The organism is Rhodanobacter thiooxydans (assembly GCF_021545845.1).
Classification (GTDB): Bacteria; Pseudomonadota; Gammaproteobacteria; order Xanthomonadales; family Rhodanobacteraceae; genus Rhodanobacter.
Genome location: NZ_CP088923.1, coordinates 170,586 through 285,928, shown reverse-complemented (window position 1 = coordinate 285,928; position 115,343 = coordinate 170,586). Strand labels below are relative to the sequence as shown.

Here is a 115,343-nt window from a genome sequence, read left to right as displayed (position 1 = left end):
ACCGCGAGCGGCACCGCGAGTTCGGCGTGCTGCCCGGGGTGAGCGTGCGCAGCGCCGACGTCCACGACGACGCCGTATTGCGCCGGCAACTGGCCGGCGCCGACGCGGTGATCAACCTGGTCGGCATCCTCAACCCGCGCGGCCGCGACAGCTTCCAGCGCGTGCACGTGGAACTCACCCGCCGGCTGATCGCCGCGTGCGAGGCTGGCGGCGTGCATCGCCTGCACCAGATGAGCTCGCTGAAGGCGGGCCAGGGCCTGTCGCAATACCTGAAGAGCCGCGGCGAGGCCGAGGCGTTGGTCAGGGCTTCCGCACTGGACTGGACCATCTACCAGCCCAGCGTGATCTTCGGCCGCGGCGACGGCCTGGTCAGCCGCTTCGCCAAGCTGCTGCGGCAGCTGCCGGCCCTGCCGCTGGCGCGCGCGCCGTCGCGGATGGCGCCCACCTTCGTCGGCGACGTGGCCGAGGTGATCGCCCGCTGTGTCGGCGACGCGAAGCTCGGCGTACGGCGCAGCTTCGAGCTGTACGGCCCCGAGGTGCTCACGCTGGGCGAGATCGTGCGCGCGATCCGCGCCGCCGCCGGCCTGCGCACGCCGATCATCGCGCTGCCCGACAGTCTCGGCCGGCTGCAGGCGCAGTTTGCGGGGCTACTGCCCGGCAAGCCTTTTTCGCTAGACAACTTCCGCTCGCTGCTGACCGACTCGGTCGGCACGGTGGACGGCTACGCCGCGCTGGGCATCGTGCCGCAGGCGCTCACGCGCTGGCTGTCGAGCTGGCTGGGCGAGCCGCCGCGGCACCGCCGGCAGGCCGCGGCGCGTTCACTGCGGCGCTGAGGGAGAGGCCGGCGGATCAGCGCGCGCCTAACAGGAGGCGCAAGCGATCCAGCTCGGCGCCGTAGCGTGCTGCCATTGCCGGCTCGCGCGACCAGGACTGGCGCGTGCGCAGCGCCATGCGCGTATCCGCCGGCTCGTGCTGGAAGCCGACGCAAGCCTCGTCGTAATCGAGTCCGCAGAACGTCAGCAGGCGGCGCACCGTGGCGTCGGGTTCGGCCAGCAGCGCCTCGTGGTCGTGCACCAGCAAGCGTTGCGGGAACAGCCGCTGCCAATGCCGGCCGAGCCGCTCGTGGTCGCGCCAATAGCTGGCGAGGTCGTCCAGGTCGTAGCTGAAGTCGTGGCCGCCGGCGAACAGCTCACGATAGCAGGCGAAGCAGGTTTCCAGCGCGTTGCGCCGGCAGTGCACCACCCGTGCGCCGGGCAGCATCGCCATCGCCACGCCGACCAGGCGCCAGTTCAGCCGGTGCGCGTCGACGAGACGCGGGCGACCGCGGGCCACCGGCCCGATGCGTGCCAGGTAGTCCGTGCCCAGGCGCGCCCAGTCCGCCGGCGTAGCCGTGCCCAGCCACTGCAGCAACGGCTTCCCGCGCCGGGCCGACTCCTCGCTGACCACCCGTTGCAGGTGGGCCGACTCGTCGACACCGCCCACGTACGGATGCGCGGCCAGGACCTGCCCAGTGAGCCTGGCGCCGGCATGCGGCAGCGCCATCAGGAAGATCACCGGCCCGCCCACCGTGGCGTCTGCGGCCCCGGCCAACGGTTCGGCGAACGCCGCGAGCACGGCGTCGACATGCGCCCGCATGCGTGCCGCGTTCCAGTTCAGCTGCCGGTGTCGCCATGCATTGGCCTTGCGCAAGGCGCGGAAGGCGGCACGGTAATCGGCCTGGTCCTCCAGCGCGCGGGCCAGCGCGAAGCCGAGCTGGATGCGCGCATGCGGCGTCGGCTGCGGCATCTGCAGCACCTGCTGCAGCCGGGCCACGTCGTCCTTGCCGAAACACTCGGCGTCCAGCGCGGACAGCCCGCTCCAGGCTTCCGGATGGCCGGGTTCGCGCCGCAGTACCTCGCGGTAGTTCGCTGCCGCCTGTACCTCGGCGCCGAGGCTGGCCTGCGCCGCGGCCAGCAGCAGGCGCGCCGCCAGATGCTCCGGGTCGAGATCCAGCGCGCGGTGCAGCGCGGTGATCGCCCCCGCCGGGCGCCCCAGCAGCTGGAACATCCGGCCCAGGTTGAACCACGCCGGGGCGAAGTCCGGCGCCAACTCGCAGGCCCGCTGCAGCGCCGACAGCGCCGCCTCGTTCTCGCCCCGGGCCTGCAGCGAAACGCCCAGGCCGATGTGCAGCAGGGCATCGCGCGGATCCTTCGCCAGCGCCTGGCGCAGGATCGCCACCGCCTGCGCGTGCTCGCCGTGCAACTGCTGCAGCTGGGCCGACAGGCGCAACGCCTCGACGTTGCCGGGCACCAGCGCCAGGGCCGCGGCCAGGGCCGCTTCGGCGCGCGCCAGGTCGCCGCCGGCCATCGCGCCGCTGGCTTCGTCGAGCCGCCGCACCACCTCCGCCGGCAGACCCACGGCACGGTTGCGCAGCAGCGGATGCGCCTGCCTTGCCACCATCGTCGGAGGCCCCCTGCCCACCCGTGGATTCCGGTTCCCCAGCTTACGTGAGCGCTGCGGCGGCATAAAGCGACCTCGCTCCCGATCCGGCCACGCATGGCAGAATCCCCGCATGCAAATCTTCCTGGTCGGCGGCGCGGTCCGCGACAAGCTGTTGAAGCGCCCGGTGGTCGACCGCGATCACGTGGTGGTCGGCGCGACACCGGAGCAGCTGCTGGCGCTGGGCTACAAGCCGGTGGGCAAGGATTTCCCGGTGTTCCTGCATCCCGCGACCAGCGAGGAATACGCGCTGGCGCGCACCGAGCGCAAGAGCGGGCGCGGTTACCACGGCTTCGTGTTCCAGGCCGACCCGACGATCACGCTGGAGCAGGACCTGGCCCGCCGCGACCTCACCATCAACGCGATCGCCGAGGACGAGCACGGCGTGCTGACCGACCCGTTCGGTGGCGTGCGCGACCTCGAGGCGCGCCTGCTGCGCCACGCGTCGCCGGCGTTCGTCGAGGATCCGGTGCGGGTGCTGCGGGTGGCGCGTTTCGCCGCGCGATTTGCGCCGCTGGGTTTCACGGTGGCCGCGGAAACCATGGCGCTGATGCGGCAGATGGTGGCCGACGGCGAGGTCGACCACCTGGTGCCGGAACGGGTGTGGGCGGAAACACGCAAGGCGCTGGGCGAGCCGCAGCCGTCGATGTTCCTGCGCGTGCTGCGCGAGTGCGGCGCGCTGGCCGTGCTGTTTCCCGAGGTCGATGCGCTGTACGGCGTGCCACAACGCGCCGAGTTCCATCCGGAGATCGACACCGGTGTGCACATGGAGCTGGTGCTGGACGCGGCGGCGCGGCTGGCGCCGGGCAACGACGTGGTGGGCTTCTGCGCGTTGACCCACGATCTCGGCAAGGCGCTGACCCCGGCCGCCGAGCTGCCGCGCCACATCGGCCACGAGCATCGCGGCGTGGCGCCGCTGCGCGCGCTGGCGGCACGACTGAAGGTACCCACCGAGCACGCCACGCTGGCCGAGCTGGTCTGCCGGGAGCACTTGAACGTGCATCGCGCACTCGAGCTGAAACCTACCACCGTGCTGAAGCTGCTGGGCGCACTGGATGCCCTGCGCCGGCCGGCGCGGCTGGAGCTTTTCCTCGCCGCCTGCGAGGCGGACCAGCGCGGTCGGCGCGGCCACGAGTACGACGCCTACCCCCAGGCGGATTACCTGCGCGCGGCACGCACCGCCGCCGCCGCGGTCGAATCCGCCGACTTCGTCGCCCGCGGCCTGGCCGGCCCGGCGATCGGCCAGGCGATGGAGGCGGCGCGGATCCACGCCATCGCCGCGCTGAGAACTCAGCCTTCGCCAAGCGGATCCGCGGTATAAAGCCCGTATGACAACGCCCGCCCGGGCACCCGTCGATCCCCTTTCTGGAGTTGCCCGTGCCGAGCGCGTTCACCCCGACCTCTCCCTTGCGTCAGCGTTTCCGCCCGTTGTGGTGGCTGGTAGTCACCTTCCTGCTCATCTCGCTTGCCACCCGCGTGGTGCTGCTGGTGATATCCGGCAGCGAGGTGCCGCACACGCCGCCGAACCTGCTGTACGCGTTCGGCGTGGGGCTGGGCTACGACCTGGTCACCTGCGTCTATGTGGCATGGCCGCTGGTGCTGTTGCTGTGGATCGTGCCGACGCGATCCGGGCGCCTGTCCGGACTGTGGCGCTGGCTGTTGTCTGCCGTCGCGCTGCTGCTGACCTGTGCGCTCGGCCTGGTCGCGCTGCACCTGATGTACCACGCCACACTCAAGACCACCTGGCCGGCGCTGCTGCCGTTCCTGTTCATACTGCCGCTGACCGCGTTCACCTACACCTCGCGTGCCGGCCAGTGGGTGCTGTACGGCTTCGCCCTGCTGCTGCTGTACGGGCTGCTGTTCGTGGCGGCGTCCGAGCTGGTGTTCTGGAACGAGTTCAGCGTGCGCTTCAACTTCATCGCGGTGGACTACCTCGTCTACACCACCGAGGTGATCGGCAACATCCGCGAGTCCTACCCGATCGGCCTGTGGCTGGCGCTGCTGGCGGCGATCACGCTGGTGCTGTTTGCGCTCGGCCGGCGCGCGCTGCGCGTGCGCGACGACGGCAGCCGCTTCTGGCAGCGCAGCAAGGTGGCGCTGCTGTGGCTGGTGCTGACGGTGATCTCGGTGGCCGCGGTGAACGGTGGCATGAAGGACCGCGTCGACAACAACTACGTCAACGAGCTGGCCGGCAACGGCATCTACCAGTTCTTCAACGCGTTCCGCAGCAGCCACCTCGACTACGCGAAGTTCTACCGCACGCTGCCGGACGACGAGGCATTCCGCCGCGTGCGCGAGATGTTGAAGACGTCCGAGGCCAGCTACGTCAGCGACGACCCGCGCGACCTCACCCGCGCGATCCGCCGGGTCGGTCCGGAGCAGCGCCTCAACGTGGTGCTGATCAGCGTGGAGAGCCTGTCCGGCGACTACCTGGGCACCTTCGGCAACCCGAACCACCTCACGCCGTACCTCGACTCGCTGGTCGACCAGAGCCTGTTCTTCGACCAGCTGTATGCCAACGGCACGCGTACCGTGCGCGGGCTGGAGGCGCTGGCGCTGTCGGTGCCGCCCACGCCCGGCGATTCGCTGCTGAAGGAGCGCAACAACGAGAACCTGTTCTCGCTGGCCAGCGTGTTCAACGACCGCGGCTACCAGTCGGACTTCGTCTACGGCGGCTACGGCGAGTTCGACAACATGAACTATTTCTTCGGCCACAACGGCTACCGCGCGGTCGACCGGCGCGACATCCCCAAGAGCGCCACCATCCACAGCGAGAACGTGTGGGGCGTGGCCGACGAAGACCTGTACACGCTGGCGATGGGCCAGATGGACCAGATCCATGCGGAAGGAAAACCGTTCTTCCTGCACGTCATGACCACCTCCAACCACCGCCCGTACACCTTCCCGGAAGGCCGCGTGAAGCAGGCCAATGGCACCCGCCAGGGTGCGGTGGCGTACACCGACTGGGCGATCGGCGACTTCATCCGGCGCGCGCGCCAGAAGCCGTACTTCGACGACACCGTGTTCGTGATCACCGCCGACCATTGCGCCTCCAGCGCGGGCAAGACCAGCGTGCCGGTGAACCGCTATCACGTGCCGCTGTGGATCTACGCGCCGAAGCACGTCGCGCCGCGGCGGGTGGACCGCCTGATGGGCCAGGTCGACATCGCGCCGACCCTGCTCGGCCTGCTCAACTTCAGCTACCGCTCGCGCTTCTTCGGCTACGACCTGTTCCAGCTCGAACCTGGCCGCGAACGCGCGTTCCCGGCCACCTACGAGAAGCTCGGCTACCTGCACCGCGACGTGCTCACCGTGCTGGAACCCGGCCGCAAGCTGGAGCAGATGAAGCCGGACTACGCCACCGACGACGCGGTGCCGCTGCAGCCGCAGGACGAGGAGGAGATTGCGCAGACGGTGGCCTACTACCAGGTCGCCAGCGAGCTGTTCAAGCGCGGCCAGCTGGTGCGCCGGCCGACCGACGCGACGGCAGTGGAGCCGCTGCCGGCAGCAGCGTCCGCGGTGCCTGCCGCAGCCAGTTCGGCGCTCGCGCCGGCCGGCTCGACCGCGGCACCGGCAGCGGCCGCTTCAGCCGCCGCGCCGGCGCACTGACCACGCCTCCACGCCAGCCAGGACGCTGGCGAGCGGCGTGCGCAACAGCAGTAGCGCGATGGCGATGCCCACGCCGTCGGCCAGCACGTCCAGCGCATCGGCGTCGCGCGGCGGGTCCAGCCACTGCGCGAACTCGATGAACACGCCGAAGGCCAGGCATCCCAGCGCGGCCCAGCCACGCGGGCGGCGAGCGCGGTAGACGTTGCCCCACCAGCCCATCAGGCAGGTGAAGGTGATGGCGTGCAGCAGCTTGTCGCCATACGGAAACTCCAGCGTGATGCCTGGGTCCGGCGTCAGCGCCATCCACAGCACCCACAGCATGATCGCACCGCCCAGGGTGACCCAGGCGCGATGCCAGCGCAGCGGGGTGGACGTCTGGACGTCCATGGCGTCAGAGCCGCCGGCTTTGGTCGGCGGCGAGCAGTTCGGCCGGCAATGGCAGCGCGTCGAGGCCGCGCGCCAGCAGCATGGCCTGGAAGCGCTCGCCCATCTGCTCGGGCAGCATCAATCGCTTGGCCTGCTGCGCCAGCCGGTAGCGGCCGTGCTCGTCGGCAGTCGCCGCGTGCTCGCGCTCGAACACCTGCTGCAAGCCGGCGCCGATCAGGAACTGGGCCTGCGGCAGGTAGCCGGCCACGCCGAAGCCGGCGCTGTTGCCGGCCTCGGCCAACGCGGTGAAATCGACCGAGGCAGTGAGGTCGTTCAACCCGGGCAGGTACAGCGGATCGCTGTGCGTGTGGTGGCGGTAATGCGCCATCAACGTGCCGTCGTCGCGCTCGGGCAGGTAGTACTCGCGGCGCACGTAGCCGTAGTCGACGAACAACAACAGCCCGGCGCTGAGCGCGCCGGCCACCGCCTGGATCCAGTACGGCAGCTGCGGCAGGATTTCCGAGCGGTAGCCGTCGACGAACTCGACGCCGAGGTCGCGCTCGACATGGCGTACCGCACCGGCCACCAGCGCGTCGGCGGGGCGGTCGACGCGGATCAGGCGGCCCTCGCCGTCCAGCGCCACGTACTCCTCGTATACCTCGCCCTGGCGCATCGCGAAGCGGGTGGCCGGCAACGCGTCGACCACTTCGTTGGCGAACAGCACCCCGCGCCAGTCCTGTTCGGGCGGACGGTCCAGCCACTGCACGCGGGCATGCAGTTCACCCGGCAGCTTCGCGACGAGGCGTTCGCGCTGGCGTTCGCGCAGGTCGGCGCTGGGCTCCAGGATCAGATACTGCCGCGGCAGCGTGCCGCCAGCCGCCAGCGCCTTCAGCGCCTCCTCGGCAAATGCACCGCTGCCGCCGCCCAGTTCGAGAAAATCCGCCTGCTCGCCCAGCATCGCCAGCACCGGCTGCACCGCGTTGACTACGCAGCCGGCGAACAGCTCACCCAGTTCCGGTGCGGTGACAAAGTCGCCGGCCGCGCCGAACTTGGTGCGCCCGGCGCTGTAGTAGCCCAGTCCCGGCGCGTACAGGCAGCGCTCCATGTACTGCGAGAACGGCATCGGCCCGTGCGAGACGATCTGCTCGCGCAGCAGCTGCAGCAGGCGGTCGGAATGGGCGCGCTCGTCGGCGCTGGGTTCGGGGAGGCGGGAGGGCATGGCGGTTGCCGGTCATGAAAACGCGGCAAGCATAGCGGATGGGCCGCAGCTCACAGCCTGCAATTGTAGGGCGGGCACTGCCCGCCGCGGTGCGTTGCAAGATCAAAAGCTGGCGGGCAGTGCCCGCCCTACGCCGTTGCAAGTTCAGGGTTGCGACTCAAGGGCTGGGGACGCCACTCGCCGCTCTTGCCGTTCCTATTCCCCATTCCCTATTCCCGTCCCTCAGAAATCCTTCTGCAGGCTCAGGTATACGCCGCGGCGCGGGCCGAACTGCGGTGCGCCGACGCCGATGCCGCTGCCGTCGCGCAGTTCATAGGTGCGGTCCAGCGCGTTGATCAAGGCCAGCTGCGCGTGCAGCTTGCCGAAGCGATCGAAGGCGAAGTCGTGCGCGACGTTGAGGTTGAGCTGGAAGTACGCCGGCAGCGACGCACCGTTCGGCACCGCGCCGTCCTTGCGCAGGCCGCTGCCGAACAGGTAGTCGGCGCCGACCCGGGTGGTGGCGTCCAGCGCATAGCTGACGCCGCCGGACGAGGTGAGCTTCTGGTCGTGGTCGAGGAAGATCCAGTGGCGGTTGACCCAGGCCAGGTCGTCCGGCGCGAAGTTGTACTGGCTGGTGATGATGCGCTTGCCGATCGCCTTGCCCAGCGATGCATTGAAGTACGCCGACAGCGGCCCCTGCTCGTAGTTGACGGTGAATTCCAGGCCCTTCACCCGGCCGGCGGCGTAGTTGAAGGTGGAGTAGACCAGCGCGGAGCCGAACTGGCCCTCGTCCTGCAGGCGCTGCACCTTGCGGTAGTAGGCGTCCACGCCCACGGTCCAGGCCGAACCGATGTTCTGCGAGACGCCGACGTCGAAGTAGTCCGAGCGCTCGGCCAGTGGCGTGTTGTTGCCGCTGTCCGCCACCGCGTTGGTGGTGCCTTCGAACTTCGCGATGTTGCTGCTCGCGATCATCTCGGTCGCCGGCGGAGTGAAGTAGCGCGAATAGCCGGCGTGCACGGTGGTGCTGCCGGTGGCCTGCCAGACCAGGCCCAGGCGCGGGCTCAGCTGGCTCTCCGCGCGCACCAGCTGGTAGCGGTCGCCGCGCAGGCCGTAGTTCAGCGTCCAGTCCTCGCCGATGCCCCATTCGTCCTGCACGTAGGCCGACCAGGTCTTCGCGACGAGGCGGCTGCCGTCGAGGATATTGATCGGCATGGTGCTGGTCTGGTTGCCGTCGGCGTCGGCGGGGAACACCCATGCGTCGTTGCCACTGACCGCACGCTCGAAGCTGCCGTAGACGCCGTAGCGCAACGTGTGGCGGTCGCCCAGCGGGGTGGCGAAGTCGGCCTGCAGGGTGCTGGCGCGGTTGCTGCGGCTGACGTCGGAGGCGACCCCGTTGAACATCAGCTCGCCGATCCGGTCCGGCGCATAGGCGAGGCTGCTGTAGCGCTGGCCCACCGACACCTGGTAGTCGGTCGCGCCCAGCTTGCCCTGCAGCGCCAGCACGCCGAAGCGGGTGTTCTCGCGCTGGCGTCCGTCGAGGTCGGCGGAGTTGAAATCGACCGTGTCGTGGTAGCCGAAGGCGGGTACCTGCCCGGGGTTGTTGGGAATCTGGTAGCGGTTGTTGGCGACGCCGAACAGGAAGCTCAGGCGGGTGTCGTTGTCGATCAGGTAGCTGATGTCGCCGAAGCCCTTCACCTGGTTGGTGTGGTCGTGGATCGGCTTTTTGCTCGGCGTGGGATTCTCGATGCCGGCGTCGTTCTTCATGTAGTTGCCGGTGAAGAACCAGCTCCAGCGATCGTTGCTGCCCCACACCGACGCGTTCGGGTTGAGCGTGCCGTTACTGCCGCCGGTGAGGCCGACGCTGCCACCGTTGCCGAGGTCGTGGCCGCTCTTCGTGGTGATGTCGACCACCGCCGCCGTGCGCAGGCCGTACTGCGCCGGCAGCGCGCCGTCGAGCAGTTTCACGCTGTCGATCGTGCGCGCGTCCAGACTTTGGCCGAAGCCGCCGATCGACTCGGGAATGATCACGCCGTTGATGCGGTACTGCAGGTTCGCGTGGTCGCCGCGCACATGCACGCCGCCATAGGAGTCCTGCACCACGCCGGGCGCCTGCAGCAGCACCTGATTCAGCGGCGTGGACGCGCCGAGCGGCAGCCGTGCGATCGCCTTGTGGTCGATCACGTACTGGCTGCTTCCGGTATCCGGCGACAGCGCGTTGCGTGCCTGGTCGAGCGCGCCGGAAACCGAGATTTCGCCCAGATTCTGCACCTCGACCGGCTGCTTGTTGCGGCTGCCGTCGTCGATCGGACCGCCCCCGATCGCAGTGACGGCGGGGGCAGCCATTGCCGGCGCCGTGTCGGCGGCATGCGCGATGCTTGTACCCAGGGCAACGGCAAGACTCACGGCAAGCAGGGAAGGTTTCATCGGCAATTCCGGCAGAGGTAGATGAGGGCGCTTATTTTGTAATGTTATAACATTACTGATAAATTTTCCGCCCGGCCTGCGCCAGAAGTCATGCCTTCCGGCGAAATCATTGATCCCCGCTTCATGCAACGTCTCTAGACTGCAAGGACGCATGTCGCGACCGGCAACGTCCCACGGAGCCACGCATGACCCAGCGCAGCCAGCAGGTACCCGCTGTCATCGCGCCGGCCGACCACGGCCGGATCGCCGAGGCGATCCTGGATTTCGTCAGCCAGGTGCCCGACAGCAGGATCGGCAACACCCCGGACCCCGCCAGCGAGGCCCGCCGGCTGGCCAGCCGCGCGGCCCAGCGCGCCGCGCTCGCCGCCGGCTCGCTGGCGCTGCCGCCGGGGCCGCTGGGCTGGCTGACCTTGCTGCCGGAAATGATCGCGATCTGGAAGATCCAGGCGCAGATGGTCAGCGACATCGCCGCCGCCTACGGCCGCCACGCCAGCCTCGGGCGCGAGCAGATGATGTGGTGCCTGTTCCGCCACACCGCGGCGCAGGCATTCCGCGACCTGGTGGTGCGCATGGGCGACCGGCTGCTGTTCCGGCGCATGTCCTACACCGTGCTCGAACGCATAGCGAAACAGGTCGGCATCAAGTTGACCGGGCGCACACTCGGCAAGGGCGTCTCGCGCTGGCTGCCGCTGATCGGCGCGCTGGGCGTCGGCGCGTATGCCTACTACGACACCGGGCAAGTCGCCGGCACCGCAATCGAACTGTTCGAAGGGGAGATCGCGGTGGAAGACACCGCCGACAGCAGCGGCCCACAACCCACGGCAATGGCAACGCCCACGCGCCGCGCGACGGACCGGCTGGCCGGCAAGGCCGTGACCGGCGCTGCACGCACGCTGGCCGCTGCCGCGCGCAAGGCAACCCGCCGACCGCGCAAGCCGAAAACACCATGACGGCGGCGACGACTCATGACGTCGCCGCCGCTTTGCGGCAAGCTGTGCGCTGCATCCCTGCCGGAGCCAGCACATGTCGCCACGCCGCGATCGTCCCGTTGCGCTGATCACCGGCGCCGGTCGCCGTGTCGGCGCGGTGACCGCACGCACGCTGCATGCGGCCGGCTACGACCTGGCGCTGCACTACCGCCATTCCGTCGACGACGCCCGCGCGCTGGCTGACGAACTGGAGCGGCAACGCGGCGGCAGCACCCTGCTGCTGCAGGCCGAACTGGCCGAGCTGCCGGCCCTGCCGGCGCTGATCGAACAATTACTGGCGCACTACGGCCGGCTCGACGCACTGGTCAACAACGCCTCGGCGTTCTTTCCCACCCCGCTCGGCACGACGACGCCGCAACAGTGGAACGCGCTGTTTGCCTCCAACGCGCAGGCGCCGTTCTTCCTCAGCCAGGCGGCGATCCCGGCGCTGCGCGAAGCGCGTGGCGGCATCGTCAACATGGTCGACATCTACGCCGAACGGCCGCTGGCGGAACACGCGGTGTACTGCATGGCGAAGGCCGCGCTGGCTGCGATGACCCGCTCGCTGGCGCTGGAACTGGCGCCCGAGGTGCGCGTCAACGGCGTGGCGCCCGGTGCGGTGCTGTGGCCCAGCGACAGCAAGCCCTACGCCGACCAGCAGGCGATGCTGGCACGCACGCCGCTGCAGCACGCCGGCACGCCGGACGACGTCGCCGGCACCGTGCTGTGGCTGCTGCGCGATGCGCGGTACGTCACCGGGCAGATCATCCGCGTGGACGGCGGTCGCACGTTGTCGGTATGAGCGGCGCCGCGCAGCCTGGCGCGGCGCCGGAGCGCCAGTCCGATGCACGGCTAGCCGTGTTGGCGGTCGTACGGGCTGACCAGGCCGTCGGCAGAAAAGCGCTTGTATTGCCACTGGTACTGCGTGAAAGCCAGCTCCACGCATGCCTGCACGCCTCGATTGAGTGCCGCGCAGGCCACCTCCAGCGCGGGGTCGGTCAGCTCCGGCGGCGCCGGCAACAGATGGATGCGGTAGCCGGTGCCACGCGGCAGCCGCTCGGCGAACGCATACAGCACGGTCGCGCCGGTGCGCGCGGCCAGCCGCGGCAGCAGCACCATGGTCAGCGCCTCGCGGCCGAAGAACGGCGCGATCTGGCCCTCGCCCGCGCGTGGCTTCTGGTCCGGCAGGATGCCCACCGTGCCGCCGGCGGCCAGCCGCTTGTACAGCGTGCGCACGCCGGCACCGTCGGCGCGCACCTGCTCCGGCGCCAGCGCGCCGCGCACCTTGCGCAGCAGGCCCTCGACCGCGGCGATCCGCGGCGGCCGGTACAGGATCGCCATCGGCGTCTTGCCACACAGCCAGTAGTTGAGCAGCTCCCAGCAGCCCAGGTGCGGCGCGGCGATGATCACCCCCTTGCCGGCAGCCAGCGCAGCATCCAGCAGCGCCTCGCCACGCACCTCGCGCACCAGCGCCAGCGCGCGCCCGGCGCCGGCGCCCCAGACCTTGACGATCTCGCAGGCCGACTTGCCGCTCTCGGCCAGCACCTCGCGCAGCAGCGCGGCCTGCGCCTTGTCATCCAGCTGCGGGCGCGCGATTGCCAGGTTCGCTGCGGTGTTGTGCACCGTGCGGCCGCCGCACCACAGCAGCAGCCGGCCCAGGGCGGCACCCAGGCCATGCAACATGCGCAGCGGCAGCAGCGCCAGCAGTCGCAGCAGCAGATAGATCAGGTAGATGTCCGGGCGCATGGCCGAAAGTGTAGAGGACACGCACCGCCGCCAGCCCTCCTTCGCTTATGCTCATGCGAATCCCGAATCCCGAATCCCGAATCCCGAATCCCGAATCCCGAATCCATGATTGCCCTGATCCAGCGCGTACTGTCCGCCAGCGTCAGTGTCGGCGATGAAACGGTCGGCGCGATCGGCCCCGGCCTGCTGGCGCTGGTGGCGGTGCAGCCCGACGACGGCGAGGCGCAGGCGAAACGCATGCTGGAGCGCCTGCTCGGCTACCGCGTGTTCGCCGATGCCAACGGCAAGATGAACCGCTCGCTCGCCGACATCGGCGGCGCCCTGCTGCTGGTCAGCCAGTTCACCCTGGCCGCCGACACCCGTTCCGGCATGCGCCCCAGCTTCACCAGCGCGGCGCCGCCCGAGCATGGCCGGCGCTGGTTCGAGCGGCTGCTGGAGCTGGCCCGCGCCGCGCATCCGGGGGTGGAAACCGGGCGCTTCGGCGCCCATATGGTGATCCGGCTGGTGAACGATGGCCCGGTGACTTTCTGGCTCGACACCGGCTGAACGGACGCCGGCGCGCGATGCACGGCCCGGTGCGGGCAAAGACACGGCAACACCGCGATTTGGCGCGATTTTTGCGTACCCCATCGCAGCCTTTTTCCACTTGAAAACTGGTCAAAAAAGCAGCACATCGCTATAATGTCCGGTTCTTGAACCTTGCGGCGGTCGGTGAATGAATAGCAAAGCTCCCCACGAGCAACAGTCTGAAATCAAGGCGCTCATCTCCAAGGGCCTGGAGCAGGGCTACCTGACCTACGCCGAGATCAACGACCACCTGCCCGACGACATCGTCGACCCCGAGCAGATCGAAGACATCATGGCGGTGCTCAAGGGCGTCGGCATCGAAGTGCACGACGCCGCGCCGGATACCGACCCGCTGGCCGACAAGGCCGGCAGCAGCACCGACGACGAAGCCGCCGCCGAGGAAGCCGTGGCGCTGCTCTCCGCGGTGGATTCCGAGGTGGGCCGCACCACCGACCCGGTGCGCATGTACATGCGCGAGATGGGCACAGTCGAGCTGCTCACCCGCGAGGGCGAGATCGCCATCGCCAAGCGCATCGAAGAAGGCCTGGGCCAGGTGCAGACCGCGCTGGCCAGCTTCCCGCTGACCATCGAGCTGCTGCTGGAGGAATACGACCAGCACCTGGACGGCAAGCGCCGCCTCAGCGAGATCCTGGCCGGCTTCCTCGATCTGGAGGAAGCCGCCGACCTCGCCCGCAAGGAGAAGGAAGCCGCCGCGCTGCTGGCCCCGGAAGTCGAAGACAGCGAGGAAGGCGACGAGGACGACGACGAGACCGCCACCGAGGACGAGGAAGAAGCCGGCCCCAGCGGTCCCGACCCGGAAGAGGTCAAGCGCCGCATGGAGCTGCTGCGCGAGCACTACGCCAAGTTTCAGAAGGCCGCGCCGAGGGCCGCCAGCATCACCGACAAGAAGATCGTCAAGCTGCGCGACCAGATGGCCGAGGAATTCCTCAAGCTCAAGCTGCCATCCGCGCTGATCGACGGCTTCGTGCGCAAGCTGCGCGAGGTGGTCAACGACATCCGTCACCACGAGCGCGTGCTGATGGACATCTTCGTCAAGCAGGTGAAGATGCCCAAGGCCGAGTTCATCAAGGCCTTCCCCAGCAACGAGGGCAACCCCGAGTGGGTGGCCGAGCTCAGCCGCAAGCGCCAGAAGTGGTCGCCGAACATCAAGACCCACCGCGAGGCGATCGACGCCGAGCAGGAAAAGCTCGCCGCGATCGAGCGCAAGCTATTCCTGCCGCTGATCGACATCAAGGACATCAACCGCGCCATGGCTTCGGGCGAGGCGAAAGCCCGCCGCGCCAAGAAGGAAATGGTCGAGGCGAACCTGCGCCTGGTGATCTCGATCGCCAAGAAGTACACCAACCGCGGCCTGCAGTTCCTCGACCTGATCCAGGAGGGCAACATTGGCCTGATGAAGGCGGTGGACAAGTTCGAGTACCGTCGCGGCTACAAGTTCTCGACCTACGCTACCTGGTGGATTCGCCAGGCGATCACCCGCTCGATCGCCGACCAGGCCCGCACCATCCGCATCCCGGTGCACATGATCGAGACGATCAACAAGTTGAACCGCATTTCCCGCCAGATGCTGCAGCAGTTCGGCCGCGAGGCGACGCCGGAAGAGCTGGCCAAGGAAATGGAGATGCCCGAGGACAAGATCCGCAAGGTGCTGAAGATCGCCAAGGAACCGATCTCGATGGAAACCCCGATCGGCGACGACGAGGATTCCCACCTGGGCGACTTCATCGAGGACGGCAACGCCAGCTCGCCGATCGACTCGGCGACCGAAACCGGCCTGATGGAAACCGTGCGCGATGTGCTCGCCGGGCTCACCCCGCGGGAGGCGAAGGTGCTGCGCATGCGCTTCGGCATCGACATGAACACCGACCACACCCTGGAAGAAGTCGGCAAGCAGTTCGACGTCACCCGCGAGCGCATCCGCCAGATCGAGGCCAAGGCACTGCGCAAGCTGCGCCACCCGAGCCGTTCGGAACAGCTGCGCTCGTTCCTCGACGTGGAGTAAGCGGCGACGCCGGCATGACGAAGAAGCCCCGCCGACGTGGGGCTTCTTCGTATGCGCCTCCGTAGAAGCCCGCGCTGGCACGCCCCCGGCAACTCCTCTACCATTCGTCGCCTGCGGGCCTATAGCTCAATGGTCAGAGCAGAGGACTCATAATCCTTTGGTTCCAGGTTCGAGTCCTGGTGGGCCCACCAGACATCCGCGGCACGCAGTTCTATGCATTCTTCGAAAGTTTGGCGCTCGCGCCAAATTTTGAAGGATTTCTCTCGAAGTTTGGCGCTGCCATCCACAGGAGCTGGTTAGCTGCCGCGCGATCTCTAGACGGCTGCCAACTCCACAGGGATCGCACACAGACCTCTTTAGGGCCTGTTTCTAACCGACCAATTTCCAAAACTCTCAGAAAGCATTATTTGAGGCATCCTTTGTTAAGCTCTGGGGACACCCGCGCTTCGAACGGGCGACCAGGGGCCTAGGGCAGTGGATGCAGGGGCAAAACTGAGCGAACGCGACGTCTGCACCAAATTCATCACCCCAGCGCTGGTGGCTGCCGGGTGGGACGTGCAGACACAAATTCGTGAGGAAGTGGGCTTTACCAAAGGCCGTATCATCGTGCGCGGCCGGTTGGTCACCCGCGGCAAGGCCAAGCGGGCCGACTATGTCCTGTACTACAAGCATTTACCGCTAGCCCTGATCGAGGCCAAGGATCAGACTCATGCCGCCGGCGATGGCATGCAGCAGGCGTTGGGCTACGCCACCACGCTCGACATCCCGTACGTCTTCTCCTCAAACGGCAAAGGCTTCCAGTTCCACGACCGCAGCGGCGTTTCGGTGCCGCTTGAACAGTCGCTGTCGATGGACGAGTTCCCAAGCCCGAACGAACTGTGGAGCCGTTACCGAAGCTGGAAAGGCTTGCAGCCCGCACAGGAAAGCACTGTCCTGCAGGCGTACTACGAGGATGGCAGCGGCAAGGAACCACGTTACTACCAGCGCAACGCCATCAACGCCGCCGTCGAGGCCATCGCCAAGGGCCAGAACCGCATCCTGCTGGTGATGGCCACCGGTACCGGCAAGACCTATACCGCGTTCCAGATCATCTGGCGACTGTGGAAGGCCGGTCAAAAGAAACGCATTTTGTTCTTGGCCGACCGCAACGTGCTGGTCGACCAGACCATGGTCAACGATTTTCGACCGTTCGGGCCGGCGATGGCCAAGCTCAGCACTGCCAGCAAGACGATCGAGCGAGCAGACGGGACTGAAATCGAGCTGACGCTGGCGCTGGACAAGAGGCGCCGCATCGACCCGGCGTACGAAATCTATCTCGGCCTGTACCAGGCGATCACCGGGCCGGAAGAACGCCAGAAGCTGTTCCGCGAATTCTCGCCGGATTTCTTCGATCTCATCGTGATCGACGAATGCCACCGCGGCAGCGCAGCCGAAGATTCGGCTTGGCGGGAGATTCTGGAGTACTTCAGTAGCGCAACCCAGATCGGCCTCACCGCCACGCCCAAGGAGACCGAGTACGTCTCCAACATCCACTACTTCGGCGAACCGGTGTACACCTACTCGCTCAAGCAAGGCATCAGCGACGGCTTCCTGGCTCCGTACAAGGTGATCAAGGTGCACCTGGATGTCGACGTGCAGGGCTACCGGCCCAAGTCGGGCGAGACCGACAAGCACGGATATCTCATCGACGACCGGCTCTACAACGAGAAGGACTTCGACCGCACGCTGGTGATCGACGAGCGCACCCAGCGGGTGGCGAAGTGGATCTCCGACTACCTCAAGCAGAGCGGTGACCGCTTTCAGAAGACCATCGTATTCTGCGTTGATACCGAGCACGCCGCGCGCATGCGCCAGGCGCTGATCAACGAGAACGCCGATCTGGTGCAGCAGAACGCCCGCTACGTCATGCGCATCACCGGCGACGACAACGAAGGCACCGCGCAGCTCGGCAACTTTATCGACCCGGAATCCCCCTATCCAGTCATCGTCACCACCTCGCGGCTGCTCTCCACCGGGGTGGATGCGCAAACCTGCCGCCTGATCGTGCTGGATCGCGAAGTCGGCTCCATGACGGAGTTCAAGCAGATCGTCGGGCGTGGCACCCGCGTGCACGAGGACACGCACAAGTATTACTTCACCCTGGTGGACTTCCGAAAGGCCACCAACCACTTCGCCGATCCGGACTTCGACGGCGAACCGGTGCAGATTTACCAGCCCGATGAATACGACTCGCCGGTGCCACCGGAAGACGTCCCCCTCGACGAGGAGGGCAACCCACTGCCATCGCAGCCCACCGGCGAGGAAACCATCGTCGATCAGCCACCGCCGGCGATTCCACCGCCCGGTGTGGATGACGACCAGCCGCGTAAGTTCTACGTCAAACAGCGCCCGGTGACCGTAGTTCTGGAGCGTGTGGAGTACCTCGACGAATCCGGCAAACTGGTTACGGAGTCCCTTCGCGACTACAGCCGCAACGCAATCCGTCGCCACTTCACCAGTCTGGATGCCTTCCTGCGCCGCTGGCGCGAAGCCGAGCGCAAGGAATCGGTCATCGCGGAGCTGGCCGAGGAAGGCTTGCTGCTGGAACCCCTGCAGGAAGAAGTGGGCAAGGATCTCGACCCATTCGACCTGATCTGCCATATCGCCTTCGACCAGCCGCCACTCAGCCGCCGCGAGCGCGCCGACAGCGTGACCAAGCGCGACGTGTTCACCAAGTACGGCCCGCAGGCCTGCGCCGTGCTGGAAGCGCTGCTCGCCAAATATCGAGATGAAGGCGTAGTCACCGATCTGGATAACGTGCGGGTGCTGGAGATCCCGCCCTTCAACGCGATGGGCACACCCATCCAGCTGATCAAACCCTTTGGCAGCAAGGCCGGCTTCGAAAACGCCGTGCACGAGCTGCAGAACGCGCTTTACGACGAGACGGCTTAGGTATGGAGCAAGTTGGAAAGACCAGTGTCTTCGCCTACTTTGACGAGGCGAAAAAGATAAGAGCCGCCACCAATAGCGAAATCCGGGCAGGCGGCGGCCACCCTGTTTCATCATATCTAGAGCTGGCGAAGAAGGTTGCCGACCTTCAATTTCATAACCGAGAGCACGTGCTCCTCTTCAGAGGGCAAGCCAGCGACTTCAAGAATCGCTTGCGGAATACAACGCTGAAGCCGGGCGTTCTTCGGTCTGATGCCAATCACCCTCTTAATCCTCCCGGCCCAGATGAACTAGGGTTGAGGTTCCAGCGGCTTAAGCATTTCGAACGGCGCTTGGTGGATATCTTTGAACACAAAAAGGTCTTGGGCAGACAGCGGGTTGCGCGGCACCGCATCCTCCGATGGTCGATTCTCCAGCACTATGAAATATGCGGAACACCACTCCTCGATGTGTCGCAATCCATTCGGGTCGCCGCCTCGTTCGCCTCTATGGGAGAAGTCCCCACCGCGTTTTTTTATGTACTAGCGGTGCCAAACATCAGCGGCGTGATCAGCGCAAGCGCTGAAGCGGGCCTGCAAACAGTCAAGCTAGCGGGAATCTGCCCGCCCAACGCCGTTCGCCCGTATATCCAGGAAGGTTTCCTGCTGGGGGAATACCCTGAGATGCCCGACTTCGATCAAAAGCAGCACTACAAGCACTATGAGATCGACTTTGGCCGGAGGCTGATTGCCAAGTTTCGTCTCGATCTGCGCTCCTTCTGGGCGGATCCAAACTTCCCCAAAGTCGAGCGCGGCGCCCTCTACCCAGACGCTCGCGATCCACTCTTCAAGCTCCTCAAGCCTTTAGGTAAGTAACCCATGTCACCCCGCAGTACCGTCAAATCCATCCAGGACCTCATGCGCCAGGATGTCGGCGTCGATGGCGACGCCCAGCGCCTCTCCCAGCTGTGCTGGATGTTCTTCCTCAAGATCATCGACGACCAGGATCAGCAGTTGGAGCTTATGCAGGACGGCTTCACCTCGCCAATCCCGCCGCGCTTACAGTGGCGGAACTGGGCCGCCGATCCCGAGGGTGACACCGGCGACACGCTGATGGCCTTCGTCAACGACGACCTGATTCCCGCACTCAAGGAACTGCCCGCGCTGGGCAAGCAGGCCAACCGCGCCCGCGTCATCCGCAGCCTATTTGGAGACGCTTACAACTACATGAAGTCCGGCCACCTGATGCGTCAGGTAATCAACAAGATCAACACGGTAGACTTCAACGACCTGGCCGAGCGCAAGCACTTCGGGGAGGTCTACGAGCAGTTGCTCAACGACCTGCAGAACGCGGGCAACGCCGGCGAGTACTACACCCCGCGCGCGGTCACCGCCTTTATGGTCGACCGCATCGACCCGCACCCCGGCGAAAAGCTGTTCGACCCCGCCTGCGGCACGGGCGGCTTTCTCACCTGCGCCATCCGCCACATGCGCGACCACTACGTGAAATCGGTGGCCGACGAAGAGGCCCTGCAAGCGGGCCTGCGTGCGGTGGAGAAAAAGCCGCTGCCGCACATGCTGTGCGTCACCAACATGCTGCTGCACGGCATCGAAGACCCCAGCTTCGTGCAGCACGACAACACCCTGGCCCGGCCCTACATCAGCTGGGAACAGAAGGAGCGCGTCGACATCATCCTTGCCAACCCGCCCTTTGGCGGCAAGGAAGAGGACGGCATCGAATCCAACTTCCCCGCGCACTTCCGCACCAAGGAAACCGCCGACCTGTTCCTGGCGCTGTTCATCCGCCTGCTCAAGCCCGGCGGCCGCGCGGCCATCGTGCTACCGGACGGTTCGCTGTTTGGCGAAGGGGTGAAGACCCGGCTCAAGGAGCACCTGCTGGAAGAGTGCAGCCTGCACACCATCGTGCGACTGCCCAACAGCGTGTTCAAACCCTACGCCAGCATCGGCACCAATCTGCTGTTCTTCGAAAAGGGCAGCCCCACGCAGGACATCTGGTACTACGAGCACCGCGTACCCGAAGGCCAGAAGGCCTATTCCATGACCCGGCCGATCAAGATCGAGCACCTGCAGGACTGCGTCGACTGGTGGGGCGGCGCCTGCCGCGAAGGCCGGGTGGAAACACCCCAGGCATGGAAGGTCACTGCGGATGAGGTAAAGGCCCGCGGCTACAACCTCGATATCAAGAATCCGCACACCGAGGCCGAAGATCACGGCGACCCGAAAGCCCTGCTTGCCGAACTGGATGCGGCCGAAGCTGAGACGGCGCGGTTGCGCGACCAGCTGAAGGCGATCCTGGCCGAGGCGCTGGCGCGATGAATGCGGAAGGTTTGCTGGCGCACTACGCGCGGATTGCTGACGCGCCGGATGCGATCGTGCGGCTCCGGCGGTTTGTGCTCGATCTAGCGGTCCGCGGGAAACTGGTAGCACAGGAGTCAGGTGACGAGCCCGCCGCCAAGCTGTTGGAGAGGATCACTGCCGAGAAGACGCGACTTATCCAAGCAGGGACCATCAGAAAGGCAAAGCCGGCGCCACCGTCTGAAGAGGCGCCTTTTGCGATCCCATCTGGTTGGGCATGGTCACAGATCGCCGAGATCGGGATTCTGAGCCCGCGCAACGACGCAGCTGACGATATGCAGGCGTCTTTTGTCCCGATGAACCTGATTTCCGCCGAGTACGGGAAACCGAACGGCCATGAGGTTCGCTTATGGCGGGAAATCAAGAGGGGCTATACGCATTTTTCCGAAGGTGATGTTGGGCTGGCGAAGATCACTCCCTGCTTCGAGAACGGCAAGTCCACCGTATTCAGAAATTTGGCTGGGAAGCTGGGGAGTGGCACGACCGAATTGCACGTCGTTCGGCCGCTATTGATTAATCCAGACTACGTGCTCGTTTTTCTCAAGAGCCCGCACTTCATCGAATCAGGTATCCCGAGGATGACAGGCACTGCGGGGCAGAAGCGTGTGCCGACCGACTACTTTGCCTATTCGCCATTCCCGCTACCGCCGCTAGCGGAGCAACAGCGCATCGTCGCCAAGGTCGATGAGCTGATGGCGCTGTGCGACCAGCTGGAAGCGGCGCGGGCGCAGCGCGAGGCCACGCGCGACCGGCTGGCGGCGGCCAGCCTGGCCCGCCTCAACACCCCCGATCCCGACACCTTCCCCGCCGACGCCCGCTTCGCCCTCGACGCCCTCCCGGCCCTCACCACCCGCCCCGACCAGATCAAACAACTCCGCCAAACCATCCTCAACCTCGCCGTCCGCGGCAAACTCGTGCCGCAAGATGCAACAGATGAGCCGGCGTCTGAGTTCGTGAAAGCGATTGCTAAGGCAAAGGTAGAAGCCAAGCTCAATACTGGTGATGCTCGTATCAAAGCCGCACCCGACCCGATGCCAGAAGATATTCGAATGCCCCTGCCTCAGGGGTGGAGCGTTCAGTCTTTCGAAAACCTATTCCTTTTCATCGACTATCGAGGGAATACGCCGACAAAGACAAGCGCAGGCATTCCTCTGATCACAGCGAAAAACATTCGCATGGGCTTCCTAAGCCGTGAGCCGCGTGAGTTCGTTTCGAAAGGCACTTTCGAAAAATGGATGACCCGAGGATTTCCCAAACAAGGGGATATCTTCTTCACTACCGAGGCGCCCTTGGGAAATGTCTGCCTAAACAATATCGACGAGCCCTTCGCCATGGCTCAACGTGCCATCTGTCTTCAGCCTTACGGCAACGCCGATACGAAGTTCATGATGTTCTCGTTGATGAGTGATTTGATGCAATTAAGCATTGAGGAACAGTCAACGGGCATGACTGCCAAGGGAATCAAAGCATCCAAGTTGAAGCCTCTACCACTCCCCGTCCCGCCGCTTGCCGAACAGCGCCGCATAGTTGCCAAAGTCGATGAGCTGATGGCGCTGTGCGACCAATTGGAAGCCAGCCTCACCACCGGTGAAACCACCCGCAGCCGCCTGCTCGACGCGCTGCTACACGAAGCGCTGGCCCCTGCTCCCACGGTGAATATCGCAGAACCACGCGCGGCCGTAAGTGGCTACGTGGTCTCGCGTCTCGCCTCCAGGCGAAACTTCGGCCGTACCGCGCACATGAAGCATCTCTATCTGGCCGAATCACGCCTTGGCCTGAAGCTGGGAGGCCGCTACATGCGCCAAGCAGCCGGCCCACTGGACACTGACATCTACGCGTTGGAAAAGCAGGCGGAGCTCGCTGGCTGGTACACCCACAGCGTCGAGACACTTCCTTCCGGCCACGAGAAGGTGAGCTACGTGCCCGGCAAAGCCATCAAGGCGTTGGCCGAAGAAGGCGTCGCCGTGCTTGGCGATTCGCGCGCCGAGATGGATCGACTGATCGATCTCATGGGCGGATTGAATACCGAACAGGTCGAGATCATCGCCACCCTTTTCGCCGCCTGGAATGATGCCCTGCTCGATGGCCATACGCCGCACGATGGCTGGATCGTCAAAGAGGTGCGCGAGCACTGGCACGCCAGCAAGCAGCGCTTTGCGCCCGCCGAGCTGCACAAGTGGCTCGGATGGATGCGCCATAACGATGTCGTGCCCCTCGGCCTCCCGCCTCGCACGATGCAACAAACCACGATGGAGTTTTGACCCATGGCCTTCAGCACAGACGACACGCTGTGGTGCGAGTTTCTTCAGGTGTGGCCGCTGGAGCGACTACGCGACATGACCCTGGCCCAGTACACCACGGCGGGTGACAAGGACTGCTTCATCTATTGGCTGGAATTCCGGCTGATTGATTACGGCAGCATCGCGGGGGGCTCCGCCTTCAAGTTCGCGATCTTCTCCCGCAAAGACACCGTCGCGCGCGAGGGCGACACGTCACTGGCTTACGATGACCACTACGGGTGGTACCGGCGATTCGGCAGCTCTCCCGAAGAGGCATTTCAGGCCATCCGTGGCCATGTGGTAGCCGTTGCCGAGGCCGCTCGTGACGGCCGCCTGGACGAGATCGACAGCAGCCCGCTCGGCGCAGCCTATCGCTGGAAAATTGCCTTTCACTATCAGCCGCTGCAGAACCCGAGCATCCCCTGCGTATACGTGCGCAAGCCTCTTTTGCACTTTCTCGGCCTGCCGGCTTCGGATAGCACGACACCTCAAAGTGAGCTCTATCGATCCCTCGCGAAATTGCGCTTGGCGGATGAGAGCATCTTCGCGTTCAGCGAACGGCTCTGGAAAGACTGGGTGGCCAACACACCGTTTGTCGTCAAGCTGAGCGAGGGAGCTGTCAAGAACGGCTATCTCCCGGTCAACCTCATCTCCGCACCGTTCCCGGAGACCATGTACGGCGGCAAGACGCCGGATGACATCGCCGACACGGCTCACTTCCGCACCGACTCAGGCCTGGAGTTCGATACCGACATACGCGTTTCAAGCCCCGGCAGCGGTCGACTACGTCACCGGCTGGGTAGCTACTTCAAGGACATTGGTGCAGCGGCCGGTGACGTCATCACCGTCACTCAGGACGGCAATGGGACCTACCTTTTGTCTTCCAAGGTGGCGACCCATGCAGTCGGTCCGGTGGCGCCGGTTGCAACAACCTCCACTGCGACCTCGGCGAAAGACTGTGCCGCCGAGCGCCCCCCTTTGAACCAGATCCTTTTCGGACCGCCAGGGACAGGGAAGACCTACCAAGCCATCGAGAAGGCTCTGGAAATTCTGGACCCTTCATTTCTTTTTCGGTTGGGCGACGACGAAGGCGATGAGCGTCGGAAGACGCTCAAGCAGCGCTACGACGAACTGGCAAAGGAAGGCCTTGTGCAATTCGTGACATTCCACCAGAGCTTCAGCTACGAGAACTTCGTCGAGGGCTTGAGCGCGAGCTCTGATCCCGATACCAGGCAGATCCGCTATGACGTGGAAGACGGCGTATTCAAGGAGCTCTGTGAATCCGCACGCACCCGGCTGGTACGAAGGAGCGATGACGCCCCACTGGACCTGTCGGGACGGCGCATCTGGAAGTTGTCGCTGGGCGACTCGAACACCGAGGGACACATCTACGAGGAGTGCATGGAGAAAGGCCTTGCCCTGATGGGCTTTGGCAACAATGCAGACTTTTCTCAGTGCCAATCCCGCGAAGACATCCAGAAGGTGTTTGCCGCCTCCGGTGATCCGCTTTCGCTGGGCGACTACCCGATCACGGCCATCAACACCTTTGTCCGCCAGATGAAGAAGGGCGACCTCGTTGTCGTGAGCGAAGGCAACTTGAAGTTCCGCGCCATTGGCGAGATCACCGGCGACTATCAGTTGGTTGCTCGTGAGAGCGACAACTACTCCCAGGCGCGAACTGTACGTTGGCTGCGCGCCTATAAGCCCGCCTTGCCCTACGGCGCGCTGATGGAAAACCGCTTCCAACAGAAGACGACCTATGAACTGCACTCGGGCTCGATCAACCACGACAAGCTGCGGGCACTTCTGAAGGCGGAGAACGGCGCAGCGGGCGTCGATCATCCCCGTGTGTTGATCATCGACGAGATCAATCGGGGCAACGTCTCGCGAATCTTTGGCGAGCTGATCACGCTGATCGAGCCATCCAAGCGCTCTGGCGCTGCCGAGGCGCTGGAGGTCTTGCTGCCCTACTCGAAAAATCCATTCAGCGTGCCGGATAACGTGTACCTGATCGGTACCATGAATACGGCTGACCGTTCACTGGCCGGCCTCGATATAGCGCTTCGTCGACGCTTCGACTTTGTGGAAATGCCCCCCAGGCCGGACAAGCTGACAGGCATCAAAGTGGCCGAAATCGACATGTCGGCTGTACTTGAGACGATGAACCGCCGCATCGAGATCTTGCTCGATCGTGACCACCAGCTTGGGCATGCCTATTTCATGTCCCTCGAGAACAGCAACGACCTGTCGAGGCTGTCGAGCATCTTCCTGAAGCAGATCATCCCGCTGCTTCAGGAATACTTCTTTGAAGACTGGCAGCGCATTGCGTGGGTCCTGAACGACCATCGCAAAGACAAGGGATTCCGTTTCGTCGAGCCTGCCACTTATTCCATGGACTCGTTGTTCGGCAACACGGGCGACGTCCTACCGGAAGCCAAGGCATGGCGATTGGACGAAGAAGCATTCAAGAAGCCCCAGAGTTACCTAGGCATTCTCGGTGACGGCAAGGTCTGAACAGGTGCGCGAGCCTGTCGTCGTCAGGGAATACGCTCGGCTAACCACGTCGGCCGTTACAGAGGGCTCGCTAGACGTCGCCCGTGTATCAGAATCGGCATTCGACTGGCTGTGCCGTGAGAGCGCACGACTGCAGAAGTCAGGCGCTGCTTTGGTGCAGGTGGATGATCGCCGCTGGTTGCGGCTGGACAGCTATGTCGGCGTGATCGAGACGCCTTGCGGCACGCGCATCGAGATCTTGCCGAAGACGGCAGAACACGGCGACAACCGCGACGCGGCCCGCCGGCTGCTGCGAAAAATGCTGGCACGTTGCCTGGATGTGCCAGCCCGTGAAACGTCGCCCACCGACATCCAGACTTTTGACGCGCCGCTGACCGAATGGGTGATACGTCAGTTCCTGCAGGCGCTGGACAAGCTCGTAAAACGCGGCCTTCGCTTCGACTACCACCGCGTGCAGGAGGAGCAGCGTTTTCTGCGCGGCCGGCTGGATGTGCCGCGTCAGCTGCGCCAGCCGCCGGGACGCGACCACCTGTTCCAGATCGAGCACGACGTGTTTGACGCCGACCGACCCGAGAATCGGCTGCTGTGCTTAGCACTGGACCGAGTCTGTCGGCTGACCCGCGACGCTGGCAACTGGCGGCTAGCCCACGAACTGGCCACCTTTCTCGCGCCGGTGCCACGCAGCCGTAATGTCAACGAAGACTTCCGCCGCTGGCGGAACGATCGCCTACTCACGCACTACCAACCAGCACGTCCGTGGTGCGCATTGATACTTGGCGAGCAGACCCCGCTGTCGGTCATGGGCGAATGGCATGGCACAAGCCTGCTGTTCCCGATGGAGAAGATCTTCGAACGCTATGTCGAGGCCTGCCTGCGCAAGACGCTGCCCCGGGACGCGACAATCAAGACGCAGGCATCCAGCCAGTACCTGTGCGGACACGACAGTCAGGAATGGTTTCAGCTCAAACCCGACTTTCTCATCAAGCGCGGGGAGCAGACCTGGGTACTGGACGCCAAGTGGAAGCTGCTTGACCAGGCATTGGGTGGCACCAAAGATAAGTACGGCCTCAGCCAGTCCGACTTCTATCAGCTTTTCGCCTACGGCCACCGCTACCTACCTGCGAAAGGACAGATGCTGCTGATCTACCCCATGACCCAACGGTTCCAGCACCCGTTACCCGTGTTTACCTATTCGCAGCAGTTGCACCTCCGGGTCGTGCCGTTCGATTTGCAGAACGATCGATTGGTTGAGGACCTCTCGCGTCCCTCAGGCTTTTGGGATGCGCATACCGATGAGTTGTTCGGTAGCGCTAATCGGTCATGATCAGCGCGCCGGAATCCTGAGTGTGGTTGCCACTGGTCGGAAGCGGCCGCGAACAGACGTTAAGCCCTCCGGCTAGGCTGTCCCGCTGCGCGGTGCTTAAAGGGCCCCCTCAGAACGCCAACTCAAATAGAAGACGACTTGACCACGTCTGCCTTGCCTGCCCGACGGCTGCCCTTTGCCATGCAAAGGTACCTTCGTATTGCGAGCCTTGCCACACGCACATTGCATTCAGCATCGGTGGCGAGCAGCTTTGCCAGCTTGCGCTTCGTTTGTCCGCATGACCAGTACCGTTCGATGTGCCTCTGGTCTTCCAAAAGCGTTTTACATCTTGCTAAGCAAGATTGCGTTCCAAAAATGCTTGCTGCCACGCGGTGGGACTGATAGCGCTTCACTAGCGCAGGCAGGTGGTATCTGACGTAGCCTTCCGAAACGCCACAGCAATTCGCAAGCTCGGCCAACCGCCGTATCTGTACTGACCTTGGTTCTTCGAGCTGTGCAAGCATGGCGTTGCGCACATCCTCGACAATTTCGCTTGGGCGTCGAATCTTTGCCCTCGCGGCGATCGCTTTGCTGTCAAAGATGAGTTGCCCCGCTGCCGTTGCGGCAACCTCTGGATCCTCAAGTATTTGGAGAACTGTCACGCCAGCCGCCTGTGCCCTCCGCAACATGGTTCCCAAACTGGGTTTCACCACAGCACCGCGGGCCCTCGCACTCCCACTTATCTTAGCGACACCAGCAACGATGCCGGCGACGGGCGAGACGATGGAAAACAGCGCGTTTTGGAACGTATGAAATGCGGCCTCATCGCGAACTACCTGCTCGCCACTAGCAATAGCTTCAACCAGTTCGTTCAGATCGCGTTCTCCTAGCGGAGGTTCTGGCATTGGACGCAGGTCCGAGGGAAGTCCAATGAGCGCTGAGTCGCACTTCCAGCACAGCAGTGGGTCGCCGGATCGGTTGTGGAAATGTTGTGCCACTCCGCAAGCCGGACACTCAGTCCGCAACGCCACCCGATGTTCGGGGCAGCGCGTGATAGCGCGGAGCGTCCACAGCAGTCGATCGTACGGCCGTGCGCCCGAAACAATGTCATCTCGAAAGCATTGCTCACACCAGGCGCGACTACTCCGCACCGAATCGAAAGCCTGGGGATTCAAGGCCTGCCCAATTGGGATCAGTGTGCAGCAACGTAAACCTGACACGCCCATGGCATGTTCCACCGCGTCAACGTATACCTCTACGCAGGCACCATACCCGAAGATACCGGCGCCCTTCGACTTGTAGAGAGTGGACTCGTTCAATGAAACACGGCGTCCCAACTCGCGCGATTGCCACGACGAAAGGAAGCGAGCCAGCTGCGCGATACTGCAGTCATGGAGGCGTGCCAGGCGCCCGAAGTACGAGCCAAACGCCTCTACGTACTTCGTGCCCATTCCCGCCGGCTCGAGCGGAAGCAGCACGGAGCTCATGTCCGCACGGCCGGTTGCGCACGCCGCGGCTTACGCTCGAACGGGCGAGCGCCTTTCTTCCAGGTGCCCTTCGTGTGCTTGCCTGCGCCGCTGGCCTTGGCACTAGTACTCGGCGCGATCGAATTGGGCGATTGCGGAATGTCGATTAGTTCCACGCGTGTTCCCAACAACTTTTCGCCGCTCTTGATGTCGGCCTCGGTGGTGTCCCACTGCAATGCGGTCGGGCGTGTCTGTTTCAGCACCTCAGCAGAAATTGGCGTGTGACACGCGTCTGCATAAGATTGCGCTCGTATGAGCCTCTTTTCGAGGATGCCGACCACGCCGTGGCATTCGTGCCGGAGGCGATCAGCCTCGTCTATCAGGAGATGCGTTGAGCCGAGACGCAATTTAGGTGATTGGCCCATCGTCGCCACCACGCGCCGCCACTCGTTTATGTCGCTTGGGCTCTTTCCGTAACGAGGCAAATGCACGATCAGGAGCCGCTCAGCGAAATGGGTCCGATAGGCCATCGCGACCTCGGCCAGCTCATATCCCCCGGCAAGGATAAGCGTCGTCTGCGGCGTAATCACTCCCTTCATCGCTTCAAGGAGCGATGCCTTGTATTCCTCGTCTTTGGTTCGAACGAGGTAATGAGCATCATCGACAATGGCGGCCTTGACGTTTCGCGAATGAAACGCGCCTTTGAGTGCACGGAGGCAGTAAGTCTCGTCGGTCTTGATAGCTGGGCGGTACAGTGGCGCCTCGTTTGAGATTGGCTCTAGCTGGAAAAATGGATGGCCGACGTCTTCCAACAATTCGTGCAGCGCAAATTTCGGGGTCGTACGGCCTTGACGCGTGGTCATGGCCGAGAAGCCGATCAGTGCTCGATCATTCGGGCCGACGCCTTGGTAGATCTCGTTCATCAGGAACGACACCAAATAGGCGAGGAGCTGCGATTTCCCACCGTTGGTCGGCCCGACAAGAAGTATCGCTGCTTCCGTTGGACACAGACGGAAGATCCCTTCGAGCTCATCCAGGCAGAACCTAAAGTTTCTGTGCTCGATGACATCCGTAAGCTTTGGCTTGCGCATTGCAAGCTCCTGAAAGAAGCGGCGCTTTGTGCAGTCCATATGGAGCACTCAGATTTTTAGTGGGAGGGGCAATGTTGGGAGTGCATCAACCGGCCCAGTTGGCTTGCTGCTTGCTGGCGTATCGCTTTCGCCCATCGACTGGCCAACGGATGGCGGCGGCTTGTGGGGACGCTTTGATTTGGGGGCCGAGTGCAAGGTCCTTCGGCGTTGCGCACGGTCCGCTGCAGTGGGTCGCGTTAAGCATTGCGCCTCCGCTCGTATCGACTCATCAGTGCGGCCGTGGCTTTTGAGGGCATCCCTCGACTTGGCGACATGCCACTTCCCACCGAAAGCGTAATACAGGATCGATGGGTCTTCCGGCTCCTGACGCAGGGACAAATTATGTTGTCGAAGGTCAACGCCGATCAGAGCTTCGGTGTAAAAGCGCTTTTCCTTCACTCTGATGGCCCCCGACGGCTCAATGCACCCGCTTTCCTTCAGTGGCGGCGAGGTAACAATCAGGAACTCAAGATTCATCACAACCGTTATGCCTTGCTTTCCGTATGTCTCTTCGAAGCGCTGCCGCGCCTCTCGTTTGGACTTGCCACCATCAAGCGGTTTGAGCGTCGGGATGACTTCGAACAAGAAGTGGTCTGTATGGTGAAGCAGATCATCGAAGTCGCGTCTGGGGCCTCGCGAAGGGTGTTTTTTCGCGGAAATGGCCCGCGAATTCGGTATATCCACCGCGAACCCTGGGTAACCTCGGCACACGGTTTCTGCGAAGGTGCCAAACGTGCGCTCAACGCGATGGCCAACGCGCGGATGAGCCTCTGGCCGGTAAATCGCATCTACCCCAAGGGCTGCGAGCGCCGCAACGAAGACAGTGCCCATGAAATCAGAACCATGGTCAGAAAGAATCGTATGCGGAAGGCGCCCATGTTTGCGGACGCACTCACGCAGGAGTGCCAAATCGGTCTTGTGGCTAGGCTTCTCGTGGGTCATTACGCGTGCGAGCGGCTCGCCAGTCCAGTCGTCCACGAGGATCGTCAACCATGGCTTGGCCTCAGCGCCGGTATCATCCTTTGAGTATGTGGGTGCCAGACAATGGTCAATATGCGCGACTTGAAAGGGGCCATCCGCGAGCCGTATTTGTTTGTCCACGTCGCCGTGCGGTGCGACGGCGTTGGCCATGCGTCGTCCCCCTCGAGCCATGGCGTCTTCGGTGCAGTGGTCTCGCCGCGCCCAAAGCTTGCAAAACGTGGAATAGTGCACAGGGCTTCCATCACAGCAACGCTTCTTGGCCTCCTTCGCCAGGCGCCTTTCGTATTCTCCCATTGCGTCGGTACGCGACGGATATTCGGTGCTGCTCCGCTCGGTCTTGATGAACTCGAACAGAAGAGTCTCGTGCCAACACGCGAGCCTTCGGTCGCGATTTCCACATCTTGACCACTTCGGGTTCAGGGCAACCGCGCCGCCCTCTTTGAACGCTTTAGTCCATCTTTGTTTGGTCCTGCGTGACGGTGCCCTTCCTGAGGTGCGAGCGACAGCCTTCCCTTGCAGGCAGCCTATGCGGAAACCCAGTTCATCCAAGTGTTTGGGGTCGCCCGTTTGTTCGATGGATGCGGTAGCTCTTGTGGAGGCTACGGACTGCAGCGATGCGATGCCGGCGGAAACCGCGGCGGCCTGGTCTGGCGACGCACAGATGACCGCCGAATCGGGTGCTGACAGAAGAACGTGGTCCAGGTCGACATGGAGCACGCCAAGCTTGATGAGTCTCAGGACGGGACTCGCGGTAACAACGCCACACGACAGAATGATTTGCTGTAACGCCACTGGTGAGTTGCGCTTTACGTATCGAACGATGCGCTGGTCAAGAGCAGGATCGGGCTCAGGTGCCGACTGACGGTCGAGGAATTGCTGGTTGCGCGTGCGGATCCACGGCAGAGAACTGGACACTACAACGACGTGGCGTAGCCCCATTTCTGCAAAGCAGTGCTTCGCGGTCGTGTACTCGTAGCCAACGTCAATTTTTCGCCAATCGTGAGGCCGCTTGCGGGTCAGGTCATCGGCCTCGTTGTCGGTCTTTAGCTCGAAGACGCATGCACGTTTGTCGTCGATAGCGATGGCGTCAGGTGTGTATGCAATCCGCTGGTGCCGTCCCCGTCGGTTGGTGATCCTGAGCGGTACCTGCAAAGGATGGTTGATCGCGAACACCACGTCGCCACGGAACTGAAGGTTGACGAAAAAAGCGTGTTCGGCGGAGAGCGAGGCTACCTGCAGCCTCGGCACAACATCTCCGTCGACGCCTTCATCAAGGTACGTGCAAAGAGTGGTGGAGATGTCACCAGTGAGATTGTGTTGCGGCCCGCTGCGCAGGTGTATCTGTGGGGGCGCCAACGCTGAATCTACAACGTAACGAATTCCAGCAGGACTCACGCGGAGACCTGCGAGGTGTCTCGTCAGCTTGTCTACATTCATCTCCGCTCACTTCGGCAACAGTGATCCAGGCCTCCAGGTGGAGGGCCTTGCACGGTCAACACGAATGGGGGAAGATGAACACAGCCGAGCTCTCAAAAACGGCTGTAACCTGCAAAAGCTTCGACTTGGCGGCCGGGGCTTTTGTCGTCTTACCCCCGGACTATTGCACTAAGTCATCGTGGGTCTCCGTTAGGCAACATTCCTGCGACTCCTCGCACGGCAGCGGCTTTAGCCCTAGCGCGACGGCAACCTCATGCGCTTGTCCCCGAATCCCTTGGACACGCCCCCCTAAGACTGCGTACACGAGCGGTGTGCTGAAGCCGTTTGTCTGCGCCCAAGACCGGATGGTCATACCGCGGGCGCGAAACTGCGCCTTTACATCTGACGGTTGTCGTTGGCGGGGCAGACTCAACATGCTACAATCGTATCATGTTAGATAACATCGTAGTAGACGTCGACAACAAGTTCTCCGAGCGCCTTCGCGCAGAACGGGAGAAGCGCGGACTTACGCAGCCCGCAGCCGCCGGCCACCTAGGCATACCGTTGGCGACATATCGAAGCTATGAATCCGGCCGGAGCGAGCCGCCCATTTCACTTCTCGCGAAGATGATGGCAGCTGGCATGGACGGCATGTTCGTGGCGGTCGGCCGATCCCTGAACGAATTGACTTCCGAAAGCATTGATTGGGCGTTGCTCTCCGAGATCACCCAGATTCTTCACGACTGGTCGTCTTCCCGGCCACGCCCCCTTGATGCAGACGAGTTGGCGCGCTTCATGCGCACGTCTTACCTCTGGGCGGCAAGGATGGGCCGACAAGCCGGCCTCGATTTGCTCGCTGAGTTGCGTGCGGCTTGACACTTATGACCCAGCCAGATGTGATCTCGTCATCGCTTCGCGACCTGAAAGATGCGCTGGCCTCGCTGCAGGAAGAAGCACTGAGACGCGATCAGAAGGACCGTGAGGCGCGCGAGACCGAGAGGAGGGAACGAGAGGAGCGAGTCGCCCGCGAGCAGGAGGAAACAAGGCGCAATCTGGCCAAATGGGTGATGAAGGAAAGGTTCGGCTTTGCCACGATTGCCATAGGGGGTGCATTCGCAATTTTGTTGGCCGTGCTGCCGGCGGCACCTGATAAATGGCTCCTGTATGCGTGTGCACTTATTTGCGTTCTGACCGGTACCTGGCAGAAGGACCGCGCAAATAAGCAAATCGCAAAGTTGCTCCAGAAAGCTGGAGTCGAAGACTTAATTGGCTCGCACATCCGCTGATAGTTCAAAAACCAAAATTCACTTGGCCATGCCTTACGTGGCCGAATCCGACATACATCCTTGCCGGTTTTCGCGCTTCAAGGACCAGCGATAGGCCGAAGCAACCGATGCAATCACCGTGACCAACGGATCGGTACCAGTTATGACGCTCCCGTACGAACGTTCCCGCGCAGTCATCGAAACGCGCCAATTTTTGAAGGAGCTGCTTACCAACGCGAGGGTTCCCGCGTCGGTACGTGGTGAAGCACGCAATCTGCTCCGCCACTACCCAGGCGGGAATGAGGTGTTCCGCGCCGGATGGCAAGAACTCGCCGAACCTCGCCTCGTTATGGAACCAATCTTTGGTACAAGCACCGACGGGTCGCCTTCGCCAAACTGGCCAGCACCGCCGGCACGCCAAGCAGGGAAGTGACTGTCCCTGGAGCCGCATCAGGTTTTCCACGCTCACGATGTTGGCAGTTACCGCTCAATCCGCCATCTCGCAACAGGCAACGAATCTGCAGGTAAGGACGTTATCTTTCACAACAAATCAACGGATTGGCGTGTGCCTGCGAGGCAACTTCTTTGTCTATAACAGTTCGCGCCAACCCGGCTTTGAGGACAGATAGAGTGGCTTCAACTGAACATCTGGAAAGGCTACTAAAGCGAGCCGTATTAGAGCCAGGCACACGGCCCCGATTCCTGAGAAAGCTCTTGGCTAGCCATGTGTTCGTTTTCATTCATCATCCCGAAGGTGAGGCGAAAACGATGTGGAACAGCCAGATCGTTGCCTGGATTCGCCATGACGGTGCACATGTCTATGCGCTTTTTACCTCTGAGGAAGCGCTGGCCAAAGCGCCACTATCTGGGAAGGCAGCCTTCAACATCCATGTCCAAAGTCTCTTTGAAGCGAATCCAAACGTCCACTGTGTTGTCAACCCAGGGTCGACGTATGAGATGCAGATTTCAGCTGACGAGTTGGCACACGCTTTGGCAAGCATTGCGCAGGCCGGAGGCGCAACAACTTTGATGCTTGGCGCACGCGAGAACGCTGCCATTGCAAACAGCCATCCCTTGTTGGCCAGCAAGCTCATGACCTTCTTAGCCGGAATTACTCAAGTTGAGCAGGCCTACTTCCTCGAGGCCGAGCTTAGCCAGCTTCCGAGCCGGCCGCTGCAAATAGCTATCTTGGTAAGTGAAAGTGTTCAAATCGCTGAGGCGATTTCAAAGGTGGTCGAAGGGACGTGTGGCAGAGAGAAGCCGGCGAAAATTCGCATTTTTCTCCCGAACTCGCACGAATATTTCTCTATCAGGGCTGCAGGCATAGCGCCTTTCTATGATCGCGAATGGGGTGCGCGACTACTGGCGCTCAAGCCAGACGCGCTTTCATAGTGACCTCAGAACGCGCGGATTAAAACTCAGTCAGTACCGCGAGAATTTCATTGCAGCTGGCTGCCTTACTAACACGCCCAATAAGCTTGGCGAAGACGACATCCTTCCCTCTCGCCCGGCGAACACTCTCCAAGGTGCGCTTGTCCACGTATGTGACATCGCCATACCGTGCTCAACGGTGGTGAACTGTTGAAGCTTCGCGTGAACGTCTGCAATTTGGAGAGAGGCGATCATCTCGTCCGCTTCGGCGCGGCTGGCGAACTTGATCACGGCCTCGCATGCTTCGGTGTCGTACACCATGAAACCATCGGGCGCGGTATGGACTTCGAGCATGGCCGCCACTCCAAAAAGAAGCGCCCGATTTCAGGCGCTAAGGGTTGAGGCTCTTTAGGGATGGATGAAAGCCCCACCATGAAGAAAGCTCCGCTAGTCGGTTCCGCCTGACCTTGTGATGTCGGCATTGCCAGACGTCCGGTCGGTTTGTTCCTGACTCACGGGGCGTTTGTAGATTGCACGGGCACCGGTTTGCCGGGCATCAGCGGTGAGCGCCAACACATGCAGGGGATGGCCTATCTAGCACTCGGAGCTGGGGTTGGGTGCACCTCTGGATACTTCGGCGCAGTGTCCCAACCCGGTACCGCCTGGTCACGGATATCGTGGTCGATGCGGATGCGCTCCCACATCCCCAATTCACGCACGTGGTCGCCCACCGCGATGCCGTTGAAACCACGCCGCCAAGCCAGAGCGTCAGTAGTGCCCTTAAGCGTGACCGTGCCGCGGTAGGTCCAGCCGGACACGTTACGTGTCTGATCTGGTGGCACAGCGTATGGCCGCCAGTCGGCCAGAAGGTCGTAGGAGAAGGATTTCGCGCGATGGACTTTGCGGGCCATCGCAACAGATCAACGGCGAGGTGTCTCACGGGGCAGGACGCGCCACGGGTCCACACCTACATGAACGAGCGAAACCCTTTCACTTGAGTTCACTGGTCCCCGGCTCTATCCTTCATGTTGTAGGGTGATGCCAATCGCCCGAGACAGCCCATATGCGCGTATCCCGTGAACGCGAAAAGCTGATCAATGCCATGGTGTTTTTTGCGAAGAACACTCACAGCTGCGGCAAGATCAAGCTATTTAAACTTCTCTACCTACTCGACTTCAGACACTTTGCTGAAACGGGTTTGTCCGTAACTGGGCTGGAATATCGCGCCTGGAAGAACGGGCCAGTTCCACGAGCTCTCTATGACGAGTGGGACAATCCAGAGAGCGAAATTCGAAAGGCCGTTCAAATCAAAAAGGAAGTGGCGGGCAATTACGTGCGGCAAGCGGTTACCGCCGTGGCTGACTTTGACGACGAGCACTTCACCAAACGCGAACTGCGACTCATGAGCAGTCTCGCAGAAGAATTCAGGCATCACACTGCAACGCCGATGGTCGACACCACGCACGTTGCAGATGGGGCGTGGGCGAAGGTTTGGGCTCAGCCCGGCGACGACAACGTCATCCCCTACGAGCTTGCGATTCCGAAAGAAGACCCGAACCGGGACGAGATCCTGCGTACAGCTGAAGAATACTCACGTATCCGCGTTTAACGCGACTATCGAAAGGATGCGGGATGGTTGCGCCGGGGGAAATCTACGCACACGATGAGTTTTACGAAGACGAGAAGACGGGCAGGCTCTTACCAAAGTATCTGCTGATCCTCGCGGCACCGCGCAAGGACGACATCGTTTACAGGCTCCTCACAAGCCGTCAGAACAGTCGACCGAAAGACCCGTGCTGCTATCACGGCAATCCATTGCCAGGCTATTTTTTGGGTGAGCAACTTGGGGGTCCACTTGCCGAGCCGACCTGGTTGGACTTGCGCAAATTGCAGGACTACGACGCCGATACCTTTTCGACTAAAGCGAAGAATGGAAGCATTCGGCTAGTCGTTGTTCTACCCACCCCAAGATTGCGGGACGTACTCAACTGCGCCGCGGCGGCGGACGACACGTCCACTAGACAAGAACGGTGCATCCGCGACTTCGTTGCACAACTCCCGCGGTAAACGTCTTAGTTACCCAGTTGTAGGCCGACCTAGGTTGGGTTAATACATACACCAAACCCCCGATTGGGATCGTTCCACAACAAGCCTCATCGTGCCCTCGTCCGACAGAACGGTAACCGGCAGCTTCGGGTCGGAGGCGGACCTTAGCCGCCCAGTGCTGGTGCGCTGCCTTGCATAGCCTGCTATTGGATCGCCGCCAGTCTCGCGTCGATGATCTTGAGAAGATGCGATGCAAGGATGAGCATTTCGCGCGCTTCGTCGCGCTGGATCTCGACCTTTCGATGGGATGCGGGATTCTTGTAGCTGCCGATGGCCCCGGTCATAAGGCTCATCAGAGCGACTCTCTCGCCGCGTTCCAGTGTCCTGTCTGTTAGAGGGCCTTCGTCCGGATGGAATGCGGCACTCATCAGCGGAACACCGATTCTGTCGGCGCCGTAGTTGCCGGCCGCACGTGTTGTTACCTCAAGAGCCTTGAAGGCTTCGAACACGGCCGTGTCAAAGCGACCCTGCATGAAAAGGGGGCGAGCGTCCCGCAGAAGCGTCGGATGCAGGAAGGCGCTCGGCAACAGTTCTTCGCTCAGCATGGCCCTGACGCCATTCGCATCTGCAACCTGGCGACCGAGCTTGGTCACGCGGTCGAAGGCTGGATTCGCTCCTGTGTCGGAGCACAGCAGGCCGTTGACCTTCAGCCAATTCCAAGCGGCTGAGATGGAGTTTGCAAGTTCCTGCTGGAGTTCACGCCGGCCTCGATAGTCGTATTCGCCCTCTACCCGATTCACGTAATTTCCGAGGTGCACCATGCCTTGCTGGGCGGGGGAGTTCGGACCTGTAAGCACTTCCAGTAGGTAGGCACCCAGTTCGCTGGGTTGGAGATCTACCAGGGTTTGGGCATCAGGAACGAGCTGAATCAGTGTCGCCATGGGGCACCCGCTAGACCCGCACCAAGTGCGGGTGAAGAACAAACCTAAGGGGCTGCTAGACCATTCGCAACCCGAGCTGTATGGCTCTAGAGGATTCTACTACCCGAGCTGCGCGCCCACGCCCGTCGCGACCGCGCCGCCCTTAGCAATGGATACCAATGTCCGATTTGGGTCGAACATTGCCCATTCAAGATATCGGCGCACGCTGGCAGGCTCCACCACCTCGGTAGGAGTCCACCGTGAACACGATCGATACATCCTTCCAACGCCGCGACCCTTGGAACAAGGGCAAACTTACCGGGCAAAAGGCCCCGCTCAGGCTCCGTGACATCTGGGCGATTCGGATCCACCTTCAGCTGGCAAGGAACATTCGGGATCTTGCATTGTTCGACCTGGCGATCGACAGCAAGCTCAGAGCGTGTGACCTGGTCAAGTTACGGTTGTGCGATGTCGGTTCTGCGGATCACATTTCCTCGCGCGCCATCGTCCTTCAACAGAAGACGCAGCGCCCGGTCCAGTTCGAGATCACCACGCCGACGCGAGATGCAATTTCCGCTTGGATCAAACAGGCTCATCTTCAATCCAACGCCTATCTGTTTCCAAGCCGGATCCATAACTCGGACCACCTTTCGACGCGGCAATACGCACGAATCGTCAATGCGTAGATCGCAGGAATCGGTTTGGACGTTGCTGCGTACGGTACGCACACCATGCGCCGTACAAAGGCTACCTTGATCTACCGACGCACCAAGAACCTACGTGCCGTTCAACTGCTCCTTGGACATACCAAGCTCGAAAGCACGGTGCGATACCTTGGTATCGAAGTAGAAGATGCTCTTGAGGTTGCAGAGCAGACGGAGGTCTGATCGGATCAATTTTAAGCCGGATAGCGACACGAGGCACGGTCGCTATCCGGCCAGGAAGAGACGGCCGGCTATCTCAGATTCATGCCGCAAAGCTGCCGTTCAAAGTGGCTGAGACTGCAGCGATCGAGTTGAGCGGCGGCGAAGCCCGTCCGCATCGAACAAGTGGTTAAGCTTCACTCGGGAATTCCCCAAAATAAAGGTGCCCTATGAATGAACTGCTTTCTTCGTGAATTAACCGACGCAACCGCCGTGCTTCTGCTTGTGCTGCTTGAAGCCGCGGCAAGAGTTCAGCAACTCCCATGTCTCCAAGATCACCCATAGGATCGAGACAATAAGTTATTCCTTTGTGGCTGATAAAATTACGCTCATTCTTGAACTTTCTGAGTTCACCGACGAGCACGTCGTTATTTGTCAGTTTGCGGAATGCGTCGATGAGTTTTTCCAACGACGCATCCTCATAGTCCCTGCCATCCATTTTGAACGATAACCGCTTGCCCACACATTTCCGTACATACTCCAAAGCTTGCGATATGTATAACTTCAGCTCCTGCTCCACCAGCTGGCAGCCAGATAGCGCGTAAGCCACCTGCAGGTAGAAATCGTCTTCGGTCATATGAGGCCTTGCGCTTGAGTTACGAGCCGGCGTAGCCGTTCGCTTAGATCATTGGTTAGACGGACAAATACCTAGCCGTACACTACGCAAAGACGTCAGCTGGGCAATCCGTAGCAGCGTATTAGTGTGTTTCTAAAACGAGCCTTCGTTCGCTTTCTGCTTCTGTTGTTTGTCTAGGACATAGTGCTCTGCACTCGGGCTTAGCACTTTTATTAATCCGGAAGTGATCTCGGATACAATGCCTTCGAACTCAATTGTTACATCTGCCCTGACCCACTTCGCACGATCGTTTGTAAACGTTGCTCCCATCGCATTGTGCACCGGATTAGATGTAATTTTCGTCGGCGCGCCATACTTTTCGCGAAGTGATAAGAGTAATTCATCTTGCGCGTTGTAGCCGGCGGTCAGTAAAGTTATGCCTTCGATCCGCCCATTAATGACTATAACGGTTATAGAGTCGGGATTTATTCCGCTGGGCGTGTGTTGTCTTGACGGAATGTAATGGACCTCAAATGCTCCCTTCGCGTCAAGTAGATCGCCAGGGTGCGCTTTGAGCGTGTCATGTTCCCAGCATGGCTGGACAGGTTGCTCGTACGAGTCGTTGTAACTAGCAAGCACCCCACTGCCAAACCACGTGCACTCGGGAAGATTAAACTCCCCTCCAATTGTTAAGCCGAGAAAATTCGTCGGCTCTGTGGCATTAGCCACGCTACAGAGCGCCAGGGTAACTGTGAGTATAAGCTTCCACATTGTGTCTCTCCCTTACTGTTGACAACGCCGCCAAACGAACCTAGACACTTGAGTTGAGCGGCCGCGTAGCCGTCCGCCTCGAACTAGTTGTTAACCATTTTGTAGGATGTAGTTTTCGAGTTGTAGGATCAAAGAGTCAAATCCGCGCATGTCAGCGTCAATGCGCGACTTCTCGTCCTCTAGCTGTGCAAGGCTATTTGCCAAAGTTGCGCGGCCAGAATAGCGAGATGCTGACTGAATCGTACGAACGAATCTGCTAAACCCGCCACGACCGCGCATCATTGGGCCTTGGGTACGAGTTGTGTGGGTCTGCTCCGCTCGAAGATCTCTTTGCTTGGCGACTACCTCGCGTTTGAAGAGCGCAAGTTCCTTCTTCTTGATTCGGATTTCTTCGATGGCGAGTTTCGCCTCCGCGGCGATTGTGACGCGAAGATGAATCTCGCCATTCTCGATTCTGATGACGGAGGTTTTAGAGAATTCCATCGGCTAACGTCCCTGCTGGCTAACGCTCGAGTAGTGCGTTGACGCGGCAATATGCACTAGACGTTCAGCTTCCCCGTGCGTCCTTTTCCACCTTATTCCTACACGAGATCAATCCTTTACCTTTTTCTAGTTATTCTTCATGCGTATCGGTATGCACCGGTCACCATCGCATTGCACGATCAAGGTTCCCGCAGCGCACGTTGCCTCAAACGTTCCGTCTTGCGCTTCACTTACGTCGCCGCATCCCTGACCGCGCGCCACGCGTTGCGCGGCGAGTACTTGCTGGGCGATATTGGTGGTGGGAGGGGACATTGCCACCTGAGCGGTGCTATCACTCTGACTAGAAGTCGTGGCCATATTCGAGGTGGCGTTGGTAGCTGCCGGATTGGTTGCTTGGCTGCTGGTTTCCGGCAAATGATATTTGGTGCGAATTGAATGAGCTACGAAATGGGCGTCGAAAAGCGAAGTTCCGGCCGCTTGGTTCGTGAAGCATCGAACGAGCAGGGCGCTATTCGGTTTGAAGATGGGAGTGGTGAATGAACTGCCCCATGCACTGTGCCGCCCAAAGGTTGCGGTTGAGGTTGTAAACGAGCTTGTCGAGCCGCCTTCGGCCTCGTTGATGACGCTGAAGTAGCTACATCCGTCTTCGATCGACTTGTCGGCGGCTCGAAGCAGGGCGAAGTCCGACGCCCGCTCAGGGCTAGTGAACCCGTTGCCGGAAAAGCCAATCTTGAAACTCGTGGGGCCCAAATCGGTTTCGCTGAATCCCCCAGTGAAACTCTTTGGCTGGTATGCGGTAGCGCAGCCGCCGACCAAAACGGCGGCCACAAGCGCTGCTGCTCGCAAGGCGAGTTCTTTGGTGATCATGGTTTCCCCCCTGTGAAACGCTCGATTCCGAGCCACAAAATTACCACGAAAGCCACTGGGCAGCGCCATTCCGCAGCGATTGAAAAGGTGGGTGCATCTTAAACCCGAACGTAATCTATCTTGACAGACGGGTCCACTCTATAGTCAGGAGCCCGCCATCAGCCCCGCAAAGTTGACCCCAAAGCGGACACTCACGGCCGGCTCCTTCGGGTCGAATTGAGTCTCTTCGATGGGTCCGCCAACCAGCGGCCAGCTCAATCGCCCGGTCGACCTGCCCGAGCGCTACGCACTGGCTGTGCGCCAAACATTGCAAGAATGACGCGCCAAACTTTCAAAAAATGCATAAGTTCATGTGTTCGGGAAGCCATAGTTTGAGCGGAAAGAGCGAACTATGGTTTCTCGTAAGCATAGTTTGCTGGTTCAGCCATGACCGGTCGTGGTAGCGGCCGCGTACGTAAAGCATAATTTGTCCGCTAGCCTGCACGCCTACGAAGTGTCAGCTTGCCGCCGAGGGCCCTTGCCAAGTTTGGCCTTGCAAACAAGGTCTTGCATACGGTTGGTATGGGGCGGCGTTGCTTGCGGGAGGGCCGCGTCTCGTTTCGCCCGCAAGAGCGCCACTTCAGCAACGACGTTGTCAGAGCCCGTCATACGTGACTTCCCGCCAGCGACCGCCGCCGGACGCTCCCCCCCCTTCGTGTGCTTCATTTCAATAGTGGGCGGGGGAACCGGATGCAGCGGGAGGTACGGTCTGCGCAAGATCAGTCGCCGAGCTTGGCTGCCGGGTCTTTCCCAGCGTCCAGTTGCCCGCGGCTGCGCCAGCCCCCGTGCCAAGCTAGCGCCATCGCGGAATCATTCGGATACGGGCATTTTTCCTGCGGCTCGCCACAATCGCGTGCGTAATGGCCTTCGATCCATGCCTGCAGCGGATATTGCATTCCGCTTTCCTTGACCATGCTGGCGTCCTTCTGTGGGCGTCGTGGAAGCTTGGGTGAGGTCGGCAGACCAGGGTTCAAGTATGGAAAAGCCCGCCAGAGCGGGCTTGGATCCATCTATGCCGGGGGATGGCCGGGACAATCGCCTCACTGCGGCGGATTAGCTACACAGGGGTGAAGCTGTTCACATTTTTTCATTTCACGACCGCCTGAATCGTGACATCGTCACGTTCTTGGAGTTATGGCGGGGAAATCGTGCTTACGCCAGCAAAATGGTAGAACCTTGAAGGGCTTCGGCTGGAATCACAAGCGGGTCTACCGCATCTACCGGGAGCTGGAATTGAACCTGCGGATCAAGCCGAGGAAGCGCCTCGTGCGCGAGTCGATCAACCAGGTCTGGTCGATGGACTTCATGCACGACCAGCTCAGCGACGGGCGCAGCTTCCGGTTGTTCAATGTGCTGGACGACTTCAACCGCGAAGGACTGGGGATCGAGGTCGACCTGTCGCTGCCCTCGGGTCGCGTGATCCGGGCGCTGGAGCAGATCATCGAGTGGCGTGGCAAGCCAAGGGCGATCCGTTGCGACAATGGTCCGGAGTACATCAGTGGCGTGTTGCTGACCTGGGCCGAGCAGCAGGGCATCCGGATCGAACACATCCAACCGGGCAAGCCGCAGCAGGACGCCTATGTCGAGCGCTACAACCGAACCGTGCGTTACGCCTGGCTGGGCCGAACCCTGTTCGACTCGATCGAACAGGTACAGGACATGGCCACCCGCTGGCTATGGACTTACAACCATGAGCGCCCGAACATGGCGCTCGGCGGCATCACGCCGATGCAGAAACTGATCCTCGCCGCCTAGCTCCACTTGTGCTGTCAACTAAAAGTGGGAGGATTACCTAATGACACAGCGGTTCCTGCTCAGGTCTGGCCGGAATTGTACTGCAGACGTGACAAGCCCATCAAAACGCCTGATTCGGAATCATGGCGTCATTGGACCGCAGCTTGCCACCGATCATGTTGCCCCCGGCAAGGGTGAAGCACATCGGGCCTTGCACTGTGCCTGGCTGCCACGGGGTTGCAAATACTTGATAGCTATACGGCGGCCCTTTGGCGATGGCCGTGGCGTAGTCTGAAGTTTCCTTTGCATCCGAATAGATGCGCAGCGTGTTCCAGTAGACGTAGCCATACCCCACGCCCATGTCTTTCACGCCCTCCTTGCTGCATGGGCCAAGTGCAAAGGACACGTTGTAATCCTTCTTCTTAGCAAGCGCCAACAGGTCTGTGTCGGTCGTGAATTCGATGCGCAAGATGATTTTTGATGGGCGCGGTTTCAGGCTAACCCATTTGAGCTGCGGTTGATCCTTGAAATCAACGCCGGTGACGGACGTAACTCGGACGTCCTTTGGGCCATCGCTGAATGGCCAAGTCGTACAAGCGGCCACGGGAATTCCGCATGAAGCGATAGCAAGGGCTGTGATCAGGCTTCTCTGTCGAGTCATTGTTCAATACCTCGGCAAGAATGGCGGGTTGGCAAGGGGCGCTCCCCCGAGAACCTGGGCAGGGCTGTTCACACCTGCACCTGAGGCATTCATCATTGACTCGAAGTCTTCATGGTTCACACGGTTGTCTTGGATGTAAGAGTCCGCGATGCCATTGGGTTCGTCATTCCAGCCACCGCCGATGCCGGCGATGAAGTTAGAAGGTTGAAAGACGTTATTGCCTTCGGCGTCCACGTCCACCCATGTTCCCACCTTACCAGCGAGGGCATTCAAGTCTGGCGAATGGCGGCTGACAGGGTCGATGGTGATCAGGAGATTGACCTTCTTGCATGACTGCATGGCCGCCTTCGCCGCGGTGTCGCCACCATAACTGTGGCCGATCAGATTGATTGGGTCGCCTGGTTTGGCATTGGCAATGTCCTGCAAAATTCCATTGAGATCGGTCCACGAGTAGTAGGCGGAGTCCGGATTGTTCTGGTGATAATTGTTGTAATAGCTCCGCACAATCCCTGAGGTGGCATCACCGAAGCCACCCACAAAAATGTCGCGCAAACCATCGGGGTCGACTCGGTCCAGAGGGGCGTTGTTGACATAGGCATAGGTACTGATACCCCCAGCCAATCCTGCCGGATCACTCTGCAAAAATCTTCCGGTCGAGGGCTCATAGGTGCGATGGATGTTGTAAACCGTGTTTGACTCGGCATCAAAGTACTGTCCCGGATAGCGCAGGTTGAGTACATAGCCCGTCGTCGACGTTGGCGCTTGCTCTCCGAAGGGGTTGCCTACATAGGGCCACGACCAGATTATCGTGCCAGCGCCGTCAGTGACGGCCAGCGGCGTGCCTAGGCCATCGGCGTGCACGTAGTTGACCACGCTGGTGGTGACGCTACCATTGATGCTGTTGTCGATCACCACCACCGGAATGTCACCCAACCAGACGTAGTCTCGGTTGTTTGTGGCCACTGTGCCAGCGTGGTGGTGGTACTTGCCGCGGTGTTTTCCCTTGCCTTTTGCCAGCGCAGCGCTGCTTGTCTCGTATTCGCCGATCAGCTGGCCAGCTTCGTTGTAAGCGAAACGTTCAGTCGTCGCCTGTAGGAACGTGACTACCTTACCAATACGCTGCCCCATCGCGTTGTAGGTGTAGATGCCTACGGTCGCGCCGTTGAGCTGTGCCATCGTCAGGCGGTTGCGTCCGTTGTAGCCGAATCCATAGGTGTTGCCGCCGATCACACTGCCGGTGGTGTTGCCGTTGGCGTCGTTGGCGCGCGCAATACCGTTGATGCTGGCAAGCTGGTGCGTGCCGCCGGTGTAGAGATAGGCACCGGTAGCCAGGCCCAGTGCCGTCTTGCTCCGTCGATCGCCGGTCGGGCTGTAGGTGTAGCTTTCCAGTGCGGCACCGTTGTCGGCGATACCGGTGAGTCGATACAGCGGATCGTAGCTGTAGGTTTCCGTGGCGGGATTGGCTCCCGAGGCATTGCCCAAGGCCGTAATATTGCCCAACGCATCACGATTGAAGTGCAGGTTGAGCGCTGGGCTGGTCAGGTCGGTCAACCGGTAGTTCGCGTCGTACGTGCGTGTCACGACCTGGCCATTGCCCAGCGTGTAGCTGCTGATCGGCCCAAACGGCAGGTAGTTGATGCTGCTGACCACGGTCGGTGACGCCACGCTCGCCCCTGCGGGGGCCACCTGCACGCTGCTGACACGGCCGTCGCTGTCATACGCGTAGCTGATCGCCGTCTGGTCGGGCGTACTCACGCTGCTCAGTCGATTTCCCGCGGTATACGCGTAGCGCGTGGTGTCCGTCTGGCTCAATGTCACCTGCTGCTTCTGGATGACGTTGCCCCGCCCGTCATAACAGAACACGGTAGTGACGCCGGCCTCCACCACGCGCGTCAGTCGTCCGATCGGAAGGGATGCGCTGCAGCCGGTCACCGCATTGGCCTCGTCGTAGGCGTAGCTGACATTGAGAGTGGTGTCGGTGTAGCCGGTGCTGATCAGGCGATTGTTCGCGTCATAAGTCGACGTGCTGACGATGCCCTTCGCGTCGGTGTGCGTCAGGCGATTGCCGGCGGCATCGTAGGTATCGCTGCTGGTGCCCGTGTCCGGGCTATGCAGCACCGTGCGGTTGCCGAGGCCATCGTAGTCGTAGGTGGTGCTGAGGCCGTCCGGATCACCGACGCCCTCCAAGTTGTCGCGGGCATCGTAGGCGAACACGCTCTGGGTGTTCTTGGTGGCCGGGTCGGGACCGTTGTAGTTGGCGATCGTGCTTTGCAGCCGGTTGAGGGCATCAAAGCCTTGCTGACGCTGGATGCCCAGCGCATCCGTGGACTGCACCAGATTGCCATTGCCATCGTAGCTGCCACTGGTGCCGGCGTTGAAGACGGCGTGGTTCAGGCCATCGACCACTGCCGTGAGCTGACCCAGGATGTTGAAGGTGCGCGACAGGCTGTGCACGACAGTGCCGGTAGCAGTACGGATCTGCTCGCCGGTCTTGTTGCCGGCGTTATCCAGCGTGTAATGGATGACGTTGCCTTGCGCATCGGTGATGTCGGTCAAGCGGTGGGCCGCGTCGTAGGCATAACGGGTCGTAATGCCGTCCGGATCGGTGATCGAGGCGACCGCACCGTACGCCGTGTAGCTAAGGGTCGTGGTGGCACCACCGACGCTGCGCGAGGCGAGCCAACCACGAGGCGTATAAGTCAGGTTAGTAACCACGCCGTTGGCGTCCCGCAGGCTGGTGACGCGGCCGGCACCGTCATACGTCAGATAGCTGGTGGTGTGGCCCAGAGCATCGGTCACCGATTGCAGGTCGCCGTGATGCGCGGTGGCGATGTCGGCCAGGTAATAGGCATAGGTGCTGACGTCGGCCACCTCGGTGCGCGGACCGTCCACGGAAAGCAGCAAACCCACGATCGGACACTGGGTGGTGTCGACGGCCGTGCAGTAGCTGTAGGTCCAGCGGCGCACGCCGGCCGGTGGCGTACCGGTAGTGGCGCAGGTGTAACTACTGGCTTGGGCCGGATCGATCTCGCAACGGGCCAATGGCTGGCCGACGGTGTTATAGACCCAGGCAGTTTTGCCGACCGTGTTGCCCTTGGCATCGAGCACCGTGCGGATCAGCGGAACGCGCAGCGTGGTGTTCCAGGTAATGTTGGTGGTGCGTTGATCCGCGCTTCCCGAACCGTCAACCTGCTGATCCAGCAAGCCATTGGCGTCATGAACCATCGTCGTGACGTTGCCGTTGAAGTCGGTGGTCGAGGCCACATAGCCGTTGCTGTCGAACGTGGCCGCGGTGTTGGGTTGGCCGCAGCCGGAGCCGCAAGGCGCGCTGACGGTGCTGGCATGCATCGACCCGTTGGGCACTACGAAACCCAAGGTCGCCTGGGCGCCGGGTAAGTATCCCCCGGCAAAGCCGGGGGCTTTAGTTGTGTGAGCCGCTCAAAGCGGCTTGGGCGGGGTCGCTAACGCGGCCCCTCTGATCGGGCCACCCTACGGTGGCCTGCCTATCGAAGCAGTTGCAACTGCTCCAATCGTCGATCCTCTTCCTCCTGATTGCGAATGTACGCCCGGATCACTTGCTCATCCCGACCCACCGTCGAGACGAAGTAGCCCCTCGCCCAGAAGCTCTGCCCTACAAAATTTCGCTTGCGCTCTGCATACACTCGCGCCAAGTGGATAGCACTCTTCCCTTTGATGTAACCCTCCACCTCCGACACCGCATACTTCGGCGGAATACTCAGCATCATATGCACATGATCGGACATCAGGTGTCCCTCTTCGACCCGACTCTCCTTCTGCTCCGCCAACCGGCGGAACACCTCTCCCAGATACTTTCGAAGCTCGACGTACAACGTGCGACGTCGACACTTCGGGATGAACACCACGTGGTACAGGCATTCCCATGGCGTGTGGTTTAAGCTCTTGTACTCGTCCATCGGCGGACTCTCCTCTCGTGTGCTTGGCGGCTCACGAGTTGGAGTTTCCCCGATGGACTCCTGTAAACGTCAAACTTCTACTGCCTCCCCGGCAGAGCCGGGGGGACTCCCTCGTTGGTCTAGGAAGTGATCCAGGCTTCGCTTGGGACAGTCCAAACCTGAACCGTGACATACAATCCGATTTACCTAAGAGGTAAACTCATATAGAATCGGGGGCGCAATTTGGAGATCAGGTTCAAGGACAGGAAGCTGCGTGAACTCTGCGAGAAGCAGGCCGTGGCCCGCAAGAAGCTAGGGGATGCCTGTGCACGCAAGCTGTATGCTCGACTGGCTGACCTGGAAGCTGCAGCAGCGGTCACCGACTTGGTGGCCGGGAACCCGCATCCGCTCAAGCATGACCGTGCCGGCCAGTTCGCGCTGGACCTTGCCGGTGGGTGCCGGCTGGTGTTCGCCCCGGCCAACGACCCGACGCCACGCAAGCCGGATGCCTCGATCGACTGGTCGCAGGTGACCATCGTCTGCATTGAATTCATCGGTGACTACCATGACTGAGTCAGCCACCCGTTTCGAACCTGATTGGGTTTCTCCGCCCGGCGAGACCATCGCGGACTTGCTGGAAGAGCGCGGCTGGTCGCAGCAGGAGCTGGCCCAGCGTCTGGGCTATTCCGAAAAGCATGTCAGCCAGCTCATCAACGGCAAGGTGCCGTTGACTGATGATGCGGCCATGCGCCTGAACAGCGTGCTGGGCGGGCCAGTGGGCTTCTGGCTGAAGCGCGAGGCACAGTACCGCGAGCGCTTGGCGCAGCAGGAGGCCAAGACGCGCTTTGCCGGTTGGCAGGACTGGCTGGACCAGATTCCGGTACGCGAGCTGATGAAGCACGGCTGCATCGCCAAGAACCGTATTGACGCCCATTCGAAGCCGGCCATCGTGGAGCAATGCCTGTCCTTCTTCGGTGTCGCCTCGCCGGATGGCTGGCGCGCGCGTTACGGCACGCTGCAGCACCAGTTCCGTCGTAGTCGCGAGGAGCAGTGCAATTTGGGCGCCATTGCCGCCTGGTTGCGCTTGGGCGAGCAGGTTGCCGAGAAGCAGTCTGGCCCGCGCTACGACGAGGCCAAGTTCAGACAAGCCTTGGATGAAATGCGTGGCCTCACCGTACTGGCGCCGGAACAGTTCGCGCCGCGCCTGAATGCATTGTTCCGCGACTCGGGGGTGATTTTCGTGCTGGTGCCTGCCCTACCGAAATCACACGTCAGTGGCGTGGCGCGTTGGTTGGAGGCGGATCGACCGCTCATCCAGCTACCACTCTACGGCAAGACCAACGATCGGTTCTGGTTTACCTTGTTCCACGAAGCGGCCCACATTCTGCTGCACGGGAAGAACAGGAAGTCCAAGGAGTCGGTATTTCTGGACGATCCTGTGCGACAGACATCGACAAGCGCGCAGGAACGAGAAGCCAACGACTGGGCTCGAGACTGGCTGATACCCTCGGCCTGTAAGCGTGATCTTGTACAACTGAAAACGAAACTGGCGGTACTCGCATTCGCGCATCAGCTAAGCATCCATCCTGGCATCGTCGTCGGCCGATTGCAGCACGACGAAGTCATACCTCCCTCGTGGATGAACGATCTAAAGGACAGCTTCCGAATCACGGAATCAACCTGATACGGCACCGCCGCCATGCGTCTGAGCTATGCGAGCAAACTTTCCTAGCCATCACCCGCAAACTCTGTTCGTCTGCGCACATGCGCCCAAGACGGGCTCGGATGGCGGCACGTTCGCGCCACAGCCGGCGAGCCGTAACCGCCTCGTGGATCACGCCCGTCGCGCTGCCCGAAGTGTGATGGACATCACGACTTACTTGGTCGTGAAATGAAAAGCTGTGAACAGCTTCACCCTGTGTCGCTAACCTACCGCCGTGAGGCGACCGTCCCGGCCATCCCCCGGCGCAGATGGATCCAAGCCCGCTCTGGCGGGCTTTTTCATGCTTGAAACTTCGCTCTGCCGACCTCACCCAGACTTTCACGACGCCCACCGAGGACGCCAGCATGGTCAAGGAAAACGGGATGCGGTATCCGCTGCAGGCCTGGATCGAAGGCCATTACGCGCGCGATTGCGGCGAATCGCGAGAAAAATGCCCTTACGAGCATGGCTCCGCGATGGCTCTCGCCTGGCACAGGGGTTGGCGCAGCCGCGAGCAGTTGGATGTCGCGAAAGGCCCGGAGGCGGAAGCCGGCGACTCTTGAGTCGTCGCATAAACCGCAGCGACTGGCATGGTTCATCGACTTCGCTGCACCGCGCTCAGGACGAACGGGCTTCCCTGCTGACTACAGGCCGACTCAACGGCATGAGGTGGCCAGGCCGGTCAAGGACGGATGCCATCCATCCTGACCCTGGCTATTCGTGCAGCTGCGCCTGCGGCACGTCCGCCGAGCCTTCCTCACGGTCGCGGTACAGCGCGGCGCGTACCAGCAGCATCAGGGTGATCGGGGTGGTCAGGGTGAGAAACACGCCGATCAGGATCTCGTAGAAGATCGGCCGGCCGTGCAGCACCGAGAAGCAGGTGATCGAGCCGGCCAGCATGAAGAACGTGCCCAGCGTGGTGCCCAGGGTCGGCGCGTGCACGCGCTGGTAGAAGTTCTTCAGGCGCAGCAGGCCGAGCGAGCCGACGAAGGCGAACAGCGCGCCCAGTATGACGAATACGGCGACCAGGATCGCCGCCCACGGCGGCAGCGCGTCGAGATGGCTCATTCGATCACCTGCCCACGCATCAGGAATTTCGACAGTGCCACCGTGCTGGCGAAACCGAGCAGCGCGATGATCAGCCCGGCCTCGACGTAGAGCAGGCTGCCGCTGCGGATGCCGATGGTGAGCAGCAGCAGCATCGCGTTGACGTACAGCGCGTCCAGCGCCAGCACGCGGTCCTGCGCGCGCGGGCCGCGCACCATGCGGATGATCGAGAAGCTCATCGCCAGCAGCAGCAGGATCTGCGCGGCGATGACGGCGGCGGTGAGCAGGCCGTGGCTCATTGGAAGATCTCCAGCAGGGGGCGTTCGTAGCGCTGCTTGATGGTGTCGATCCAGCCCGCCTCGTCGACCAGGTCCAGTACATGGATCAGCAGGATGTTCGCGCTCGGGTCGTAGCTGACCCAGATGGTGCCCGGCGTGGAGGTGATGATGCATGCCAGCACGGCGAGGCCGTAGCGGTCGGTGAGCTGCAGCGGGATCGCCACGAAGCCGGAGCGCGCGCGGCGGTCGCGACGCAGGATCAGCCGGCCCACCGCCAGGTTCGAGCGGAAGATGTCCAGCACCACGCGCAGGAACAGCCCGCCGAGCAGCGGGTAGTTGCGCAGCTGCGCCTTCGGCGGACGCAGCAGGCCGAACATCTTCCCCAGCGCGATGCCCAGCAGCGCGCCGAGCAGGATCGTGCCGGGCGCGACGCTCTGGCTCAGCAGCAGCCAGATCAGCAGCAGCAGCGCGGACAGGATCGGGTACGGCAGCCAGCGGCGGATCATGGCGGCACCTGCGCCGGCGGCAGCACTGCGTGGATGTAGCCGGCCGGCGCATGCAGCTGACCGGCGGTGTCGCGCAGGTAGCGCAGCGGCGTCTCGACCAGCACGGTCAGCAGCAGGCACAGGCCGAGCAGCACCGCGATGGAGGCGCTCTCCACCAGCCTTACCTTCGGGAAGATCCGCTCCGGCTCGACCCAGAAAATCTGGATGCCGGCGCGGCACAGCGCGATCACCGTGCAGAAGCCGGCCACAATGATCAGCGCGAACAGCAGCCCCGCGCCAGGCCGCGCGCCGGCTTCCAGCATCGGCGTCAGCATGGCCAGCTTGGCGAGGAAACCCGACAGCGGCGGCAGCCCGGCCAGCAGCAGCGCGCAGGCGAGGAAGCTGGCGCCGAGCATGGCGATCGGCGCGGAGATCACCACCCGGCTCTCGTCCTCCTGCGCGTACAGGCTTTCGTTGGTGGCGGGTTCGCCCGGCTGCTCGTACGGTTCCAGGCTCAGCGTGTCGTCGGTGTCGTCGTCGCCGTCGGAGGCGAGCAGGCCGGCGAGCAGGAAGAACGCGGCGATCGCCAGCGTGGAGACCACCAGGTAGGCCAGCGCGCCGGTGGTCACCGCCGGCTGCTGCAGGCCGATCGCGCCGAGCAGGGTGCCGGAGGAGAGCAGCACGTTGTAGCCGGCCAGCTTGGCCAGGTCGCGCGCGCCGAGCATGCCGACGGTGCCGGCAACCACGGTGGCCACGCCGCCCCACAGCATCCAGCCGCTGCCGAAGTGGGCCGACGCCGGACCGGCGCCATCGCCGAACAGCAGCAGGCCGAGCCTCAGCAGCACGTAGATGCCGACCTTGGTCATCAGCGCAAACATCGCCGCCACCGCCGGCGACGCCGCCGCATAGGTGCGCGGCAGCCAGAAGCCCAGCGGCCACATCGCGGTCTTGATCAGGAACGCCACGCCGAGCAGCGCCGCGCCCGCGTGCAGCAGCGCGCGGGTGCGCTCGGGCACGTGCGGGATCAGCTCGGCCAGCGCGGCCATGTTCAGCGTGCCGGTAACGCCGAAGATCAGGCTGACGCCGAGCAGGAACAGCATCGAGGCGGTCAGGTTCACCGCGATGTAGTGCAGCCCCGCACTGACCCGCCGCGCGCCCGAGCCGTGCAGGGCGAGGCCGTAGGACGCCGCCAGCAGCACCTCGAAGAACACGAACAGGTTGAACAGGTCGCCGGTGAGGAAGGCGCCGTTCAGGCCCATCAGCAGGAACTGCAGCAGCGGCTGGAAGTGGCCGCCGCGATGCTGCCAGCGGCCCAGCGCGTACGGCAGCAGCGCCAGCGCCAGCACGCCGTTCAGCAGCACCATCAGCGCCGACAACCGGTCGGCCACCAGCACGATGCCGAAGCGCGCCGGCCAGTCGCCGATGCGGTACACCGCGGCCAGCGCACCTTCACCAGCCACCGCATGCATCAGCGCCGCGGCCAGCAGCACCAGCGCGCTGCACGAGGCGACGCTGAGCGCCAGCACCGTGCGCCGGTGCTTCTCGCCCACCAGCAGCTGCAGCGCGGCGATCAGCAGCGGCGTGACGATGGGCGCGATCACCAGATGGTTCATGCGCTGCCGTCCTCGCCGTCGACGTGGTCGTTGCCGGTCAGCCCGCGCGAGGTCAGCAGCACCACCAGGAACAGCGCGGTGGTGGCAAAACCAATGACGATCGCGGTGAGCACCAGCGCCTGCGGCAACGGGTCCGCGTACTGTGCAATGTCGCCGGCCGCGTCGCGCAGCACCGGATCGGCGCCGGTGCGCAAACCGCCGATGGAGAAGATGAACAGGTTAACGGCGTAGGAGATCAGGGTCAGTCCGATGATCACCTGGAACGTGCGCGGACGCAGCAGCAACCACACGCCGGAGGCGGCAAGTATTCCGATCGAAGCGGCAAGCACCAGTTCCATCAGCCCTCCCCTTCCGCCGGAGCCGCCGGCTGGCGCGGGCGACGCAGCGACTGGTGCGCCAGCGCGATCAGCATCAGCGTGGTGGCGCCCACCACCACCACGAACACGCCCAGGTCGAACAGCACCGCCGAGGCCAGCGGCAGCTCGCCCAGCACCAGCAGCTCGACGTGGCGGAAATACGAGGTGAGGAATGGACGGCCAAACGCCAGCGAGCCCAGCCCGGTGCCGGCCGCCAGCAGCAGGCCCAGCCCGATCCAGCGCACCGGCAGCACGCGCAGATGCGCCTCCACCCAGCGCGCGCCGCGCGCCATGTACAAAAGGATCAGCGCCACCGACACGGTGATGCCGGCCACGAAGCCACCGCCCGGCAGGTCGTGCCCACGCAGGAACAGGTGCAGGCCGAACAGCACGATTACCGGCGACATCAGCTGGATGATCAGGCCGGGGATCATCAGGTAGTCGGTCAGCGAATGATCCGCGGCGCGACCGGGTCCGCTCGCCCCCAGCGCCGTCTGCAGGCGCTGCTGCGCCGGCGCGTTGATGCTTTCGGCGGCGGGGCGGAAGCGGCGCAGCAGGGCGAACACGGTCAGCGCCACGATCGCCAGCACGCTGATCTCGCCCAGCGTGTCGAAGCCGCGGAAATCAACCAGGATCACGTTGACCACGTTGTGGCCGCCGCCTTCGGCGTACGCCCGTTCGAGGAAGAAGCGCGAGATCGAGTCGGCCACCGGATGCATCATCGCCGCATACGCCAGGCTGGCCACGCCCAGGCCCACCGCCGTTGCGATGACCATGTCGCGGCGGCGCCGGAAGCGGTGCGTGCGGCTCTCCGCCGCCAGCCCCTCGATGCGCTTGGGCAGCCAGCGCAGGCCAAGCAGGATCAGGATGGTGGTGACCACCTCGACCAGCAGCTGGGTCGCCGCCAGGTCCGGCGCCGACAGCCACACGAAGCTCACGCACGACACCAGCCCCGCACCGCCGGTGAGCACCAGCGCGGCGAGGCGGTGGAACTTGGCCTGGCTTGCCGCGCCGATCGCGCAGGCCGCGCCGAGCAGCCACAGCAAGGCGAACGCCGGGTCCACGCTGGACCAGCGCGGCTGGAAGCCGAACGGCGCGCTGGTGGCCGCCAGCGTGCCGGCGACCAGTGCCAGCAGCACGATCAGCAGCAGCTGCGGCTGCAGCCGGCGGCTCGGGTAGCGGCGCTCGATCCGCTGCGGCAGGTCCGCCGCGACCACCGCCATCACCCGCTCGAAGATGCGCTTGCCGCTGAATCGCCCGGTCAGCGGCGCCGTCTCCAGCGCGGCGAAGCGCCGGCGCAGGCTGACGAACAGCAGGCAGCCGGCGACGAATGCGAGCACGCTCATCAGCAGCGGCGTGGTCACGCCATGCCACACCGCCAGGCTGTACTCCGGCAGCTGGCCGGCGCCCAGCACCGCGCTGGCCGCCGCGCGCAGCGACGGGCCGATCACCCGCGCCGGCAGCATGCCCACCAGCAGGCAGGCCAGCGCCAGCAGGCCGATCGGCACGCGCATCCACAGCGGCGGCTCGTGCGGCTCCCGCGGCAAGCTGGCGGGTACGCGGCCGAAGAACACGCCACGCACGAAACGGATCGAATAGGTCACGCCGAACGCGCTGGCGGCCACCGCGAGCACCACCGAAATCGCGTTGAGCAGCGGCCCCTGGCGCGCGGCCAGCGTCTCGGCGAAGAACATCTCCTTCGACAGGAAACCGTTCAGCAGCGGCACCCCGGCCATCGCCGCACCGGCGATCAGCGCCAGCGTCGCAGTGACCGGCATGAAGCGGCGCAACCCGCCGAGCTTGCGCAGGTCGCGCGTGCCGGCCTCGTGATCGACCGCGCCGGCGGCCATGAACAGCGAGGCCTTGAAGGTGGCGTGGTTGACGATGTGGAAGATCGCGGCGACCACGCCCAGCGCGCTGCCCAGGCCGACCAGCATGGTGATCAGGCCGAGGTGGCTGATCGTCGAATAGGCCAGCACGCCTTTCAGGTCCTGCTCGAACATCGCCGCGTACGCACCCAGCACCAGCGTGACCAGGCCGGTGCCGCCGACGATCCAGAACCACGCGTCGGTGCCGCCCAGCACCGGCCAGAAGCGCACCAGCAGGAACACGCCGGCCTTCACCATGGTGGCCGAATGCAGGTAGGCCGATACCGGCGTGGGCGCCGACATCGCCTGCGGCAGCCAGAAATGGAACGGGAACTGCGCGCTCTTGGTGAACGCGCCGAGCAGGATCAGCAGCAGCGTGGGCAGGTACAGCGCATGCGTGCGCACCGCATCGCCCGCGGCGAGGATCGTGTCGAGGTCGTAACTGCCCGCGATATGACCCAGCAGCAGCACGCCGGCGAACAGGCACAGGCCGCCGCCGGAAGTGACGATCAGCGCCATCCGCGCGCCGTCGCGCGCCGAGGCGCCGTGGTGCCAGTAGCCGATCAGCAGGAACGAGAACAGGCTGGTCAGTTCCCAGAAGAACACCAGCTGCACCACGTTGCCGGACATCACGATGCCCAGCATTGAACCCATGAAGGCCAGCAGCAGCGCGTAGAAGTGCGCGAGCGGATCGTCCGCCGGCATGTAGTAGCGGGCGTAGATGCCCACCAGCGCGCCGATGCCGCAGATCAGCAGCATGAACAGCCAGGCGAAGCCATCCACCCGCAGCACCAGGTCCAGGCCCAGCCCGGGCGCCCACGCAATCACCTGGCGCAAGGCGTCGCCGCCGGCGATGGCCGGGTACAGCCACAGCGATAGCAGCAGGCCGAGCAGCGCAGTGGCGGTCATCAGCCACACCGCCACGCGGCGGCCGCGCGGGCGCAACAGCCACAGCGCGGCGACGAACGGCAGGGCGAGGATGGTGCTTGGCAGGATGGCGTCAGGCATCAGTCGCGGTGCTCGCTCGAAAGATTGTCGGTGGTGTCTCCGGCAGAAAAGCCGGGGCATCGCACCCTGGCCTTTTCATGAGCGTCCGCGCACTTCAGCGGATGGAACGCCTGCAAGTCGCGGTATCGCGGGCCGCCGTTGCGGCAGCCCGAATGACTCCACGTCGCTTCGCCCGATTCTATAGGCCGGGCCGAGTGGCGGGCAAATCCGCCGTGCCGGCCCGCGATCTCAGCACTTTGCAAGCCGATCGCCGGATAATCGGCCGGCGGCTCTCGGGCCGTGCGAAGGAGCCTGTCGGTGCACATCATCCTGGTGGAAGACGACCCCCAGCTCGGCGCGGCGATCCAGCGCGCGCTGGAACGCCTCGCCTATACGGTCAGCTGGCTGCGCGACGGCCGCGAGGCGCTGCTGGCGCTGCGCGACCAGACCGCCGACCTGGTGCTGCTCGACCTCGGCCTGCCCGGCAAGGACGGGCTCGACGTGCTGGTCGAGACCCGCCGTATGCACATCAGGACCCCGGTGATCGTGATGACCGCGCGCGACGGGCTGGACGACCGCGTGCGCGGCCTCGATGCCGGCGCCGACGACTACCTGGTGAAACCGTTCCACGTGGACGAGCTGGCCGCGCGCATCCGCTCGCTGACCCGCCGCGCGCAGGGCCTGGCGGCGAACCGCATCGAGGCCGGTGCGCTGAGCCTGGACCTCGGCACCTCCGAGGTGAGCTTCCGCGGCGAGCGGGTCGAGCTGACCAAGCGCGAATTCGCCCTGCTGCAGATCCTGATGGAACGCGCCGGCCGGCTGGTGCGCCGCGAGAACCTGGAGAACTCGCTGTACGGACTGGACAACATGGTCGGCTCCAGCGCGCTGGAGGTGCTGGTGCACACGCTGCGCCGCAAGCTGAGCTTCGACACCATCCAGACCGTGCGCGGCTTCGGCTACATGATCCCGCGGGAGCCGCAATGAAGTGGGCGAACCCGCTGAAGTCGGCGAGCCTGCACGGCCGGCTGCGCTGGCTGGTCATCGTGGTGCTGGCCGCGGTGCTGCTGCCGCTGGGCGTGCTCAGCTTCAAGCGCACCGCCCGCGAAGTGGGCGAACTCTCCGACGGCCGGCTGGCGCAGTCGGCGCGCACGCTGCAGGTGCTGGTCGCACAGGCCGACCTGGAGGCGCTGCAGCACCGCGACCCCGACCGCGTGCTGGTGCCGATCGAGGCCGGCCTCATCGGCAGCCCGCCGCGGCAACGCTATACCTACGAATCCGAGGTCGGCTTCCAGGTGTTCGAACCCGGCGGCCGCCTGGTGCTGGCCACCGCCAACCTCGCCGGCATGCCGCCGCCGCAGGCCGGCGACGCGGATTTCCAGGACGTATGGTTGGGAACGTACCGCTGGCGCGTGTTCACCCTGCACGACGCGGCGAGCCGCGTGGTGATCCGCACCGGCGAGCGCTACGACAGCCGCGACGAGATCATGCACGCGGTATGGCTGGAGCACAGCCTGCCGCTGCTGGTCGGGCTGCCGCTACTGGCCCTGCTGGTGGGCTGGGCGATACGCCGCGGGCTGCGCCCGCTCGAAGCGCTGACCCGCGCGTTGTCGTCGCGGGAGCCGGGCAGCCACGAGCCGGTGCTGCTGCGCGACGCGCCGCTGGAACTGCAGCCGGTGCTGGCGGCACTGAACGAACAACTCACCCGGCTGGAGGATGCGCTGGAGCGCGAGCGCCGCTTCAGCGCCGACGTGGCGCACGAACTGCGCACGCCGCTGGCCTCGGCGATGATCAACCTGGAGAACGCGATGGCCAGCGCCGACCCGGCCGAGGTGGAGCTTGCGCTCGGCAGTGCCCAGCACGTCATCGCCGAGCTGGCCCGGCGGGTCGAACAGCTGCTGGCGCTGGCCCGGCTGGAAGCCGGTGCGGCGTCGGGCCAGCGCATGCGCGTCGACCTGACCGCGGTGGCGACGGGCGTGCTGGAGGAACTCGCGCCGGTGATCGCCGAGAGCGGCGTCGAGCTGAGCGTGGCGCGGCTGGAGCCACGGCTGCTGGTGCACGGCTACGAGGCGGCGCTGGCCGCGCTGCTGCGCAACCTGCTCGAAAACGCGCTGCGCCACGTACCCGCCGGCGGCCAGGTGCAGCTGTCGATCGAGCGTGGCGAACACGCCGCGCTGATCGACGTGATCGACGACGGCCCCGGCATTCCGGCGGAGCGCCGCGCCAGCGTGTTCGCCCGCTTCCAGCGTGAAAGCGGCAGCCGCGGCGACGGCTACGGGCTGGGCCTGTCGATCGTGCAGCGCGCGGCGCAGCTGCACGGCGCCGCCATCGAGCTGCTCGACTCGCCCTACGGCAGCGGCCTGCGCGTACAGGTGGTGATCCCGCTGCCTGACCTCCGCCCGTAGGAAGCCTGACTCACCACTTGTAGGAGCCCGCCAGCGGGCGATGCTTTTGAAGCTGGGATTCGGGATTCGAAAAAAGCAGAGCGTCGCGCATGGCAGCTCTTCCGAATCCCGAATCCCTAATCCCGAATCCCTAATCCCGAATCCCGGCACAAGAGCATCGCCCGCTAGCGGGCTCCTACAGCAAGGCTAGCGATAGGTTCTCAGGGCCGTCCGACGGTGAGCACGGCGAAGCTGTCCGGCTCGATCGGGCGGCGGCCGTTGGCCTGGCGGGTGGCACCCAGCCGCGCGGCGGAGAGATATAGCCGGTGCAGCTTCGCATCCAGCGCGAGCGTGCGCGCACTCGCCTGGGTGGGCACCGTCGCCGTTACCGTGTAATGGTCCGGGTCGTCCTCGTGCACCGCGGTGATCGTGCCGCTCTGGCCATTGGCGCTGTAGATCATCGCCTCGGCCCCGTCGAACACCACCGCGTCCGGGCCGTCGCCGATCGGCACGTCGGCCACGTGATGGCCGTCCACCGCATCGAGCACCGTCATCGTGCGGTTGTCGCATACCGCGAACAGGCGATGGTGCGCATGGTCCAGGGCCAGCCCGCTGGGCGATTCGCACGGCGCCAGCGGCCAGGTCTGCAGCAGCTTGTCCTGGAGCGAATCCAGCTGCACCAGCTCGGACTTGTCCTCGATGTTCACGTAGACGCGGCCGCTGCCATCGGCCACCGCGAACTCCGGCTTGCCGGGCAACGCGATGCTCGCGACCACCGCGTTCTTCGCCGGGTCGATCACGCTGGCGCTGGCGCTGTGGCCGTTGAAGGTCAGCACGTGGTGCGAGGCGCCGTCATACAGGACCGCATCGGGGTTCTGGCCGGTGCCGGTGATCGTCGCCACGGTCTTCAGCGAGGCCAGGTCGAACACCGTCACCGACGCGCTCGCGCCGTCGCTGACGAAACCACGGTGCAGCTCGTCGGCGAGCGCGATGCCGTGCACGCCCGCGGTGCCGGGGATCGTGCCGATCTGCTTGCCGCTGTCGACGTCGACCACCAGCACGCGGTCGCCGCGGCTGACGAACAGATGGCGACTGGGCGCATCGAACGCCAGGTAATCCCAGCCGCCCGGTCCACCCAGCGCCAACCGCGAGAGCAGCTGCGGAGCCGGCGGCGATGCCGCCGACGCGGCAGCCAGGGGAAGCACCGCCAGCGCCAGCAGCGCAGCGGGCAGCAGCTTGCGGATCGGTCGCGGCATGGTCGGCACCTTTGATAGAAAGAGAGGGCAAACGAACACCTGGTGGGCGCCGAGCCTCAGCTGCTTGAAGCCCCTCTCCCGGCGGGAGAGGGGTTGGGGAGAGGGTTCGGGCGAAGCACGAAGTCCCAACTCTTGGCATGCCGGTGACTCGTTGCTTCGCCCGAACCCTCATCCGGCCCTACGGGCCACCTTCTCCCAGAGGGAGAAGGGAGCGGCCAGCTGAAGCTCAACTCATCAGGAACAAGCATGGACGCGCTCGCTTACGCCGGCCTTAGCCCGCTGCCGCATCGCGCCGGCGCAGCAGCGCGTACAGCACCGGCATCACCAGCAGCACCAGCGGCACCTGCACCAGCAGGCCGGCGATGATCGCCACCGCCAGCGGCTGCTGCATCTGCGAGCCCTGGCCGATGGCCAGCGCCAGCGGCAGCAGGGTCAGCATCGCGGCCAGCGTGGACATCAGGATCGGCCGCGCGCGGTGCTGCCCGGCCGCGTGCAGGGCCTCGTGCAGCGGCGCTTCGGCGGCGGCCTGCTCCAGCTCGGAGAAATAGAAGATCGCCACCTCGGTGACGATGCCGACGATCATCGTCATGCCCATCATCGCCGAGATGTTCAGCTCGATGCCGGTCAGCCACAGCGCGGCGAACACCGCCGGGATCGCCAGCAGCGGCATGGCCAGGATGGCGATGGCGACGCGGAAGCTCTCGTACAGGAACAGCAGCAGGGTGAACACCAGCGCGATCGCCGCCAGCATCACGATGGTCAGCCCGCGGAACGCCTGCTGCTGCTGCTGGTACAGGCCGCCGAGCTGGTAGTACATGCCTTTGGGCAGCAGCCCCGGCCGGGCCAGCGCGGCCTTCACGTCGGCCATGGCGGCGCCGAGGCTGCGCCCGCTGATGCGGCCAGTCACCGCCACCATCCGCTTCAGGTTGTCGCGGGTGATCTGCGGCTGGCCCTGCACCTCGCGCAGCGTGGCCACCCGCGACAGCGGCAGCAGGTGGCCGTCGCCGGCGCGGATCGGCAACGCGGCGACCTGCTCCAGCCGCCGGTGCGCGCGCTCCGGCAGACGCACGCGCACGCCCACCACCTTGCCGCCTGTCGGCAGCTGGGCCGCCACCGTGCCGTCGATCGCCGCCGCCACCTGGTCGGTGACGCTGGTCGGGTCGAGCCCCTCCAGCGCGGCCCTGGCCGGGTCGACCTGCACGGTCAGCGCATCGCCGGCGGGATTGGTGCCGTTGCGCACGCCCACCACCCCGCTGATCTTGCCGATCGCCCCGGCGACCTTGTCCGCGGTGGCGTTCAGCTGCGCCGGGTCGTCGCCGTACAGCTGCACCTCGATCGGCTGCGGCACCGCCACCAGGTCGCCGATCAGGTCTTCCATCAACTGCGACAGCTCGATGTCCAGCCCCGGAACCTTGTTCTCGACCTCGGTGCGCACCTGGGTCATGACTTCCTCGGTGGGCAGTTGCGAGCCGTTTTTCAGGCGCACGAAGAAATCGCCCTGGTTCGCCTCGGTGAGGCCGCCGCCCAGCTGCAGGCCGGTACGCCGCGAGTAGGTGTCCACGTTGGGATTCGCGCGGATGATCGCCTCCACCTGGTTGAGCAGGCGGTCGGTTTCCTCCAGCGAGGTGCCGGGCTTGGACAGGTAGTCGAGGATGAAGCCGCCCTCGTCCATGGCAGGCATGAAGCCGGTGCCGACGCGGGTGTAAGCCACTGCGCCGACCAGCACCAGCGGCACCACCAGCAGCAGCGCCAGCAGCGGCCGCCGCAGCCAGCGCTGCAGCACGTTCCGGTAACCTTGCATCATGCCCCTGGTAAAGCGGCCTTGCGGATGCTCGACCAGATGGCGCTTGTCCAGGAACCGCTCGGCCAGCAGCGGTACCGCGACCCAGGTCAGCAGCCAGGAAATCACCAGCGCGCTGGCCATGGTCAGCGACAGCGCCTTGAAGAACGCGCCGGTGACGCCGGAAAGGAACGCCAGCGGCAGGAAGATCACCACGGTGGCGGCGCTGGAGCCAGTCAGCGGGCGGGTGAACTCGTGGGCCGCGCCGGCGATGCGTTCGTGCACTTCGCCCTCGCCCTGGTTGAGCCGGCGCATGATGTGTTCGAGCATCACGATCACGTCGTCGATGATCAGGCCCACCGCGGCCGCCATGCCGCCCAGCGTCATCATGTTGAAGCTCATGCCGAGCACGGACAGCAGCAGCACGGTGATCGCCAGCACCGCCGGCACCACCAGCAGCGCGACCAGGATCACCCGCGTGTTGCGCAGGAACACGAACAGCACCAGCCCGGCCAGCAGCACGCCGATCAGGATCGCGTCGCGCACGCTGGTGGCGGCGCCGGTCACCAGCTGGGTCTGGTCGTACCAGTTGGCGATCCGCACGCCGGCCGGCATCTGCGGCGCGTAGTCGGCCAGCCGCTGCCTCACCTCGGCGGCGATCTGCACACTGTTGCCGTCGGGCTGCTGGTAGACCTGCAGCAGCACGGCGTTCTGGCCATCCGCGTTGACGCGGATCCACTGCGGCACGTGGTCGAGGCTGACTTCCGCCACGTCGCCGAGATGCACCACGCCGGCGGGACCGGCGCGGACCACGATGGCGCGCAGCGCCGCCAAGCTCTTCGGCTGGTTGTTCGCCAGCAGCAGGTACAGCTTGTAGTGGTCGGACACGCGGCCCATCGCCTGGATCGTCGCCGCGTGGCCGACCGCGCCGGCGACATCGCCCAGGCTCAGGTTCAACGCGCGCAGCTTGCCGGGATCGACATCGGCGTGGAATTCGGCCACCTCGCCGCCCTGCACGTTAACGTTGGCGACGCCGCTGATCCCGCTCAGCAGCGGGCGCAGCTGGTACTCGGCCAGGTCGTGCAGCGCGCTCGGCGACTGCACGTGCGAGCGCAGGCTGTAGGCCAGCACCGGGAAGGTGGTCGGGTCCATGCGGCGGGTGGACAGCTGGGTGCCGGCGGGCAGCTGCGGCAGGATCTGCCCGGCCGCCGCATTGACCTCCTGCAGCGCGCCGGCCATGTCCGCGCCCCAGTCGAACATCACCGCCACCTCGGCACTGCCGCGGCTGGTGGTGGAGCGCACGTCGCGCACGCCACGCACGCGGCGGATCGCCTCCTCCACCGGCGTGGTCACCTGCACCGCCATCTGGTCGGCCGGGCGGTCGCCGGCATCCAGGGTGACCTGCACGCGCGGGAACGCCACGTTCGGGAACAGCGCCACCGGTAGCCGCAGCGCGCTGGCGAGGCCGCCGATCGCCAGCATCAGGGCAAGGAACAGCAGCGAGCGGCGATGCTGCTGCATCCATGCGGCAATGCTCACTTGGTCGACTCCCGCACCGCATCGCCGTCGTTGAGCTCGTAGGCGCCGAGCACGATCATTTTTGCCTGCGCGTCGAGCGGACCCTGCACGCCGACGGTGTCGCCGTCCGGGCTGCGCAGCTTCACCTCGACGCGCTTGGCGTGGCCCTGCTCGGCCACGAACAGGTAGTCGCCGCGCGCATCGTGCAGCACGGCCGCGCGCGGCACCGCCCAGGCGGTGAAATCGTCGGTGCGGATGCGCGCCTCGAGCGCGGCGCCGGCCACCAGGGTCGCGCCGGCGTCGGCGGGCAGCTCGACCTGCGCGCCGAGCAGGCGGGTCTGCGGGTCGATCGCCTGCCCGACCATGCGCAGGGTGCCGGCGAAGGCAGCCGCGTCACCGTACACGCCACGCAGCTGCACTGGCATGCCGGCGCGCAGCTTCGCGCCGTCCTCCGGCTGCACGCCCAGCTGCGCCACCAGCGCATGCGCCGGGATGAAGGCGAGCAGCGGCGCGTTGGCGGCGAAGCGTTCGCCCAGCCCCACGCTGAGCGCACCGACCACGCCGTCGGCCGGCGCGGCCACGATTTCCTGCACGCTGCCGCCGCCGAGCGCGCGCTGCGCCTCCAGCGCGGCCTGCGCGTCGGCCAGCGCCTTGCGCGCGGCGGCCAGTTGCGACTGCGTGGCCAGCCGCTGCGCCGCCAGCTGTTCGACCCGCTTGAGCTCGCCGCTGGCCAGTTCCAGCGCGCTCTGCGCCTGCAGGTACGCGCTGCGCGCGACGGGATCGGGGGCGATCGTCAGCAGCGGCTGGCCGCGGCGTACGCTCTGCCCGGCCGCCACGCTCAGCGCCACCACCTGGCCGCCATGGCCGAGACTGACCGCGCGCGCGCGCTGCGGATCGCCCGCCGCGCTGCCCCAGGCCTCGACCGTGTCGTGGAAGGTCTGCTGCAGCGGCCGCGCGACGGTCACCAGCACCTGGCCCGCAGCGACCGGCGCATCTTCGTTGGCGGCGTCGTGGCCGCATGCGGCCAGCAGCAGGCACAGCAGCGGCAACAGCAGGAATCGGTTCATGGCGTGGGAGCCTGTGCGGGGGCGGAGGGGCCGGGCGCGGCCAGCGCGGTGTTGCCGAGCAGCGCTTCCAGCGCGATCGACTGGGTGGCCTGTTGCTGCTGCACGGCGAGCAGCTCGAGGTCGGCGGCCAGCGACTGGCTGCGGATCGCCAGCCAGGTCGGCCAGTCCAGCAGGCCCTGCCGCCACGACTGCTCGGCGATGCGGCGGGCGGCGTCCAACTGCTGCGTGTGGGCGGCCAGGCGTTGCTCGTGCTGCGCCAGTGTGGCGAGGTCGGCGGCCAGTCGCTGCATGTCGCTGCGCGTGGTCAGCACGCGCGATTCGTAGTCGTCCTTGAGCTGCTGCCGGGTCGCCCGCTCGATCGCGATGTTGCCGCGGTTGCGGTCGAACAACGGCAGCGTGATGCCGACGGTGAAACCGCGGGTGTAGACGGCGCCGGTGTCGCGCGCGGTGTTGAAGCCGATGTTCAGCGCGGGAAACTGGGCCAGCACGGCGGTGCGCAGTTTCTCCTGCTGCGACTGGTAACCGGCCTGCAGCGCCAGCAGGTCCGGCCGCCGCCGCGGCAGGTCGGCCAGCGCCTGCTGCAATTGCGCCGGCGTCGGCGCGACCCGGTACGGTGCGCCGGCCAGGTCCAGCGTTGCCGTCGGCGCGAGTCCCAGCAGCACGTGCAGGTCGCTGTCGGCCTGGTGCAGCGCCACCGCGTTGTCGGCCAGCTGGCGGCGCACGTCGGCCGCGGCGTTGAGGCCGGCGCTGGCGCTGTCGTAGCTGAGGTTGCCGGCGTCCAGCGCCGACTGGATATAGGGGGTGACCTGTTCCAGCGCGGCCTGCTCGCTGGCCAGCCGCGCCTGCTGCGCGCGCAGGTTCAGCACCTGGTCGAACAACAGCCGTGCCTGCGCCACGGTCTGCCACTCCGCCCACAGCAGGTCGAGGTTCACCTGCTGCGCCTGGCTGCGCGCCGCTGCCTTGCGCGACGAACGGGTCAGCAGGGCGGTGACGTCCTCGCTCAGCCCGAGGTTGAACGCGGTGGTCAGGCCGCCACCCGAATGCTGCGGAAAGTCCTCGCCCAGACTCAGCTGCGGATCGGGCAGCAGGCCGGCCGCGAACGCCTGCGCGCGGGCGATGCCCAGCTCGTCGCGCTTGAGCTTCAGCGGCGGGCTGTTCGCCACCGCCAGCATCGCCGTCTCGGTCACGTCCAGCCCGTCGGCGGGATCGAAGCGATGCGTCGCCAGCGACGGCAGCGGCATCCTGCTGGTGGGCGCGGTCAGTTGCGCCACGTCGGCCGCGCCTTCGCCCGAGCCCAGCGGCAACGGCGCGTAGCTGGCGCAGCCGGACACGAGCAGCGCGAGCGCGACGGCGCACGCCGTGCGCAGGCGGGAAGTCACCGTGGGGGTATGACAGGGCTGGTCGGCATCATGCATGCGGCCATTCTGGAAGCTGCTGCTTAGTTCTTTCTTAACCGCGCCTGCGCTCACGCCGGCGGCCCCACCACGCGCAGCGTGAGGGTGGCGAAGGCGCCGTCGCGGGCGACCGCGGTGATGCGGTAATCGCCGGCTTGCGGCAAGGTGATGGCGATCGCGGCGTCGGCCTCGCTGCTGCCCTGCAGGCGGCCGTTGAGCAGCCATTGCACGCCGGCCTGCGCGCCCAGCGCACGCAGGGTCACGCGCAGCGGCTTGTCGCTGTTCGGCGCGCGGCGCAGGGTGACGCCGTCGATGAGGCCGCTGATGCGGATCGGGCTGGCGCGGTTTAGTGCGTCGGCGGCGCAACCGGGCGCGAGCGGCGGCAGCGCAGAACGGGCGCGGTCGTCCACGCCCAGCCACGGCGTGGCCAGCGCGGGCCAGCGCGCCAGCCGGATCGTGCGCTCGCGGCGGGCGTGGCAGGCACCGCTCAGGCGCTGGCCCTGGTCGTTGACGCGCAGCGTGAGCAGGCCGGCGGACCAGGCGTCGAGCCCGCGTTCGGCGAACGTCGGCGGCAACGCGCCGTCGAGCACCCAGGCCGTGCGGTGCTGGCGGCACAGCGCGGGATCGGTGGCGGCGAGCGTGCCGCCGAGCGGCCAGCAGATGGCGACCGACGTCACGCTGGCCGGCCGCGCCGGCGCGCTGGCGTCGCGCTGCGGCAGCATGTCGACGATCTGGAACAGCAGCGGCAAGGCGGTCACCGCGCCGTACTGGCCGGGCGACGGCGTGCCGTCCGGACGACCGATCCACACACCCACCGTCCAGCGGTCGGTAACCCCAAGCGACCAGGCGTCACGGTAGCCGTAGCTGGTGCCGGTCTTCCACGCCACCCGCTCGTGCCGGTTGATCGCGCCGGCCAGCGGCGCGCCCTCGACGTCGGCCGGGTTGTGCGCCAGCACGTCGCGGATGATCCACGCCGCCCCGGGCGACAGCAGCCGGCGCGGCCGCGCAGGTTGTTCCGTCGTGTAACGCGGCGTGCCGGCAATGCCGCCGTTGGCGAACGCGGTGTACGCGCCGACCAGGTTTTCCAGCCGGGTCGACGCGCCGCCGAGGATGATCGACAGGTTCGGCGTCGCGCCGTCCGGCAGGCCCAGGTCGATGCCGCCGTTCGCCAGCCGCGCCACGAAGCGGCCCGGCCCGACCCGGTCCAGCACGTCCACCGCCGGCACGTTGAGCGAGCGCTGCAGCGCCTCGGCCGCGCTGACCGGCCCCGAGAACGCCTCGTCGAAATTGCCCGGCTTGTAGCCGCCGAAATCCTGCGGCGCGTCGACCAGCAGACTCTGCGAGTGGATCAGCCCGTCGTCCAGCGCCAGCCCGTACAGGAACGGCTTCAGCGTGGAGCCCGGCGAGCGCGGCGCGCGCACCATGTCGACGTAGCCGTGCCGCTGCGGGTCGGCGTACTCGCTGGTGCCGACGTAGACGCGCGCCTCCAGCGTGGCGTTGTCCACCACCAGCAGCGCCGCCGAAGTATGCGCCGGCAGCCGCGACAGATACGCGCCGACCCGCTCCTCGGCGGCGCGCTGCAGGTTCGCGTCGATGGTGCTGGTGATGCGCCGCGCCGCCGGCTGCTCGCGGTGCAGCCGCTCGGCCAGCAGCGCGGCGGACAGCGGCGCGCGCAGCGAGCGCGCCGCCACCGGCTCGATCGCCGCGCCGTGCACCTCGGCCACGCTCCACACGCCGAGGTCGCGCATGCGCCCGAGCACCTTGTCGCGCGCGGCGCGCGCCGCCTGCGCGTGGCGGTCCGGGCGCAGCCGGCTGGGCGACTGCGGCAGCACCGCCAGCAGGGCCGCCTCGGCATGCGACAACCGCGCCGCCGGCTTGCCCAGGTACGCCCATGAGGCCGCCTCCACGCCTTCGATCGGGCCGCCGAACGGCGCGTGGTTGAGGTAGAGGTCGAGGATCTGCGCCTTGCTGAGGTGCGCCTCCAGCTGCAGCGCGCGCAGGATCTGCACCAGCTTGCCGCGGAACGTGTGCGGAATCGGCTGGATGATCCGCGCCACCTGCATGCTCAGCGTGGAACCGCCCGAAACGATGCGGCCGTGGCGCAGCCCGCCGCCCAGCCCGCGCAGCAGCGCATACGGGTTGACCCCGGGGTGGCGGTAGAACCAGCGGTCCTCGTAGTTCAGCAGCGCCTGCAGGTACAGCGGCGACACCTGTTTCGCCGTAGTCGGGTAGCGCCACACGCCGTCGCTGTCGGCAAACGCACGCAGCGGCGTGCCGTCGCGCGCCAGCACCACCGTGCTGCCGGTGTCGGGCGCGGGGAGGTGCAGCGGGAACAGGCGGTCGAGCGCGAAGGCAGCGAGCAGCAACGCGATGGTGGCGATGACGATGCCGCGCAGCCAGCGCCAGGTGCGGGAGCGGCACGGAGCAGGAAGAAGCGGTGCGGATGAGGTCGCGGTCATGATGCCATGCGGGTCTGCAGAGCGCGGCGAGGCTGCCTTTGCTCCCTCCCCTGCGCAGCAGGGGAGGGTTGGGGTGGGGTGCTCTTGATCTTCAAGATAGAGGCAAGAGCGCTACCCTCTCCCAACCTCCCCCTGCAGGCAGGGGGAGGAGCAAAGCGGCTACGGCTCCACCACCGTGATCTTCGCCGGCTCGGCCTTGCCGATGCCGCGCACGGCCGGGCGGTACATGTCCTCCACCAGTGGCGGCGGCACGGTGTAGGTGCCCGGGGTCACCGCGCGCACCAGGTAGAACACGCGGGCGGTGTCGCCGCGGCTCAGGTTCAGCGCGGCGGCGTAGCGATCGTCGCGGTATTCCTCGTGCACGATCTGCGCCGCCGCGGCGTGCTGGTCCAGCTCGATGCCGTCGATCACCACGCCGGACCACGACTGCGCGCCGCCGAGGTTGAGGTTCTCCACCTCCAGCCCGCCCGGCAGCAGATCGGTGACCAGCGCGTCGGGGACGTTCATGCGCGCCTCGATGCTCAGCTCGACAATCAGCGTGTCGCCTTCCTTCAGCGGTCCGCCGCTCCACGATTTGCCGTCGGTGGTGAACCAGCTGCGCCGCACGTCGATCTGGCTGGCATCGGCGGCGGGTGCATGCTGCGGGATGCCGGCCACGTCGAGCGTGGCGAACACCGCCGCGTCGCTGGTCGGCTGCACGCCGACGCCGATGCCGGCGCCGAGTTCGGCCGCGTTGAGCGCACGGCTCCACACGCGCTGGTCCGGCGCGGTCTCGGCCTTGCCGTTCACGCTGATCGTGGCGGCCAGCGGCGCGCCGCTTTTCGCGTCGAACGCCGCCGCCACACGCGCGATCGCGGCCTGTTCCTGCGTGCTCAGGTACGACCACGACCAGCGGTAGTCGGCAAACTCCTTCTGCCGCTGGCGCACGTTCGCGGTGGCGTTGCGCGCCCAGTCGACCAGCTTGGCGTCGTAGGCCGGCTTGCTCATGCCGTAGCTGTGGGTGAGCGCGACCATCAGCGCCAGATCGCGCAGCTCCGAGCCGTAGTCGCCGACGTACCAGGGGCGCTCCTTGCTCCAGGCGAACGCCTCGTCGATCGCCTTCTGCGCGCGCTCGTTGTCACCCATCAACTTGAACGCGATGCCGAGGTGCAGCAGCGGCAGCGGCGCCACCAGCTTCTGTCGCTCGTTGTCGAAGATCGCGCGCAGCGTGCCCAGCGGCGCGCGGTTGACGCGGGCCAGCACGAAGCCGGAGTACGCCTCGTCGGCGAGGCGCAGGTGATCGTGCTGCTCGTACTCGTAGTACGGGTGGCCGCCGGCGAGCAGGTCGTCGTTGAGCCGCTGCAGCGACTTTTGCAGCACGTCCTGCTGCACCGCGAAACCGGCGTCGCGCGCGTCCAGCATGAAGTCCACCACGTACGGCGTGGTGAAGGTGACGATCGGGCTGCTGCTGCCCCAGAAGCTGAAGTGGCCGTTGCTGGCCTGGAACGAGGCGATCCGCGACAGCGCGCCATCCACCGCGGCCTTGCGCATCGCGTCGCTCATCACTTGCGTACCCAATGCCTTGGCCGTCTGGCCGTCCAGAATCAAGGCGGCGTAGCCCTTGCTGGTGGTCTGCTCGATGCAGCCGTAGGGGTAGCGCAGCATGTCGCGCAGCGCGGCCGCGTACGGCAGCGGCGGCAGGGTGCTCAGGGTGATCCGCGCGTTCACCGTGGCCGGCAGCAGGCCGGCGATCGCGGCGCCGCCGAAGTGCACGGGCTTGCCCGCTTCCAGCGCCAGCGGCGTGGTGCTCACCGTCTCCGGCCAGGCCGGACGCACCGCGAATTCGAAGTGGCGGTCGACCCGGTAGTCGTTCAACTCGGCGTGGATGTCCACTGTCGCCACTGCCGCGCCCGCCTGTGCCGTCACCGGCATGTGCAAGGTGGCGCCGGCGCCATCCTTCAGCGGCACGCTTGGCGTGGCCTTGTCCACCGTGATCGGGCCACCGCCCTTGACGCTGACCTTCGCCGTGCCGTCCTTGCCGGACAGGTTCTTGAGATCCAGGCTGATCATCGCCTTGTCGCCGGCCGCCATCACCCGCGGCGTGCTCGGCTCGACCACCAGCGGCGCACGCACGGTGACTGCGCCGTCGGCGTTGCCGTAGCGGCTGTCGGTGTACGCCAGCGCGGCCAGGCGCAGGCTGCCGTTGAAGTCGGGCACGTCCACATGCAACTTGGCCCTGCCCTGCGCATCGAACGCCACCGGGCCAGCGAACAGGTCGACGATCTGCACCTTCGGGTTGAGCCGGGTGGCCTTGGGCAAGGCCGCGCCGCTCATGTCGCCGCCATAGCGCAGCCTGGCCTCGGTGCCGTCCATCGCCTCGATGATGCGGCTGTACAGGTCGTACGCATCGACGCCGAGCGCGCGCCTGGCGAACAGCCACGCCCACGCGTCGGGCACCGGATAGCTGGTGATGTTGAGCACGCCCTGGTCGACCGCCGACAGTGTGACGAACGCCTGCTGCCCGGCCAGCCCACTCGCCTGCACGCCGACCTCGAGCGGGTTGCCCGGGCGCAGCAGCGCGGGCGCGTCGAGCTTCAGCGCGATGCGCCGGTCGTTGCGGTCCATCGCCACGTACTCCACGCCCATCGCGCGCGCCGGCGTGGTGTGCTCGGCTGCCTCGCCGCCGCGGAACACCAGCGCGGTCACGTAGACGTCGTGGCGCTCCCAGTCTTTCGTCACCGGGATCTCGAACACCGCGCCGGCCTTCGCGTCGATGTTCCTCGTGTAGAGCAGATGGTCCGATTCCACCAGTAGCACGCCGGGGCCGGGCTGCGGCGGCGTCACGGTGACCTTCATGGTGTCGCCGGCGCGGTAGCGCGCCTTGTCCAGCGCCAGCTTGACCTTGTCCGGGCGCGCCTCCTTGCCGAGATTCTGGTCGTCCCAGCTGTAGCCGGCGAAGAACGGGAACACCGTGGTGAGTTTCGTGGCCGGGTCGTACACCTCGACCCGGTAGCTGCCCCACTGCACCGGGAACTCCACGTGGGCCGACTTGCCAGCGGCCACGTCGACGTCCTTTTCCTCGATCAGTTGCAGGCGCTGGTTTGCGTTCGACTGCCAGCCGCCGCTGCGCTCGTACAGCCAGTAGAAATCACGCAGTTCGCGCTGCAGGCGCACCTTCAGGTGGCTGCCGGCGACCAGCGCGCCGTCGGCATTCGCCCGCACGATCTCGAAGCCGGCCGGCGCCTCGCTTGCGGCGCCCTGCTTCGGGTTGAACAGCGGGCGCACGCCGACCAGCGCGTCGGCCGGCCAGTAGGTGCGCTTGAGCAGGCGGGTCACCGCGCGGCCGCCGCTTTCGTAGACGCTGCCGGACAGGGTCACCGCCAGCGGCGCAACCGGCTTGACGTCGTCGGGCAGCGCCACGTCCTGCTCCAGCACGCCCTGCGCGTCGAGCTTCGCGTCGACCACGTCGTCGGCGCTCTTCGGCAGCTCGACCGTCGGGTCGCCGAAGAAGGTGTCCGTCATCTGCTCCAGCGGATGCACTTCCGGCGCCACCAGCAGCTTCGCGGTGAAGCGGTTGCCGTCGGCGGGCGCGCCGTACAGGTAGCTGGAGGCGACCTTCAGCTTCAGCGGTTCGTTCGGCGCCAGCCGCGGCTGCGGGCTGGACAACTCCACCTTGAGCCGCTCGGGCAGGAACTCCTCGACGTGGAACGGGAACGCCTGCACGGTTTCCTTACTGGCGGGGTCGAGGCGAAATTCCAGCTGCCACAGGCCGGTCGGCGCGTCGGCCGGGATCGCCTGGCTCAGCTCGAAGTAATTTAGCTGCTGCGGCTCCAGCCGCTGCTCGGCGAGCACGCGCCCATCGGGCTGCTTCACCCGCACGAACAGCGACTGCGCCTTCATCGGCTTGCCGTCGAAATCGCGCAGCAGGGCCGAGGCGCGCAGCGTCTCGCCGGGGCGGTACAGGTCGCGTCCGGACCAGGCGTATACCTCGAACGGCGCCTGCCGGCGGCCGCTGATGTCGAAGTTGGACACGTCCAGCGCCGGCCGGTTGAACGGCAGCACCGAAACATCCTTGCCATGGCGCGCCACCAGCACGTCGGAAGCCTTCACCTTGTATGCCAGCAGCGCATCGCCGTCGGCGCCGGTGGTGGCCTTGAGCTTGCTGCGCCCGGCCGCGTCGCGGACCTCGATGTCCACCGCGTTGACCGCGCTGCCGTCGCGCAATGAGGCCACGTGCAGCAGCACGTTGTCGCGGTACACCCGCAGGTGCAAGCCGAGGTCGCTGACGAAGAAGGTAGCGGTGTCGTAGCCCTCCCTGAAGCTGCCGCCGGCCTTGACCACGGCCATGTACACGCCTGGCTGCGCCAGCTCCTTGATGTTCTGCACCGGCAGGTAGGTCACGGTGCGCTCGTTCGGCTCGCCACCCAGCGTGTAGTGGTTGGCGTAGACCGAGTCGGCCAGCTGGGTGATCGGCACGCGGCTGCGCCGGTCGTCACCCTCGCCGCAGCTGTTGTAGTAGGCGACGTCGTGGTCGAGCTCGTAGCTGTCGCGGTGGCCGTTGCGCGGATAGCTGCAGAACAGGTCCGACAGCGCGTCGTCGCGCACGCGGAAGAACTCCACGTCGGCGTCGTGCACGTTCATCGACACCAGCGGCAGGCCGCGCGTGCCGCGCGCCGGCAGCACGCTGCCGTGCGAGGCAAAGCCGACCGCCGCCGGCAGGTTGCCGGAGTACACGTCGTGCTTCACCGCGTGGCCCAGCGTGCGGCCGTCGGCGGCGAGCAGACCGGCCTTCAGCTGCACCGCGTAGCGCGTGTTCGCCTGCACGAACGGGAAGCGCAGCGTCTTGTTGTCGTCGTCGAGGCTCCAGCTGCCGCCGACCACCTCGCCGTTCGGGCCGGTCACCGCGACCAGCGTGTCGAACGCCTGCGCCGAGGCCAGCGCGGCGTTGAAGCGCAGGACCAGCGCGGTGCGCGAATCCGTGGTCTGCGAGCTGGCCGAGACCAGCGCGAACTCCGCCTGCGCCCTGGCCGGCGCGGAGGCGCTGGCGGCCGGCGCACCTTGCAGGGCCGGCTTGCCGTTGTCGGGGCCGCGATGGCAGGCCGCCAGCAGCAGGCCCAGCAGCAAGGCAATCAGCGCGCGCGACCACACCCGGCGCGAAAGGCACTCGTACGATCGACGCGACATGCAACCTTCTCCCTGTAGGTTGATGGAGAGTATCGCCGGAATTCATGGCAGGCCGGAGGCGCGGATCGGGCGCGCGGCTTTCAGCGGTGTGGCGCCGGCGCGTCCTGCCGGCCCAGCCAGTCGCCCAGCTGCATCAGCACCTGACCGCGGCCCGGTTCGTTCTCGTTGAACAGCTCGTGGTACAGCAGCGAGAAGAAGCGCGTGGTGAGCTGCCCGGTCGATGTCGCCTGGCGGGCGAACTCGCGGCTGCCGGATGGGTCCACGATGCCGTCGCCATCGGCCACCAGCAGCAGGGTCGGCAGCGCCAGACGGGCGGCGTCGGCGATGCATGCGGCGCCGGCGCGAAAGATGAAGTCGGCCAGCCGCGGGGTGATCCAGCCGTGGCGCAGCGGGTCGCGGCGGTAGTCGGCCACCACCTGGCGATCGTGCGAGAGCTGGTCGAAATCCAGCCCGTTGCGCAGCGGCAGGTTTGGCGCGACGCGGGCGAGCAGCCGCGCCAGCGCTATCATCCGCGGCGACTCGCGGGTACGCAGCGCCGGCGACGACAGCAGCAGCGCCAGCGGCTCGACGCGGCCGTCCAGCACGGCGCGCACGGCCACCAGGCCGCCCATGCTGTGGCCGAGCAGCAGCGGCGGATGCGGCAGGCCGCCGGCGTAGTCGTAATAGACGGTGGCCAGATCCTCCAGCAGATCGTCGCCATGGCGTAGGCCGCCGCGACGGCCCGGGCTCCGGCCGTGGCCGCGCTGGTCGTAGCCGCGCACGGCGTAGCCGCGCCGGTTGAACCAGGTCGCCAGGCGCTGGTAACGGCCGCTGTGCTCGCCCAGCCCGTGCACCAGCAGCACCGCGCCGCGCGCGCCGGCCAGCGGCCAGTCGCGCAGGAACAGCTGCTGGCCATCGGCCATGGCGAGCCAGGCGGTGGGTTCGGGGCCGTCCGCCGGACGGTTCTGCAGTACCGCGTGCATGGTGGTTCCGCGTCTGTTTCCCTGCCCGGCGCCGCCGTGGGCGCCGGCGCAGGCATCAATGTTCGGTGACCTGCATGTCCTTGGTCAGCAGGTCGAGCTTGCCCTTCATGTCGGCCTGGGGCTGCGTGCCCACGGTGCCGTAGAAGGCGGTGTACAGCACCGTGGACGGCTGCCCGGCCGGGGCGGCCGGGGCGACCACGACGTTGATCTTCATCAGGTCGTTCTCGTAGCGCGCCACGCCATTGTAGGGATACTCGCGCGCCGACAGCTTGCGCCAGCGGCTGCTCAAGTCATCGTCCAGCCCGGGCGGCGGCGCCACATAACGCTGCACGTTGACGTTGTTGTGGTCGTCGGAGGCGGTGTCCTTCCACACGTTCACGTCGCCCACGTCCCATACCGGCTTGCCGTCGTCCAGGAAGAAACGGAAGCCGAGCCACAGCAGGTTGTCCGGCTTGATCGCCTGCACCGCGGACGGGTAGGCGAAGCGCAGCCGCTGCGAGGCGTAGCTGAAGCGGCGGTCGTAGTCGAAGCCGATGTGGATGTTCTTGAACGCGGCCGGCTGCAAGGCCGGGTGAGCGAGGAAGTCCTTCCATTGCGCCAGCGTGCCCTGGTAGGTGACGTGGACGAAGCTGCTCATCTCGTCCAGGTCCAGCATGCTGTCGTACTCGTGGGAGGGCGGCGTGAAGCGCACCAGCATCACGCTGCCGTCCGGCACCGGCAGCGTATACGCCACCACCAGCGCATTCGCGTAAGGCAGCGTCCACACGCCGACATGCCACGGCCGCTGCCAGCGGTCGAGGCGGGTCGATTCGCGCACCGGCTTGCCCAGCGAGGTGATCTTGACCTTCTCGCCGGCAACCTCGCGCTGGAACATGCCGGTGCGCGCCAGCAGGTCCATGCGCGACTTCGCGTCGCCATAGAACGTTGCCGCGGCCACCCCGTCGGGCCGGCGCAGGCGGACCAGGCCATTGCGCGCCACCCCGCCGGTGGCCACATAGCCGTTGCCGTCCAGCGCGAAACGCTGCGCCTGTCCGCCGGCGCGCCGCCATTCGCCGTCGGTGCCGCGCACGATCAGCGTGGGAAAGCCGTCCAGTTGCGTCTGCTGGTGCAGCAGCCGCGCCGAGCCCGCGCCGTTCGGGAACAGGTTGGCCGACTCCTTCGCCAGCAGCGCCTTCAGCTGCGTGTCGCTGTTGGCGTCCATGCGGGCCTGGTACTCGCGGTAGAAATCGCCCAGGCCGACCGGCAGCGCGAACTGCGCCTTGAGCCGGTCGTTCTGCACGGTGTCGAACAGGTCGATCTGGTAGGTGACGCGCGTATCCATCACCGCCTTGCCGGCGGGCGCATCCAGCACCTCGCGGATCGGCAGCGCGTAGTTGAGGTTCTCGTTGGCCGACTTCATCAGCACCACGCCGATCAGCTTGCCATCCTTGCCGAGCAGCGGGCCGCCGCTGTTGCCGGGCGAGGCGGCGGCGGAGAAGCGCATCCATTTCCAGGCGCCGTCCTGCTGCTCCGGCGTGTCGGAGGTGTACAGACCGTCGCGGATCACCACGCCGGTGCCCAGCGCATTGCCCACCGCATAGACCACCTGGTTCAGCGCGGGGCTGGCGTCGAGCTCCAACGCGGCGTCGCCCGCCGGCGGCTGCGCCAGGGAGAACACCACGAAATCCTTGCCCAGCGAGAACTTCTCGATCTTGCCGATCGGGTATACGCGACCGGCGGCGTCGCGCAGCTGGGGCGGCCCCCACAGGCTGTCCACGCCGGCCAGCAGCACGTGCGCGGCGGTGACGTAGCGGTTGTGGCCGATCGCGAACGCGGTGCCGATGGAGTAGTACTTGTCGGTACGCTCCTGGTAGGGCAGCAGCTCCAGCGGCAGCGGCCGCTCGTAGCTCAGCGGGTCGACGGCCGGCTTGGCCTGCACCACCTCGAAGGTGGCCGCCTGGATCTTCGGCAGCAGCGCCGGATCGAGGCTGGCCGCCCGTGCCGTCGACATCCCCGCCAGGCCGAGGCCGCACAGCAGCACCAGCATGCCGAGACGGCGGGTCGCTCCCCCACACCATGTACGCATAGATTTCCCTTGCACCGGGGCACCGCCAGCGGACTCCCCTCGGCATCCTCGCAGCAGCGGCCGGCCTGCATCTTGGCATGGCCGCGCGCCGCTTGCATGGCGGCCGCGGGCGGGATGCCGATGCCCCGTCGCGCGACGGGGCATCGGCGCACCCGATTTACAGCTCGGCGCGGAACTCTACGCCGATCACGCGCGGGTCGTTGACGAACGCGGTGCGGTTGTTGAAGTCGATCGCGCCGGTGATCGCCCGCTTGTCGGTGATGTTGCGGCCGTACAGGGCGACCTCGCGGCGACCGTAGTCCCAGTTGTAGCCCAGCCGCACGCCGCCTTCCAGCAGCGCCTTGCCCTTGAACTCGGCCGAGTCGTACAGGAAGAAGTTCACTTCGCTGCGGTAGTTCCAGTCGGTGTAGACGAAGAACTCGCCGCCGTCGCCGTACGGGATGCCGTAGCGCGCGGTGAGGGTGCCGATCCACTCCGGCGCATTCGGCAGGGTGTTGCCGTCGACCAGCGCGTTGCCCGCGGCGTTGAGCGGGTCGAGCACGGTGCAGCCGGAGCCGCACACCGCCACCGCCAGGCCCGGGTCCTTCAGCTTGGTGAAGTTGTAGCTGCCGCCAGCGGTGAGCACGAAGTTCGGGGTGAGGTAGGCCTCCAGGTCGAACTCGGCGCCGTAGCCCTGGGTCTTCTTCGCGTTGATCAGGCGGGTGACGTTGATGTCGCCGCCGACCGCGGTGAGCTGCTGGTTGTGCATGTTGTAGCTGTAGACATCCGCGTTGAAGCGCACGTGGTTGTCCATGCCGGTGGTCTTCACGCCCAGCTCGTAGCTGGTGATCGTCTCGGGCCTGGCCTGCGAGATGAAGTCGGCGAACAGCACGCGGCCCTGCACGCTCGGTGCGCGGAAGCCGTTGGCGACACGCGCGTAGACGTTGACGTTCGGATTCAGCGTCCAGGTGCCGGTGAGGTCGCCGCTCCAGCGCGCGTCGTGCGGCTGCGCAGTCTGCCGCAACGGGCCGCCGCCGATCGGCGACAGCACGCGGTCCACCTTGAAGTCGCGCGAGTCATGCGACCAGCGCGCGCCGGCACGCAGCTCGAAGTCGTCGGCGAGCTGGTAGTTGGCCGAGCCGAACAGCGCCCACGCCTTGGTGCGCTGGGTCTGCCTGGCGTAGCCGTCCAGCGCGTGGTTGTTGAAGGTGGCGTAGTCGAAGTTGCTGATCGCGATGTCTTCGTCGAAGTAATACGCGCCGACCTGCCAGTTGAGCTTGTCCTGGCCGTTGCTGGCCAGGCGGAATTCCTGGGTGATCTGACGGTCGCGCGGCAGCGCGTCGGCGGTCTCGACCGGGAACGGGATGAAGCCAGGCCCCATCGGCTGATGGAACACCGCGCCATAGCCGCCGTCGACGTCGCCGAGACTGTAGGTGGTGGCGCGCTCCAGCCCGGTGATCGAGGTGAAGGTCAGGCCGCCCAGGTTCCACGCCAGGTGCAGGTTGCTGCCCCAGCTGAACAGGTGCTGCTTGTTGCGGCCGTCCTGCGCCACCTTGTCGCGGTCGAAGCCGGGCACGAAGCTGGGGCTGCCCAGCTCGATCGCATTGGCGCGGTTGACCATCGCGCTGCCGTCCAGCCAGCGCGCGTGGCCGTTGAGCAGCGCGCTGAAGCCGTCGTTCTCGTACAACACCTGCAGCCGCACGGCGCGGTCGTTGTAGCCGCCCAGCGCGTCCTTCCGGCCGGTGAAGGTGTTGTCGATCCAGCCGTCGCGGTGCTGCGCCAGCACGGAGATGCGGCCGGACCAGTGCCTGCCCAGCGCGCCGCCCAGCGCGGCCTCGGCGTTGGCGGTGCCGAGCGAGCCGTACGAAACGCGGGCGTAGCCGCTGGTTTCCTGGCTGGGCCGCACCGACTCGAACTTGATCACGCCGGCCGGCGAGTTGCGCCCGAACAGAGTGCCTTGCGGGCCGCGCAGCACTTCGACCTGGGCCAGGTCGAACAACGGGAAGCCCTTCAGGATCGGGTTCTCCTGCACGACGTCGTCGTACACCATCGACACCGGCTGCGAGGCGTTCAGGTCGAAGTCGCTGTTGCCCAGACCGCGGATGTAGAAACGCGGGAACTCGCGGCCGTAGGAGGTCTCGGCGTACACGCTGGGTGCGCGCGAGGCGAGCTGCAGCACGGTGTCGCCGGACTGGCCGAACGCCTCCAGCTTGTCCGGCGTCAGCACGGTCAGCGCCATCGGCACCTTCTGCATGTTCTCCACCCGCTTCGAGGCGGTGACGTTGACCGTCTGCAGTTCGGTGGTCTTGGCGGGCGGCGATTTGGTCGGCGCGGCTTGCTGCGCCATGGCGGCGTCCAGCGGCAGCGCGGCGGCAATGCAGGCAGCGAGTACGGCGAGACGCAACGAAGTGGCGGCGTGCATGGTCGGTCCTTGGATGGCGGGAGGGAGGACGCCGCGACCGGTCCCCGCCGGCGCGTGTCGTCGCCGTATTGTCATACAGCCGACTTCGTTGTGAAAGCGAAATGCCGGCCGGTCAGCGCTGTGCGCCGGCGGGGAACACCGCCGGCAGGCGCAGTTCCGCGCGCTGTTCGATCTGCGCGGACGAGCGACCGAGCAGCAGCCGGTAGCTGCCGGCGGCGACGCGCCAGCCGTGGCCGTGGTCGTCATAGCGCGCGAAACGCACTGCCGGCAGCGCCAGCCGGACCCGTTGCGTCTGCCCCGGCTGCAGCGCCACCTTCTGCCAGCCGACCAGCCGCGACACCTGTTCGCCGGGCAGCTGCACGTAGAGCTGCGGTACGTCGGCGCCGGCGCGCTTGCCAGTATTGGTGACCGCGAATGACGCGGTCACCACGCCGGCCGCATCCGTGGTGACGGTCAGCGGGCCGTAGCCGAAGGTGGTGTAGCCGAGGCCGTAGCCGAACGGGAACAGCGGCTCGCTGCCGCGGCGCTGGAACCAGCGGTAGCCGACGTCGGCGCCCTCGATGTCGTAGTCGACCGTGTCGGCGGGCTGGCCCTGCGGCGGCAGGCCGATCGCGGCCAGGCCGGCGCCGGCGATGACCGGGCGCGGCAGCTGCGACTCGTCGCGCGGCCAGCTGAGCGGCAGCCGACCGGACGGATCCACTTCGCCGAACAGCAGCCGCGCGATCGCCTCGCCACCGGCGTTGCCGGGGTACCAGGCCTCCAGCACCGCCGCGGTCTGCTCCAGCCACGGCATCGCCAGCGGGCTGTTGTTCTCCAGCACCACCACGGTGTGCAGGTTGGCCCTGGCGACGGCGGCGACCAGTGCGTCCTGCTGGCCATCCAGCGCCATGTGCGGACGATCGAACGACTCGGCCGCCCACTGCTGCACGAACACCACCGCCACCTCGGACGAGGCGGCCAGCTTCGCCGCGGCCGCGATGTCCTCGCCGCTGGCGTAGCTGGCCTTGCCGCCGATACGGCGGGCGATCGCCGCCAGCGGCGCGGACGGGTGGTACATCACCGGACCCGGCCACACGGTCGGCGCCAGCCCCGGCACCGCATTGCCACCCGGCACGGTCACCGCCGACGAACCGCCGCCGGCCAGCACGCCCTTGTCCGCGTGTGCCCCGATCACCGCCACCGACTTCAGCGTGCGCGCCAGCGGCAGCAAGCCATCCTGGTTGCGCAGCAACACCGCGCCGGCCTCGGCGGCGTGCTGCGCCACCTTCGCGTCGGCGGCGTAATCGATCGGCGCTGCCTTGGCGGGGTGGTCGATCGCGCCAACCGCGAACAGGCTGCGCAGGATGCGCTGCACCATGTCGTCCAGCCGCGCCTGCGGCACCTCGCCCTTGGCGATCGCCTCACGCAGCGGCGCGGCGAAGAACACCTGCGGGTCGAACGTCTCGCCGGCCGATTGCTGGTCCAGCCCGGCCAGCGCCGACTTCGCCGCGCTGTGCACCGCGCCCCAGTCGGACATCACGAAACCCTGGTAGCCCCACTCGCGCTTGAGCACCTGGTCGAGCAGCCATGCGTTCTCGCAGGCATAGGTGCCGTTGACGCGGTTGTAGGCGCACATCACCGAGCCCGGCTCGCCGATGCCCAGCGCGATCTCGAACGCGCGCAGGTCCGATTCGCGCGCGGCGACCGGATCGAGCTTCGCGTTCATCGTGTTGCGGGCGGTTTCCAGGTCATTGATGGCGTAGTGCTTGACGGTGGACACCACGTGCTGCGACTGCACTCCGCGCACCGTGTGGCCGACCATCACGCCGGCCAGCAGCGGGTCTTCGCCGGCGTACTCGAAGTTGCGGCCGTTGCGCGGGTCGCGGGTCAGGTTGACGCCGCCGGCCAGCAGCACGTTGAAGCCCTTGCGGTGGGCCTCGTGGCCGATCATCGCGCCGCCGGCCTCGGCCACCGCCGGATCCCAGCTGGCCGCCGTGGCCAGGCCGGACGGCAGCGCCGTGGCGACGTCGTGGCTGTGCGCGTTGAGCGGGCGCGCCACGCCCAGCCCCGCGTCGGTCTCCTGCAGCGCCGGCAGGCCCAGCCGCGCGAACGCCGGCGTGCAACCCGCCGAACCGAGCGCGCAGGCCGGCGCCGGCTTGCCGTCGGAGGCGCTGCCGTAGGCGGTGGTGATCAGCTGGAACTTCTCGTCCTGGCTCATCGCCTGCACCACCAGCGCGGCGCGCGCATCAGGCGACAGCGAAGCGTTCATCCAGGGTCGCGCCGGCGGTTCCCCGGCCGCCGTGGCAGTGGCGACCACGGCGAGGGCGAAAGCATAGGCGGACAGACGGCGCGGACGACGGGACATGGGCGACCTCGGGCGAAGTAAGGAAGGCGGCTGACGGCTACGCGCAGAGTGCTAACGTAACGTTTTCAGCGCAAGCCACTGGCGTCACGAGCCGGCGCTTCGCGCTTGCGTGCAGCGCCGATGGTACCCATCTTTCGCAGAATCATGTCGCCCTCGCTCGCCGATTTCCATCCTGCCGTCGCCGCCTGGTTCCGCGGCGCGTTCGCCGCACCTACCGCGGCGCAGGCCGCCGCGTGGCCGTCGATCCGCGCCGGAGCGCACACCCTGGTCGCCGCGCCGACCGGCTCGGGCAAGACGCTGACCGCGTTCCTCGCCGCCATCGACGAACTGGTGCGCGAGGGCGTGGCGCACGGCGGCACGCTGGCCGACGCCACCACGGTGCTGTACGTGTCGCCGCTGAAGGCGCTGTCGAACGACATCCACGTCAATCTGGAAGCGCCGCTGGAAGGCATCCGCGCGGAACTGGAAAAACTCGGCCTGCCCGACGTGGCGATCCGCACCGCGGTGCGCACCGGCGACACCCCGCAGGCGGAGCGCAACCTGCTGCGCAAGCTGCCGCCGCACATCCTGGTGACCACGCCGGAGTCGTTGTACGTGCTGCTCGGCTCGGCCTCGGGGCGCGCCATGCTTGCCGGCGTGCGCACGGTGATCGTGGACGAGATCCACGCCATCGCCGGCAGCAAGCGCGGTTCGCACCTGGCGCTGTCGCTGGAGCGGCTGGAATCGCTGTGCCAGCGGCAGTTGCTGCGGATCGGGCTGTCGGCAACGCAGAAGCCCATAGAGAAAGTTGCCGACTTTTTAGTCGGAGCTCAACATTCCCTTCTCCCTCCGGGAGAAGGTGCCCGCAGGGCGGATGAGGGTTCGGGGTCGCCGCGAGGCAACAACAAGGTGGCTACCCAATGTAGCTTCCCCGCGAGCACCCGCCCCTCACCTCAATCCTCTCCCCCAAATGAAATTGGAGCCGGGGGAGAGGAGACGAACGCAAGAAGCGATGTCACCATCATAAACACAGGCCACACCCGCCCCCGCGACCTCGCCATCGAAGTTCCGCCCGTCCCGCTCGACGCGGTGATGTCCAACGACGCCTGGGAGCTGGTCTACGACCGCCTCGCCCAGCTGGTGCGCGCGCACCGCACCACCCTGGTCTTCGTCAACACCCGGCGGATGGCCGAGCGCGCCGCTCGGCACCTGTCCGAGCGACTGGGCAAGGAACACGTGGCGGCGCACCACGGCAGCCTGGCGAAGGAGCTGCGATTGGACGCCGAGCAGCGATTGAAGCGCGGCGAGCTCAAGGTGCTGGTGGCCACCGCCTCGCTGGAGCTGGGCATCGACATCGGCGAGGTCGACCTGGTCTGCCAGCTCGGCTCGCCGCGCTCGATCGCCGCGTTCCTGCAGCGCGCCGGCCGTTCCGGCCACAGCATCGACGGCACGCCGAAGGCGCGGCTGTTCCCGGCCACCCGCGACGACCTGGTCGAATGCACCGCCCTGCTCGACTGCGTGCGCCGCGGCGAACTGGACGCACTGGTGATGCCGCCGCAGCCGCTCGACGTGCTGGCCCAGCAGATCGTGGCCGAGGTGGCCTGCAGCGAGTGGGACGAGGACGCGCTGTACACGCTGGTGCGCCGCGCGCATCCCTACCGCAAGCTCGCCCGCAGCGAATTCGACGCGGTGGTGCGCATGCTGGCCGAGGGCTTCACCACGAGGCAGGGCCCGCGCGCGGCCTACATCCATCGCGACGCGGTGAACCGCCAGCTGCGCCCGCGGCGCAGCGCGCGGCTCACCGCGCTGACCTCCGGCGGGACCATCCCCGACACCGCCGACTACAAGGTGGTGCTGGAGCCGCAGGCGATCATCGTGGGCACGGTGAACGAGGATTTCGCGGTCGAGAGCATGGCCGGCGACATCTTCCAGCTCGGCAACGCCAGCTACCGCATCCAGCGCGTCGAGCGCGACCGGCTGCGCGTGGAGGACGCGCACGGTGCGCCGCCGAGCATCCCGTTCTGGCTGGGCGAGGCGCCGGGGCGCAGCGACGAATTGTCGTTCGGCGTGTCGCGGCTGCGCGAGGAGATTTCCGCACTACTTGAGCCTGAGCCCCTCTCCCTGCGGGAGAGGGGTTGGGGTGAGGGTACGGGCGAAGCCATTAACCCCCATGCTCCGGGCGTACCCTCACCCCCAGCCCCTCTCCCGCAGGGAGAGGGGAGCAACGCCCGCGCGCTCGCATGGCTGCGCGACGAACTCGGCCTGGCCGAAGCCGCCGCCCAGCAACTCGTCGATTACCTCGTCCGCGCCAAGGCCGCACTCGGCGTGCTGCCCAGCCAGCACACCCTGGTGCTGGAGCGTTTCTTCGACGAATCTGGCGGCACCCAGCTGGTGATCCACACGCCCTGGGGCAGCCGCATCAACCGCGCCTGGGGGCTGGCGCTGCGCAAGCGCTTCTGCCGCCAGTTCAACTTCGAACTGCAGGCGGCGGCGACCGAGGACGCGATCGTGCTGTCGCTGTCCACCAGCCACAGTTTCCCACTGGAGGAAGTGGCGCACTACCTGCACTCGAACAGCGCCGAGCACGTGCTGGTGCAGGCCCTGCTCGATGCCCCGCTGTTTCCCGCGCGCTGGCGCTGGAATGCGGTGACCGCGCTGGCGTTGCCGCGCTTCACCGGCGGCAAGAAGACCCCGCCGCCGCTGCAGCGCATGAAGAGCGAGGACCTGCTCGCCGCAGTGTTCCCCGACCAGGTCGCCTGCCTGGAGAACATCGTGGGCGAGCGCGAGGTGCCGGACCACCCGCTGGTCAACCAGACCCTGCACGACTGCCTGCGCGAGGCGATGGACGTGGACGGCCTGCTGGCGATCCTGCGCAAGCTGGAGGCCGACGAGATCGCCATCGTGGCGCGTGACCTCACCGCGCCCAGCCCGCTGGCCGCCGAAGTATTGAACGCCGCACCGTACGCGTTCCTCGACGACGCACCACTGGAGGAGCGCCGCACCCAGGCGGTACAGACGCGCCGCTGGAACGGCGCCGACAGCGGCGACGACCTCGGCCGGCTCGACCCGGAGACGATCGCCGCGGTGCGCGCGGAAGCCTGGCCGCAGGCGCGCGATGCCGACGAAATGCACGAGGCGCTGACCTTGCTGGGCTTCGTCACCCTCACGGAAGTCGACGCCAACCGCGGCTGGGACGAGCGACTGCAGGCGCTCGCCAAGGCAAAGCGAGCGACCCGCCTCACTGTAGGAGCACACTCTGTGCGCGATGCTTCTCCGCCTGGTGACGAAGAGCGATCGCGCACCGAGCCTGCCCCGGACTCGATCCGGGGGTGCGCTCCTTAGGTCTTGATGTCCGACCTGTCAGGGTCGAGCATTCCCGACTGATCATCGGGGGAACCGGGTGATGCCGATGCGCTCCTTTGGCTTCGAGCCCGTGACGTAGATGCACACCCCGGTTCCGATTTCGCTCATCCAGAAGTTTGAACGGTACCCTCGGCCCGCCACTGGCGTGAGCCTGCACACCTAAGGATCAGCCGGATGAGCATGGTGATCGGAACAAACCATGCGAGGTAAGGCGATGACAAACGTTGTGGGAGTGGATGTGGCCAAGGCCACGTTTGATGTGGCCGTTGGTCTGGCCAAGCCGGGCAAATTCCAGACACGCGCCAAGGTGGCCAATCGTGAAGAAGGCTTCCAGGAGTTGATGACCTGGTTGGACAAGCACGCGCCGGAAGCGGCGGTGTGCATGGAAGCGACGGGGATCTATCACGAGGCACTGGCCATCTTCCTGGTACAGCAAGGCAAGACGGTCTACGTGGCCAATCCGGCGCAAGTAAAGTACTTCGGCAAGAGCCAGCTGACGCGAACCAAGACCGACCGCACAGACGCCAAGCTCATTGCGCAGTTCGCCACCAGTCAGCAGGCCGGCACCCATCCGATGGCGCCGTGGATGCCGCCGACAGCGGCCCAGCGCACCTTGCGCGCGCTGGTCGAACGGCTGGACGATCTCAAGGGCATGGAGCGGATGGAAGCGAACCGACTCGACGTCGCCAATGACGCCGTACGCGACTCGGTGGAAGCGTCGCTCAAGGAACTGCGCAAGCAGATCAAGGCGCTGGAGCAGCGCATCAACAATCACATCGACAAGGATCCCCAGCTGCGCTACGACGCGGCGTTGATGACGTCCATCCCCGGCATCGCCAAGACCACGTCGGCCTCCCTGCTCGCCGCACTGGGCGACCTGCGACGCTTCGACGCGCCGGGCAAGCTGGTCGCCTTCGCCGGCCTCAACCCGGCACGGCGCGAGTCGGGCACGCTCAAGGGACAGGTCCGGATCTCCAAAACCGGTGCCCCCGGCTTGCGCGCCAAACTCTACTTTCCCGCCATCTGCGCCAAGAACCACAACCCCGTGGTTCGTGCCTTCTGCGAACGGTTGCTCGCACGCGGGAAGCTCCCCATCGTGACCGTGTGTGCCGCCATGCGGAAGCTCCTGCACCTAGTCTGGGGCGTCATCCATACCAACTCGCTGTTTGATCCTGACTACCCCAGACACCGCCTCGTTGCCTCTGCGCACGCATCACCTGGATGCTCGCTTGCATAACGCGGAACGAGACGGTATCTACAGAGATATGGACGTGCGCGGAGAACCTGCCGCTGTGGCAAACGCTGCATTCCACCGCCGCCATGCAGCCGCCGATCGCCGCACCCGCCGAGTACGCCGCGCAGGCGTGGTCGCGCGGGGACGCCGTGCTGGAACTGGTGCGCCATCGCCTCGGCGGACTCGGCCCAGTCACCGCGAATACCCTGGCCACCTCATTGGCCATCGATAGGGGCGAGGTCGAACAGGCTCTGCTGCGCCTGCAGTCCGAAGGCTACGTGATGCAGGGTCGCTTCAGCACCGATGCCGTCGACACCGAATGGTGCGAACGCCACCTGCTGGCGCGCATCCATCGCTACACCATCGGCCGGCTGCGCCGCGAGATCGAGCCGGTGAGCCGGCGCGCGCTGATGCGCTTCCTGTTCGACTGGCAACATGTGTCGGCGGCCACCCGACTGAGCGGACCGGACGCACTGGCCGCCACGCTGGCGCAGCTGGAAGGCTACGAGGCGGCAGCCGGTGCGTGGGAGAGCGAGCTGCTGCCGGCGCGCATCGCGGACTATGCGATCCATTGGCTGGACGAGCTGTGCCGCGCCGGCCGCATCGGCTGGGTGCGCCTGCGCACCGCCAGCGGCGGTGGCGGCGGCCCGGTGCGCAGCACGCCGATCGGGCTTTTGCCGCGGCGTGGAATGGCCGTCTGGACGTCCGTGGCCGCGGGCGACCCGCAGGAAATCCTGCTGTCGTCGCGCGCCCAGGCCGTCGCCGATGTGTTGCGCGAACACGGCGCGCTGTTCTTCGACGAACTGCTTGCCGACACCCGCCTGCTGCGCACCGAGCTCGAGGACGCGCTGGGCGAACTGGTCGCCGCCGGCCGGATCAGCGCCGACAGCTTCGCCGGCCTGCGCGCCCTGCTGCTTCCAGCGGCGAAGCGCGAAGGCGGGCGGCATCGCCGGCTGCGTCGGCACCAGCTCAGCGGCATCGAGGATGCGGGACGCTGGGCGCTGGCGCGCGGCACGACGACGGGCAAGGCCGAACCCGAGGCGATCGAACACATCGCCCGCAGCCTGCTGCGCCGCTACGGCGTAGTGTTCTGGAAGTTGCTGGAACGCGAGGCGCCGTGGCTGCCGTCGTGGCGTGAGTTGCTGCGCGTTTACCACCGGCTGGAGGCGCGCGGCGAAATCCGCGGCGGCCGTTTCGTCGAAGGCCTGGTCGGCGAGCAGTTCGCCCTGCCCGAGGCGATCGCGCCGCTGCGCGCGGTGCGCTCGCGCGCGGACGACGGCGAACTGGTCTGCCTCAGCGGCTGCGATCCGCTGAACCTGGTCGGCACCGTGCTGGCCGGCGACAAGGTGCCGGCACTGGCCGGCGCGCGCGTGCTATACCGCGACGGCATGCCGATCGCCGCGCTCGTCGCCGGCAAGCCGACGCCGTTGATCGAGCTCTCCCTCGCCGACACCCAGCTGGCGAAGCACGCGCTGCTGCGCCACCCGCCCTCGCTGCCGGAAAGCTCGGCCATCGCCCGCTGACACGGGTTGCCTGCCGGTCCTGCTGTTGTTTCCGCTGGGATTCGGCGTCGGCTACCTGTTCGCCGGCAACAACGGCGCCTTGTGGGACGCCGGTGCCGGCCTGCTGCTGGGCTTGCTGTCGATGGCCCTGTTCGTCAAGGCGCTACGCGGACGTCGCTAGAGCTTGAGATGGATACGTCGCCGATCCATCGCCCACACGATCAGCCACCACAACGCCACGAACACCACCGCGAAGGCCAGCGACGGCACGTACGGGCCGAAGCGCGGCGTCATCCAGCGGGCGAACAGGTGCTGGTAGAGCGGCTCCTGCCAGCCCAGCGCGGGCAGCGCGATCTGCATCAGTTCGGAACCGGCATAGGCGGCGATCGCGTTGACGCCGAAGCGCCGTCCCCATGCCGGCCAGCCGCGCCGGTCGATCAGCATGTGGAACGTCAGCAGCGCCAGCGTGGCCCAGCCGGTGGTCCACAGCACGAACGAGGGCGTCCACAGGTTCTTGTTGAACGGCAGCCACGGCGACCACAGCGCGCCGAGCAGCAGCGACAACATGCCGGCGAACAGCAGGCGTCCGTTCTTTTCCTCGCGCAGCCAGCATCCAGCGCGCAAGCCAAGCAGGGTGCCGGCCAGCGAGGGGAGTGTGCTGAGCAGGCCTTCCGGATCGTGGCCGCGGCCGGTCGCCGGATCGATCAGGTAGACGAAGCGGCCGAACACCGCACTGTCGACGCGACTGACGATGTTCGTCCACGGCTCCAGCGATCCACTGAGCAGGAGCAAACCCCGGTAACCGAGCAGCAGCGCCGCGATCGCCCACCACTGCGTGCGCGGTTTCGTATAGATCGCGAACAGCGCCACGCCGACGAAGCACAGCGCGATCCGCTGCAGCACGCCGGGGAATCGCAGATGTGCCTGCGGCAGCCACCACGCCGCCAGCAGACTGATCGCCACGCCGAGCGCGAGGATGCGCAGCGCGCGCCACATCGCGGCGCGGCTCAGCGCGGACGGCGAAGCGCCCTGCTCCAGCCGCGGCAGGATCGCCAGCGCCACCGACACGCCGACCACGAACAGGAAGAACGGAAACACCAGGTCGGTCGGCGTGCAGCCGTTCCACGCCGCGTGCTCCAGCGGCCAGTAGACATGCTCCCAGTCGCCCGGGTCGTTGACCAGCAGCATCGCTGCCACGGTGCAGCCGCGCAGGGCGTCGAGCGAGGCGAGACGCTTCATGCAGAACGAAAGCTCAAAAACGCCGAAATACCTCCCCCTGCAAGGGGACAAATCGGCAGGACTGCCGATTTGCACGGCGCCAGCCGCCCGCAGGGTGAGGGCCATGGATGGCCCGAATGCAGGCAGGGAGGGGGTAGCGCAGGGTCGCCGAGAAGATCAAGAGCGAACCCCACCCCAGCCCTCCCCTGCGCAGCAGGGGAGGGCTGGGGTGGGGTTCGCAGGACGGGACTCATGGCGTCAACGCCACGTGGCCCAACGCGTACAACGGTCCGTCGATTGGCGCGATGTAGATCAGACACAGCGCGTGCTCGCCCTGCTGTATCGGCAGTTTTGCGGTCAATATGAAGTTGCGGGCGCTGTGCGCCGGATCGGGCAGCGGCATGCTGGCCAGCACCGGCCCGTCGCATCGGTCGGCATGCACTATCAGTTCGCCGAACGGGGGAGCGTGCGGACGCGACACCACCAGCTTCTGCTCGTGCGCCAACGCGAAGTTGCGCGGCAGGCGCGCCGCCTCGACATGGATCGCGGCGACGCCATCCAGCAGCGTGGCGGGAAACACCTGGCAGGCATCGAACACGTTCACCGCGTACACCGGCTGCACGCTCTCCGCGTCGGGCATGGGTTGCAGGCGCAGGCGGAAGTTACTGGCGGGGCAGTTCGGCAAGGTGTTGCCGGGAAAGCTCAGCAGGGCCGCGCGATCCAGCACGCGTTCGCGCGGCGCGGCGAGCCGGCTGCCGTCGGCGGCGTAACTGGCGGCGCGCACCGTGCTCGGCAGGCCCACGTTGAACGGCGCGTCGTAGCGCGGCGAGGCGAGCGTGGGCGTGCTGCCGTCCAGCGTGTAGCGGATGCGGCCAAAGTCCGCCTGATTCGACAGCGTCACCGTGGCCTTGCCGGTGGCCAACGCCACGTTGCGATCCACGCCGATGTCCACCGCGAAGGCGCTGTCGGCGTAGGCGATATGCTGCGCGCGGTAGCGCGCGAACTGCGCCGGCAACCTGGCGAGAAAGCCCGGCCAGCCGTTGGCCACGGGCGGCGACCACGCCACTTCGCTGAGCGCATCCAGCCGCGGGAACACGGCGTGCTCCACGTGGGCGAACGCGGGCATGTGCTCGGTCCACACGTTGGCCTGCACGCCCAGCACGTGCCGTGCCTGTGCCGCGCCCAGTACCGCGGGCACGGTCGGGAAGGCGTACACGCTCTGCAGCGATTCCACGCCGAGGCGACCGGCGTACTCGTCGGCGAGCTCGCCCTGCACGTGGTCGAAATACAGCTGCGGTGCAGGCGCCATCACCACGTCGTGGCCCATCATCGCCGCCTTGATCGCGCCGTCGGTGCCGCGCCAGGACATCACGGTGGCGTCGGCCGGTACGTTGTCGCCGTCGAGGATCTCGTCCCAGCCGATCAGCTTGCGGCCATGCTGGTCGAGGTACTGGCCGACGCGGTCGATGAACCAGCCCTGCAGCGCGTCCTCGCCGGTAATGCCCAGCGCATGCATCTTCGCCTGCACCGCCGGCGAGGCCCGCCACTGGTCCTTGATCGCCTCGTCGCCGCCGACGTGGATGTAGGTCGAGGGGAACAACGCCATCACTTCGTCGAGCACGTTGCCGATGAATTCGAAGGTGGCGTCGTCGACGTTGTAGAGATACGGGTTGACGCCCCAGTCGGTCGACACCGGCGGCCGCTGGCCGGTGACGCCGAACTGCGGATAGGCGGCGACCGCCGCCTGCGCGTGGCCGGGCATGTCGATCTCCGGCACCACGGTGATGTGGCGCGCGGCGGCGTACGCGACCACTTCGCGTAGCTGCGCCTGCGTGTAGAAACCACCGTAGCGCCGCGGCTCGCCGTCGTGCCCGGCATCCGGCGGCGTGCGCCATGCGCCAATCTTCGTGAGCTTGGGATAGCGCTTGATCTCGATGCGCCAGCCCTGGTCGTCGGTGAGGTGCCAGTGGAAGGTGTTGAGCTTGTGCTGGGCCATCTGGTCGAGCAGGCGCTCGATTTCTTCCACCGTCTGGAAGTGCCGCACGGAATCCAGCATCAGGCCGCGCCAGGCGAAACGCGGCTGGTCGCGAATGGCCAGCGCCGGCACATCGACCGCGCCTTGCTTCGCATCGGGCGTGAGCAGTTGCCACAGGGTCACCGCGCCGTAGAACAGGCCGGCGTCGTCGCGCGCGCTGACCCGGATGCCTTGCGGTGTGACATCCAGTGCATAGCCTTCGCGGTTCGCCACCGGCGCGGCGGAATCGCGTTGCAGCACGATCGCGCCGGCGGTGGCCGGGCCGTGCTTCAGCGGCAAGTGCAGGCCGCGGGTACGCGCGACCAGGTCGGCCAGCCACGCGCCGGTGCGCCGGGTCGAGGCGGCCTCGTCGGCGAGCACGATCGGCGTATGCGCGTCGACGGTGAAACTGCCAGCAGCGACGCGCAGTTGCGCCGGCAGCGGCAGCAGGGCGGGAGCCGGCGGCTCGGCGGCCCGGGCGAAGCCGGCGAGGCCCAGTATCAGGGTCGCGCAGCCGAGCAGGATCAGACGGCGGGTCATCGGTAGTCTCCGTCGCAGCAGGTGTATCACGCTAGCAAAAAAACGGGCCCGGCAAGATGGGACCGGGCCCGGTTGGGGAGGATGCGGAGCCGTCCGTGGCCCGCCTCGCGGTGGAACCGGCTCAGCGCTTGTGAAGAAAACCACTTCCTGTGGTTTTCTTCAGTCGCGAGTCCGGTACACGCCCGGACTCGCTCACATGAAACAGTCACTGGCGTGACTGTTTTATGCCCGGCCCTCGGGCAACCGCTCCTGCGTTGCCTCCACTCGGGCATCGGGCAACCGCTCCCTGCGTTGCCTCAACTCGGGCATCCATGCCCTCGCCATGCCCTCGCCGTGGCCGGCCTGAGAGGTTGAAAAAATCACAACCTCTCAGAGCTTGAAACGCAGGTTCAGGTAGTACTGCCGGCCGTTGTCGTAGAACGCGTACGGCTGCTTTCCGTAGGTGGCGTTCCGCGTGTAGTACTTCAGCTTCGGCTCGTTGAGGTTCATCGCGTCGAGCGACAGCGAGATATGGTCGTTGAGCTGGTAGCCCAGCGACACCGCGAGGTTGCCGATGCCCTGCTGGAAGTAGGTGTCGGTACGGCTCACGCCGGCATAGAACGCCGAACGGTAGGTGTAGCTGACGCGGGCGTTGAACTGCTTGTTCTCGAAGTAGCCCGACACGTTGTAGGTGTTCCTCGAGGCGCCCTGCAGCGGCTTGTCGCCGGTGGCGTGTGCGTCGGCGTAGGTGTAGTTGGCCTGCACGCCGAAGTTGTCGCCGATCGGCTGGATGTAGTTCAGCTCCACGCCGCGGACCTGGCCGTTGACGTTGGTCGGCACGCTGATCAGGTAGTTCGAGAACACGTCGTGGCCGGCGGCCTGGCTGGCCGGCATGTCCTTGAAGCTGCGCGTCTGGTTGCCGAAGCTGACGTAGTCCTTCAGGTTCATCGCGTACACGCCGCCCGACAGCAGGCCGCGCGGCGCGAAGTACCATTCCACCGCGGCATCGAAGTTGCTCGACACCAGCGGCCTGAGCTGCGGATTGCCGCCGCTGCCGGTGTGGGTGAGGTCGTCGGCCGACACCGAGCCGGCCAGCGCCGAGTAGTCCGGACGGGTCATCGTCTGCGACGCGGCGAAGCGCAGCAGCAGGTCGTCGCGCACGGCGAGCTTGAGGTTGGCGCTGGGCAGGAACTTGTCGTAGCTGTGCCGGTAGGTGTTCCAGTAGTAGTCGCCGAACGCCGAGCCGGTGATCGGGCCGGTGACCATGCTGGCCGCGGCGTCGGGCGCAGTGCTGCTGTAGCCGATGTCCTCCTTGGTCTTCACGTAGCGCACGCCGATGTTGCCGCTGGCGATGCCGGACTCGAAGTTCAGCTGCAGGTAGGCGGCCGAATCCTTCTCTTTGACCTTGTAGATGTCGTTGAAGTAGAAGCGCCCGACCGGGTCGCGGTTGGCGAACTTGCCGTCGATCTGCGCCAGCTGGGCCGGCGTCCAGAACCAGATCGGGCCGGGGAAGCTGCCGCTGAGCGAGCTGTTGAAGCCGCCCGGATAGCGGCTGTAGGTGGCGGTCGGGTAAGCGGCCGGGTTCTGCCAGTCGGAGGACCAGTTCGGCCCCTGCGCGATCTCGAACGGATTCTGCCGCGTGTGCTTGGCGTAACGGGCGCCGAACTGCAGCGAGGTGAACGCGTCGTTGTCGAAGCTGAGCTCGCCGTCGAACTGCGCCCAGTCCTCCTTGTCCTTCACCTTGATGCGCTGGCCGCCGAAGATCCAGCCGGCCGAAGGCAGGATGCCCGACGGCGAGCTGTTGTCGCCGCCCAGCGTCCAGTTGATCGGCTTGCCGAGGCCGCGCATGTCCCAGCTGGCGCCGGCGCCGCCGGCGGTGCCCAGCTCGATTACGTCCTGGGTCGGGCTGGAGCCGGTGCCGCGGGTGGTGCCGAGTTGGCCCTTGAGGTTGAGGTGGTCGGTGACGCCCCAGTTCGCATCGAGGGTGAGGTACTTCGATTCCGACGACGCGCCGGGGCGGGAGATCTGGTCGTACACGCCGTACGCGCCGGTGCCGCCGGCGATCGAGCCGCTGGTGACCACGTTGTTGTTGGTCGAATTGGCGGTCAGCACGCCGCCGTTGGCCAGCGCACTGCTGGCCCACATCATGTAGTTGCGGTTGTAGTTGTCGGCCTTGAGCTTGGAGTAGAAGCCGCTGAGGTCGAGCGTGAGGTTGTCGGTCGGCCTGACCTGGAAGTCGATCACGCCGCCCTTGCGCTCGCGCTCCTGGGTGAACAGCACCGCGCCGATCTCGTTGGGGTAATACACCGTTTTGCCGCCGACCGTGGTGGGCACGTAGCCGCCCACCACTTCCTGGCCGTTGCGCTGCAGGCTGCGCTTCTCGTAGAAGCCCTGCACCAGCACGCCGACGGTGTTGGCGTCGTTCTTCCAGTTGAACAGGCCGCTGAACTGCGGCTTGGTGTCGCCGGGCAGGTCCGAGTACACGCCGCCGATCGAGGCCTCGGCGGTGATCGGCTTGGCGAACTCCAGCGGCTTGCGCGTGATGATGTCGACCGAGCCGGCGCTGCCGCCCTCGACGATGCTGGCCTCGGAGGTCTTGTGCACCACCACCTGGCTGACGATCTCCGACGGCAGCAGGGTGTAGCTCACGCTGCGGCCCACGGTCTGCACCTGGCTCAGCACGAACCAGTCACCGGTGCCCACACTGTGGCCGTTGACCAGGGTCTGGGTAAGGCTGGGTGCGGTACCGCGCAGGCTGACGCGATCGCTTTCGTCGAAGCCGCCCTCGCTGGCGCTGGACGAGCTGATGTTGACGCCGGGCAGCCGTTGCAGCGTGTCGGCCACGTTCTTGGCCGGCAGCTTGCCGATGTCCTCGGCGGTGACCACCTCGACGTGCGAGGCGGCGTCCTTCTTCAGAGCCAGCGACTCGGCCTCGCTGTTGCGGATGCCGACCACGGTGACGGTGGCAAGCTCCTTCGCCTTGGCCTTGTCGGCGCGGCTCTGTGCGGTGGTGGCGCTGCTCTGCGCGGCATCCTGCGCGTACAACGCGCCGGATACGCACAGGCTGGCGATGATGCTCGCGGCTAGCAATGTCTTGCGGTAGTTCATGATCTCCTCCCCTCAGAGGCTGGCTCGAATCAAGACCGGCATGACGACGGTCGCGGACGTTGTGTGGTGGTTTGGCTTGGCGCCGTGTCGCCGGACGGTGCCCCTCTCATGCTCCCGGGCGTTCATCCAGAAACCAGCTTGCGGCGCCGATGACACCAAGCTGGCCGTGCTCGATCAGTCGTACTGGAACCTGTTGCAGGTAGGCGCGCATCACGCCCTTGTTGAAGTAGCGTTCGGCGAAGCGGCTGGCGCGCAGGAACGGCAGGATCTGCGGCAGGATGCCGCCGGCCAGGTAGACCCCGCCGCGGGCGCCGTACAGCAGCACCAGGTCGCCGACGAAGCTGCCGAGCAGGCCGCAGAACACTTCCAGCGCCTCCATCGCGGCGGCATCGCTGCCCGCCAATGCGGCGCCGGTGACCTCGGCCGGGGTCAGCAGGCGCGCTGGGCTGCCGCGCAGTTCGCACAGCGCGCCGTAGAGCTTCAGCAGGCCCGGGCCGGACAGCGCATCCTCGAACGACACGTGCGCATGCTCGCGGCGGAACAGGCGCAGGATCTCGATCTCGCGCTCGTTGCCCGGCGCCAGCGAGACCTGGCCGGCCTCGGTGGCCAGCACCTGCGCGCGCGGGTGGCCCGGCAGCAGCACCGCCGAACCCAGCCCGGTGCCCGGCCCCATCACCAACGCCGGCCCGCTGGCCGCCGGTTGCGCGGCCTCGATGATCGGCCGCGTCTCGTCGGCGGCGATGAACTGGGTGGCGTAGGCGACCGCCTCGAAATCATTGATCACCGCTAGTTGACGGATGCCGAGGCCGTCGCGGATCTCGCGGATCGACACCGGCCACGGCAGGTTGCCGTTGACGATCGCGTCGTCCAGCACGTAGCCGGCGCAGGCCACCGCGCAGTGACGCAGCCCACCGCGCAGCGCCGCGTACGGCGTGCTGGCCAGCTGGTCGACGAAGTCCTGCAGCATCGCGGCCAGGCCGGGCCAGTCGGCGCAGCTGTAGCGGTGGTAGTGCAGCACGCTGACCGGGTGGGGACCGGCCGTGTTGCCGACGACCAGGCCGATGCGCGCATGCGTGCCGCCGACGTCGGCGGCCAGGAACGGCGGCTGCCGATCCGGCCCGGCGCCAGGCCCGCCCGACGCCGACGCGTCGGCAACCGCCGCTGCATGACGCTGGTTCGCGACTTCCCCCACTGCCCTCTCCCGTAGCTGGCGATGGCCCGACCCGGACACGTTGACGCGAACCGGTACGGCCTGATTCGGGCGGAGTCTGCTGTCAGAATGACAACGTTGTCAACCGGACTGGCGACAAATTTTTGAACGCACGATGCGGCGACGCAATATAACTGTCACGACACTCTTGATCCATCCGTGATGAAGCCATGTAAATGGCTTCGTATGGCGCGGAAGCGCATGAAAGTGCGACAGCAAGGTAGCTTGCTGCAGCGCCGCGACGACGACTCCACATGACCGTCCGGACGGCACAGGCACGAGCACCTGCCTGCAGCCATACCGGATGGATTTATTGACAACGTTGCACTTTTCGGCAATTAAAGGGACATTCCTGCCTGCCCCGGTCAGCCGACCGGGCGGCACGGCGACTCCGGGGAGAACCATCCATGGCAACCACGCTGGCGGCAGCGCCGTCCGAACGCACCCATCTCGGCCCGATGCTGGTGATCGGCCTGCTGTTCTTCATCTTCGGCTTCGTCACCTGGCTCAACGGGCCACTGATCACTTTCGTCAAGCTGGCGTTCGATCTCGACGACGTGAACGCGTTCCTGGTGCCGATGGCGTTCTACCTGTCGTATTTCTTCCTGGCGCTGCCGTCGTCCGCGGTGCTGCGCCGCACCGGCATGAAGAAGGGCATGGCGCTCGGCCTGTTCGTGATGGCGCTCGGCGCGGTGCTGTTCGGCCAGTTCGCCACCATGCGCCTGTACCCGGGCGCGCTGACCGGGTTGTTCGTGATCGGCGCCGGGCTGTCGCTGCTGCAGACCGCGTCCAATCCCTACATCAGCATCCTGGGGCCGATCGACAGCGCGGCGCAGCGCATCGCCTTCATGGGCATCTGCAACAAGCTGGCCGGCGCGATCGCCCCGTTCGTGTTCGGCGCGCTGGTGCTCAGCGGCATCGGCACCTTCGGCCAGCAGGTCGAGTCGGCGCCGACGCCGCAGGCGCGCGAGGCCCTGCTCAACGCGTTCGCCGGCAAGGTGCACCTGCCGTACATGGTGATGGCGGGCCTGCTGGTGGTGCTGGCGATCTGGATCGCGCGCTCCTCGCTGCCGGAGATCAGGCCCGCTGGCGCCAACAGCGAGCAGGCGATCGGCCACCGCAGCGGCAGCATCTTCAGCTTCCCGCACCTGTGGCTGGGCGTGCTGTGCCTGTTCCTCTACGTGGGCGTGGAAGTGATGGCCGGCGACGCGATCGGCACCTACGGCCAGGGTTTCGGCCTGCCGCCGGACGCCACCAAGCACTTCACCTCGTACACGCTGCTCGCCATGCTGGCCGGCTACCTGGCCGGGCTGGCGCTGATCCCGCGCTTCATCACGCAGCAGCGCTACCTGGCGCTATCGGCCGTGCTGGGCGTCGTCCTTGCGATCGGCGCCTGGCTGACCCACGGCTACGTGTCGGTGGCGTTCGTGGCGGCGCTGGGTTTTGCCAACGCGATGATGTGGCCGGCGATCTTCCCGCTGGCGATCAATGGGCTAGGCCGCCACACCGAGGCCGGCTCGGCGCTGCTGATCATGGGCATCGCCGGCGGCGCGGTGGTGCCGCAGCTGTTCGTGCACCTGAAGCAGCACGTCGACTTCCAGCTCGCCTTCACCGCGCTGGTGGTGCCGTGCTACCTGTACATCCTGTATTACGGGCTGGCCGGCCACCGGGTCGGCCAGCAGCGGACAGCGTGAGACAGGAGTTCGCTACCGCCCGGCCATAAGCTAGGATGCTCACGCCGCCGCGCCGACGCGTGCGGCGCCACCGGCACCATGGCGCGACCGGCGACCAGTCCTTTCGATCCACGAGGTTCAGCGGGTGCGCAGCGCCACCATCAAGGATGTCGCGGAACGTGCGGGCGTCTCGCTAAAGACGGTCTCGCGGGTGATCAACAACGAGCCGTCGGTGCACCCCCGCACGCGGGCGAAGGTGCAGCGCGAGATCGACGCGCTCGGCTACCGGCCCGACCCCTCCGCGCGCAGCCTGCGCAGCACCCGCGCCTACGCAATCGGGCTGGTCTACGACAACCCGAACGCGCACTACGTGATCAACCTGCAGCACGGTGTGCTGGCCGCCTGCCGCGCCAGCGGCTACGGCCTGCAGATCCACCCCTGCGACTCTTCCTCGCCAAAGCTGGCCGACGAGCTGCGCGAACTGGCGCAGCGTTCGCGCCTGGCCGGGCTGGTGCTGGCGCCGCCGATGTCCGAGCAGCCGGCGCTGATCGAGGCGCTGAGCCAGGCGCAGGTCCCGTTCATCCGCATCATCTCGGCGCGCAAGGACCCGCAGGACGGCCACCCGTGCGTCTACGTCGACGACCGCGACGCGGCCTACGCGATCACTGAACACCTGATCCAGCTCGGCCACCAGCGCATCGGCTTCCTGTGGGGCGGCCGCGAACACCACTCCAGCCTGGAACGCTACCAGGGCTACGAAGACGCGCTGAAGGACTACGGCATCGCGCTCGACCGCAAGCTGATCGTGCCCGGCGACTATACCTTCGACGACGGCTTCCGCGGCGCGCGCAAGCTGCTGGCGCTGAAGGAGCGGCCCAGCGCGATCTTCGGCTCCAACGACGAGATCGCGGCCGGCGTGCTGGCGGCGGCGCACTCGGACGGCATCAACGTGCCGTACGAACTCTCCATCGCCGGCTTCGAGGACAGCCCGTTCTCCAAGCAGTCGTGGCCCGCGCTGACCACCGCCCGCCAGGCCACTGAGGACATCGCGCGGCACGCCGCGCAGCGGCTGATCGGCGACCTGCAGCGCGCGGCCAACGGCGAGCCACCGGTCAGCCGCAACGAAGGCTTCAGCCCGGAATTGGTGGTGCGCGGCTCCACCGCGCCGCGGCACACGGTGCCGTCTCGGCGCTGAGCGCATTGCGCCGTACATTCGATTCGTAGGAGATTCTATGTTGTTGGTCAAGCCATCTGATGCGCCTTGGCGCGGTAGTTGGACTGGTTTTTGAGCAGCGCGAAGGCGATACGTGCGAGTTTGCGTCCGAGCGCGACCAGCGCCTGGATGCGGGTCAAGCCACGTGCCATGGCACGCTCGTAGAAGGGTTTCCAGGTGGACGATCGACAAGCGGTCATGGCGGCCATGTAAAGCAACCGGCGCAGTTCCGGGTCCCCTTTCTTGGTCAGCTTGCGTCGTCCGCTGAAGGTGCCTGACTCGCGGACACGGACGTCCATGCCGATGAAGGCGATGTAGGCATCGGCGCTCTTGAAGGCGCCGCGGTGGAAGATCAGGGTCAGGGCGGCGGCGGTGACGGGGCCGATCCCCTCGATCCCCTCACAGCGTCGTGCGTCGGCGTTCCAGCCTTGATGCAGCAGTGCCTTCTGCACGCGTTGGTCGATGAGGTGCTGCAGGTGGGCCATCTTGGCCAGCATGGCGCGCGTGGAGGTCTTTAGCTCCGGCAGGCATTGCAGGCTCTGACGCAAGGTCGTTTGTGCCTGAACCAGCACGGCGCGACGGCGCAGTAGACGCTGGACCGTGGCATAGCCCGCTGGCGGCGGGGTCCACGCCCGCAGATCGCTCTTTTCATGCGTGAGGTAGCGCAATAGCAAGGCGGCGTCCGACGCATCGGTCTTGGCTCGTCCGCCGATGCTTTCGCGGTAGCGCTTCAGCCGCAGGCCATCAATCACGTAGATCGAATGCCCCAACGCGTGAGCCCGCTCGACCAGCAGGACGTGAAAGACGTTGGTCGCTTCCACCGCCAGGCACACGGGGCCGGCCAGCGTCTTGAGGTAGCGGTCGATCGCCTTGCGTTCATTGCTCAACTTCACCACATCCGACGACCAGGACTGGCGAATCACCAGCTCCGCCTTGGCCACATCGGCGCCAATCAATCGAGCTTCAACATGCATTGCCATGAGGGGTTCTCCCGGGTAGCTTTCAGGGCGCTTGCCGGGAACTCACCTGCGCTGGCTTGCCACAAATCGTCGGTCCCAAAGGCCGATAGATTCCTTATTGGCGCTGGTGGTGAGGGGCGAGACGAAGTCTCCTACCGTCTGTGCCTTTGGCCAGATGCGAACCTGGTCCCTCCACCCCGGCAAGCTCTTTCTCGCTTGCCGGGACCAAACATACAAGCGCACCCTGTGCGCGATGCTTTTCGGTCACGTGACGAAGAACATCGCGCACAGGGTGCGCTCCTTAGGTCTTGATGTCCGACCTGTCAGGGTCGAGCATTCCCGACTGATCATCGGGGGAACCGGGTGATGCCGATGCGCTCCTTTGGCTTCGAGCCCGTGACGTAGATGCACACCCCGGTTCCGATTTCGCTCATCCAGAAGTTTGAACGGTACCCTCGGCCCGCCACTGGCGTGAGCCTGCACACCTAAGGATCAGCCGGATGAGCATGGTGATCGGAACAAACCATGCGAGGTAAGGCGATGACAAACGTTGTGGGAGTGGATGTGGCCAAGGCCACGTTTGATGTGGCCGTTGGTCTGGCCAAGCCGGGCAAATTCCAGACACGCGCCAAGGTGGCCAATCGTGAAGAAGGCTTCCAGGAGTTGATGACCTGGTTGGACAAGCACGCGCCGGAAGCGGCGGTGTGCATGGAAGCGACGGGGATCTATCACGAGGCACTGGCCATCTTCCTGGTACAGCAAGGCAAGACGGTCTACGTGGCCAATCCGGCGCAAGTAAAGTACTTCGGCAAGAGCCAGCTGACGCGAACCAAGACCGACCGCACAGACGCCAAGCTCATTGCGCAGTTCGCCACCAGTCAGCAGGCCGGCACCCATCCGATGGCGCCGTGGATGCCGCCGACAGCGGCCCAGCGCACCTTGCGCGCGCTGGTCGAACGGCTGGACGATCTCAAGGGCATGGAGCGGATGGAAGCGAACCGACTCGACGTCGCCAATGACGCCGTACGCGACTCGGTGGAAGCGTCGCTCAAGGAACTGCGCAAGCAGATCAAGGCGCTGGAGCAGCGCATCAACAATCACATCGACAAGGATCCCCAGCTGCGCTACGACGCGGCGTTGATGACGTCCATCCCCGGCATCGCCAAGACCACGTCGGCCTCCCTGCTCGCCGCACTGGGCGACCTGCGACGCTTCGACGCGCCGGGCAAGCTGGTCGCCTTCGCCGGCCTCAACCCGGCACGGCGCGAGTCGGGCACGCTCAAGGGACAGGTCCGGATCTCCAAAACCGGTGCCCCCGGCTTGCGCGCCAAACTCTACTTTCCCGCCATCTGCGCCAAGAACCACAACCCCGTGGTTCGTGCCTTCTGCGAACGGTTGCTCGCACGCGGGAAGCTCCCCATCGTGACCGTGTGTGCCGCCATGCGGAAGCTCCTGCACCTAGTCTGGGGCGTCATCCATACCAACTCGCTGTTTGATCCTGACTACCCCAGACACCGCCTCGTTGCCTCTGCGCACGCATCACCTGGATGCTCGCTTGCATAACGCGGAACGAGACGGTATCTACCCACTGGCTGCGCGACATGCGCCGGTGGGGACGGAGCGGTGCGGCTTACTTGACGTTGTCGGTCTGCCCGATGAAGCGCGCGACGTTGTCGTGCAGCAGCTTCAGCGACGACTCGTGCGCGTACACCATGTGCCCGGACGGGTACCACGCATAGCTGATGTTGCGCTCCAGGCTGGCCGGGATCGGCAGGTGGCGCATCTCGTAGTCGGCGGCGAAGTACGGCGTGGCCAGGTCGTAGTAGCCGCCGTGCAGGGAGACCTTGAGGTTGGGGTTGGTCTTCATCGCCATCGCCAGGTCCGGCATCACGTTGGTCGACGACTGCAGCGCCTCGCCATGCACGCCGGGCGCCTTGTGCGAGAAATCCCAATGCTTGATGTCGGCGAACAGCCGGTACTGCCGGCCCTGGCCGAACTTCAGCTCGCGCCGCACATAGTCGTTGAACGCGGCCACGTAGGCCGAGCTGATCGCCGAGGACTGCGGGTCGTACTCGGAATCCTTGCTCAGCGGATCGATCGACGGCCCGGCGAAGCGGCTGTCCAGCCGCCCGGTGGTGACGTCGCCGTCGGCCTGCAGCTCGTGCTCGAACATGCCGCCGGTCACGCGCAGGTTCGCCTTCAGCAGGTAGGGCACCGGCAGGCCGGTGTACGCGTGCAGCTTCTGCGCCACCGCCTGCCTGCGCGCGTCGTCCAGGCGCGAGCCGGCCATCAGCGCCTGCGCGTAATCGCCCAGCGCGTACTGCTCCACCTCGCGCAGGAACGGTTCCAGCGCGGCCGGCTGCTGCGGCAGCTTGTGGTGGTAGAACGCAGTGGCGGCGAAGGTCGGCAGCGCCAGCTCGTACGGCAGGTCGATGCCGGGATTGAACTCCGGCCCGTCGATGCTGGTGTCGAAACTGAGGATCTGCGACAGCAGGATCACCCCGTTGAGGTCGACGCTGTCCTCGTTCTCCAGGATGTTCGCCAGCACCGCCGAGCGGGTGGTGCCGTAGCTTTCGCCGAACAGGTACTTCGGCGAATTCCAGCGGTCGTACTTCGACAGGAAACGGGTGACGAACTGGGCGAACGCATGGCCGTCGCCGTCCACGCCGTAGATCGCCTTCTGGCGATCCTTCATCTGCTCCTCGCGCTTGGACTTGTCCGGGTCAGCGGCGATCAACCGGCTGAAGCCGGCGCCCGGTGCGTCGATGAACACCAGGTCGGAGGCATCGAGCAGGCTGTAGTCGTTGTTGACCAGCCCGTACGGCGCCGCCGGCGTATGGCTGTCGTCACTGGTGACCACCCGCTTGGGCCCGAATGCGCCCATGTGCAGCCACACCGTGGCCGAACCGGGGCCGCCGTTGTAGATGAAGGTGACCGGCCGCTTCGTCGCGCTCGCCCCCTTCTTGAAGTAGGCGACGTAGAACATGCTGACCTGCGGCTCGTCCTCCTTGTCGCCCTTGCCATGCAGCACCAGCGTGCCGGCCACCGCCTTGTAGTCGATGCGATGCCCCTCGACCGATACCGAACCCTCGCTGGCCGACGACTGCGGCTCGACCAGCGTCGCGTCGGACTGCTCCGGTTTGGACTTGTCGTCCTTCTTGTCCGGGGCGGCGATCGCGACCGCGCTCAGCAGCAGTGCACACGACAACGCGACGAGAGGAAGTTTGCGCATGGCCCGGAATTCCCGCTGGCTGGGGCGCCGTCGCCCCGAAGCGTCGCAGCATAGACAGCGCGGCAGCGCGATTTCATAGCCCAGAAGTCACTGCTCAGCCGTACGCGATCACCCCGATCGCCAACAGCGCCAGCGCCACGCCGGCGAGATTGAGCCGGCTCAGGCGCTCGCGGAACAGCAGCAGGCCGACCAGCGCGCCCAATGCGACCACGCCGAGGTTCATGCTGGCGAACACCAGCGCCGGGTGCTCGGGCAGCGCGCGGTGGCCGCGCAGGTAGAACAGGATGTTGCCGAAGTTGGCCAGGCCGAGCAGCAGGCCGGCCAGCGCGTTGCGCGCGGTGAAGCGAGTCTGCCCGCGCGCGCGGCGCCACAGCTGCAATGCGAAGGCGACCAGCAGGGCCAGCGCGAACATCGCCTGCAGCGACGCGCCCAGCGGTACGCCGGCCTGGGCCACGCGCTTGAACAGGATGTCGATCACGCCGAAGCCGGTGAACACCGCCAGCGGATACAGCCAACCGGCCGTGCCGCGTTCTGCGTTGTCATGCCCACTGCGCCAGACCATGCCCAGCAGGGCGAGCAGGCCCAGCACGACGCCGAGCGCCTTGAACGCGGTGAGCTGTTCGCCGAACAGCGCGAACGCGGCCAGCAGCGAGAGCAGCAGCGACAACCGCTGCGCCGCGTCGCTGCGCACGATGCCGGCGTGGCGCACGGATGCGGCCAGCGCCAGGAAGATCGTGGGCAGCAGGATGCCCAGCGCGGCCAGTGCCAGCCATGGCACGCCTGGGCCGCGCAGGCTCACCGGCGTGGGCTGCAACAGCCACGTGGTGAGCGCGCCAGCGACCACGTAGTTCCAGGCAATCGCCTGGCCCACGTCGATGCCGAAACGCCGCGCCAGCTTCAGCAGCACCGACACCAGCACGCTGCACGCCACGCTGAGCAGTACGTAGATCATCCCTCACTCCGGCAGCGACAAACCGCCATTGTGCCGCAGCGCGGCCAGTGCTCAGAACGCATCCAGCGGGATTTTCAGGTACTGCACGCCGTTGTCCTCGGCCGGCGGCAGCCGGCCTGCGCGCATGTTCACCTGCACCGCGGGCAGCAGCAGCGGCGGCACGGCCAGCGTGGCGTCGCGCTCGCGGCGCAGGGCGACGAACTCGGCCTCGCCGATGCCGTCGCGCACGTGGACGTTGCCGGTGCGCTCGGCGGCCACCGTGGTCTGGTGCGAAAACGTCTCACGGCCGGGCGCCTTGTAGTCGTGGCAGAGGAAGATCCGCGTGCTGCCCGGCAGCTCGAAAATGCGCCGGATCGAGCGGTACAGCGTCGCCGCGTCGCCGCCGGGGAAATCGCAACGGGCAGTGCCGTAGTCGGGCATGAACAGGGTGTCGCCGACGAACGCCGCATCACCGATCACGTGCGTCATGCAGGCTGGTGTATGGCCCGGCGTGTGAATCGCGCTGGCCTCGATGCTGCCCACGCGGTAGCGCTCGCCGTCGGCGAACAGGTGGTCGAACTGGCTGCCGTCGCGGGCGAAGCCGGCGCCGGCGTTGAACAGTTCACCGAAGGTCGCCTGCACGGCGCGCACGTGCTCGCCGATGCCGAGCCGGCCGCCCAGCTGCGCCTGCATGTACGCCGCCGCCGACAGGTGGTCGGCGTGCACGTGCGTTTCGATGATCCAGTCGACCGCCAGACCCTGCGCCTGCACGAACGCCACCAGCGCGTCGGCCGACTGGTGGCCGCTGCGCCCGGACGCCGCGTCGTAGTCGAGCACCGCGTCGATCACCGCGGCGCGGCGCGTCGCCGGGTCCGCCACCACGTAGCTGAAGGTGTGGCTGGCGGCGTGGAAGAACGCCGTCACGTCAGGCTGTGGCATGGAAGCTCCCCCGCTGGATGATCGAAGCGCGGCCGCCCGCGGCTCAGGCCCGCGACTTCCGCGAGCGCGATTTTTCCGCAGGCGCGCAATAGATGCCATACAGCGCGTCGATGATCCGTTCGGCCGGCCCGGGCGCGAGCGCGTACCAGATGGTCTGCGACTCGCGCCGCGTGTTTACCAGGCCTTCCTCGCGCAACCTGGCCAGGTGCTGCGAGAGCGCGGACTGGGCCAGGTCGGGCAACTGCTCGTTGATCTGCCCCACCGACATCTCGCGGTCGACCAGCAGGCACAGCACGCGCAGGCGCTGGGCGTTGCCGAGCGCCTTGAGCAGGCGCGACGCATCATCGGCGCAGGCGCGCATGGCGCCCAGATCCGCATGGTTCGGTAACGGCATGGCTGCGCCTCCGGGTCGGTGCTGTCTGCTGGGTGTAGGGCTTGACTTTAGCACAGCTATCTAAATAAGCTATGCCTAATGTAGATTCTTCTATTAGAAATATTGACCCTGGTCAAGCTGTCGCAACGCATAGGCGCCTACCGTGGCAGTCGGCTCCAGCCGAGATGAGCAGTCCCGTTTCCACACACCCCAGAGGAGTGTCGAGCCATGGCAAACATCGTCATCCTTGGAGCAGGCCTGGGCGGCATGTCGGCGGCCTACGAGATCCGCGACACCGTGGGCAGTGGGCACGCGATCACCGTGATCGGCGAAGGGCCGCAGTTCAACTTCACGCCTTCCAACCCCTGGGTGGCGGTGGGCTGGCGCGGGCAGGACGAGATCCGGGTGGACGTCGCCCAGCCGCTGGCCCGGCGCGACATCCGTTTTATCGACGCCGGTGCCAGCAAGGTGCACCCGGCCGACCACCAGATCGAACTGGGCGACGGGCGCAAGCTGGATTACGACTACCTGGTGATCACCACCGGGCCGCGCCTGGCGTTCGAGCGGGTACCGGGCAGCGGGCCGGAAGGCTACACGCAGTCGATCTGCACCGGCCCGCACGCGCACCGGGCCTGGCTGGCCTATCAGGAGTTCCTCAAGCACCCGGGGCCGATCGTGATCAGCGCGGCGCAGGGCGCCAGCTGCTTCGGCCCCGCCTACGAGTTTGCGATGATCGTGGACACCGACCTGCGCCGGCGCAAGCTGCGCGACCGGGTGCCGATGACCTATGTCACCGCCGAACCGTACATCGGCCACATGGGCCTGGGCGGCATCGGCGACTCCAAGGGACTGCTCGAATCGGAACTGCGCCAGCGCCACATCAAGTGGATCACCAACGCGCGGGTGCGCTCGGTCGAATCCGGTGCGATGCATGTCGAGCAACTGGATGAACGCGGCCAGCTGCAGCAGGAACACAACCTGCCGTTTGCCTTCTCGATGCTGCTGCCCTCGTTCGCCGGCGTCGACGCGGTGAAGGAGGTCGAGGGCCTGGTCAATCCAGGCGGCTTCGTGCTGATCGACGAGTTTCAGCGCAACCCCGCCTACCCCAACGTCTACGCCGCCGGCGTGTGCGTGGCCATTCCGCCGGTCGAGGTCACCCCGGTACCCACCGGCGCGCCCAAGACCGGGCTGATGATCGAGTCGATGGTCACCGCCATCGCGCACAACCTGCGCGACGCCATCGCCGGCAAGCCGCCGCATGCGCGCGCTACCTGGAACGCGATGTGCCTGGCCGACATGGGCGACCGCGGCTTCGCCTTCATCGCGTTGCCGCAGATTCCGCCGCGCAACGTGACCAAGGCGATGACCGGCAAGTGGGTGCACCTGGCCAAGGTTGCCTACGAGAAGTACTTCCTGCGCAAGATGCGCAAGGGCCAGGCCGACCCGATCTACGAGAAAACCATCATGGAGGCGTTCGGCATCGAGCGCCTGAAGCCGGACGTCAAGGCCGACGAGACGCCGGCCCCATGACCGCCCGCGGCGAGACTGCCCCATGAGGGGCCAACGCGCCGCGCCACCCTCCATCCACTGCAGGAGAACAACATGACTATCGAAAACGCGGTACGAGCCTTTGCCGGCGCGGTGATCCTGATCAGCCTGGGCCTCGCCCACTTCGTGTCGCCCGGCTGGTTGTGGCTGACCGCCTTCGTCGGGTTCAACCTGTTCCAGTCCGCCTTCAGCGGCCTCTGCCCGCTGGCCATCATCCTGCGCAAGCTCGGCCTGAAGCCGGCCTGCGCGATCAAGTCATAACCGCGCCGCGCGCGAGAGAGGCAACCAACATGTACTACATCGTGGAATCGACAAAATCCTTCGAGGACGCGGTCAGCGATCTCGACGCCGCCGTCAGTCGCCACCAGTTCGGCGTGCTGCACGTGCACGACCTGGGCGCCACCTTGCGCAGCAAGGGCTTCGCGTTCGCCGGGCAATGCAAGGTGTTCGAGGTGTGCAGCCCGCGCCACGCCGCCAGCGTGCTGGCCACCGACCTGCGTCTCAACATGGCGCTGCCCTGCCGCATCTCGGTGTACACCGAGAACGGCGACACGCGCATCGGCATGATCAAGCCGGTGCCGATGCTCGGCATGCTCTCGTCCGACGCGCAGCTGGCCGCGATCGCGCAGGAGGTCGAAAGCGCGACCATGCGGATGATCGACGAGGCCGCATGAGCATGCGCCACCTCCGCTCGCTGCCCGCCGCGCTGCTCGCGCTGGGCCTGCTCGCCGGCTGCGGCGGCAAGCCGAACGCCGGCGACGCCGCGGCGAAACCGCCGGCGCTGGCGGCGATCGTCGTGCGCGCGGAGGACGCGCCGCGGCAGCAGCTCTGGGACGGCGTGGTCGAGGCCGTGCAGCAGGTGACGATCACCGCGCAGACCAATGCGCGCGTGCGCGAACTGCCGTACGACGTCAACGACGTGGTGGCCAAGGGCGACGTGCTGGTGCGCTTCAGCGACGTGGAGCAGCAGTCCGCGCGCCAGGCCGCCCGGGCACAGCTCGCCTCGGCCGAGGCGAGCTACAAGGAGGCGCAGGCGTCGTTCGGGCGCATCGAGGCGGTCTATGCGAAAGGCTACGTGTCCGCCGCGCAGATGGACCAGCAGCGCGCGGCGCGCGATGCGGCGCGCGCGGCGCTGGATGCCGCGCGCGCCCAGCTGGCGAACGTCGGCCAGCAGCTGGACTACACCGTGCTGCGCGCGCCGTTCGCCGGCATCATCACGCGTCGTTTCGTGCACGTGGGTGAGGCGGTGCAGGCCGGGCCGCCGTCGCCGCAGCCGCTGATCCAGCTGCAGGCGCTGGACCAGTTGCGGGTCAACGTGCAGGTGCCGCAGAGCGCGGTCGAGGCGATCCGCCAGTTCCACTCGGCGCAGGTGCTGCGCGGCGAGCGGCGCATCGCGGCCGGCGCGGTCGAGGTGTTTCCCTACGCCGACCCGCAGACCCACACGTTCAACGTGCGGCTGCCGTTGCCGGCAGACAACGGTGGCCTGTATCCGGGCATGACGGTGAAGGTGGCGTTCGCCACCGGCGCGGCGAAGCGCCTGCTGCTGCCCGCCTCGACGCTGGTGCGGCGCGGCGAGCTGGTCGGCGTCTACGCGCTCGACGCGTACGGGGTGAGCCTGCGCCAGCTGCGCATCGGCCCGCAGGACGGCGACCACGTCGAGATCCTGGCCGGGCTCGACGACGGCGAACGCGTGGCCCGCGACCCGCAGGCGGCCCGTGCCTGGCTGGTCGCGCGGCACGCCGCCGGCCGGCCCTCCAGCGGTGCGTCCACCCATGAATGAGCCTACCCGGCTGGGTATCTCCGGGCGTATCGCGCGGGCGTTCCAGGCCTCGCAGATCACGCCCTTGCTGGCGCTGGCCGGACTGCTGCTGGGCATCGCCGCGGCGATCATCACGCCCAAGGAGGAAGACCCGCAGATCGAAGTGACCATGGCCAACGTGCTGGTGCCGTACCCGGGCGCCAGCGTGCAGAGCGTCGAGAACCTGGTGAGCTTTCCGCTGGAGCAGAAGGTCGCCGAGATCAAGGGCGTCAAGCACGTCTACTCGATGAGCCGCGCCGGCATGGCAGTGGTGACGGTGGAGTTCGACGTCGGCGTGCCGCGCCAGCAGGCGCTGGTCGACCTGTACAACAAGCTGTACTCCAACGCCGACTGGGTGCCGGCCGGGCTTGGCGTCGGCCAGCCGCTGGTGAAGCCGTACGGGATCGACGACGTGCCGATGATGGCGGTGACCCTGTGGTCCGACCGCCCGGAAACCACGCCCGAGCAGCTGGCCAAGGTGGCGCACACGCTGGAGACCGAGCTCAAGCGGGTGCCCGGCACGCGCGACGTCTACACCATCGGCGCGCCGGAGCGCGCGGTGATGGTCGAGCTGGATCCGGCCAAACTGGCCACCCACCAGCTCGCCGTCGCCGACCTGGTGCGCACGCTGAAGGCGGCCAACGTGGCGGTCGACGCCGGCAGCGAGATCGGCGGCAACCGCGACCTGCCGGTCAAGGCCGGCACCCTGCTGATGAACGCGGACGAGGTGGCGCAGCTGGTGATCGGCCTGGCCGACGGCCGCCCGCTGTATCTGTCGGACGTGGCCCGCGTGGAGGCGGGCAGCAACCATGTGACGCGGCTGGCCTCGTTCGGCACGCCGCCGGGCCGGGCCGGGCCGCTCGCCGGGCTGGCCCCCGCGGTGACCCTGGCGATCGCCAAGAAGGCCGGCAGCAATGCCCACACCATCGCCGGCACCATCCGCGAGCGGCTGGACGCCTTGCGCGGGGTCGACATTCCCGCGGGCGTGCACGCCACGGTGACCCGCGACTACGGGCAGACCGCCAACGATAAGGCCGACGAGCTGCTGCTGCACCTGGGCCTGGCCGCGCTGGCGGTGGTGCTGCTGGTGCTGCTGGCGCTGGGCTGGCGCGAGGCGGTGGTGGTCGGCACCGCCGTGGTGGTGACGCTGGCGGTGACCCTGTTCGCCTCGTGGGCGATCGGCTTCACCATCAACCGGGTGTCGCTGTTCGCGCTGATCTTCTCGATCGGCATCCTGGTCGACGACGCGATCGTGGTGGTGGAGAACATCCACCGGCACATGGCGCGCGGCGACAAGAGCCTGCTGCAGGCGATTCCCGCCGCGGTGGACGAAGTGGGCGGGCCGACCATTCTGGCCACCTTCACGGTGATCGCCGCGCTGCTGCCGATGGCCTTCGTTGGCGGGCTGATGGGGCCGTACATGCGGCCGATCCCGATCAACGCCTCGGTCGGCATGCTGATCTCGCTGGCGGTGGCCTTCGTGGTCACGCCGTGGCTGGCCTACCAGCTGCTGCGCCGCCATGCGCCGGCGGCCGGCGCGGCGCAGCACTCGCGCATCGACGACTTCCTGCAGAACCTGTTCACCCGCGTGATGCGCCCGTTCCTCGGCCACCCGAAGGCGGCGCGCAACCGGCGCCGGCTGTTCCTCGGCATGAGCCTGCTGGTGCTGCTGGCCGCCGGCCTGGCCGGGGTCAAGCTGGTGGTGCTGAAGATGCTGCCGTTCGACAACAAGTCCGAGTTCCAGGTGGTGCTGAACATGCCCGAGGGTTCGACCCTGGAGCAGACCCAGCGCGTGCTGGTCGAGCTCGGCCGCGTGCTGGACGGTGTGCCGGAGGTGAAGGACTACCAGCTCTACGCCGGCACCTCGGCGCCGATGAACTTCAACGGCCTGGTGCGCCAGTACTACCTGCGCAACCAGCCGTACCAGGGCGACATCCAGGTCAACCTGGTCGACAAGGGCGAGCGCCAGCGGCAAAGCCACCAGGTTGCGCTGGCGGTGCGCCCGGCGCTGGCGGCGGTGGCGCAGCGCTTCCACGCCCACCTGGTGGTGGCCGAGGTGCCGCCCGGGCCGCCGGTGATAGCGCCGATCGTGGCCGAGATCTACGGGCCGGACTACCGCGACCAGCGCGGGGTCGTGCTGGCGCTGGCGCAGCTGTTCGAGCGTACGCCGGGTATCGTCGACGTCAACCTGAGCACGGAGAACCCGCAGGCGACGCGCCAGCTGGTGGAGATCGACCGTGCGCGCGCGGCCGCGCTGGGCATCAGCCAGGCCGACATCGTCGACGCCCTGCGCACCGGCATGGGCGGCACGCCGGCCAGCTACATGGCGGACGAGAACGCCAAGTACGCGGTGCCGATCGTGCTGCGGCTGCCGCCGGCCGCGCTGGGCTCGATGGACAATGTGCTCAAGCTGCGCGTGCGCTCCGCCGCGGGACAGCTGGTGCCGATCTCCGAGGTGGTGAAGGTGGTCACCCGGCCGTGGGCCGACGCGGTCTACCACAAGGACCTGCTGCCCTATGCCTTCGTCACCGGCGACGACGCCGGCAGCGAGGACAGCCCGGTCTACGGCATGTTCCGGCTGGTCGGCAAAATCGGCCAGACGCGCCTGGACAGGCAGCAGCTGGCGCAGAAGTTCACCGCGCCGCCAGCCAGCGACAGCGGCTTCTCGGTGCGCTGGAGCGGCGAGTGGGAAATCACCCTGGAGACGTTCCGCGACATGGGCATCGCCTACTCGATGGGCCTGCTGCTGATCTACCTGCTGGTGGTCGGGCAGTTCCGCAGCTACCTGGTGCCGCTGATCATCATGGCGCCGATCCCGCTGACCGTGATCGGCGTGATGCCGGGGCACTGGCTGTTCGGCGCGCAGTTCACCGCCACCTCGATGATCGGCATGATCGCGCTGGCCGGCATCATCGTGCGCAACTCGATCCTGCTGGTGGACTTCATCAACCATTCGCTGGCGGCGGGGCTGAGCCTGGAGAATGCGGTGGTCGAGGCCGGCGCGGTGCGCGCCAAGCCGATCATCCTCACCGCGCTGGCGGCGATGCTCGGCGCGTTCTTCATCCTCGGCGACCCGATCTTCCAGGGCCTGGCGGTGTCGCTGGTATTTGGCGTGCTGGTATCGACCGTGCTGACCCTGCTGGTGATTCCGCTGCTGTATTACGGGTGGCTGGCGCGCGACGGCGGCCGCCACCTGCCTGGCCGCGACGCGGCCTGAGCGGGAAGGCCTTCAGCCCGCTGCGCTGCATGGAGGTGTGCATGGGCAAGCCTGGGCGGTAGTGGAAGTACCCGCAGCGGGGACGCCCCGCCACGTACGCCGACGCACTCACCGAATCCGTGGTGCATACCCAGCTGATGCTCGATCCGGCGCCCCGGGATCGGTGCGTCGCGAGACCGAACCCCGCCTGCTGGCGCAACTGCCGACCCTGCTGGCGCTGGGCGTGTTCGAGCTGTTCATCTTCCGCGCTCCCGCGTTGCACGCGCTGGTGCACGACGACTTTCGGTCCCAGCGGACCCGCGCCGCCCTGAACACTTGCCTGAGCAAAACTTGACTCGAATATATTTGCATTGACAAATATAATTTTGGCAATAGAATGCGCGGCCATGAATAGCGAATCGCTTGCCTTCTCCACGCCCAAGGAAAGCCTGGGCATCCTGCTCGGCCTGGTCCGCACGGAGATCGTGCGGGCGATGGAAACCGAGCTGGCGGCCAAGGGCCTGAACCTGAGCTTCACCCAGTTCCTGATCCTCAAACGGCTGGCCCGGCTCGGGCCGATGTCGGCCAGCGAGCTGGCCCGCTCGGTGGAACTGGACGGCGGCGCGATGACCCGCCAGCTCGACCACCTCGAGGGCAAGGGCTACCTGCGCCGCTGCCCGCATGAGCAGGATCGGCGCGCCCTGCGCATCGAGCTGACCGACGCCGGCAACGCGCTGTGGACGCAGCTGGTCGACTGCAACGAGCACGTGCTGACCGCCGCGCAGCGTTCGCTGAGCGAGGCCGAACAGGCGCAACTGCAGGACTACCTGGAGCGCGTGCTGCACGCGCTGCGCGACAAGAGCTGACCTCCCCTCCTGGACTCCCTCCATGCATCTGCATCAACTGGCGGCTGCGGCTGCCCTGACCCTTGCGCTGGCCGCTTGTGCCAGCAGCGGCGGCTTGCACCCGGAAGGCACGCCGACCGACCCGTCCACCCTGAAGGCCGGGCGCAGCCTGGCCCAGCTGTCCGCGGCCGCGTGGCCAACCACCGACTGGTGGACCGGGCTGGGCGACCGGCAATTGGACGCGTTGATCGCCGAGGCGCTGCAGGACAACCCTGGCCTGGGTGTGGCCGATGCGCGCGCCCGCGCCGCGCAGGCCGCGGCGGGCTTCGCCGACGCCGCACGCGGGCCCAGCGTGAACGGCGGCGCCGCGGTCGCCGGTGCCCGGCCGCCGCCCGCACTGCTCGGCGACAAGGCGCATTTCGCCATCGCCAAGTACGGCTACACCAGCTTCAAGTGGGATCTGGACCCATGGGGCGGCAAGCGCGCCGCGTGGGAAGCGGCGCTGGGCCAGGCGCGCGCAGCCGAGGTGGACGCCCGTGCCGCGCGCATCGAGCTGTCCGGCAACGTGGCCCGCGCCTATGTCCAGCTCGGCTATGCCTTCACCCAGCAGGACCTGGCCGACGCCGAGCTGCAACGCGCCGGTTCCGCGCGCGAACTGACCCGCCAGCGCGTGGCCGCCGGCATCGACAACCAGGTCGCGCTGAAGCAGGGCGACGCCGAAGTGGCCAGCGCCGAGCAGCAGGCGGCACTGGCCCGTCGCGCGGTCGATGCGGCGCGCTCGTCGCTGGCGGTGCTGCTGGGCAAGGGCCCGGACCGCGGCCTGCAGCTCGAACGGCCGCGGCAGCTGGCGCCGGCCGCGCTGGCGGTGCCGGCGAAGCTGCCGCTGGAGCTCGTCGGCCATCGCGCCGACCTGGTCGCGGCGCGCTGGCGCGTCGAGGCCGCGGGCAAGGACATCAGGGCGGCGAAGACCGAGTTCCTGCCGGACATCAGCATCGGCGCGATGGCCGGCCTGGTCAGCTTGGGCGGCGCCAATCCGCTCAGCCTGGCCGGACGGTTCTACCAGGTCGGGCCGTCGCTCAGCCTGCCGATCTTCGACGGCGGCCGCCTGCGCGCGAACCTTTCGGCCAAGGACGCGCAGTACGACCTCGCCGTGGCGCAGTACAACCAGACCCTGGTCGGCGCGCTCAACCAGGTTGCCGACGAACTCTCCGCGCTCAAGTCGCTGCAGACGCAGATCGCCGCGCAGCAACGCGCGCAGGATGCCGCGCAACAAGCCTGGGATCTGGCCGAGCAGCGCTACCAGGCCGGCGTCGGCAGCTACCTGGAAGCGCTCAGCGTGCGCCAGCAGTTGCTCGCCGTCGAGCGCGGCAGCGCCGCGCTTGAAGCGCAGCAGGCCGATCTTTCGGTACAGCTGATCCAGGCCCTCGGCGGCGGCTACCAGCCGCGCACCGATGCGGCCGTCGCCATCCCGTCCCCCACCCCGTCACGTTCCTGAGGCAGCCCCATGTCCAGCCAGACCATCCCTGATTCGAGCGGCGCCGCGGCTGCCAGCATCCCGGTCAGCCCGCCGGCGAGGAACAACCCGCGCGGCCTGCTGTTGCGCCTGCTCGGCGGCGTGATGCTGCTCGCCGCCGTCGGCTGGTCTCTGTGGTACTTCCTCGACGGCCGCTGGTACGAGGGCACCGACGACGCCTACGTCAACGGCAACGTGGTGCAGATCACCCCGCAGGTGCCCGGCACCGTGGTCAGCATCGGCGCCGACGACGGCGACCTGGTGCATGCCGGCGACGTGCTGGTGCGGCTCGACCCCAGCGACGCCGACGTGGCGCTGGCCGGGGCGAAGGCCAACCTCGCCGCCACCGTGCGCAAGGTGCGCGGCCTGTACTCCAGCATGAACGGCGCGCAGGCCGACGTAGCCGCGCGCAAGACCGCGGTGGACAAGGCGCGCGCCGACTACCAGCGGCGCGTGGCGCTGGCCAAGTCCGGCGCGATCTCGGCCGAGGAACTGGCGCACGCCAGCGACGCGCTGACCAGCGCCGAGAGCAACCTGGTCACCGCCCAGCAGCAGTACCAGACCAGCAAGGTGCTGGTCGACGACACCGTGGTCGCCTCGCACCCGGACGTGCAGGCCGCCGCGGCACGCCTGCGCGCCGCCTTCCTCGACGACGAGCGCGCCACCCTGGTCGCGCCGGTGGACGGCTATGTGGCCAAACGCTCGGTGCAGGTCGGCCAGCGCGTGCAGCCGGGCGCCGCGCTGATGGCGGTGGTGCCGCTGCACCAGGTGTGGGTGGACGCGAACTTCAAGGAAACCCAGCTCACCGACATGCGCATCGGTCAGCCGGTGACGATCGAGTCCGACGTCTACGGCGGCAAGGTGGCCTACAAGGGCAAGGTGCAGAGCCTGGGCGTGGGCACCGGCAGCGCGTTCTCGCTGCTGCCGGCGCAGAACGCCACCGGCAACTGGATCAAGATCGTGCAGCGCATCCCGGTGCGCATCGTGTTCGACGACCCGGCCCAGCTGGACCGGCACCCGCTGCGCATCGGCATGTCGCTGAACGTAGATGTGGGCCTGCACGACCGCAGCGGCCCGATGCTTTCGCAGCGCTCGCCGAGCAAGCCCGCCTTCAGCACCGACGTCTACCGGCAGCAACTGGCCAGCGCCGACGCGACGATCACGCAGATCGTCCACGCCAACATGGCCGGCGGCAAGTAACTCCAAACCCCCGTAGGAGCCCGCTTGCGGGCGATGCTTCTGGTCTGGAAATTCAGAGCCAGAGCATCGCCCGCAAGCGGGCTCCTACAACGACCGACTGGTTCCGATGACCACCGAATTCCGCCCGCCCCACCTGGCCCTGAGCACGGTCGGCCTGTCGCTGGCCACGTTCATGCAGGTGCTGGACACCACCATCGCGAACGTGTCGCTGCCGACCATCGCCGGCAACCTCGGCGTTAGCAACAACCAGAGCACCTGGGTGATCACCTCGTTCGCGGTGAGCATGGCGATCGCGCTGCCACTGACCGGCTTTCTCAGCCGCCGCTTCGGCGAGGTGCGGCTGTTCACCGCCTGCACGCTGCTGTTTGCGCTGACCTCGTTCCTGTGCGGGGTGTCGCAGAGCATGGGCATGCTGATCCTGTTCCGTGCGCTGCAGGGCGCGGTGGCCGGGCCGATGTACCCGATCACGCAGAGCCTGCTGATCGGCATCTACCCGCCGGCCAAGCGCGGCATGGCGCTGGCGCTGCTGGCGATGGTGACGGTGGTGGCGCCGATCGCCGGGCCGATCCTCGGCGGCTGGATCACCGACAACTATTCGTGGCCGTGGATCTTCTTCATCAACGTACCGATCGGCATCTTCGCCAGCATGGTGGTGGCGAACCAGCTGCGCGCAAAAGTGGAGAAGACCGAGCGGCCGAAGGTCGACTACGTCGGCCTGGTCAGCCTGATCATCGGCGTGGGCGCGCTGCAGATCGTGCTGGACAAGGGCAACGACGAGGACTGGTTCAACTCCAGCTTCATCATCGTCACCAGCATCGTCTCGGCGATCGGCATCGCGGTGTTCCTGATCTGGGAACTGACCGACAAGGACCCGATCGTCGACCTGCGCCTGTTCCGCCACCGCAACTTCACCGCCGGCACCATCGCGCTGACCCTGGCCTACGCCGCGTTCTTCGCGATCGGCCTGCTGGTGCCGCTGTGGCTGCAGCGCAACCTCGGCTACACCTCGACCTGGGCCGGCTTCGCCACCGCGCCGATCGGCGTGCTGCCGGTGCTGCTGACCTTCTTCGTGGGCAAGTACGCCACCCGCTTCGACCTGCGCATGCTGGCCTCGGTCGCGTTCGTGGTGATGGCCGGCACCTGCTTCATGCGCTCGGACTTCTTCATCGGCATCGACTTCTACCACGTGGCGATGGTGCAGCTGTGGCAGGGTCTGGGCGTGGCGTTGTTCTTCATGCCGGTGCTGACCATCCTGCTGTCGGACCTGCAGCAGAACGAGATCGCGTCCGGCTCCGGCCTGGCCACCTTCCTGCGCACGCTGGGCGGCAGCTTCTCGGCGTCGCTCACCAC

The 115,343-nt window shown here is 66.1% G+C and carries 83 protein-coding genes, 1 tRNA gene and 4 pseudogenes (2 of these 88 cut by a window edge); 44 read left to right on the top strand and 44 right to left on the bottom strand.

Annotated features, from left to right (window positions below; translation table 11 throughout):
* On the top strand, window positions 1-833 hold the 3' portion of the coding sequence (locus tag LRK53_RS01140; RefSeq protein ID WP_027491668.1) for a complex I NDUFA9 subunit family protein. The gene continues 106 nt to the left of window position 1, outside the view; 833 of the gene's 939 nt are visible here — the last part of the coding sequence; the start codon falls outside the window, past its left edge; its stop codon occupies window positions 831-833.
* Between the two features lie 16 nt (window positions 834-849).
* Here LRK53_RS01140 and LRK53_RS01135 read toward each other — a convergent pair whose 3' ends face one another.
* A complete protein-coding gene (locus LRK53_RS01135) occupies window positions 850-2,439 on the bottom strand; it encodes a tetratricopeptide repeat-containing sulfotransferase family protein (RefSeq protein WP_027491667.1) in 1,590 nt (529 codons plus the stop codon).
* A gap of 112 nt (window positions 2,440-2,551) precedes the next feature.
* Between LRK53_RS01135 and LRK53_RS01130 the strand changes: the two genes are divergently transcribed.
* Both LRK53_RS01130 and LRK53_RS01125 read left to right on the top strand, forming a co-directional pair.
* Entirely contained in the window at window positions 2,552-3,799 is a 1,248-nt protein-coding gene (locus LRK53_RS01130; RefSeq protein WP_027491666.1) for a multifunctional CCA addition/repair protein, read from the top strand.
* 56 nt (window positions 3,800-3,855) lie between these two features.
* Complete coding sequence (locus LRK53_RS01125; protein ID WP_027491665.1) at window positions 3,856-6,087, top strand: LTA synthase family protein; 2,232 nt, start codon at window positions 3,856-3,858, stop codon at window positions 6,085-6,087.
* On the opposite strand, the gene LRK53_RS01120 is transcribed toward LRK53_RS01125, so the two are convergent.
* From LRK53_RS01120 to LRK53_RS01110, 3 genes are all read right to left on the bottom strand, one after another.
* Window positions 6,064-6,474, bottom strand: coding sequence for a VanZ family protein (locus tag LRK53_RS01120; RefSeq protein ID WP_027491664.1), 411 nt, complete (start codon window positions 6,472-6,474; stop codon window positions 6,064-6,066). The two genes, LRK53_RS01125 and LRK53_RS01120, sit on opposite strands and share 24 nt — an antisense overlap.
* Window positions 6,475-6,478: 4 nt before the next feature.
* On the bottom strand, window positions 6,479-7,672 hold the full coding sequence (locus LRK53_RS01115) for a class I SAM-dependent methyltransferase (protein WP_027491663.1): 1,194 nt from the start codon (window positions 7,670-7,672) through the stop codon (window positions 6,479-6,481).
* Between the two features lie 222 nt (window positions 7,673-7,894).
* A complete protein-coding gene (locus LRK53_RS01110) occupies window positions 7,895-10,075 on the bottom strand; it encodes a TonB-dependent receptor (protein ID WP_027491662.1) in 2,181 nt (726 codons plus the stop codon).
* 185 nt (window positions 10,076-10,260) lie between these two features.
* On the opposite strand from LRK53_RS01110, the gene LRK53_RS01105 reads away from it, so the two are divergent.
* A complete protein-coding gene (locus tag LRK53_RS01105; RefSeq protein WP_235642449.1) occupies window positions 10,261-11,025 on the top strand; it encodes a hypothetical protein in 765 nt (254 codons plus the stop codon).
* 73 nt (window positions 11,026-11,098) lie between these two features.
* Complete coding sequence (locus LRK53_RS01100; RefSeq protein WP_027491206.1) at window positions 11,099-11,845, top strand: pteridine reductase; 747 nt, start codon at window positions 11,099-11,101, stop codon at window positions 11,843-11,845.
* 50 nt (window positions 11,846-11,895) lie between these two features.
* Here the strand turns inward: LRK53_RS01100 and LRK53_RS01095 are convergent, their stop codons facing one another.
* On the bottom strand, window positions 11,896-12,789 hold the full coding sequence (locus LRK53_RS01095) for an LpxL/LpxP family acyltransferase (RefSeq protein WP_027491207.1): 894 nt from the start codon (window positions 12,787-12,789) through the stop codon (window positions 11,896-11,898).
* Window positions 12,790-12,894: 105 nt separating this feature from the next.
* Here LRK53_RS01095 and dtd point away from each other — a divergent pair, with 105 nt between their 5' ends.
* The 9 genes from dtd to LRK53_RS01050 all read left to right on the top strand — a co-directional run bounded on the left by dtd (window position 12,895) and on the right by LRK53_RS01050 (window position 26,778).
* Window positions 12,895-13,335 (top strand): D-aminoacyl-tRNA deacylase, encoded by a 441-nt coding sequence (gene dtd / locus LRK53_RS01090; protein ID WP_027491208.1) that lies wholly within the window; start codon window positions 12,895-12,897, stop codon window positions 13,333-13,335.
* Window positions 13,336-13,504: 169 nt separating this feature from the next.
* Window positions 13,505-15,379: an RNA polymerase sigma factor RpoD gene (rpoD, locus tag LRK53_RS01085; protein ID WP_027491209.1), complete on the top strand. Its 1,875-nt coding sequence runs from the start codon at window positions 13,505-13,507 to the stop codon at window positions 15,377-15,379.
* 115 nt (window positions 15,380-15,494) lie between these two features.
* A tRNA-Ile gene (locus tag LRK53_RS01080) sits at window positions 15,495-15,570 on the top strand.
* A 283-nt stretch (window positions 15,571-15,853) separates the two neighbouring features.
* Window positions 15,854-18,310, top strand: coding sequence for an EcoAI/FtnUII family type I restriction enzme subunit R (hsdR, locus tag LRK53_RS01075; protein ID WP_027491210.1), 2,457 nt, complete (start codon window positions 15,854-15,856; stop codon window positions 18,308-18,310).
* Window positions 18,311-18,312: 2 nt separating this feature from the next.
* Complete coding sequence (locus LRK53_RS01070) at window positions 18,313-19,161, top strand: FRG domain-containing protein (protein WP_037088747.1); 849 nt, start codon at window positions 18,313-18,315, stop codon at window positions 19,159-19,161.
* A gap of 3 nt (window positions 19,162-19,164) precedes the next feature.
* The gene (locus LRK53_RS01065) at window positions 19,165-20,622 is read left to right on the top strand and encodes a type I restriction-modification system subunit M (protein WP_027491212.1); all 1,458 of its coding nucleotides are present in this window, start codon (window positions 19,165-19,167) and stop codon (window positions 20,620-20,622) included.
* Window positions 20,619-22,922: a restriction endonuclease subunit S gene (locus LRK53_RS01060; RefSeq protein ID WP_081666511.1), complete on the top strand. Its 2,304-nt coding sequence runs from the start codon at window positions 20,619-20,621 to the stop codon at window positions 22,920-22,922. Before LRK53_RS01065 ends, LRK53_RS01060 begins: the two co-directional genes overlap by 4 nt.
* A gap of 3 nt (window positions 22,923-22,925) precedes the next feature.
* Window positions 22,926-25,454, top strand: coding sequence for an AAA family ATPase (locus LRK53_RS01055; protein WP_235642448.1), 2,529 nt, complete (start codon window positions 22,926-22,928; stop codon window positions 25,452-25,454).
* 4 nt (window positions 25,455-25,458) lie between these two features.
* Entirely contained in the window at window positions 25,459-26,778 is a 1,320-nt protein-coding gene (locus tag LRK53_RS01050) for an McrC family protein (RefSeq protein ID WP_051257464.1), read from the top strand.
* A gap of 122 nt (window positions 26,779-26,900) precedes the next feature.
* Here the strand turns inward: LRK53_RS01050 and LRK53_RS01045 are convergent, their stop codons facing one another.
* From LRK53_RS01045 to LRK53_RS19360, 4 genes are all read right to left on the bottom strand, one after another.
* Window positions 26,901-28,244: a TniQ family protein gene (locus tag LRK53_RS01045; RefSeq protein WP_081666513.1), complete on the bottom strand. Its 1,344-nt coding sequence runs from the start codon at window positions 28,242-28,244 to the stop codon at window positions 26,901-26,903.
* Entirely contained in the window at window positions 28,241-29,314 is a 1,074-nt protein-coding gene (locus tag LRK53_RS01040; RefSeq protein ID WP_185754544.1) for an AAA family ATPase, read from the bottom strand. Before LRK53_RS01040 ends, LRK53_RS01045 begins: the two co-directional genes overlap by 4 nt.
* A 48-nt stretch (window positions 29,315-29,362) precedes the next feature.
* Window positions 29,363-31,771 carry an integrase catalytic domain-containing protein gene (locus LRK53_RS01035; protein WP_081666514.1) on the bottom strand — a complete coding sequence of 803 codons (2,409 nt, stop codon included), beginning with the start codon at window positions 31,769-31,771 and terminating at the stop codon, window positions 29,363-29,365.
* Window positions 31,772-31,931: 160 nt separating this feature from the next.
* Entirely contained in the window at window positions 31,932-32,123 is a 192-nt protein-coding gene (locus LRK53_RS19360) for a helix-turn-helix domain-containing protein (RefSeq protein WP_425504544.1), read from the bottom strand.
* A gap of 77 nt (window positions 32,124-32,200) precedes the next feature.
* Here LRK53_RS19360 and LRK53_RS01030 point away from each other — a divergent pair, with 77 nt between their 5' ends.
* The 4 genes from LRK53_RS01030 (at window position 32,201) to LRK53_RS01020 (ending at window position 34,407) form a co-directional block, all read left to right on the top strand.
* Window positions 32,201-32,626, top strand: coding sequence for a helix-turn-helix domain-containing protein (locus LRK53_RS01030; RefSeq protein ID WP_037088748.1), 426 nt, complete (start codon window positions 32,201-32,203; stop codon window positions 32,624-32,626).
* Window positions 32,627-32,631: 5 nt separating this feature from the next.
* Window positions 32,632-33,036 (top strand): hypothetical protein, encoded by a 405-nt coding sequence (locus tag LRK53_RS01025; protein WP_027491217.1) that lies wholly within the window; start codon window positions 32,632-32,634, stop codon window positions 33,034-33,036.
* A gap of 142 nt (window positions 33,037-33,178) precedes the next feature.
* Window positions 33,179-33,448 carry a BPSL0761 family protein gene (locus LRK53_RS19305; RefSeq protein ID WP_081666516.1) on the top strand — a complete coding sequence of 90 codons (270 nt, stop codon included), beginning with the start codon at window positions 33,179-33,181 and terminating at the stop codon, window positions 33,446-33,448.
* Between the two features lie 197 nt (window positions 33,449-33,645).
* Window positions 33,646-34,407, top strand: coding sequence for an SseB family protein (locus tag LRK53_RS01020; RefSeq protein WP_185754545.1), 762 nt, complete (start codon window positions 33,646-33,648; stop codon window positions 34,405-34,407).
* Between the two features lie 30 nt (window positions 34,408-34,437).
* Here LRK53_RS01020 and LRK53_RS01015 read toward each other — a convergent pair whose 3' ends face one another.
* Entirely contained in the window at window positions 34,438-34,740 is a 303-nt protein-coding gene (locus tag LRK53_RS01015; RefSeq protein ID WP_027491219.1) for a hypothetical protein, read from the bottom strand.
* 709 nt (window positions 34,741-35,449) lie between these two features.
* Between LRK53_RS01015 and LRK53_RS01010 the strand changes: the two genes are divergently transcribed.
* Window positions 35,450-35,995, top strand: coding sequence for a Panacea domain-containing protein (locus LRK53_RS01010; protein ID WP_027491220.1), 546 nt, complete (start codon window positions 35,450-35,452; stop codon window positions 35,993-35,995).
* Window positions 35,996-36,635: 640 nt separating this feature from the next.
* Here LRK53_RS01010 and LRK53_RS01005 read toward each other — a convergent pair.
* Window positions 36,636-37,373, bottom strand: coding sequence for a TIGR02391 family protein (locus tag LRK53_RS01005; RefSeq protein ID WP_027491222.1), 738 nt, complete (start codon window positions 37,371-37,373; stop codon window positions 36,636-36,638).
* Between the two features lie 239 nt (window positions 37,374-37,612).
* Here LRK53_RS01005 and LRK53_RS01000 point away from each other — a divergent pair.
* A pseudogene (locus LRK53_RS01000) lies at window positions 37,613-38,239 on the top strand (tyrosine-type recombinase/integrase).
* A 166-nt stretch (window positions 38,240-38,405) separates the two neighbouring features.
* Here LRK53_RS01000 and LRK53_RS00995 read toward each other — a convergent pair.
* The 5 genes from LRK53_RS00995 to LRK53_RS00975 all read right to left on the bottom strand — a co-directional run bounded on the left by LRK53_RS00995 (window position 38,406) and on the right by LRK53_RS00975 (window position 41,905).
* Window positions 38,406-38,852 (bottom strand): hypothetical protein, encoded by a 447-nt coding sequence (locus LRK53_RS00995; RefSeq protein ID WP_185754546.1) that lies wholly within the window; start codon window positions 38,850-38,852, stop codon window positions 38,406-38,408.
* A 132-nt stretch (window positions 38,853-38,984) separates the two neighbouring features.
* The gene (locus tag LRK53_RS00990; RefSeq protein ID WP_185754547.1) at window positions 38,985-39,602 is read right to left on the bottom strand and encodes a hypothetical protein; all 618 of its coding nucleotides are present in this window, start codon (window positions 39,600-39,602) and stop codon (window positions 38,985-38,987) included.
* A 90-nt stretch (window positions 39,603-39,692) separates the two neighbouring features.
* Window positions 39,693-40,085 carry a hypothetical protein gene (locus tag LRK53_RS00985; protein ID WP_185754548.1) on the bottom strand — a complete coding sequence of 131 codons (393 nt, stop codon included), beginning with the start codon at window positions 40,083-40,085 and terminating at the stop codon, window positions 39,693-39,695.
* A 126-nt stretch (window positions 40,086-40,211) separates the two neighbouring features.
* Window positions 40,212-40,952: a CC0125/CC1285 family lipoprotein gene (locus LRK53_RS00980; protein ID WP_185754549.1), complete on the bottom strand. Its 741-nt coding sequence runs from the start codon at window positions 40,950-40,952 to the stop codon at window positions 40,212-40,214.
* A 758-nt stretch (window positions 40,953-41,710) separates the two neighbouring features.
* A complete protein-coding gene (locus LRK53_RS00975; RefSeq protein ID WP_081666518.1) occupies window positions 41,711-41,905 on the bottom strand; it encodes a ribosome modulation factor in 195 nt (64 codons plus the stop codon).
* A gap of 256 nt (window positions 41,906-42,161) precedes the next feature.
* Between LRK53_RS00975 and LRK53_RS00970 the strand changes: the two are divergent.
* Window positions 42,162-42,746, top strand: a pseudogene (locus LRK53_RS00970) (IS3 family transposase); the annotation flags it as partial.
* 100 nt (window positions 42,747-42,846) lie between these two features.
* On the opposite strand, the gene LRK53_RS00965 reads toward LRK53_RS00970, so the two are convergent.
* The 3 genes from LRK53_RS00965 to tnpA all read right to left on the bottom strand — a co-directional run bounded on the left by LRK53_RS00965 (window position 42,847) and on the right by tnpA (window position 47,321).
* Window positions 42,847-43,329 (bottom strand): hypothetical protein, encoded by a 483-nt coding sequence (locus LRK53_RS00965; protein WP_185754550.1) that lies wholly within the window; start codon window positions 43,327-43,329, stop codon window positions 42,847-42,849.
* 60 nt (window positions 43,330-43,389) lie between these two features.
* The gene (locus tag LRK53_RS00960) at window positions 43,390-46,734 is read right to left on the bottom strand and encodes an RHS repeat-associated core domain-containing protein (RefSeq protein ID WP_051257463.1); all 3,345 of its coding nucleotides are present in this window, start codon (window positions 46,732-46,734) and stop codon (window positions 43,390-43,392) included.
* Between the two features lie 155 nt (window positions 46,735-46,889).
* A complete protein-coding gene (gene tnpA / locus LRK53_RS00955; protein WP_027491642.1) occupies window positions 46,890-47,321 on the bottom strand; it encodes an IS200/IS605 family transposase in 432 nt (143 codons plus the stop codon).
* A 276-nt stretch (window positions 47,322-47,597) separates the two neighbouring features.
* On the opposite strand from tnpA, the gene LRK53_RS00950 reads away from it, so the two are divergent.
* From LRK53_RS00950 to LRK53_RS00940, 3 genes are all read left to right on the top strand, one after another.
* On the top strand, window positions 47,598-47,873 hold the full coding sequence (locus LRK53_RS00950; protein WP_221174226.1) for a hypothetical protein: 276 nt from the start codon (window positions 47,598-47,600) through the stop codon (window positions 47,871-47,873).
* Window positions 47,866-48,984 carry a helix-turn-helix domain-containing protein gene (locus tag LRK53_RS00945; protein ID WP_027493690.1) on the top strand — a complete coding sequence of 373 codons (1,119 nt, stop codon included), beginning with the start codon at window positions 47,866-47,868 and terminating at the stop codon, window positions 48,982-48,984. Before LRK53_RS00950 ends, LRK53_RS00945 begins: the two co-directional genes overlap by 8 nt.
* Before the next feature lie 383 nt (window positions 48,985-49,367).
* On the top strand, window positions 49,368-49,565 hold the full coding sequence (locus LRK53_RS00940; protein ID WP_027493691.1) for a ribosome modulation factor: 198 nt from the start codon (window positions 49,368-49,370) through the stop codon (window positions 49,563-49,565).
* A gap of 151 nt (window positions 49,566-49,716) precedes the next feature.
* Here LRK53_RS00940 and mnhG read toward each other — a convergent pair whose 3' ends face one another.
* Genes mnhG through LRK53_RS00910 form a run of 6 tightly spaced genes read right to left on the bottom strand, consistent with a single transcriptional unit; the run spans window position 49,717 to window position 55,657 of the window.
* Window positions 49,717-50,070: a monovalent cation/H(+) antiporter subunit G gene (gene mnhG / locus LRK53_RS00935; protein WP_027493692.1), complete on the bottom strand. Its 354-nt coding sequence runs from the start codon at window positions 50,068-50,070 to the stop codon at window positions 49,717-49,719.
* Window positions 50,067-50,348: a K+/H+ antiporter subunit F gene (locus LRK53_RS00930; protein WP_027493693.1), complete on the bottom strand. Its 282-nt coding sequence runs from the start codon at window positions 50,346-50,348 to the stop codon at window positions 50,067-50,069. The genes mnhG and LRK53_RS00930 overlap by 4 nt, the downstream gene beginning before the upstream one ends.
* Complete coding sequence (locus LRK53_RS00925; RefSeq protein WP_027493694.1) at window positions 50,345-50,833, bottom strand: Na+/H+ antiporter subunit E; 489 nt, start codon at window positions 50,831-50,833, stop codon at window positions 50,345-50,347. Before LRK53_RS00925 ends, LRK53_RS00930 begins: the two co-directional genes overlap by 4 nt.
* Window positions 50,830-52,425, bottom strand: a complete 1,596-nt coding sequence (locus LRK53_RS00920) for a monovalent cation/H+ antiporter subunit D (protein ID WP_235642447.1) — start codon at window positions 52,423-52,425, stop codon at window positions 50,830-50,832. The genes LRK53_RS00925 and LRK53_RS00920 overlap by 4 nt, the downstream gene beginning before the upstream one ends.
* Complete coding sequence (locus LRK53_RS00915) at window positions 52,422-52,763, bottom strand: Na+/H+ antiporter subunit C (protein WP_027493696.1); 342 nt, start codon at window positions 52,761-52,763, stop codon at window positions 52,422-52,424. The genes LRK53_RS00920 and LRK53_RS00915 overlap by 4 nt, the downstream gene beginning before the upstream one ends.
* Window positions 52,763-55,657: a monovalent cation/H+ antiporter subunit A gene (locus LRK53_RS00910; RefSeq protein WP_027493697.1), complete on the bottom strand. Its 2,895-nt coding sequence runs from the start codon at window positions 55,655-55,657 to the stop codon at window positions 52,763-52,765. The genes LRK53_RS00915 and LRK53_RS00910 overlap by 1 nt, the downstream gene beginning before the upstream one ends.
* Before the next feature lie 297 nt (window positions 55,658-55,954).
* Between LRK53_RS00910 and LRK53_RS00905 the strand changes: the two genes are divergently transcribed.
* Both LRK53_RS00905 and LRK53_RS00900 read left to right on the top strand, forming a co-directional pair.
* Window positions 55,955-56,620, top strand: a complete 666-nt coding sequence (locus LRK53_RS00905; RefSeq protein WP_027493698.1) for a response regulator — start codon at window positions 55,955-55,957, stop codon at window positions 56,618-56,620.
* Window positions 56,617-58,038 carry a sensor histidine kinase gene (locus tag LRK53_RS00900; protein WP_027493699.1) on the top strand — a complete coding sequence of 474 codons (1,422 nt, stop codon included), beginning with the start codon at window positions 56,617-56,619 and terminating at the stop codon, window positions 58,036-58,038. The genes LRK53_RS00905 and LRK53_RS00900 overlap by 4 nt, the downstream gene beginning before the upstream one ends.
* Window positions 58,039-58,238: 200 nt before the next feature.
* Here LRK53_RS00900 and LRK53_RS00895 read toward each other — a convergent pair whose 3' ends face one another.
* The 10 genes from LRK53_RS00895 to LRK53_RS00850 all read right to left on the bottom strand — a co-directional run bounded on the left by LRK53_RS00895 (window position 58,239) and on the right by LRK53_RS00850 (window position 80,426).
* Window positions 58,239-59,273, bottom strand: coding sequence for a YncE family protein (locus tag LRK53_RS00895; protein ID WP_027493700.1), 1,035 nt, complete (start codon window positions 59,271-59,273; stop codon window positions 58,239-58,241).
* 271 nt (window positions 59,274-59,544) lie between these two features.
* Window positions 59,545-62,592 carry an efflux RND transporter permease subunit gene (locus tag LRK53_RS00890; protein ID WP_027493701.1) on the bottom strand — a complete coding sequence of 1,016 codons (3,048 nt, stop codon included), beginning with the start codon at window positions 62,590-62,592 and terminating at the stop codon, window positions 59,545-59,547.
* The gene (locus tag LRK53_RS00885; protein ID WP_027493702.1) at window positions 62,589-63,638 is read right to left on the bottom strand and encodes an efflux RND transporter periplasmic adaptor subunit; all 1,050 of its coding nucleotides are present in this window, start codon (window positions 63,636-63,638) and stop codon (window positions 62,589-62,591) included. Before LRK53_RS00885 ends, LRK53_RS00890 begins: the two co-directional genes overlap by 4 nt.
* Entirely contained in the window at window positions 63,635-65,053 is a 1,419-nt protein-coding gene (locus tag LRK53_RS00880; protein WP_027493703.1) for a TolC family protein, read from the bottom strand. Before LRK53_RS00880 ends, LRK53_RS00885 begins: the two co-directional genes overlap by 4 nt.
* Window positions 65,054-65,103: 50 nt before the next feature.
* On the bottom strand, window positions 65,104-67,491 hold the full coding sequence (pbpC, locus tag LRK53_RS00875) for a penicillin-binding protein 1C (protein WP_235642446.1): 2,388 nt from the start codon (window positions 67,489-67,491) through the stop codon (window positions 65,104-65,106).
* Between the two features lie 159 nt (window positions 67,492-67,650).
* On the bottom strand, window positions 67,651-72,654 hold the full coding sequence (locus LRK53_RS00870) for an alpha-2-macroglobulin family protein (protein ID WP_235642445.1): 5,004 nt from the start codon (window positions 72,652-72,654) through the stop codon (window positions 67,651-67,653).
* 80 nt (window positions 72,655-72,734) lie between these two features.
* Window positions 72,735-73,616 (bottom strand): alpha/beta hydrolase, encoded by an 882-nt coding sequence (locus tag LRK53_RS00865; RefSeq protein WP_235642444.1) that lies wholly within the window; start codon window positions 73,614-73,616, stop codon window positions 72,735-72,737.
* Between the two features lie 55 nt (window positions 73,617-73,671).
* Window positions 73,672-75,681, bottom strand: coding sequence for a S1 family peptidase (locus tag LRK53_RS00860; RefSeq protein WP_235642443.1), 2,010 nt, complete (start codon window positions 75,679-75,681; stop codon window positions 73,672-73,674).
* A gap of 157 nt (window positions 75,682-75,838) precedes the next feature.
* Window positions 75,839-78,082 (bottom strand): TonB-dependent receptor, encoded by a 2,244-nt coding sequence (locus tag LRK53_RS00855; RefSeq protein WP_027493706.1) that lies wholly within the window; start codon window positions 78,080-78,082, stop codon window positions 75,839-75,841.
* 112 nt (window positions 78,083-78,194) lie between these two features.
* Window positions 78,195-80,426 (bottom strand): beta-glucosidase family protein, encoded by a 2,232-nt coding sequence (locus tag LRK53_RS00850; protein ID WP_027493707.1) that lies wholly within the window; start codon window positions 80,424-80,426, stop codon window positions 78,195-78,197.
* A gap of 120 nt (window positions 80,427-80,546) precedes the next feature.
* Between LRK53_RS00850 and LRK53_RS19355 the strand changes: the two are divergent.
* From LRK53_RS19355 to LRK53_RS19185, 5 genes and pseudogenes are all read left to right on the top strand, one after another.
* Window positions 80,547-81,143 (top strand): annotated as a pseudogene (locus LRK53_RS19355) (DEAD/DEAH box helicase); the annotation flags it as partial.
* A gap of 291 nt (window positions 81,144-81,434) precedes the next feature.
* Window positions 81,435-83,639 (top strand): annotated as a pseudogene (locus tag LRK53_RS19350) (DEAD/DEAH box helicase); the annotation flags it as partial.
* Between the two features lie 343 nt (window positions 83,640-83,982).
* Complete coding sequence (locus tag LRK53_RS00840; RefSeq protein WP_081666535.1) at window positions 83,983-85,005, top strand: IS110 family RNA-guided transposase; 1,023 nt, start codon at window positions 83,983-83,985, stop codon at window positions 85,003-85,005.
* A gap of 83 nt (window positions 85,006-85,088) precedes the next feature.
* Window positions 85,089-86,525 carry an Lhr family helicase gene (locus LRK53_RS00835; RefSeq protein WP_338109834.1) on the top strand — a complete coding sequence of 479 codons (1,437 nt, stop codon included), beginning with the start codon at window positions 85,089-85,091 and terminating at the stop codon, window positions 86,523-86,525.
* 25 nt (window positions 86,526-86,550) lie between these two features.
* Window positions 86,551-86,685, top strand: coding sequence for a hypothetical protein (locus LRK53_RS19185; protein WP_255324818.1), 135 nt, complete (start codon window positions 86,551-86,553; stop codon window positions 86,683-86,685).
* Here LRK53_RS19185 and LRK53_RS00830 read toward each other — a convergent pair.
* The 4 genes from LRK53_RS00830 to glk all read right to left on the bottom strand — a co-directional run bounded on the left by LRK53_RS00830 (window position 86,682) and on the right by glk (window position 94,555).
* A complete protein-coding gene (locus LRK53_RS00830) occupies window positions 86,682-87,743 on the bottom strand; it encodes an acyltransferase family protein (RefSeq protein WP_027491691.1) in 1,062 nt (353 codons plus the stop codon). The genes LRK53_RS19185 and LRK53_RS00830 overlap by 4 nt on opposite strands.
* Before the next feature lie 229 nt (window positions 87,744-87,972).
* Complete coding sequence (locus tag LRK53_RS00825; protein ID WP_027491692.1) at window positions 87,973-90,276, bottom strand: beta-N-acetylhexosaminidase; 2,304 nt, start codon at window positions 90,274-90,276, stop codon at window positions 87,973-87,975.
* 369 nt (window positions 90,277-90,645) lie between these two features.
* A complete protein-coding gene (locus tag LRK53_RS00820) occupies window positions 90,646-93,363 on the bottom strand; it encodes a TonB-dependent receptor (protein WP_027491628.1) in 2,718 nt (905 codons plus the stop codon).
* Window positions 93,364-93,469: 106 nt separating this feature from the next.
* A complete protein-coding gene (gene glk / locus LRK53_RS00815) occupies window positions 93,470-94,555 on the bottom strand; it encodes a glucokinase (protein ID WP_027491627.1) in 1,086 nt (361 codons plus the stop codon).
* Between the two features lie 425 nt (window positions 94,556-94,980).
* Here glk and LRK53_RS00810 point away from each other — a divergent pair, with 425 nt between their 5' ends.
* A complete protein-coding gene (locus tag LRK53_RS00810; RefSeq protein WP_027491626.1) occupies window positions 94,981-96,267 on the top strand; it encodes a sugar MFS transporter in 1,287 nt (428 codons plus the stop codon).
* 124 nt (window positions 96,268-96,391) lie between these two features.
* Window positions 96,392-97,441 (top strand): LacI family DNA-binding transcriptional regulator, encoded by a 1,050-nt coding sequence (locus tag LRK53_RS00805; protein WP_027491625.1) that lies wholly within the window; start codon window positions 96,392-96,394, stop codon window positions 97,439-97,441.
* Between the two features lie 47 nt (window positions 97,442-97,488).
* Here LRK53_RS00805 and LRK53_RS00800 read toward each other — a convergent pair whose 3' ends face one another.
* Window positions 97,489-98,400, bottom strand: coding sequence for an IS110 family RNA-guided transposase (locus tag LRK53_RS00800; RefSeq protein ID WP_235642183.1), 912 nt, complete (start codon window positions 98,398-98,400; stop codon window positions 97,489-97,491).
* Between the two features lie 558 nt (window positions 98,401-98,958).
* Here LRK53_RS00800 and LRK53_RS00795 point away from each other — a divergent pair.
* Entirely contained in the window at window positions 98,959-99,981 is a 1,023-nt protein-coding gene (locus tag LRK53_RS00795; RefSeq protein ID WP_081666535.1) for an IS110 family RNA-guided transposase, read from the top strand.
* A 67-nt stretch (window positions 99,982-100,048) separates the two neighbouring features.
* On the opposite strand, the gene LRK53_RS00790 is transcribed toward LRK53_RS00795, so the two are convergent.
* The 4 genes from LRK53_RS00790 to LRK53_RS00775 form a co-directional block, all read right to left on the bottom strand.
* The gene (locus tag LRK53_RS00790) at window positions 100,049-101,650 is read right to left on the bottom strand and encodes a S10 family peptidase (protein WP_027491306.1); all 1,602 of its coding nucleotides are present in this window, start codon (window positions 101,648-101,650) and stop codon (window positions 100,049-100,051) included.
* 94 nt (window positions 101,651-101,744) lie between these two features.
* Window positions 101,745-102,602 (bottom strand): EamA family transporter, encoded by an 858-nt coding sequence (locus tag LRK53_RS00785; RefSeq protein WP_027491305.1) that lies wholly within the window; start codon window positions 102,600-102,602, stop codon window positions 101,745-101,747.
* 51 nt (window positions 102,603-102,653) lie between these two features.
* Window positions 102,654-103,520: an MBL fold metallo-hydrolase gene (locus LRK53_RS00780; protein ID WP_027491304.1), complete on the bottom strand. Its 867-nt coding sequence runs from the start codon at window positions 103,518-103,520 to the stop codon at window positions 102,654-102,656.
* Between the two features lie 43 nt (window positions 103,521-103,563).
* Window positions 103,564-103,914 carry an ArsR/SmtB family transcription factor gene (locus tag LRK53_RS00775; protein ID WP_027491303.1) on the bottom strand — a complete coding sequence of 117 codons (351 nt, stop codon included), beginning with the start codon at window positions 103,912-103,914 and terminating at the stop codon, window positions 103,564-103,566.
* Window positions 103,915-104,121: 207 nt separating this feature from the next.
* On the opposite strand from LRK53_RS00775, the gene LRK53_RS00770 reads away from it, so the two are divergent.
* The 10 genes from LRK53_RS00770 to LRK53_RS00725 all read left to right on the top strand — a co-directional run.
* The gene (locus LRK53_RS00770; RefSeq protein ID WP_027491302.1) at window positions 104,122-105,423 is read left to right on the top strand and encodes an NAD(P)/FAD-dependent oxidoreductase; all 1,302 of its coding nucleotides are present in this window, start codon (window positions 104,122-104,124) and stop codon (window positions 105,421-105,423) included.
* 72 nt (window positions 105,424-105,495) lie between these two features.
* The gene (locus tag LRK53_RS00765; protein ID WP_027491301.1) at window positions 105,496-105,702 is read left to right on the top strand and encodes a YgaP family membrane protein; all 207 of its coding nucleotides are present in this window, start codon (window positions 105,496-105,498) and stop codon (window positions 105,700-105,702) included.
* A 29-nt stretch (window positions 105,703-105,731) separates the two neighbouring features.
* A complete protein-coding gene (locus LRK53_RS00760; RefSeq protein ID WP_027491300.1) occupies window positions 105,732-106,115 on the top strand; it encodes a DUF302 domain-containing protein in 384 nt (127 codons plus the stop codon).
* On the top strand, window positions 106,112-107,221 hold the full coding sequence (locus tag LRK53_RS00755) for an efflux RND transporter periplasmic adaptor subunit (protein WP_027491299.1): 1,110 nt from the start codon (window positions 106,112-106,114) through the stop codon (window positions 107,219-107,221). Before LRK53_RS00760 ends, LRK53_RS00755 begins: the two co-directional genes overlap by 4 nt.
* Window positions 107,214-110,456: an efflux RND transporter permease subunit gene (locus LRK53_RS00750; protein ID WP_027491298.1), complete on the top strand. Its 3,243-nt coding sequence runs from the start codon at window positions 107,214-107,216 to the stop codon at window positions 110,454-110,456. The genes LRK53_RS00755 and LRK53_RS00750 overlap by 8 nt, the downstream gene beginning before the upstream one ends.
* Before the next feature lie 163 nt (window positions 110,457-110,619).
* Entirely contained in the window at window positions 110,620-110,790 is a 171-nt protein-coding gene (locus tag LRK53_RS00745) for a hypothetical protein (RefSeq protein WP_235642442.1), read from the top strand.
* A 52-nt stretch (window positions 110,791-110,842) separates the two neighbouring features.
* Window positions 110,843-111,301, top strand: coding sequence for a MarR family winged helix-turn-helix transcriptional regulator (locus LRK53_RS00740; RefSeq protein ID WP_027491297.1), 459 nt, complete (start codon window positions 110,843-110,845; stop codon window positions 111,299-111,301).
* Between the two features lie 22 nt (window positions 111,302-111,323).
* Entirely contained in the window at window positions 111,324-112,775 is a 1,452-nt protein-coding gene (locus tag LRK53_RS00735; RefSeq protein ID WP_027491296.1) for an efflux transporter outer membrane subunit, read from the top strand.
* 9 nt (window positions 112,776-112,784) lie between these two features.
* Entirely contained in the window at window positions 112,785-113,993 is a 1,209-nt protein-coding gene (locus LRK53_RS00730) for an HlyD/EmrA/EmrK family protein (RefSeq protein ID WP_027491295.1), read from the top strand.
* Window positions 113,994-114,099: 106 nt separating this feature from the next.
* A protein-coding gene (locus tag LRK53_RS00725) for a DHA2 family efflux MFS transporter permease subunit (RefSeq protein WP_027491294.1) crosses the window boundary here: on the top strand, window positions 114,100-115,343 show its 5' portion. Its footprint extends 283 nt past the window's final position; the window shows 1,244 of its 1,527 coding nt (coding positions 1-1,244); it begins with the start codon at window positions 114,100-114,102; its stop codon lies beyond the right edge, outside the window.

Bases quoted from the DNA above. Each gene is read 5' to 3' on its own strand.
- LRK53_RS01135 (WP_027491667.1), bottom strand. From the start codon at position 2,439: ATGGTGGCAAGGCAGGCGCATCCGCTGCTGCGCAACCGTGCCGTGGGT.
- LRK53_RS01130 (WP_027491666.1), top strand. From the start codon at position 2,552: ATGCAAATCTTCCTGGTCGGCGGCGCGGTCCGCGACAAGCTGTTGAAG.
- LRK53_RS01120 (WP_027491664.1), bottom strand. From the start codon at position 6,474: ATGGACGTCCAGACGTCCACCCCGCTGCGCTGGCATCGCGCCTGGGTC.
- LRK53_RS01115 (WP_027491663.1), bottom strand. From the start codon at position 7,672: ATGCCCTCCCGCCTCCCCGAACCCAGCGCCGACGAGCGCGCCCATTCC.
- LRK53_RS01110 (WP_027491662.1), bottom strand. From the start codon at position 10,075: ATGAAACCTTCCCTGCTTGCCGTGAGTCTTGCCGTTGCCCTGGGTACA.
- LRK53_RS01105 (WP_235642449.1), top strand. From the start codon at position 10,261: ATGACCCAGCGCAGCCAGCAGGTACCCGCTGTCATCGCGCCGGCCGAC.
- LRK53_RS01100 (WP_027491206.1), top strand. From the start codon at position 11,099: ATGTCGCCACGCCGCGATCGTCCCGTTGCGCTGATCACCGGCGCCGGT.
- LRK53_RS01095 (WP_027491207.1), bottom strand. From the start codon at position 12,789: ATGCGCCCGGACATCTACCTGATCTATCTGCTGCTGCGACTGCTGGCG.
- dtd (WP_027491208.1), top strand. From the start codon at position 12,895: ATGATTGCCCTGATCCAGCGCGTACTGTCCGCCAGCGTCAGTGTCGGC.
- rpoD (WP_027491209.1), top strand. From the start codon at position 13,505: ATGAATAGCAAAGCTCCCCACGAGCAACAGTCTGAAATCAAGGCGCTC.
- LRK53_RS01070 (WP_037088747.1), top strand. From the start codon at position 18,313: ATGGAGCAAGTTGGAAAGACCAGTGTCTTCGCCTACTTTGACGAGGCG.
- LRK53_RS01065 (WP_027491212.1), top strand. From the start codon at position 19,165: ATGTCACCCCGCAGTACCGTCAAATCCATCCAGGACCTCATGCGCCAG.
- LRK53_RS01060 (WP_081666511.1), top strand. From the start codon at position 20,619: ATGAATGCGGAAGGTTTGCTGGCGCACTACGCGCGGATTGCTGACGCG.
- LRK53_RS01055 (WP_235642448.1), top strand. From the start codon at position 22,926: ATGGCCTTCAGCACAGACGACACGCTGTGGTGCGAGTTTCTTCAGGTG.
- LRK53_RS01045 (WP_081666513.1), bottom strand. From the start codon at position 28,244: ATGAGCTCCGTGCTGCTTCCGCTCGAGCCGGCGGGAATGGGCACGAAG.
- LRK53_RS01040 (WP_185754544.1), bottom strand. From the start codon at position 29,314: ATGCGCAAGCCAAAGCTTACGGATGTCATCGAGCACAGAAACTTTAGG.
- LRK53_RS01035 (WP_081666514.1), bottom strand. From the start codon at position 31,771: ATGAATGTAGACAAGCTGACGAGACACCTCGCAGGTCTCCGCGTGAGT.
- LRK53_RS19360 (WP_425504544.1), bottom strand. From the start codon at position 32,123: ATGACCATCCGGTCTTGGGCGCAGACAAACGGCTTCAGCACACCGCTC.
- LRK53_RS01030 (WP_037088748.1), top strand. From the start codon at position 32,201: ATGTTAGATAACATCGTAGTAGACGTCGACAACAAGTTCTCCGAGCGC.
- LRK53_RS01025 (WP_027491217.1), top strand. From the start codon at position 32,632: ATGACCCAGCCAGATGTGATCTCGTCATCGCTTCGCGACCTGAAAGAT.
- LRK53_RS19305 (WP_081666516.1), top strand. From the start codon at position 33,179: ATGACGCTCCCGTACGAACGTTCCCGCGCAGTCATCGAAACGCGCCAA.
- LRK53_RS01015 (WP_027491219.1), bottom strand. From the start codon at position 34,740: ATGCTCGAAGTCCATACCGCGCCCGATGGTTTCATGGTGTACGACACC.
- LRK53_RS01010 (WP_027491220.1), top strand. From the start codon at position 35,450: ATGCGCGTATCCCGTGAACGCGAAAAGCTGATCAATGCCATGGTGTTT.
- LRK53_RS01005 (WP_027491222.1), bottom strand. From the start codon at position 37,373: ATGGCGACACTGATTCAGCTCGTTCCTGATGCCCAAACCCTGGTAGAT.
- LRK53_RS00995 (WP_185754546.1), bottom strand. From the start codon at position 38,852: ATGACCGAAGACGATTTCTACCTGCAGGTGGCTTACGCGCTATCTGGC.
- LRK53_RS00990 (WP_185754547.1), bottom strand. From the start codon at position 39,602: ATGTGGAAGCTTATACTCACAGTTACCCTGGCGCTCTGTAGCGTGGCT.
- LRK53_RS00985 (WP_185754548.1), bottom strand. From the start codon at position 40,085: ATGGAATTCTCTAAAACCTCCGTCATCAGAATCGAGAATGGCGAGATT.
- LRK53_RS00980 (WP_185754549.1), bottom strand. From the start codon at position 40,952: ATGATCACCAAAGAACTCGCCTTGCGAGCAGCAGCGCTTGTGGCCGCC.
- LRK53_RS00975 (WP_081666518.1), bottom strand. From the start codon at position 41,905: ATGGTCAAGGAAAGCGGAATGCAATATCCGCTGCAGGCATGGATCGAA.
- LRK53_RS00960 (WP_051257463.1), bottom strand. From the start codon at position 46,734: ATGCATGCCAGCACCGTCAGCGCGCCTTGCGGCTCCGGCTGCGGCCAA.
- tnpA (WP_027491642.1), bottom strand. From the start codon at position 47,321: ATGGACGAGTACAAGAGCTTAAACCACACGCCATGGGAATGCCTGTAC.
- LRK53_RS00945 (WP_027493690.1), top strand. From the start codon at position 47,866: ATGACTGAGTCAGCCACCCGTTTCGAACCTGATTGGGTTTCTCCGCCC.
- LRK53_RS00940 (WP_027493691.1), top strand. From the start codon at position 49,368: ATGGTCAAGGAAAACGGGATGCGGTATCCGCTGCAGGCCTGGATCGAA.
- mnhG (WP_027493692.1), bottom strand. From the start codon at position 50,070: ATGAGCCATCTCGACGCGCTGCCGCCGTGGGCGGCGATCCTGGTCGCC.
- LRK53_RS00930 (WP_027493693.1), bottom strand. From the start codon at position 50,348: ATGAGCCACGGCCTGCTCACCGCCGCCGTCATCGCCGCGCAGATCCTG.
- LRK53_RS00925 (WP_027493694.1), bottom strand. From the start codon at position 50,833: ATGATCCGCCGCTGGCTGCCGTACCCGATCCTGTCCGCGCTGCTGCTG.
- LRK53_RS00920 (WP_235642447.1), bottom strand. From the start codon at position 52,425: ATGAACCATCTGGTGATCGCGCCCATCGTCACGCCGCTGCTGATCGCC.
- LRK53_RS00915 (WP_027493696.1), bottom strand. From the start codon at position 52,763: ATGGAACTGGTGCTTGCCGCTTCGATCGGAATACTTGCCGCCTCCGGC.
- LRK53_RS00910 (WP_027493697.1), bottom strand. From the start codon at position 55,657: ATGCCTGACGCCATCCTGCCAAGCACCATCCTCGCCCTGCCGTTCGTC.
- LRK53_RS00900 (WP_027493699.1), top strand. From the start codon at position 56,617: ATGAAGTGGGCGAACCCGCTGAAGTCGGCGAGCCTGCACGGCCGGCTG.
- LRK53_RS00895 (WP_027493700.1), bottom strand. From the start codon at position 59,273: ATGCCGCGACCGATCCGCAAGCTGCTGCCCGCTGCGCTGCTGGCGCTG.
- LRK53_RS00885 (WP_027493702.1), bottom strand. From the start codon at position 63,638: ATGAACCGATTCCTGCTGTTGCCGCTGCTGTGCCTGCTGCTGGCCGCA.
- LRK53_RS00880 (WP_027493703.1), bottom strand. From the start codon at position 65,053: ATGCATGATGCCGACCAGCCCTGTCATACCCCCACGGTGACTTCCCGC.
- pbpC (WP_235642446.1), bottom strand. From the start codon at position 67,491: ATGACCGCGACCTCATCCGCACCGCTTCTTCCTGCTCCGTGCCGCTCC.
- LRK53_RS00870 (WP_235642445.1), bottom strand. From the start codon at position 72,654: ATGTCGCGTCGATCGTACGAGTGCCTTTCGCGCCGGGTGTGGTCGCGC.
- LRK53_RS00865 (WP_235642444.1), bottom strand. From the start codon at position 73,616: ATGCACGCGGTACTGCAGAACCGTCCGGCGGACGGCCCCGAACCCACC.
- LRK53_RS00860 (WP_235642443.1), bottom strand. From the start codon at position 75,681: ATGCGTACATGGTGTGGGGGAGCGACCCGCCGTCTCGGCATGCTGGTG.
- LRK53_RS00855 (WP_027493706.1), bottom strand. From the start codon at position 78,082: ATGCACGCCGCCACTTCGTTGCGTCTCGCCGTACTCGCTGCCTGCATT.
- LRK53_RS00850 (WP_027493707.1), bottom strand. From the start codon at position 80,426: ATGTCCCGTCGTCCGCGCCGTCTGTCCGCCTATGCTTTCGCCCTCGCC.
- LRK53_RS00840 (WP_081666535.1), top strand. From the start codon at position 83,983: ATGACAAACGTTGTGGGAGTGGATGTGGCCAAGGCCACGTTTGATGTG.
- LRK53_RS00835 (WP_338109834.1), top strand. From the start codon at position 85,089: ATGCAGCCGCCGATCGCCGCACCCGCCGAGTACGCCGCGCAGGCGTGG.
- LRK53_RS00830 (WP_027491691.1), bottom strand. From the start codon at position 87,743: ATGAAGCGTCTCGCCTCGCTCGACGCCCTGCGCGGCTGCACCGTGGCA.
- LRK53_RS00825 (WP_027491692.1), bottom strand. From the start codon at position 90,276: ATGACCCGCCGTCTGATCCTGCTCGGCTGCGCGACCCTGATACTGGGC.
- LRK53_RS00820 (WP_027491628.1), bottom strand. From the start codon at position 93,363: ATGAACTACCGCAAGACATTGCTAGCCGCGAGCATCATCGCCAGCCTG.
- LRK53_RS00810 (WP_027491626.1), top strand. From the start codon at position 94,981: ATGGCAACCACGCTGGCGGCAGCGCCGTCCGAACGCACCCATCTCGGC.
- LRK53_RS00795 (WP_081666535.1), top strand. From the start codon at position 98,959: ATGACAAACGTTGTGGGAGTGGATGTGGCCAAGGCCACGTTTGATGTG.
- LRK53_RS00790 (WP_027491306.1), bottom strand. From the start codon at position 101,650: ATGCGCAAACTTCCTCTCGTCGCGTTGTCGTGTGCACTGCTGCTGAGC.
- LRK53_RS00785 (WP_027491305.1), bottom strand. From the start codon at position 102,602: ATGATCTACGTACTGCTCAGCGTGGCGTGCAGCGTGCTGGTGTCGGTG.
- LRK53_RS00780 (WP_027491304.1), bottom strand. From the start codon at position 103,520: ATGCCACAGCCTGACGTGACGGCGTTCTTCCACGCCGCCAGCCACACC.
- LRK53_RS00775 (WP_027491303.1), bottom strand. From the start codon at position 103,914: ATGCCGTTACCGAACCATGCGGATCTGGGCGCCATGCGCGCCTGCGCC.
- LRK53_RS00770 (WP_027491302.1), top strand. From the start codon at position 104,122: ATGGCAAACATCGTCATCCTTGGAGCAGGCCTGGGCGGCATGTCGGCG.
- LRK53_RS00765 (WP_027491301.1), top strand. From the start codon at position 105,496: ATGACTATCGAAAACGCGGTACGAGCCTTTGCCGGCGCGGTGATCCTG.
- LRK53_RS00760 (WP_027491300.1), top strand. From the start codon at position 105,732: ATGTACTACATCGTGGAATCGACAAAATCCTTCGAGGACGCGGTCAGC.
- LRK53_RS00755 (WP_027491299.1), top strand. From the start codon at position 106,112: ATGAGCATGCGCCACCTCCGCTCGCTGCCCGCCGCGCTGCTCGCGCTG.
- LRK53_RS00750 (WP_027491298.1), top strand. From the start codon at position 107,214: ATGAATGAGCCTACCCGGCTGGGTATCTCCGGGCGTATCGCGCGGGCG.
- LRK53_RS00740 (WP_027491297.1), top strand. From the start codon at position 110,843: ATGAATAGCGAATCGCTTGCCTTCTCCACGCCCAAGGAAAGCCTGGGC.
- LRK53_RS00735 (WP_027491296.1), top strand. From the start codon at position 111,324: ATGCATCTGCATCAACTGGCGGCTGCGGCTGCCCTGACCCTTGCGCTG.
- LRK53_RS00730 (WP_027491295.1), top strand. From the start codon at position 112,785: ATGTCCAGCCAGACCATCCCTGATTCGAGCGGCGCCGCGGCTGCCAGC.